101 protein-coding genes, 1 tRNA gene and 4 pseudogenes (2 of these 106 running past the window's edge) are annotated in these 113,581 nt (G+C 66.5%); 38 read left to right on the forward strand and 68 right to left on the reverse strand.

From position 1 onward, the window contains the following. Positions 1–49 carry the end of an acetylornithine deacetylase gene (gene argE / locus BUR94_RS12140; protein ID WP_074256481.1) on the forward strand. The gene continues 1,082 nt to the left of window position 1, outside the view, so 49 of the gene's 1,131 nt are visible here — the last part of the coding sequence; its start codon lies beyond the left edge, outside the window; the stop codon is at positions 47–49. 65 nt (positions 50–114) lie between these two features. Here the strand turns inward: argE and BUR94_RS12145 are convergent, their stop codons facing one another. Next, positions 115–900, reverse strand: coding sequence for a class II glutamine amidotransferase (locus tag BUR94_RS12145; RefSeq protein WP_074256482.1), 786 nt, complete (start codon positions 898–900; stop codon positions 115–117). A gap of 1 nt (position 901) precedes the next feature. Continuing rightward, positions 902–2,377: an aminotransferase class V-fold PLP-dependent enzyme gene (locus BUR94_RS12150; RefSeq protein WP_074256483.1), complete on the reverse strand. Its 1,476-nt coding sequence runs from the start codon at positions 2,375–2,377 to the stop codon at positions 902–904. Positions 2,378–2,512: 135 nt separating this feature from the next. Here BUR94_RS12150 and BUR94_RS12155 point away from each other — a divergent pair, with 135 nt between their 5' ends. Further along, on the forward strand, positions 2,513–2,953 hold the full coding sequence (locus BUR94_RS12155; RefSeq protein WP_245794452.1) for an Lrp/AsnC family transcriptional regulator: 441 nt from the start codon (positions 2,513–2,515) through the stop codon (positions 2,951–2,953). A gap of 6 nt (positions 2,954–2,959) precedes the next feature. Here BUR94_RS12155 and metH read toward each other — a convergent pair whose 3' ends face one another. The 13 genes from metH to BUR94_RS12220 form a co-directional block, all read right to left on the reverse strand. Further along, complete coding sequence (metH, locus tag BUR94_RS12160) at positions 2,960–5,674, reverse strand: methionine synthase (RefSeq protein WP_074256485.1); 2,715 nt, start codon at positions 5,672–5,674, stop codon at positions 2,960–2,962. Continuing rightward, positions 5,667–6,728, reverse strand: a complete 1,062-nt coding sequence (locus tag BUR94_RS12165; RefSeq protein ID WP_074256486.1) for a homocysteine S-methyltransferase family protein — start codon at positions 6,726–6,728, stop codon at positions 5,667–5,669. Before BUR94_RS12165 ends, metH begins: the two co-directional genes overlap by 8 nt. 148 nt (positions 6,729–6,876) lie before the next feature. Next, entirely contained in the window at positions 6,877–7,182 is a 306-nt protein-coding gene (locus BUR94_RS12170; protein ID WP_074257709.1) for an SH3 domain-containing protein, read from the reverse strand. Between the two features lie 132 nt (positions 7,183–7,314). Further along, entirely contained in the window at positions 7,315–8,574 is a 1,260-nt protein-coding gene (locus BUR94_RS12175) for a D-amino acid dehydrogenase (RefSeq protein ID WP_074256487.1), read from the reverse strand. Positions 8,575–8,587: 13 nt separating this feature from the next. Further along, entirely contained in the window at positions 8,588–8,926 is a 339-nt protein-coding gene (locus BUR94_RS12180; protein WP_074256488.1) for a RidA family protein, read from the reverse strand. 73 nt (positions 8,927–8,999) lie between these two features. Beyond that, positions 9,000–10,304, reverse strand: coding sequence for a TRAP transporter large permease (locus BUR94_RS12185; protein WP_074256489.1), 1,305 nt, complete (start codon positions 10,302–10,304; stop codon positions 9,000–9,002). 6 nt (positions 10,305–10,310) lie between these two features. Next, the gene (locus tag BUR94_RS12190) at positions 10,311–10,820 is read right to left on the reverse strand and encodes a TRAP transporter small permease (RefSeq protein ID WP_074256490.1); all 510 of its coding nucleotides are present in this window, start codon (positions 10,818–10,820) and stop codon (positions 10,311–10,313) included. A gap of 55 nt (positions 10,821–10,875) precedes the next feature. Beyond that, the gene (locus BUR94_RS12195) at positions 10,876–11,853 is read right to left on the reverse strand and encodes a TRAP transporter substrate-binding protein (RefSeq protein ID WP_074256491.1); all 978 of its coding nucleotides are present in this window, start codon (positions 11,851–11,853) and stop codon (positions 10,876–10,878) included. Between the two features lie 467 nt (positions 11,854–12,320). Further along, entirely contained in the window at positions 12,321–13,235 is a 915-nt protein-coding gene (locus BUR94_RS12200) for a LysR substrate-binding domain-containing protein (protein ID WP_074256492.1), read from the reverse strand. A 22-nt stretch (positions 13,236–13,257) separates the two neighbouring features. Continuing rightward, a complete protein-coding gene (locus BUR94_RS12205; protein WP_074256493.1) occupies positions 13,258–14,463 on the reverse strand; it encodes an NAD(P)/FAD-dependent oxidoreductase in 1,206 nt (401 codons plus the stop codon). Then, complete coding sequence (locus tag BUR94_RS12210) at positions 14,460–15,278, reverse strand: NAD-dependent epimerase/dehydratase family protein (protein ID WP_074256494.1); 819 nt, start codon at positions 15,276–15,278, stop codon at positions 14,460–14,462. The genes BUR94_RS12205 and BUR94_RS12210 overlap by 4 nt, the downstream gene beginning before the upstream one ends. A gap of 48 nt (positions 15,279–15,326) precedes the next feature. Beyond that, on the reverse strand, positions 15,327–16,940 hold the full coding sequence (locus tag BUR94_RS12215; protein ID WP_074256495.1) for a hydantoinase B/oxoprolinase family protein: 1,614 nt from the start codon (positions 16,938–16,940) through the stop codon (positions 15,327–15,329). Beyond that, positions 16,937–19,021: a hydantoinase/oxoprolinase family protein gene (locus BUR94_RS12220; RefSeq protein ID WP_074256496.1), complete on the reverse strand. Its 2,085-nt coding sequence runs from the start codon at positions 19,019–19,021 to the stop codon at positions 16,937–16,939. The genes BUR94_RS12215 and BUR94_RS12220 overlap by 4 nt, the downstream gene beginning before the upstream one ends. 507 nt (positions 19,022–19,528) lie before the next feature. Between BUR94_RS12220 and BUR94_RS12225 the strand changes: the two genes are divergently transcribed. The 9 genes from BUR94_RS12225 to BUR94_RS12260 all read left to right on the forward strand — a co-directional run bounded on the left by BUR94_RS12225 (position 19,529) and on the right by BUR94_RS12260 (position 29,448). Continuing rightward, complete coding sequence (locus tag BUR94_RS12225) at positions 19,529–21,319, forward strand: sensor histidine kinase (protein ID WP_074256497.1); 1,791 nt, start codon at positions 19,529–19,531, stop codon at positions 21,317–21,319. Between the two features lie 346 nt (positions 21,320–21,665). Further along, a complete protein-coding gene (locus tag BUR94_RS12230; protein WP_074256498.1) occupies positions 21,666–22,790 on the forward strand; it encodes a TRAP transporter substrate-binding protein in 1,125 nt (374 codons plus the stop codon). 71 nt (positions 22,791–22,861) lie between these two features. Further along, the gene (locus BUR94_RS12235) at positions 22,862–23,446 is read left to right on the forward strand and encodes a TRAP transporter small permease subunit (RefSeq protein ID WP_074256499.1); all 585 of its coding nucleotides are present in this window, start codon (positions 22,862–22,864) and stop codon (positions 23,444–23,446) included. After that, the gene (locus BUR94_RS12240; protein ID WP_074256500.1) at positions 23,443–24,861 is read left to right on the forward strand and encodes a TRAP transporter large permease; all 1,419 of its coding nucleotides are present in this window, start codon (positions 23,443–23,445) and stop codon (positions 24,859–24,861) included. Before BUR94_RS12235 ends, BUR94_RS12240 begins: the two co-directional genes overlap by 4 nt. After that, entirely contained in the window at positions 24,851–26,200 is a 1,350-nt protein-coding gene (locus BUR94_RS12245; protein WP_084193017.1) for an amidase, read from the forward strand. The genes BUR94_RS12240 and BUR94_RS12245 overlap by 11 nt, the downstream gene beginning before the upstream one ends. Positions 26,201–26,214: 14 nt before the next feature. Beyond that, on the forward strand, positions 26,215–26,373 hold the full coding sequence (locus BUR94_RS20720; RefSeq protein WP_175570468.1) for a hypothetical protein: 159 nt from the start codon (positions 26,215–26,217) through the stop codon (positions 26,371–26,373). Between the two features lie 157 nt (positions 26,374–26,530). Then, entirely contained in the window at positions 26,531–27,520 is a 990-nt protein-coding gene (locus BUR94_RS12250) for a Bug family tripartite tricarboxylate transporter substrate binding protein (RefSeq protein WP_139301275.1), read from the forward strand. Between the two features lies 1 nt (position 27,521). Continuing rightward, positions 27,522–29,030, forward strand: coding sequence for a tripartite tricarboxylate transporter permease (locus tag BUR94_RS12255; protein WP_074256502.1), 1,509 nt, complete (start codon positions 27,522–27,524; stop codon positions 29,028–29,030). Next, entirely contained in the window at positions 29,020–29,448 is a 429-nt protein-coding gene (locus BUR94_RS12260) for a hypothetical protein (protein WP_074256503.1), read from the forward strand. Before BUR94_RS12255 ends, BUR94_RS12260 begins: the two co-directional genes overlap by 11 nt. Here BUR94_RS12260 and BUR94_RS12265 read toward each other — a convergent pair. From BUR94_RS12265 to BUR94_RS12305, 9 genes are all read right to left on the reverse strand, one after another. Continuing rightward, positions 29,434–30,294 (reverse strand): class I SAM-dependent methyltransferase, encoded by an 861-nt coding sequence (locus tag BUR94_RS12265; protein WP_175570469.1) that lies wholly within the window; start codon positions 30,292–30,294, stop codon positions 29,434–29,436. The genes BUR94_RS12260 and BUR94_RS12265 overlap by 15 nt on opposite strands. Continuing rightward, positions 30,287–31,291, reverse strand: coding sequence for an ATP-grasp domain-containing protein (locus BUR94_RS20725; RefSeq protein ID WP_175570470.1), 1,005 nt, complete (start codon positions 31,289–31,291; stop codon positions 30,287–30,289). Before BUR94_RS20725 ends, BUR94_RS12265 begins: the two co-directional genes overlap by 8 nt. A gap of 235 nt (positions 31,292–31,526) precedes the next feature. Continuing rightward, entirely contained in the window at positions 31,527–32,279 is a 753-nt protein-coding gene (locus BUR94_RS12275; protein ID WP_074256506.1) for an SDR family NAD(P)-dependent oxidoreductase, read from the reverse strand. A gap of 18 nt (positions 32,280–32,297) precedes the next feature. Beyond that, a complete protein-coding gene (locus BUR94_RS12280; protein WP_074256507.1) occupies positions 32,298–33,116 on the reverse strand; it encodes a glutathione S-transferase family protein in 819 nt (272 codons plus the stop codon). Then, positions 33,113–34,552, reverse strand: coding sequence for an aldehyde dehydrogenase family protein (locus BUR94_RS12285; RefSeq protein WP_074256508.1), 1,440 nt, complete (start codon positions 34,550–34,552; stop codon positions 33,113–33,115). The genes BUR94_RS12280 and BUR94_RS12285 overlap by 4 nt, the downstream gene beginning before the upstream one ends. A 61-nt stretch (positions 34,553–34,613) precedes the next feature. Next, on the reverse strand, positions 34,614–35,225 hold the full coding sequence (locus tag BUR94_RS12290) for an RICIN domain-containing protein (protein WP_074256509.1): 612 nt from the start codon (positions 35,223–35,225) through the stop codon (positions 34,614–34,616). Positions 35,226–35,250: 25 nt separating this feature from the next. Continuing rightward, the gene (locus BUR94_RS12295; protein WP_074256510.1) at positions 35,251–36,612 is read right to left on the reverse strand and encodes a TRAP transporter large permease; all 1,362 of its coding nucleotides are present in this window, start codon (positions 36,610–36,612) and stop codon (positions 35,251–35,253) included. Then, positions 36,609–37,148 carry a TRAP transporter small permease gene (locus BUR94_RS12300; RefSeq protein WP_074256511.1) on the reverse strand — a complete coding sequence of 180 codons (540 nt, stop codon included), beginning with the start codon at positions 37,146–37,148 and terminating at the stop codon, positions 36,609–36,611. The genes BUR94_RS12295 and BUR94_RS12300 overlap by 4 nt, the downstream gene beginning before the upstream one ends. Positions 37,149–37,198: 50 nt before the next feature. Then, positions 37,199–38,209, reverse strand: coding sequence for a TRAP transporter substrate-binding protein (locus BUR94_RS12305; protein ID WP_084193021.1), 1,011 nt, complete (start codon positions 38,207–38,209; stop codon positions 37,199–37,201). Between the two features lie 206 nt (positions 38,210–38,415). Between BUR94_RS12305 and BUR94_RS12310 the strand changes: the two genes are divergently transcribed. Next, positions 38,416–39,159: a GntR family transcriptional regulator gene (locus BUR94_RS12310; RefSeq protein WP_074256513.1), complete on the forward strand. Its 744-nt coding sequence runs from the start codon at positions 38,416–38,418 to the stop codon at positions 39,157–39,159. A 74-nt stretch (positions 39,160–39,233) separates the two neighbouring features. Here the strand turns inward: BUR94_RS12310 and BUR94_RS12315 are convergent, their stop codons facing one another. The 5 genes from BUR94_RS12315 to BUR94_RS12335 form a co-directional block, all read right to left on the reverse strand. Further along, on the reverse strand, positions 39,234–39,830 hold the full coding sequence (locus BUR94_RS12315) for a protein-methionine-sulfoxide reductase heme-binding subunit MsrQ (protein WP_074256514.1): 597 nt from the start codon (positions 39,828–39,830) through the stop codon (positions 39,234–39,236). A gap of 85 nt (positions 39,831–39,915) precedes the next feature. Further along, positions 39,916–40,761, reverse strand: coding sequence for an NAD(P)H-binding protein (locus BUR94_RS12320; RefSeq protein WP_074256515.1), 846 nt, complete (start codon positions 40,759–40,761; stop codon positions 39,916–39,918). Between the two features lie 70 nt (positions 40,762–40,831). Beyond that, positions 40,832–41,242 carry a nuclear transport factor 2 family protein gene (locus BUR94_RS12325; protein ID WP_245794454.1) on the reverse strand — a complete coding sequence of 137 codons (411 nt, stop codon included), beginning with the start codon at positions 41,240–41,242 and terminating at the stop codon, positions 40,832–40,834. 129 nt (positions 41,243–41,371) lie between these two features. Further along, positions 41,372–42,214, reverse strand: coding sequence for a nuclear transport factor 2 family protein (locus tag BUR94_RS12330; protein WP_084193022.1), 843 nt, complete (start codon positions 42,212–42,214; stop codon positions 41,372–41,374). A gap of 105 nt (positions 42,215–42,319) precedes the next feature. Beyond that, entirely contained in the window at positions 42,320–42,616 is a 297-nt protein-coding gene (locus BUR94_RS12335) for a DUF2218 domain-containing protein (protein ID WP_074256516.1), read from the reverse strand. A gap of 96 nt (positions 42,617–42,712) precedes the next feature. Between BUR94_RS12335 and BUR94_RS12340 the strand changes: the two genes are divergently transcribed. Next, positions 42,713–43,621 carry a LysR family transcriptional regulator gene (locus tag BUR94_RS12340; protein WP_074256517.1) on the forward strand — a complete coding sequence of 303 codons (909 nt, stop codon included), beginning with the start codon at positions 42,713–42,715 and terminating at the stop codon, positions 43,619–43,621. Between the two features lie 491 nt (positions 43,622–44,112). On the opposite strand, the gene BUR94_RS20925 is transcribed toward BUR94_RS12340, so the two are convergent. Beyond that, positions 44,113–44,277 (reverse strand): contractile injection system protein, VgrG/Pvc8 family, encoded by a 165-nt coding sequence (locus BUR94_RS20925; protein WP_245794456.1) that lies wholly within the window; start codon positions 44,275–44,277, stop codon positions 44,113–44,115. A gap of 265 nt (positions 44,278–44,542) precedes the next feature. Here BUR94_RS20925 and BUR94_RS12350 point away from each other — a divergent pair, with 265 nt between their 5' ends. From BUR94_RS12350 to BUR94_RS12365, 4 genes are all read left to right on the forward strand, one after another. Beyond that, positions 44,543–45,613 (forward strand): integrase family protein, encoded by a 1,071-nt coding sequence (locus BUR94_RS12350; protein WP_074257713.1) that lies wholly within the window; start codon positions 44,543–44,545, stop codon positions 45,611–45,613. A 61-nt stretch (positions 45,614–45,674) separates the two neighbouring features. Then, positions 45,675–46,388, forward strand: a complete 714-nt coding sequence (locus BUR94_RS12355; protein ID WP_074256518.1) for a hypothetical protein — start codon at positions 45,675–45,677, stop codon at positions 46,386–46,388. A 496-nt stretch (positions 46,389–46,884) separates the two neighbouring features. Continuing rightward, on the forward strand, positions 46,885–47,091 hold the full coding sequence (locus BUR94_RS12360) for a helix-turn-helix transcriptional regulator (protein WP_074256519.1): 207 nt from the start codon (positions 46,885–46,887) through the stop codon (positions 47,089–47,091). A gap of 90 nt (positions 47,092–47,181) precedes the next feature. Then, a complete protein-coding gene (locus BUR94_RS12365) occupies positions 47,182–48,639 on the forward strand; it encodes a YfjI family protein (RefSeq protein WP_074256520.1) in 1,458 nt (485 codons plus the stop codon). Between the two features lie 592 nt (positions 48,640–49,231). On the opposite strand, the pseudogene BUR94_RS12375 reads toward BUR94_RS12365, so the two are convergent. The 3 genes and pseudogenes from BUR94_RS12375 to BUR94_RS12390 form a co-directional block, all read right to left on the reverse strand. Next, positions 49,232–49,336 (reverse strand): annotated as a pseudogene (locus BUR94_RS12375) (transposase domain-containing protein); the annotation flags it as partial. A gap of 34 nt (positions 49,337–49,370) precedes the next feature. Continuing rightward, positions 49,371–50,539 (reverse strand): annotated as a pseudogene (locus BUR94_RS12380) (IS3 family transposase). Between the two features lie 160 nt (positions 50,540–50,699). Beyond that, positions 50,700–52,673, reverse strand: a complete 1,974-nt coding sequence (locus BUR94_RS12390) for an ABC transporter substrate-binding protein (protein ID WP_245794577.1) — start codon at positions 52,671–52,673, stop codon at positions 50,700–50,702. 136 nt (positions 52,674–52,809) lie between these two features. Here BUR94_RS12390 and BUR94_RS12395 point away from each other — a divergent pair, with 136 nt between their 5' ends. From BUR94_RS12395 to BUR94_RS12410, 4 genes are all read left to right on the forward strand, one after another. Continuing rightward, the gene (locus BUR94_RS12395) at positions 52,810–53,796 is read left to right on the forward strand and encodes an ABC transporter permease (protein ID WP_074256523.1); all 987 of its coding nucleotides are present in this window, start codon (positions 52,810–52,812) and stop codon (positions 53,794–53,796) included. A gap of 12 nt (positions 53,797–53,808) precedes the next feature. Continuing rightward, a complete protein-coding gene (locus BUR94_RS12400) occupies positions 53,809–54,957 on the forward strand; it encodes an ABC transporter permease (protein WP_074256524.1) in 1,149 nt (382 codons plus the stop codon). A gap of 11 nt (positions 54,958–54,968) precedes the next feature. Beyond that, complete coding sequence (locus BUR94_RS12405) at positions 54,969–56,717, forward strand: dipeptide ABC transporter ATP-binding protein (protein WP_074256525.1); 1,749 nt, start codon at positions 54,969–54,971, stop codon at positions 56,715–56,717. Positions 56,718–56,807: 90 nt separating this feature from the next. Continuing rightward, positions 56,808–57,851: a DUF475 domain-containing protein gene (locus BUR94_RS12410; RefSeq protein WP_074256526.1), complete on the forward strand. Its 1,044-nt coding sequence runs from the start codon at positions 56,808–56,810 to the stop codon at positions 57,849–57,851. Positions 57,852–57,910: 59 nt separating this feature from the next. On the opposite strand, the pseudogene BUR94_RS20930 reads toward BUR94_RS12410, so the two are convergent. The 12 genes and pseudogenes from BUR94_RS20930 to BUR94_RS12475 form a co-directional block, all read right to left on the reverse strand. Beyond that, positions 57,911–58,909, reverse strand: a pseudogene (locus BUR94_RS20930) (TRAP transporter substrate-binding protein). Between the two features lie 119 nt (positions 58,910–59,028). Further along, positions 59,029–60,171 (reverse strand): TRAP transporter large permease, encoded by a 1,143-nt coding sequence (locus tag BUR94_RS12425; RefSeq protein WP_074256529.1) that lies wholly within the window; start codon positions 60,169–60,171, stop codon positions 59,029–59,031. A 36-nt stretch (positions 60,172–60,207) separates the two neighbouring features. Further along, the gene (locus BUR94_RS12430; RefSeq protein WP_084193025.1) at positions 60,208–60,957 is read right to left on the reverse strand and encodes an SMP-30/gluconolactonase/LRE family protein; all 750 of its coding nucleotides are present in this window, start codon (positions 60,955–60,957) and stop codon (positions 60,208–60,210) included. A gap of 35 nt (positions 60,958–60,992) precedes the next feature. Next, complete coding sequence (gene acnA, locus BUR94_RS12435) at positions 60,993–63,629, reverse strand: aconitate hydratase AcnA (RefSeq protein WP_074256531.1); 2,637 nt, start codon at positions 63,627–63,629, stop codon at positions 60,993–60,995. Then, on the reverse strand, positions 63,626–64,627 hold the full coding sequence (locus BUR94_RS12440; protein ID WP_175570471.1) for an AbrB family transcriptional regulator: 1,002 nt from the start codon (positions 64,625–64,627) through the stop codon (positions 63,626–63,628). Before BUR94_RS12440 ends, acnA begins: the two co-directional genes overlap by 4 nt. A 49-nt stretch (positions 64,628–64,676) precedes the next feature. Further along, positions 64,677–65,318 (reverse strand): 3-oxo-tetronate 4-phosphate decarboxylase, encoded by a 642-nt coding sequence (gene otnC / locus BUR94_RS12445; protein ID WP_074256533.1) that lies wholly within the window; start codon positions 65,316–65,318, stop codon positions 64,677–64,679. Continuing rightward, positions 65,315–66,589 (reverse strand): 3-oxo-tetronate kinase, encoded by a 1,275-nt coding sequence (otnK, locus tag BUR94_RS12450; RefSeq protein ID WP_074256534.1) that lies wholly within the window; start codon positions 66,587–66,589, stop codon positions 65,315–65,317. The genes otnC and otnK overlap by 4 nt, the downstream gene beginning before the upstream one ends. Next, positions 66,583–67,263, reverse strand: a complete 681-nt coding sequence (locus BUR94_RS12455) for an aspartate/glutamate racemase family protein (RefSeq protein ID WP_074256535.1) — start codon at positions 67,261–67,263, stop codon at positions 66,583–66,585. Before BUR94_RS12455 ends, otnK begins: the two co-directional genes overlap by 7 nt. Positions 67,264–67,334: 71 nt before the next feature. Continuing rightward, on the reverse strand, positions 67,335–68,417 hold the full coding sequence (locus tag BUR94_RS12460) for an isocitrate/isopropylmalate dehydrogenase family protein (RefSeq protein ID WP_074256536.1): 1,083 nt from the start codon (positions 68,415–68,417) through the stop codon (positions 67,335–67,337). Between the two features lie 50 nt (positions 68,418–68,467). Further along, positions 68,468–70,009: a tripartite tricarboxylate transporter permease gene (locus BUR94_RS12465; RefSeq protein ID WP_074256537.1), complete on the reverse strand. Its 1,542-nt coding sequence runs from the start codon at positions 70,007–70,009 to the stop codon at positions 68,468–68,470. 9 nt (positions 70,010–70,018) lie between these two features. Continuing rightward, complete coding sequence (locus BUR94_RS12470) at positions 70,019–70,450, reverse strand: tripartite tricarboxylate transporter TctB family protein (protein ID WP_074256538.1); 432 nt, start codon at positions 70,448–70,450, stop codon at positions 70,019–70,021. 69 nt (positions 70,451–70,519) lie between these two features. Then, a complete protein-coding gene (locus BUR94_RS12475) occupies positions 70,520–71,509 on the reverse strand; it encodes a Bug family tripartite tricarboxylate transporter substrate binding protein (RefSeq protein ID WP_074256539.1) in 990 nt (329 codons plus the stop codon). Positions 71,510–71,808: 299 nt separating this feature from the next. On the opposite strand from BUR94_RS12475, the gene BUR94_RS12480 reads away from it, so the two are divergent. Further along, positions 71,809–72,738 (forward strand): GntR family transcriptional regulator, encoded by a 930-nt coding sequence (locus BUR94_RS12480; RefSeq protein WP_074256540.1) that lies wholly within the window; start codon positions 71,809–71,811, stop codon positions 72,736–72,738. Positions 72,739–72,796: 58 nt separating this feature from the next. After that, the gene (locus BUR94_RS12485; protein ID WP_074256541.1) at positions 72,797–73,522 is read left to right on the forward strand and encodes a transporter substrate-binding domain-containing protein; all 726 of its coding nucleotides are present in this window, start codon (positions 72,797–72,799) and stop codon (positions 73,520–73,522) included. A 3-nt stretch (positions 73,523–73,525) separates the two neighbouring features. Here the strand turns inward: BUR94_RS12485 and BUR94_RS12490 are convergent. Beyond that, positions 73,526–74,179, reverse strand: a pseudogene (locus BUR94_RS12490) (amidohydrolase family protein); the annotation flags it as partial. 177 nt (positions 74,180–74,356) lie between these two features. Beyond that, positions 74,357–75,464, reverse strand: a protein-coding gene (locus BUR94_RS12495) for an IS3 family transposase (RefSeq protein WP_139301277.1) whose coding sequence is annotated in 2 segments (ribosomal slippage) — positions 74,357–75,212 and positions 75,211–75,464 — 1,110 coding nt in all. Because the reading frame shifts where the segments join, the coding sequence is not laid out codon by codon here. Positions 75,465–76,086: 622 nt separating this feature from the next. Here BUR94_RS12495 and BUR94_RS12505 point away from each other — a divergent pair. Further along, positions 76,087–77,238, forward strand: coding sequence for an amidohydrolase (locus tag BUR94_RS12505; protein WP_074256544.1), 1,152 nt, complete (start codon positions 76,087–76,089; stop codon positions 77,236–77,238). A 67-nt stretch (positions 77,239–77,305) separates the two neighbouring features. Here BUR94_RS12505 and BUR94_RS12510 read toward each other — a convergent pair whose 3' ends face one another. After that, positions 77,306–78,199 carry a LysR substrate-binding domain-containing protein gene (locus BUR94_RS12510; RefSeq protein ID WP_074256545.1) on the reverse strand — a complete coding sequence of 298 codons (894 nt, stop codon included), beginning with the start codon at positions 78,197–78,199 and terminating at the stop codon, positions 77,306–77,308. A 118-nt stretch (positions 78,200–78,317) separates the two neighbouring features. Here BUR94_RS12510 and BUR94_RS12515 point away from each other — a divergent pair, with 118 nt between their 5' ends. The 3 genes from BUR94_RS12515 (at position 78,318) to BUR94_RS12530 (ending at position 79,898) form a co-directional block, all read left to right on the forward strand. Beyond that, positions 78,318–79,019 carry an SDR family oxidoreductase gene (locus BUR94_RS12515; protein WP_074256546.1) on the forward strand — a complete coding sequence of 234 codons (702 nt, stop codon included), beginning with the start codon at positions 78,318–78,320 and terminating at the stop codon, positions 79,017–79,019. Beyond that, a complete protein-coding gene (locus tag BUR94_RS12520; RefSeq protein WP_074256547.1) occupies positions 79,009–79,257 on the forward strand; it encodes a DUF6552 family protein in 249 nt (82 codons plus the stop codon). Before BUR94_RS12515 ends, BUR94_RS12520 begins: the two co-directional genes overlap by 11 nt. Positions 79,258–79,824: 567 nt before the next feature. After that, positions 79,825–79,898, forward strand: a tRNA-Gly gene (locus tag BUR94_RS12530). 144 nt (positions 79,899–80,042) lie between these two features. Here BUR94_RS12530 and BUR94_RS12535 read toward each other — a convergent pair. Next, the gene (locus tag BUR94_RS12535; protein ID WP_074256548.1) at positions 80,043–80,933 is read right to left on the reverse strand and encodes a glycoside hydrolase family 25 protein; all 891 of its coding nucleotides are present in this window, start codon (positions 80,931–80,933) and stop codon (positions 80,043–80,045) included. Positions 80,934–81,061: 128 nt separating this feature from the next. Here BUR94_RS12535 and BUR94_RS12540 point away from each other — a divergent pair, with 128 nt between their 5' ends. Together BUR94_RS12540 and BUR94_RS12545 are read left to right on the forward strand one after the other, a co-directional pair. After that, entirely contained in the window at positions 81,062–82,855 is a 1,794-nt protein-coding gene (locus BUR94_RS12540; protein ID WP_074256549.1) for an ABC transporter transmembrane domain-containing protein, read from the forward strand. A 176-nt stretch (positions 82,856–83,031) separates the two neighbouring features. Beyond that, the gene (locus BUR94_RS12545) at positions 83,032–84,909 is read left to right on the forward strand and encodes an acyl-CoA synthetase (RefSeq protein ID WP_074256550.1); all 1,878 of its coding nucleotides are present in this window, start codon (positions 83,032–83,034) and stop codon (positions 84,907–84,909) included. Positions 84,910–84,940: 31 nt separating this feature from the next. Here the strand turns inward: BUR94_RS12545 and BUR94_RS12550 are convergent, their stop codons facing one another. Further along, positions 84,941–86,275: a type VI secretion system contractile sheath domain-containing protein gene (locus BUR94_RS12550; protein WP_175570472.1), complete on the reverse strand. Its 1,335-nt coding sequence runs from the start codon at positions 86,273–86,275 to the stop codon at positions 84,941–84,943. Between the two features lie 221 nt (positions 86,276–86,496). Between BUR94_RS12550 and BUR94_RS12555 the strand changes: the two genes are divergently transcribed. Together BUR94_RS12555 and fdhF are read left to right on the forward strand one after the other, a co-directional pair. Then, entirely contained in the window at positions 86,497–88,173 is a 1,677-nt protein-coding gene (locus BUR94_RS12555; protein ID WP_074256552.1) for an NAD(P)H-dependent oxidoreductase subunit E, read from the forward strand. A 67-nt stretch (positions 88,174–88,240) separates the two neighbouring features. Next, positions 88,241–91,024 (forward strand): formate dehydrogenase subunit alpha, encoded by a 2,784-nt coding sequence (gene fdhF / locus BUR94_RS12560; protein WP_217694072.1) that lies wholly within the window; start codon positions 88,241–88,243, stop codon positions 91,022–91,024. Between the two features lie 202 nt (positions 91,025–91,226). On the opposite strand, the gene BUR94_RS12565 is transcribed toward fdhF, so the two are convergent. The 3 genes from BUR94_RS12565 to BUR94_RS12575 all read right to left on the reverse strand — a co-directional run bounded on the left by BUR94_RS12565 (position 91,227) and on the right by BUR94_RS12575 (position 96,358). Beyond that, positions 91,227–91,721, reverse strand: coding sequence for a fasciclin domain-containing protein (locus tag BUR94_RS12565; RefSeq protein WP_074256554.1), 495 nt, complete (start codon positions 91,719–91,721; stop codon positions 91,227–91,229). A gap of 275 nt (positions 91,722–91,996) precedes the next feature. Further along, positions 91,997–95,092, reverse strand: a complete 3,096-nt coding sequence (locus BUR94_RS12570; RefSeq protein ID WP_074256555.1) for an efflux RND transporter permease subunit — start codon at positions 95,090–95,092, stop codon at positions 91,997–91,999. Positions 95,093–95,095: 3 nt separating this feature from the next. Beyond that, positions 95,096–96,358, reverse strand: coding sequence for an efflux RND transporter periplasmic adaptor subunit (locus BUR94_RS12575; RefSeq protein ID WP_084193027.1), 1,263 nt, complete (start codon positions 96,356–96,358; stop codon positions 95,096–95,098). 181 nt (positions 96,359–96,539) lie between these two features. Between BUR94_RS12575 and ygiD the strand changes: the two genes are divergently transcribed. Continuing rightward, positions 96,540–97,364 (forward strand): 4,5-DOPA-extradiol-dioxygenase, encoded by an 825-nt coding sequence (gene ygiD, locus BUR94_RS12580; RefSeq protein ID WP_074256556.1) that lies wholly within the window; start codon positions 96,540–96,542, stop codon positions 97,362–97,364. A gap of 66 nt (positions 97,365–97,430) precedes the next feature. Here ygiD and BUR94_RS12585 read toward each other — a convergent pair whose 3' ends face one another. The 3 genes from BUR94_RS12585 to BUR94_RS20825 all read right to left on the reverse strand — a co-directional run bounded on the left by BUR94_RS12585 (position 97,431) and on the right by BUR94_RS20825 (position 98,850). Beyond that, on the reverse strand, positions 97,431–98,150 hold the full coding sequence (locus BUR94_RS12585; protein WP_074256557.1) for a substrate-binding domain-containing protein: 720 nt from the start codon (positions 98,148–98,150) through the stop codon (positions 97,431–97,433). 74 nt (positions 98,151–98,224) lie between these two features. Further along, positions 98,225–98,416, reverse strand: coding sequence for a hypothetical protein (locus tag BUR94_RS20820; RefSeq protein ID WP_245794458.1), 192 nt, complete (start codon positions 98,414–98,416; stop codon positions 98,225–98,227). After that, complete coding sequence (locus BUR94_RS20825; protein WP_245794460.1) at positions 98,413–98,850, reverse strand: ATP-binding cassette domain-containing protein; 438 nt, start codon at positions 98,848–98,850, stop codon at positions 98,413–98,415. The genes BUR94_RS20820 and BUR94_RS20825 overlap by 4 nt, the downstream gene beginning before the upstream one ends. Positions 98,851–99,069: 219 nt before the next feature. On the opposite strand from BUR94_RS20825, the gene BUR94_RS12605 reads away from it, so the two are divergent. After that, the gene (locus BUR94_RS12605; protein ID WP_074256559.1) at positions 99,070–100,032 is read left to right on the forward strand and encodes an aldo/keto reductase; all 963 of its coding nucleotides are present in this window, start codon (positions 99,070–99,072) and stop codon (positions 100,030–100,032) included. On the opposite strand, the gene BUR94_RS12610 is transcribed toward BUR94_RS12605, so the two are convergent. Together BUR94_RS12610 and BUR94_RS12615 are read right to left on the reverse strand one after the other, a co-directional pair. Beyond that, on the reverse strand, positions 100,029–100,358 hold the full coding sequence (locus tag BUR94_RS12610) for an L-rhamnose mutarotase (RefSeq protein WP_074256560.1): 330 nt from the start codon (positions 100,356–100,358) through the stop codon (positions 100,029–100,031). The genes BUR94_RS12605 and BUR94_RS12610 overlap by 4 nt on opposite strands. Positions 100,359–100,369: 11 nt before the next feature. Beyond that, positions 100,370–101,197: an amidohydrolase family protein gene (locus tag BUR94_RS12615; RefSeq protein ID WP_074256561.1), complete on the reverse strand. Its 828-nt coding sequence runs from the start codon at positions 101,195–101,197 to the stop codon at positions 100,370–100,372. A gap of 156 nt (positions 101,198–101,353) precedes the next feature. Here BUR94_RS12615 and kduD point away from each other — a divergent pair, with 156 nt between their 5' ends. From kduD to BUR94_RS12630, 3 genes are read left to right on the forward strand one after another with little or no spacing between them, the layout of a single operon-like run. Continuing rightward, on the forward strand, positions 101,354–102,088 hold the full coding sequence (gene kduD, locus BUR94_RS12620; RefSeq protein WP_074256562.1) for a 2-dehydro-3-deoxy-D-gluconate 5-dehydrogenase KduD: 735 nt from the start codon (positions 101,354–101,356) through the stop codon (positions 102,086–102,088). A gap of 58 nt (positions 102,089–102,146) precedes the next feature. Then, positions 102,147–102,611, forward strand: coding sequence for a DUF3237 domain-containing protein (locus tag BUR94_RS12625; protein ID WP_074256563.1), 465 nt, complete (start codon positions 102,147–102,149; stop codon positions 102,609–102,611). Next, a complete protein-coding gene (locus BUR94_RS12630; protein ID WP_074256564.1) occupies positions 102,608–103,831 on the forward strand; it encodes an AGE family epimerase/isomerase in 1,224 nt (407 codons plus the stop codon). Before BUR94_RS12625 ends, BUR94_RS12630 begins: the two co-directional genes overlap by 4 nt. An 18-nt stretch (positions 103,832–103,849) precedes the next feature. Here the strand turns inward: BUR94_RS12630 and BUR94_RS12635 are convergent, their stop codons facing one another. From BUR94_RS12635 to phnG, 8 genes are read right to left on the reverse strand one after another with little or no spacing between them, the layout of a single operon-like run. Further along, positions 103,850–104,998, reverse strand: coding sequence for an alpha-D-ribose 1-methylphosphonate 5-triphosphate diphosphatase (locus BUR94_RS12635; protein ID WP_074256565.1), 1,149 nt, complete (start codon positions 104,996–104,998; stop codon positions 103,850–103,852). Beyond that, complete coding sequence (gene phnN / locus BUR94_RS12640; RefSeq protein ID WP_074256566.1) at positions 104,995–105,525, reverse strand: phosphonate metabolism protein/1,5-bisphosphokinase (PRPP-forming) PhnN; 531 nt, start codon at positions 105,523–105,525, stop codon at positions 104,995–104,997. The genes BUR94_RS12635 and phnN overlap by 4 nt, the downstream gene beginning before the upstream one ends. Further along, on the reverse strand, positions 105,522–106,205 hold the full coding sequence (phnL, locus tag BUR94_RS12645) for a phosphonate C-P lyase system protein PhnL (RefSeq protein WP_074256567.1): 684 nt from the start codon (positions 106,203–106,205) through the stop codon (positions 105,522–105,524). Before phnL ends, phnN begins: the two co-directional genes overlap by 4 nt. A gap of 1 nt (position 106,206) precedes the next feature. Beyond that, a complete protein-coding gene (phnK, locus tag BUR94_RS12650) occupies positions 106,207–106,977 on the reverse strand; it encodes a phosphonate C-P lyase system protein PhnK (RefSeq protein ID WP_074256568.1) in 771 nt (256 codons plus the stop codon). Next, positions 106,974–107,804 carry an alpha-D-ribose 1-methylphosphonate 5-phosphate C-P-lyase PhnJ gene (locus BUR94_RS12655; RefSeq protein ID WP_074256569.1) on the reverse strand — a complete coding sequence of 277 codons (831 nt, stop codon included), beginning with the start codon at positions 107,802–107,804 and terminating at the stop codon, positions 106,974–106,976. Before BUR94_RS12655 ends, phnK begins: the two co-directional genes overlap by 4 nt. Further along, positions 107,801–108,889: a carbon-phosphorus lyase complex subunit gene (locus BUR94_RS12660; RefSeq protein WP_074256570.1), complete on the reverse strand. Its 1,089-nt coding sequence runs from the start codon at positions 108,887–108,889 to the stop codon at positions 107,801–107,803. The genes BUR94_RS12655 and BUR94_RS12660 overlap by 4 nt, the downstream gene beginning before the upstream one ends. A 4-nt stretch (positions 108,890–108,893) precedes the next feature. Beyond that, complete coding sequence (phnH, locus tag BUR94_RS12665; RefSeq protein WP_074256571.1) at positions 108,894–109,454, reverse strand: phosphonate C-P lyase system protein PhnH; 561 nt, start codon at positions 109,452–109,454, stop codon at positions 108,894–108,896. Further along, complete coding sequence (gene phnG / locus BUR94_RS12670) at positions 109,451–109,891, reverse strand: phosphonate C-P lyase system protein PhnG (protein WP_074256572.1); 441 nt, start codon at positions 109,889–109,891, stop codon at positions 109,451–109,453. Before phnG ends, phnH begins: the two co-directional genes overlap by 4 nt. A 103-nt stretch (positions 109,892–109,994) precedes the next feature. On the opposite strand from phnG, the gene phnF reads away from it, so the two are divergent. Next, positions 109,995–110,735 (forward strand): phosphonate metabolism transcriptional regulator PhnF, encoded by a 741-nt coding sequence (gene phnF, locus BUR94_RS12675; protein ID WP_074256573.1) that lies wholly within the window; start codon positions 109,995–109,997, stop codon positions 110,733–110,735. A 94-nt stretch (positions 110,736–110,829) separates the two neighbouring features. Then, positions 110,830–112,014 carry an alpha-D-ribose 1-methylphosphonate 5-triphosphate diphosphatase gene (locus BUR94_RS12680; protein WP_074256574.1) on the forward strand — a complete coding sequence of 395 codons (1,185 nt, stop codon included), beginning with the start codon at positions 110,830–110,832 and terminating at the stop codon, positions 112,012–112,014. Positions 112,015–112,038: 24 nt separating this feature from the next. Here BUR94_RS12680 and BUR94_RS12685 read toward each other — a convergent pair whose 3' ends face one another. Both BUR94_RS12685 and phnE read right to left on the reverse strand, forming a co-directional pair. Next, positions 112,039–112,650: an LbetaH domain-containing protein gene (locus BUR94_RS12685; protein WP_074256575.1), complete on the reverse strand. Its 612-nt coding sequence runs from the start codon at positions 112,648–112,650 to the stop codon at positions 112,039–112,041. A 105-nt stretch (positions 112,651–112,755) separates the two neighbouring features. Further along, a protein-coding gene (phnE, locus tag BUR94_RS12690; protein ID WP_074256576.1) for a phosphonate ABC transporter, permease protein PhnE crosses the window boundary here: on the reverse strand, positions 112,756–113,581 show its 3' portion. Its footprint extends 479 nt past the window's final position; 826 of the gene's 1,305 nt are visible here — the last part of the coding sequence; its start codon lies off the right edge, out of view — the gene reads right to left on this strand; the stop codon is at positions 112,756–112,758.

The raw sequence follows: 113,581 nt of genomic DNA on the forward strand, positions 1-113,581 counted from the left end.
CGACGCCTGCGACGCCATGCTGGACCGGCTGCTCGCCGAGCTGCGCTGAGGCCGCGCCGTGGCGCTGCGCCCCGGGAACGACGGCGGCAGGTGCCGGAGCCGCCCGCCTGGCCCTCAGCCCGCGGCGAGGGCGCGCGCGCCGAACTCCATCACCTCGATGCCCTCGCGCGACACCACGAGGGCGCGGTTGGCGGGCAGCGGCGTCCAATCCTCCGGCAGACCTTCGAGCGGTTCGGACACCACCAGCGTGCCCTCGGGCCGCTGCCGGTAGAAGAGCGTCGGCGCGTGGTCGTCGGAGGCGCAGCGGGCGGCATAGACCCGCTGACCATCCGACCAGCACCCGGCAAAGCGCATGTGCGGCGTGGTGCCATGGGCGCGAGAGAGCGCCTCGGCCTCGGCCACCGCATCGGCCATCGCCGCGACCGGCCGCTCCTCCATCCCCGCGCCGAGCGCCATCAGCAGGAGCGCCTCGCTGTCGGTCGCGCCCCGGCGGTCGAGGTAGAGATGGTCGGGGATGCGCTGGTCGATCCGCTTGCGCAGCGCGTCGAAGCCGCCAACCATGCCGTTGTGCATGAACGCCCAGCGCCCGACGGCGAAGGGGTGGCAGTTGTTGTAGCTGGTGGCGGTGCCGGTCGAGGCCCGCACATGGGCCATGAACAGGCCCGAGCGCACCTGCCGCACGATCTGGCGCAGGTTCGGGTCCGACCAGGCGGGGTGCACGTTCTTGTAGAGCCCCGGATCGGGCCGCCCGTCATACCAGGCCACGCCCACCCCGTCGGCGTTGATCGCCGTCTTGCAGGAGTGCGCCTCGCGGCTCTGTATGATGAGCGAATGCTCGGGCTTGCTGATGACCTCTTCGAGATAGATCTGAGCACCACACCAGGCGACCCATCGGCACATGTCAGGCGACCTCTCCGGCAGCAACAGGGGCAAACCGCGCGGTCGCCGGATCGGCGGCGTAGCGGCTGATGAGTCCATGCGGGTTTCGCGCCAGCGCGTCAACGGCCCGGATGATCCGCTCGGCCTTTTCGTCTGTCAGCAGCGCGCTGAAGTTGAGCCGAACCCAGCCGGGTTTGTCCAGCTCCTCGCCGGCCATTATGCGCCGGCGCAGCACCTCGGAGCCCTCGGCGTCGATCCCGAGAAGCCGGTGCGCATAGGGGCCCGCGCAGGCGCAGCCGCCCCGGGCCTGGATGCCGTGGCAATCGCTGAGCATTCGGGTGAAGAGCTGATGGTGGATATACCCGCCCGTTCCGTTCCGCACCCGGAAGGAGAAGAACGGCAGACGCGGCGCGGCCTCCAGTGCCGGGCGGTCGAAGCCCAGAAGCTCGATCATGGGGTTGCGCCGCCATGCCGCGAGCGCGCGGGCGGCCAGCGTGGCGTGGCGCTGCCGGACCCGTTCGGTGCCGAGCGCCTCCTTGACCAGAAAGGCGAGCCCGGCGCGGATGTCGCCGATCACGTCGGGGGTGCCGGATTCCTCGCGCGCGGCCAGGTCGCAGGCGTAGTCGTGGCCCTCGGGCGAGACAAAGCGCACCGTGCCGCCGCCGGGGCAGACGGGGGTGCGCCGGGCCACGCTGTCGCGCCGCAGCACCATGACGCCGGAGGCCGCGGGCCCGCCGATGAACTTGTGCGGCGAGAACACCACCGCATCCTTCGCGCAATCCGCCGCGGGCGTCATGCAGACCGGCAGGTAGGGGCCGCCGCCGGCGTAGTCCCAGACGCTGAGCGCGCCATGTGCCTTCAGCAGCCGGGTCACGGCCTCGGTGTCGGTCTGGATGCCGGTCACGTTGGAGGCGGCGGAAAAGGCGCCGATGCGCAGCGCGGCCCCCGCCGTGCGCACCAGCACGGCCTCCAGCGCCGCCATGTCGGGGCCGCCGGCCCGGGCCTCGGGGATCTCGATCACCTCGGCCCCGCTCTCGCGCCAGGGCAGGATGTTGGAATGGTGCTCGTAGGGTCCGATCAGCACCACGGCCCGCCCGCCCCGCGCCAGGGTGGCGGGAATGTCGAAGAGATGAACCAGACGGTTGATCCAGAAGGTCGCGCCGCTGCCGCCGAAGACCACCGCGTGCGCCTCATCTGCGCCCACCAGCCGGGCGATCTCGGCACGGGCCTCTCGCCGCATCCGGGTCATCCGCGCACCGCAGAAGGAGGCCTCGGTGTGACTGTTGGCGTAGTAGGGCAGCACCTCCTGCATCACGAAGCGCTCGACCTGCTCCAGCGCGCGGCCCGAGGCCACGTAATCGGCGTAGAGCAGCGAGGTGGTGCCGAAAGGCCCGTCCACCGGGGCGCCATCGCCGATGAGCCCGTCGCGGAGGCGCTCGATCACGTCGGGGCGGTCGAGGTCGGCGCGGAAACGGGCGAGCGGCGTGAAGGTCGACATGCGATCAACTCCGGCAAGAAATGTTTGACAGCGCGATCATAAGAGCGGCTTGTTCGATCATGGAACATCAAATGAGTTCTTGGCGAAGGTATCAGGTTGTCAGATTCACCGAAAAAGGCCTATCCGTTCGATCAGGTGGATCGGCAGATCCTCCGCGCGCTGCAACGCGATGCGTCGCTCTCCCAGCGCGGGCTGGCCGATGCGGTCGGCCTGTCGCAGAGCGCCTGCTGGCGCCGGCTGACCGCGATGCGCGAGGCCGGGGTGATTGCGGGGCAGACGATCCGGCTGGACCCGGCCGCCGTGGGCCTCGGCCTCACCGTCTTCATGATGATCCGCACGCGGCATCACTCGGCCGCCTGGCTCGCGCTCTTCCGGCGGACCATCGGAAACATCCCCAACGTGATCGACTTCTACCGCATCGCCGGAGATTACGACTACATGTTCAAGGTCGTGGCCGAGGACATGAACGACTTCGACCGGGTCTATCGCCAGATCATCGACAAGGTGGAGCTCGACGCGGTGACCTCCTACATCACCATGGAGGCGATCGCCGACCACCGCGACCTGCCGATCTGAGCCGGCTCAGGCCGCTGCGGCGGCGGCCTCGGCGGGGCGGTAGTTGAGGATCGGCGCCAGCCAGCGCTCCACCTCCTCGACGCTCATGCCCTTGCGCGCGGCGTAGTCCTCCACCTGGTCGCGCTCCACCTTGGCGACGCCGAAGTAATAGCTTTCGGGATGGCCGATGTAGAGCCCGGAGACCGAGGAGCCGGGCCACATGGCCATGCTCTCGGTCAGCTCCACGCCGGTATGCCGCTCGGCCTCGAGCAGCCTGAACAGCGTGACCTTCTCGGTGTGGTCGGGCTGGGCCGGGTAGCCCGGCGCGGGGCGGATGCCGCGATAGGGTTCGCCGATCAGCTGCTCGGGGGTGAAGCGCTCGCCCTCGGCATAGCCCCAGTGCTCGCGGCGCACGCGTTCGTGCAGCATCTCGGCCATCGCCTCGGCGTAGCGGTCGGCCAGCGCCTTGACCATGATCGCCGAATAATCGTCGCCCGCCTCCTCGAAGCGCCGGGCGATCTCCAGCTCTTCCGGCCCGGCGGTGACCACGAAGCCGCCGACCCAGTCGGCCACGCCCTCTGGCGCGACGAAATCGGCCAGCGCGAGGTTGGGGCTGTCCTTCCGCTTGGCGGTTTGCTGGCGCAGGGTGTGGAGCGTGGCCAGCTCGGTGCCGCGGCTGTCATCGGTGAAGAGGCGGATATCGTCGCCCGCGCGGTTGGCGGGCCAGAAGCCCAGCACGGCGCGGGGGCCGAACCAGGCCTCGCCGATGATCCGCTGGAGCATCGCCTGCGCATCGGCGAAGAGCGCGCGGGCGGCCTCGCCATAGGTCGCGTCTTCGAGGATGCGGGGGTAGACGCCCTTCAGCTCCCAGGTGCGGAAGAACGGGGTCCAGTCGATGTAGCGGGCGATCTCGGCGAGATCCCAGTCGTCGATCACCCGCGCCCCGGTGAAGGCGGGTTCGGGCACCGCGTAGCCCTCCCAGTCGATCTGCATCGCATTGGCCCGCGCCGCCGCCAGCGGCAGCCGCTGCTTGGCGCGCTCGGCCCGCTCGTGACGCTCGGCCACCTCGGCGTATTCGGCGCGGATGCCGTCGATGTAGCCCTGTTTATGCGTGGCGCTCAGCAGCGACGACACCACGCCCACCGCGCGGCTCGCGTCGCTAACGTAGATCGCCTGGCTGCGGTTGTAGCAGGGCGCGATCTTGACGGCGGTATGCACCTTGGAGGTGGTCGCCCCGCCGATCAGCAGCGGCACGTCGAAGCCCTCGCGCTCCAGCTCGGCGGCGAGGTGCACCATCTCGTCGAGCGAGGGGGTGATGAGGCCCGACAGGCCGATGATGTCGACCTTGCGGGCCTTCGCCTCCTCGAGGATCTTCTGCGGCGGGACCATCACGCCGAGGTCGATGATCTCGTAGTTGTTGCAGGCCAGCACGACGCCGACGATATTCTTGCCGATGTCGTGCACGTCGCCCTTGACGGTGGCCATCAGCACGCGGCCGGCGCTGTCGCGCCCGCCGTCCTTTTCTGCCTCCATGAAGGGCAGCAGCAGCGCCACCGCCTGCTTCATCACGCGGGCCGACTTGACCACCTGCGGCAGGAACATCTTGCCCGCGCCGAAGAGGTCGCCGACCACGTTCATCCCGGCCATCAGCGGGCCTTCGATCACGTCGAGCGGCTTGTCGGCGGCCAGCCGCGCCGCCTCGGTATCTTCGTCGACGAACTCGGTGATGCCGTTGACCAGCGCGTGCTCCAGCCGCTTTTCGACCGGCCAGTCGCGCCAGGCGAGGTCGCGCTTGCGCTCCTCGCGCGCGCCGCCCCTGAAGCGCTCCGCGATCTCCAGCAGGTTCTCCGTGGCATCGCCGCCCCCGGCGGGCTCGCGGTTGAGCACCACGTCCTCGCAGGCCTCGCGCAGGTCGGTGTCGATCTGGTCATAGACCGCCAGTTGCCCGGCGTTGACGATGCCCATGTCCATCCCCGCCTGGATGGCGTGGTAGAGGAACACCGCGTGCATCGCCTCGCGCACCGGCTCGTTGCCGCGAAAGCTGAATGACAGGTTGGAGACGCCGCCGGAGACGTGGGCGTGCGGCAGGTTCTGGCGGATCCAGCGGGTCGCCTCGATGAAATCGACGCCGTAGTTGTCGTGCTCCGCGATGCCCGTCGCCACGGCGAAAACGTTGGGATCGAAGATGATGTCTTCGGGCGGAAAGCCGACCTGCTCGGTCAGGATGCGGTAGGCGCGCGCGCAGATCTCGGTCTTGCGGGCGAGGCTGTCGGCCTGGCCCTGCTCGTCGAAGGCCATGACCACCACGGCCGCGCCATAGGCGAGGCAGAGCGAGGCCTGCTCGATGAAGGCGTCCTCGCCCTCCTTGAGGCTGATGGAGTTGACCACCGGCTTGCCCTGCACGCATTTCAGGCCCGCCTCGATCACCTCCCACCTGGAGCTGTCGATCATCACCGGCACGCGGGCGATGTCGGGCTCGGCGGCGACGAGGTTGAGGAACTCCACCATGGCGGCCTTGGAGTCGATCAGGCCCTCGTCCATGTTCACGTCGATGATCTGCGCGCCGTTCTCCACCTGGTCGCGGGCCACCTCGAGGGCGGCGGCGTAGTCGCGGTTGGTGATGAGCTTGCGGAAGCGCGCGGAGCCGGTGACGTTGGTCCGCTCGCCGACGTTGACGAAGGGAATGTCGCGGGTCAGCGTGAAGGGCTCGAGGCCCGAAAGGCGCAGCAACGGCTCAGGCATCGGCGAGCACCTTCGATTTGCGGGGAGCATGGCGGGCCACGCTCTCGGCGATGGCGCGGATATGGTCGGGCGTGGTGCCGCAGCAACCGCCGGCCACGTTGATCAGCCCGTCGCGGGCAAAGACCTCGACGAGCGCGGCGGTCTGCTCGGGGGTTTCGTCATACTGGCCGAAGGCGTTGGGCAGGCCCGCGTTGGGATAGGCGCAGGTGAAGCACTCGGCCACGCCCGCGATCTCCGCCAGGTGCGGGCGCATGGCATCGGCGCCCAGCGCGCAGTTGAGGCCCACGGTGAAGGGCCGGGCGTGGCGGACCGAGTGCCAGAAGGCGGTGGGCGTCTGGCCCGAGAGCGTGCGGCCCGAGGCGTCGGTGATGGTGCCGGAGATCATGATCGGCAGCCGGCGGCCCACCTTGGCGAAGCTTTCGAAGGCGGCAAAGATCGCGGCCTTGGCGTTGAGCGTGTCGAAGATCGTCTCGATCAGGATCAGGTCGGCGCCGCCCTCGATGAGCCCGTCGATCTGCTGGCCGTAGGCGCGGCGCAGGTCGTCGAAGGTGACGGCGCGGTAGCCCGGATCGTTCACGTCGGGGCTGATCGAGGCGGTGCGGTTGGTGGGGCCGACGGCGCCCGCCACGTAACGCGGCTTGCCGTCGATCTGCTGCGCCCTTTCGCCTGCCCGCCGTGCCACCCGGGCCCCGGCGACGTTGAGGTCGTGCACCGCGCCCTCGAGCCCGTAGTCGGCCTGGGCGATGGTGGTGGAGGAGAAGGTGTTGGTTTCGAGAATGTCCGCCCCGGCCAGCGCGAACTCCAGCTGGATATCCTCCACCGCCTGCGGCTGGGTCAGCACCAGCAGGTCGTTGTTGCCCTTCTGCGGGTGGTCGGTGGGGTGATGCCGGCAGCCCGGGCCGTGGATGTGCCCGCCGCCGGTGAAATCCTCCTCGGTCATGCCGAGGGTCTGGATCATGGTGCCCATGGCACCGTCGAGAACGAGAATTCGCTCAAGCGCCGCGCGCTGAAGGGCGGCGAAGCTTTCGTGAACGGGAAGGGCAAAGTTGATCATCGGGCACCTCGGGGAGAGACCCGTGATCTAAGACCGCCACGGCGGGAGAGCAAATTCATAACCTGCGGGATGATTATGAGCGCGCCTCATGTCGGGCGCCGCATGGCGCGCGCCCGACGCGGCGATCACGGCCCGCGGCCGGGCGGGGCTAGAGCTTCCGGAGGTAGGTTTGAGACACGTAGCCGGCCATCTCGGGCGTGCGCTCCAGTGCCACCTCGCACCAGCGGGTGCCGCCGATGCGCGTGCAGTCCCTGACCCGCAGGACAGTGCCGTTGGGCAGGCCCGCGCGGATGTCATACCCGGTGCCGGGCCCGGCCCGCAGCTTCAGCATGTCGCCCTCCTCGACCCCGGCGACCTCGTAGCGCACCGAGGACGACAGCAGGGGGCCGCCCGAGTCGCAGGCGGCCAGCAGGCATGCCGCCATGGCACAGAGGAATAGTCTCGGCACGGTCATCTCCTTCACCTGTTGCCGGCGCAGGGTAGCTTGGAGCCGCGGCAGGGGCCAGCCGCGCCCGGCTGCCGAGGCCGGGCCGTGGACCGCCTGCAACGGATCAGTCTCGCGGAGGACCGCGCCCCGCCAGGGCGCCTATCGCCCGTAACGCTCCGCCGTCAGCCCGTCGAAGGAGATCTCCGGCGCCTTGCCCAGCACCACATCCGCCACCGCCCGGCCCGAGCCGCAGGCCATGGTCCAGCCGAGCGTTCCGTGGCCGGTGTTCAGGAACAGGTTGTCGTAGCGCGAAGGCCCCAGAACCGGGGTGCCGTCGGGGGTCATCGGGCGCAGGCCTGTCCAGCCCTCGGCCTTGCCGAGGGCGCCGCCGCCGGGGAAGAGATCGGAGATCACGTGGCGCACGGTGTCGGTGGCATGGGGCCCGAGCCGGTTGGAGTAGCCCGCGATCTCTGCCGTGCCCGCCACCCGGATACGGTCGCCCAGCCGGGTGATGGCCACCTTGTGGGTCTCGTCCATGATCGTCGACTGCGGCGCCTCGGCATCGCTCGTCACCGGCAGCGTCACCGAGTAGCCCTTCACCGGATAGACCGGCAGCTTCACCCCGATCGGGTTCAGCACCCGCGGGCCGTAGCTGCCCAGCGCGCAGACATAGGCATCGCCCGTCACCCGGCCGGCGATCTCGGTATCCACGCCCGCGACCCGTTCGTTCTCCGCCACGATGGACTTGACCGCCTGCCCGTACAGGAACTCCACGCCCATCTCGGCACAACGCTCGGCCAGAGCAGTGGTGAACATCCGGCAATCGCCGGTGCGATCGGCGGTCAGGCGCAACCCGCCCACGAACTTGTCGCGCACGCTCGCCAGTGCGGGCTCCACGGCGATGCAGCCGTCGCGGTCCAGCACCTCGTAGGGGCTGTCGTATTCGGCCAGGATCTCCTGGTCGGCCTTCGAGCCCTTCAGCTGCTTCTCGGTCCGGAACAACTGGAGCGTGCCCTGAGCGCGGCCGTCGTACTCGATCCCGGTCTCGGCGATCAGCTCGGGCATCACGTCGCGCGAGTAGTTGGAGATCCGTACCATCCGGCTCTTGTTGACCCGGTAGCTCTCCTCGTTGCAGTTGCGCAGCATCTGCAGGCCCCAGCTCCACATCGTCGGGCTGATGAGCGGCCAGATGAACAGCGGCCTGCGCTTCATGAAGAGCCACTTCAGGGCCTTCAGCGGAACGCCGGGCGCGGCCCAGGGCGATGTCATGCCATAGCTCAGCTCGCCCGCGTTGGCATAGCTCGTCTCCAGCCCCGGCCCGAGTTGCCGGTCGAGCACCGTGACCTCGGCGCCGCCCTTGCGCAGGTAATAGGCGGTCGTGACCCCGATCACCCCCGCGCCCATCACAACCACCTTCATGGCGCGTTCTCCCTCAGCAGGCTGCCGTGATGATGATCTCGACCTTCAGATCCGGGCGGGCGAGCCTTGCCTCGCCGCAGGCCCGCGCCGGGGCGTGGCCCTGGGGAACCCAGGCATCCCAGACCTCGTTCATCGCGGCGAAATCCGCCATGTCGGAAAGCCAGATGATCGCCTGGAGGATGTTCTCGCGCGACGACCCGGCCTTTTCGAGCAGCGCGTCGACCCGCGACAGGCAATCGCGGGTCTGCGCGGCCACATCCGCCCCGTCGCCGACCTGCCCGCACAGGTAGGCCACGCCCCCGTGCTTGACGATCTTGCTCATCCGGGTGCCGGTTTCGATCCGTTCGATCATGTCATTGGTCCTCTCAGGTCAGGTGTTCGAAAGTCTACTGCAACGCGCCGGCTTTGCACCCCGGCACCGGCCCTCACCTGAACATCAGGTCGGGCAGGAAGGTGACGATGGCCGGGAAGGCGACGATCAGCCCTATGGCCGCCAGCAGGATCAGCAGGAACGGAAAGGTCGCCGCCGCGATCTCGCCGATGCCGCGCCCGGTCATCGACTTCAGCACGATCAGGTTGAATCCCACGGGCGGGGTGATCTGGGCGCATTCGATCACGATCACCGCGTAGATGCCAAACCAGATCGGGTCGATCCCCACCGCCTGGATCATCGGCAGCACCACCGAGCTGGACAGCACCAGGATCGAGATGCCTTCGAGGAAACACCCCATCACGAGGAAGAAGAGCGTGAGCACGACGAGCAGCCCGGTGGGCGACAGGTTCATGTCGCGCACCCAGCCGGCGGCGACGCGGGGAATGTCGGCAAAGCCCACGGCGATGGAGAGGCAGGCGGCGCAGGCGATGATGAAGGAGATCATGCAGGAGATGCGCGTGGCCGACAGCAGGCTTTCCACGAACATCTGCCGCGTCAGGGTCCGGTTCAGCGCGGCCAGGATCAGCGCGCCGAGAATCCCTATGGAGGCCGCCTCGGTGGGCGTGGCGATGCCGCCGTAGATCGAACCGATGATCGCCCCGATCAGCAGCACAACCGGGATCAGCTCCCGCGAGGCCCGGATCCGCGCGCCAAAGCCCATCCGCTCGGGCACATCGCCGTCGCGCTCCGGGTTCAGCCGGGCCCAGATCGCGATGTAGCCCGAGAACATGATGATCAGCATGAGGCCGGGCAGGATGCCGGCGATGAAGAGCCGCGCCACCGATTGCTGCGCGACCACGCCATAGACGATCATGATGATCGACGGCGGGATGAGCAGGCCGAAGGTGCCCGCCCCGGCGAGCGAGCCCACCATCATCTTGCGGTCGTAGTTGCGGGCGCTGAGTTCGGGGATGCTCATGCGCCCCACGGTGGCACAGGTCACGGCGGAAGACCCCGCCACCGCCGCCATCACGCCGCAGCCGACGACGTTGACGTGCATCAGCCCGCCCGGCAGCCCGGCGACCCAGGGCGAGAGGCCGCGAAACAGGCTGGCCGACAGGCCCGAGCGCATCAGGATCTCGCCCATCCAGACGAAGAGCGGCAAGGCGGTGAGCGCCCAGTTCCAGCTCGAATCCCAGATCGTGGCCGCGAGGATCGAGCCCGGCGGCAGCGGCGCGAAGAAGGTGAAGACGACAAAGCCCGCCGTCAGCAGCGAGAGCGCGATCCAGACGCCGGTGCCGAGCAGCAGAAGCAAAGTGAGCAGCAGGACGAGCGAGGCGAGGGTTACGGTATCCATGCCCGCCTACTCGCCCACGCTGTCGGCGTTGGTGAGGTAGTCCGGTTTTTCGCCCGAGAGCACGATCACCGCCTGTTCGACCAGCGCCAGAAACAGGACGACGAGGCCGAAGGCGACCGCCGATTGCGGGATCCAGAGCGGAACCGCCAGCATGCCGGGGCTGAGGTCGCCGAAGGAAAAGGTCTCGTGGGTGAAGCGCGTGACCTGCCAGGCCATGTAGCCGGTGATCCCGATGGCCACCGCGCAGCACCAGAGCTCCACCGCCCGCCGCACACCCGGCGCGACGAATTGCGAGACCAGGCTCACCCGCACGTGCCCGCCGTGGATCAGCGTGTAGGCCAGCCCGAGAAAGGTGGAGGCCGCCAGGAAGAAGCCCGAGAGCTCTGTGGTCTCCACCGCCCGGCCAAGCTGGCGGGCGACGATCTGCAGCAGCGTTGCCACCGCGATGCCGGCCAGAAACACCGCCGCAAGAACCCCGCAGGCATTGGACAGCAGGGTGACCGTTTTTCTGAGCATGGGCTCTCCAGTCGGCTGTGCGGCGCCCCGGCGAGGGAGCGCCGCAGCGTTGGGGTCAGTTGGCGGCCTGGTAGGCCTTCAGAACCTCGACCTCTTCGGGCGAGGCGCTGGCGCTCCACTCCTCGATCATCGCCGCGCCGATATCGGCCAGCTTGGCCTGCAGCTCGGGCGAGGCGTCGGTCACGGTCATGCCGGCGTCGATCAGCTTCTGGGTGGTTTCCTGACCCGCTTCCTTGCTCATCTCCCAGGCCCGCTCAGTGGCCCGCTCGCCTGCGGCGATGATCGCCTCCTGAAGCTCGGGCGACAGCGAGGCCAGGGCGCGCTCGCTGACGATGATGCCGTTCTTGTTGTGCATCGAGCCGGTGTAGGTGAAGTGCTTCACGTAGTCCCAGGCCTGGATGTCGGTGCCGGTCTGGGCCGAGGTGAAGAGCGCCTCGATCAGCCCGGTCGAGAAGGCCTGCGGCACCTCGGCGAAGGGCAGGATGGTGGCCTCGAAGCCAAGCAGCTCTCCCATCCGCTGGGTGGCGGGCGAGTAGATGCGCAGCTTCACGCCTTCGAACTGGGCGCCGTCGGTCACCGGAAAGGCGGTATAGAACCCCTGCCCCGGCCAGGGCGCGTAGCTGATGACCTTCACGCCGTCCTCGCCGAAGGTCTTGTCGAACCAGGGCTTCTGCGCCTCCATCAGCTTCCAGGCGGCGTCGTAGTCACCCGCCACGTTGGGCAGGCTGTCGAGCGTGTACATGGGGCTTTCGTTGCCGTAGACGCCGAAGCGGATCTCGCCCAGCTGGATCTGGCCCGACTGCACCGCCCGCCGGATCGCGTCGAGCTTGATGAGCTCGCCGTTGGAGCGCAGGTCGATGGTCAGCTCGCCGCCCGAGGCCTCTTGGACCTCGTCGATGAACATGCGGATGTTCTTGGTGAAGAAGCTGTCTTCCGGGTAGCCGGAGGCCATCACCCAGGTTTCGGCCTTTGCGGCCGGGGCAAGCGCCAGGGTGGCAACCACCAGCGCGCCGAGTGTCTTGAGCTTGAACATTTTCCTTATCCCTTTCCTGTCGGATCCTGGTTTCATCCGGCGGGTCCTTCACCACCGGAACAGGGCGCGGTCAGGCGTCCTGGCATTGGCGTGATCGCGCGCGGGCCGTCGCGCCTGCCGGTCAGGCGAACCGGCGTCGCGCCGCACCGGGGGCGCAGGGCGAACCTCTCTTCGGCATTGGGCATCCCTGGGCATGTTGGCCCGCGTGCGGCCTTTGACGCAAGTGATCTGTGCCAAAGGGCCGGGGGCGGTTCGCGTGGCGCTCAAATCTTCGGCGGCCTCATCGGCGATGCCCGTCCTGCGGCACGCAACGATCCTGAGCGGGTTCTGCTGCACCACCACCTGCGCCCTCTTCGGCCCGTTGCACGCCCCCCTGGCACTCAGACTGCCCGCAGGCCGGGGGACACCAAACCAGGTTTTGCGGGGAAACGGCAAGTTCTGCTTGCCGAAGACGCCCGGCGCGCGGGTCAGGTCAGGGCATCCCAGTCTTCGGAGGTGATCCAGTCGCAGAAGGCCGCGATGGTCTCGACGCGCCTGTGCGACCGTGGCGTGACCAGAAAGAAGCCCGGCACCTCCGCCTTCGGCATGTCGGTCAGGGCCTCGGTGCCGAAGGGGGCAACCAGCTTTCCGTCCCGGATGTCGCGCAGCGCGTCGATGGTCGAGATCAGCCCCACCCCGATGCCCGAATGTGCCGCCCGGCGGAGCGTGGCGGCGTCGTGAAACTCGATCACCCCCGCCCTCGTCCGGGCGGTGACGCCGAGATGACGCAACACGTTCTTCCACAGCTCGTGGGACAGCACCGCATAGAGCAGCGTCTGCCCCAGCAGGTCGCTCGGCGTGCGGATCGAGCGCGCCAGTTCGGGGGTGCAGCACAGCACCTTCGGGTCGCGCACCAGCAGCGTGGCGTCATAGCCGCCAAAACGCCCGAAGCCCCACTGGATCCCCACGTCGACCTCGTCGCGGGCAAAGTCGGGGGTCTCGATGATGGTTGTCATCCGCAGGTCCACGCCCGGCAATGTCTTGCGGAAGCGGTCGAGCCGCCGCATCAGGTAGCGGGTTGCGAAATAGGGGCTGACGTTGATGTTGATGCGGTTGCGGTAGGTGCCCTTGGTGACGCGCTTGATGCCCTGGCGAATTTCCTCGAAGCCGGCCTCGACGAAGTGCGACAGCACGATGGCGGCCTCGGTCGGCTCCACCACCCGGCCTTTCCGCTCGAAGAGCTGCACCGCGAGGATGTCTTCGAGCAGCTTGACCTGCTGGCTGACGGCCTGCGGCGTGACAAGCAGGTCATCGGCGGCCGACCGGAAACTGCCCTTTCGCATGACCGCCCAGAACACCCGCAAGGCGTTCAGCGGCGGGAGTCGGAAGCTCTGATCATGCATGCGATCGCCTGTCACCTTCGGTTCAGATCACGGCCCGTTCGCGGAAGGGGCGGTTCTCGACCACACGTTCGTAGCCAACCGCGGAGAGGTCAAGGCTGCGGAATTCGCCATATGTGATGAGTTCCGACACGCCGCGCCCGGTGGCCGGGCTCTGCTGCAGCCCGTGGCCGGAGAAGCCGTTGGCGAAGATGAAGTTCTGCACCTCGGGGTGGCGGCCCAGGATCAGGTTGTGATCGAGCACGTTGAAGGCGTAGTGCCCCGCCCAGAAGCGCAGCAGCTTGACCGCCTCGAAGGCCTCCGACCGTTCGGCCAGCGCCGGCCAGCAGATCTCTTCCCACTCCTCATGCACCGGCTCGAAATCGTCCCAGTCCGCGGCGCGGTCGTCGGCCGGCACGCCGCCGCACAGAAAGTACTTGCCCTCCGGGCGGCAGTGCACCCCGGTCGGGTCGATCATCAGCGGCAGCCGCCCGCCGTTGATCGCGGCGCTGCCCTCGGGGCTCCTGGCGCAGTCGAAGACGAAGAGCGTGCGCTTGCGCGGCTCCACCGGCAGGTCCAGCCCGGCCATCCGGGCCGTCTGCGCGGCACGCGGGCCCGAGGCGTTGACGAGGGTGCCGGCCTGCACCCTGGCCCCGGAGGCAAGGGTAACGCTGGTGACCGCGTTGCCGCTGCGGCCGATCTCCACCACCCGGTCGCGGACAAACTCCGCGCCCAGCGCACGGGCCTTGTTGCGAAAGCCCATCATCAACCCGGTGTTGTCGAACCAGCCTTCGCCGGAGCGCCCGTAGGAGGCCAGCTCGATATCCTCCACCCGCAGATGCGGGAAGGCCCGGGCCAGCTCGTCGCGCTCCCAGAGCACCACGTCGGCCCCGCAGCCGGTCTGGGCCAGGTGGTTCTCGCGCAGGGTCTCCACCTGCTCCGGCGTGCGGGCCAGAAAGAGGTAGCCGCTTGCGTGGAAGTTGAGGCTTGGCCGGTGTCCGTCGACCTCCATCAACGCGCCGAAGTTGCGGATCACCTCGCCGCCATACTGGCTGATCTTCACGTTGATCGGGTTGGAGAACTGGGTGCGGATCGAGGACGCCGAGAGCGAGGTGGAGGCGCGGGCATAGCTCGGGTCCATCTCCACCACCAGCACGGAGCCGGTGAAGTCGGGGTTGGCGGCAAGGTAGCAGGCGCAGGCGGAGCCGATCACCGCGCCGCCGACGATCACCACGTCATAGCTGTCTTTCAATTGGCGGCCTCGTCGTCGGGGTGGCCGAGGTTCACGAACCAGCCGCCGATGCACCGGGTCGCCCGGTCGGCCGGGTCGGCGGGCGGCTTGGCGGCCTCCACCTTCTCGCGGAACGGCTCCGCGCTGTCCTGCGGCGCAAAGCCGATGTGCCCGGCATTGGCCATGTTCACCGGCTTCACCCGGTTGTCCGACATGCCGGCGGCGATGGTGTGCCCCAGGTAGGGCGCGGTCAGGCAGGAGGTCACCAGCCGCACCATGTCGCCGTAGCTGAGCCACGACCACAGCATCCGCCGGTCGGCCGGTTCGGGGAAGGACGAGAAGATCCGGATACAGGCGCTCTCGATCCCGAACTTGTCCCAGTAGAGCGACGACAGCGACTCGACGAAGGCCTTGGACACGCCGTAGAGGCTGTCGGGCCGCGGCGGGGCGTCACCCGAGATCCCGTCGGTCAAACCGTGATAGCCGATGGCATGGACCGAGGAGGCATAGACCACCCGCTTCACCCCGTGTTTCCGCGCGCCTTCGTAGATGTGGTAGGAGCCGCGGATGTTGCTGTCGAGCACCTCCTGCCAGGGCTTCTCCAGCGGCGCGCCGCCCATGTGGACGATGGCATCGCAGCCTTCCGTCGCCGCCATTGTGGCCTCCATGTCGCCCAGGTCGAAGACCAGCGCCTCCTCATGGGCGGCCACCTCCTTGCAGGCCACGCGGTCGGCGATGCGCAGGCTCTCGGCCAGGGGCGCGAGGCCCCGGCGCAGCTCGGTGCCGAGGTTGCCGGCGGCGCCGGTGAGCAGGATCTTCTTGAAGGGTTTGGTCATGGTCTTGCCTCCTGGTCTCGTCGGTTCGTGGTATGGCGCCGTCCGGCGCTATGTGTCGGTCACGTAGCCGCGCCTGCGGTCGAGCGCGCGGGCCTCGGCGCTGCGTTTTCCCGGGTCGCCGAAGCCGCCGCCGCCCGGCGCGTGCAGCACCAGCCGCCGGCCCGCCGGAACGAACTGCCAGCCCTTCGGCTTGAGCGGAGTGCCATCGTCGAGCGCCACGCTGCCCGCTGCGCCGTCCTGCCCGCCCTCGCGGCCGCGCGGCGGCACCCGCGTGCGGTCGAACATGGCCGAGAACTCGAACTCGTGGCCCTCCGCCGGCGCGATCTCGATGATCTGCCCCAGCCCGCCGCGATGCTCGCCATCCCCGCCCGAGTCGGGCCGCAGCTCCTTGCGCCAGATCACGATCGGGCCGGTGTGCTCGGTCGCCTCGATCGGCATGGTGTGCACGCCGGAGGGAAAGGCGGTGGCCGAGAGCCCGTCGAGCGTGGGCCGCGCACCGGAGCCGCCCGAGTTGAACATCAGCACCTCCGCGCGCCGTCCCTCGCGGCCCTCGACGGGCCTTGCGGAGATCTGAATGTTCCACAGCGCCGCCGTGCCCTCGGCCTGGATCTGCCCCGGCAGCGCCTGCGCCAGCGCGCCCAGCACCACATCGGGCACCATGTGGCCGATCACGTGACGCACCGAAACCGGCGCGGGCCGCGGCGCGTTGACCACGTTGACCGGCGAGACCACCTCGACGCAGGCCAGCGAGGCCGCGTTGTTGGGGATGTCGGGCGCCACCACGCACATGATGGCATAGCAGGCATAGGCCTTGGCATAGATCATCGGGCAGTTGATGCCCCAGCGGCTCACCGGGTCGCAGCCGGTGAAGTCGACCAGAACGCGCTCGGCCTCGATGCTGACCGTCGCCGCCAGCCGGATCGGCGTGTCGTAGCCATCGGTCATCATCTCGTTGAACCAGCTCCCCTGCGGCAGGCCGGCGATGCGCTCCTTCATCGCGGCGGCGGTGCGCGTGAGGATGAAGTCGCCCAGCTTCTCGAGGTCGGGCAGGTCGATCTCTTCCAGCATCTCCAGCAGCCGGTCGCGGCCCACGTCGTTGCAGGCGGCCAGCGAGTAGAAATCGCCCACCACCTGGTTGGGCTCGCGCACGTTGGTGCGGATCATCTGCACCAGGGTCTCGTTCACCTGCCCGCGCTCGGCGAACTTCATGATCGGGATCTGGATGCCCTCCTCGTAGACCGACTTGCCATCGGCCCCGAAACCGCGCCCGCCGATATCGACGATGTGGGCGGTGCAGGCAAAGAAGCCGATCAGCGCGTCATCCTTGAAGACCGGCGTGCACATGGTGATGTCGTGCAGGTGCCCGGTGCCCAGCCAGGGGTCGTTGGTGACATAGGTATCGCCCGGAAGCATCTGCTGGCGCGGGATCGCGGCGATGAAGTTGCCCACCGCCTCTGCCATGGTGTTCACATGGCCCGGCGTGCCGGTGACCGCCTGGGCCAGCATCTCGCCCCGCGCGTTGTAGACGCCCGCCGAGAGGTCGCCCGCCTCGCGCACCGAGGTCGAGAACGCGGTGCGCAGCAGCGTCATCGCCTGCTCCTCGACCACCGAGATCAGCCGGTTCCACATCACCTGCAGGCGGATATCGTCGATCTTGCTCATGAGTTCAGTCCCTTGCGGAGCAGCAGGATGGTGCCATCGGGCTGGATCACCGCGTCGAAGGGCGAGGTGACGACGGTAGCCGTCTCGCGTTCCACGATCACGGCGGGGCCCTCGATCCGGGCACCGGGGGCGAGGCTCTCGCGCTCGACGATCCCGGTGGCAAGCGGCGCGCCGGTGGCCGGGTCGAACACCTCGCGGAACGCCTCCGCCGGGGCCACCGTTCCGCCGCGCACAAGCTCCACCCGCGCGGGCGGCGGCGGCACGTCCTGCGCCTTGACCGACCAGGTGACGAACTCGATCTCGGGGCCCTCGACCGCGCGGCCGAAGAACTGCGCGTAGCGGCTGCGGAAGGCCTCCTCGATCATCGCGGCGTCCCCGGCGGCAAACGCCCGGTCGGGCAGCGGCACCGGGATCTCCCAGCCCTGCCCGGCGTAGCGCATGAAGGCCACGACCTCGCGGGCGATCTCGCCGTCGGTCCCGGCCCGAACAAAGCTCTCGGCGCCCGCCTTGAGGTCGTCGAGCATGGCATTGACGGCACCGGCATCGAAGCGCGAGAGCGGCATCACCTGCGAGCTCAGCGCCTCGTAGCCGAACGGCGCCTTGAGAAACCCGATCGCCGAGCCCACGCCCGCGCCCTGCGGGATCAGGCAGTGGTCGATCCCCAGCTTCTCGCAGAGCCGCGCGGCATGCAGGGGCGCGGCTCCGCCGAAGGCGATCATGATGTGGTCGCCGATGTTCTTGCCGTTTTCCACCGCGTGGACCCGCGCGGCATTGGCCATGTTCTCGTCCACCACCTCGGTGATCCCGAAGGCGGCGGCCTCGGCGTCGAGCTTCAGCCCGTCGCCGACATCGCGGGCGATGGCCTCCTGCGCGGCGCGGGTCGAGAGCCTGATCTGGCCGCCGGCAAAATTGTCGGGGTCGAGCTTGCCCAGCGCAAGGTCGGCATCGGTGATCGCAGGCCGCGCGCCGCCCCGCCCGTAGCAGGCCGGGCCGGGCTCCGACCCGGCACTCTCCGGCCCGGTCTGGATGCGCCCCATCGCGTCGACCCAGGCCAGCGAGCCGCCCCCTGCCCCGATCTCGATCATCTCGATCACCGGGATCGAGATCGGCATGCCCGACCCCTTGGCAAAGCGCCAGGTGCGGGCCACCTCGAAGCTGCGGGCGGTCTGGGGCTGGAAGTCCTCGATGAGGCAGATCTTGGCGGTGGTGCCGCCCATGTCGTAGCTCACCACCCGGTTCAGCCCGAAGCGGGCGGCGATGTCGGCGGCAAAGATCGCGCCGCCCGCGGGACCGCTCTCGACCAGCCGGACGGGGAAGGCCGCGGCCGTCTCCACCGAGATCAGCCCGCCGCCGGAGTGGATCATGAAGACCGGGCAGGAGGCGCCCAGCTCCTTCAGCCGGTCCTGCAACCGGGCGAGGTAGCTCTCCATCCGGGGCCGCACGTAGGCATTGGCGCAGACCGTGTTGAACCGCTCGAACTCGCGCATCTGCGGGCTGACCTCGGAGGAGATCGAGATCGGCAGGTCGAGCGTTTCGGCGAGGATCTCGCGGGCGCGCGCCTCGTGAGCGGGATTCAGGTAGGAATGGATGAAGCCGATGGCGATGGCCCCGAAATCCTGCGCCGAGATCCTCTGCGCGATCTCCCGCAACGCCGCCTCGTCGAGCCTCTGCAACTCGCGGCCCTGCGCGTCGATCCGGCCCGCGACCGGGAACCTGTCTTCGCGCGGTATCAGCGGCGGCGGGAGCTGGATGTTCAGATCGTATTGCGCGAAGCGGTTCTCGGTGCGCATCTCGATCACGTCCCGAAAGCCCTCGGTGGTGATCAGCGCCGTCCGCGCCCCGCGCCGCTCGATCAGCGCATTGGTGGCCAGCGTGGTGCCGTGGATCAGCAGGTCGATCTCCGAGGCCGCGATGCCGGCCTCCTCGGTGACAATGGCGATCCCGTCGAGAATCGCCTGCTCCGGCGCGGCATAGGTGGTGAGCACCTTGGCCGAATGGAGGGTGCCGCGCACATCCAGCACGATATCGGTGAAGGTGCCGCCGATGTCGGCCCCGAGCCGGATCTCCTGGGCCTGGGTCATGCGGTCTCCTTTGCGGTCAGGGAAGTGGCGCGGATCTGGCCGGGGGCCATGCGCGGACGAAGCTTGCCTGCGCCCGATACCGGCAGGAAGTCGAAAAGCCGCTGTCCGCCATCTCGCCGCATTGCGATCGTCCATCTGTTTCCGGACACCCCTGCCCCGCGCCCGAGCTGGCCTCCTCCGCCCACGGGCACCGGCGGGTGTCTCACGCTCGAAACCTGCCCCGTCGCCGGGGGCGGCGAAACCAAATTCGCTGCCGGATCGACAAGTTCTGCTTGTCAGTCTGCGCGCTGAGCATGCCGGACTCCGCAGGCAAGGCCAAGCCTCCAGGGCTTGCACACGCGCCGGGAAGGCCCGGTTTCACAGCCTGCCGACGAAGCCGCGGCCCCCGGACGGGCCGGGAGCGGGCAAGTGCCGGCCAATTGTGCAAAACTGCCTAGGTGCGGTCCAATTTCCAACACATCCTTGCGGTTACTTCTTACCCAAGGTCATGAAACCGTGGGACTGGGCATGAGGCAGTGTTTCGAAGGGGTGCTTGCAGACCCGGTGCTTTACGGCGCCGCGGGCATCTGCGTGCTCGCCGCCGCTGTCCTGATCTGGATGTTGCGCACCCAGAGGTTCAACGGCAAGGCCTTCTTCAGCCTCACCTTCATCGGCATCATCTGGACCCTCCTGTGCGTCGGCCTGGAGGCGGCCTCCACCTCGTTCTCCTGCCAGGTCCTGTGGGCCACGATGGCCTGGCCGGGCAATGCGCTGGTGCCGGTGGCCTGGTGTTTCTTCGTGCTCGCCTATCTCGACAACCCGGCCTGGCTCGGCACCTGGAAGGCGCGGGCCATCCTGTTTGCGGTGCCCGCGGCGAGCTTTGCCCTGGCGGCGACCAACCCCTGGCATGGCCTCGTCTACACTGACGGCTCGGTGATTCCCGAAGGCCGGGAGCACATCGACTTCATGCACGGCCCGGGCTTCTACACGATCATCGCAAGCCTCTACAGCTTCGTGATGGCGGCCATGATCGGCCTTGCCAGGGCCTTCCTGCGGGCCAGGCGGGCGGCCTGGCCGATGCTGACCATGCTGGCCCTCATCACCCTCACCCCGCTGACGGCCAATGCCTCCTATGTCGTGCTGGGCTTTACCGTGTTCGGGCTCGATCCGACCGCCTTCATGTTCACCCTCGGGATCCTCGGCTTTTCCTGGCTTCTGGCCACCAACAAGACGATGGACATGGTGGCCGTGGGGCAGTCGATCCTGTTCGACACGATGAGCGAGCCGGTCATCTTCATCGACCGGCAGGGCGACATCACGCTGATGAACACCGCCGCCAGGCGCAGCGAACTTCACACCGGCTCCGGTCGCCTGGTGAGCGGCGTGCTCGACATGATCCGGCAGATCGACAGCGCGCCGGAGGCCCTGCATCTCGAGATCGGAGACCGGGTTTTTGAACCGCGCGTTCAACAGGTGGAGAGCCCGCTCGATCCGTCCGGCCCGGTGCTGGGCTGGAGCGTGACCTTCATCGACATCACCGACCGGCTTGCGATCAACGCGGCCTTGCAGGCGGCGCTGGAGAAGGCCGATGAAGCCAGCCGCGCGAAGGACGAGTTCATCTCTGTCGTCAGCCACGAGATGCGCACGCCGCTGACCTCGCTGAAGGGCGGGCTTGCGCTGGCGCTGAGCGGCCATCTCGGCGACGTGGGCGACAAGGCTCGCCCGCCGCTCGAGATCGCCCATCGCAACGCCGCCCGTCTGGCCCGGCTGGTCGACAACATCCTGCTGGCGCAGAAGCTCGAGATCGAGGCGCTGGTGCTGGAAGACGATCGCGTCGACCTGGGCAAGCTGCTTGCGGAGAGCTTCGAAGAGAACGCGATGTTCGCCGTCGAGCGCAGCGTGCGGCTGGTCAACAGCTGTGCCGGGCACCACGCGGTGATCCGCGGCGACGCCTTTGCCATCCGGCAGATCGTCGACAACCTCGTGTCGAATGCCATCAAGTTCTCCAACGAGCATGGCATCGTCGAAGGGCGCCTGCACTTCAGCGACCAGAGGGTTCGGCTCTCGATCAAGGATTCGGGTCGCGGCATCCCCGAAGGGATGGAGGCCATGGTCTTCGGCCGCTTCGCGCAGGTCGCCGGCAGCGGCCAACGCTCGACCCAGGGCTCGGGCCTCGGCCTGCACATCTCGAATCAGCTGGCCAAGCGGATGTCCGGAAACCTCTCTTACGAGAGCAAGATGGGTGCGGGCACCACCTTTCACGTGGAGTTCGGCCGGGCCGACGAAGAGCGCGGCGAGCCCGCCCGCCTCGCGGGGTAGACCCCGACGCATCGGAGCGCGCGCAAGCCGTGCAGGCGCATGGCCACGGGCAGCACTTCCCCATCACAAGCCAGCGACGCAAGGGATCTCGGGGGGCTTGCAAGGCAGGCCCCGGCACGGTCCGGAGCGGCCGGACGCCCGCGAAACCCTCGGCGTCACGCGACTTGCGCATGAAAGATTATTGCGCCGCGCGGTGCCCGGATCGTCTGGCACGCCCTTTGCGCCCCTGCCGATGAGCTTTTTCTTGAGACGCGGCCTCAATCCACTACCTTAGGCAGCGCATGCGGCAGACCGACGGGAGGAGCTCGGACGCGCTCTGCCGATGTGCACACAGGGAGGAAACCAAATGAAATCCAGGAATCTCGACCGTCGTTCATTCTTGAAGACCAGCGCACTGGCCGGCACGGCTGCCACCGGTGCCATGCTGGCCGCCCCGGCCGTAAACGCCCAGTCGCCCATCGTGGTGAAGATGCAGACCTCATGGCCTGCATCCGACATCTGGGACGAATTCGCCAAGGACTACGCCATGCGCGTCGACGAAATGTCGGGCGGACGGCTCAAGGTCGACGTGCTTCCTGCGGGCGCCGTCGTGGCCGCGTTCCAGGTGCTCGACGCCGTCAACGACGGGCTGCTCGATGCCGCCCATTCGGTGCCGGTCTACTGGTACGGCAAGAACAAGGCCGCCTCGCTCTTCGGCACCGGCCCGGTGTTCGGCGGCTCGGCCACCACCATGTTGAGCTGGTTCTACGAAGGCGGCGGCGCCGAACTCTACCGCGAGCTGACCCAGGACATCATGGGCCTCGACATCGTGGGCTACATGGGCTTTCCGATGTTCGCGCAGCCCTTCGGCTGGTTCAAGGGCGAGGTCAACACGGTGGCCGACCTGCAGGGCTTCAAGTACCGGACCGTGGGCCTTGCCGCGGACCTGATGCAGAAGCTCGGCATGTCGGTGGCCCAGCTGCCCGGCGGCGAGATCGTGCCGGCGATGGAGCGCGGCGTGATCGACGCCTTCGAGTTCAACAACCCCACCTCCGACCGCCGCTTCGGCGCGCAGGACGTCGCGCAGAACTACTACCTGTCGTCCTACCACCAGGCCTCGGAGAGCTTCGAGTTCCTGTTCTCCAAGACCTTCCTCGAAGATCTCGATCCCGATCTCCAGGCGATCATGAAATATGCCGTGGAGGCCGCCTCGACCGCGAACACCGCCAAGGCCATGCGCCAGTACTCGACCGACCTGGCCGAGCTGCAGGAGGCGGGTGTGAACGTGCGCCGGACCTCCAAGGAGATCCTCGATGCCCAGCTGAAGGCCTGGGACGAGCTGATCCCCGAGCTGGAGCAGGACGAGTTCATGAAGCGCTGCCTCGACAGCCAGCGCGAGTGGGTCGAGAAAGTGGCCTATTACGAGCTGATGAACGCGCCCGACTACGCCCTCGCGTTCGAGCATTACTTCCCGGGCAAGCTGGCGCTCTGAGGCGCGCGGCATGAGACGAAACCCCGGCGCGCCACCGCGCCGGGGCAACTGACTTTGGGAAGGGGACAACCTTGATCGGGTTCATTCGCTTTGCCGACAACCTGTCGGCCTGGTTCGGCAAGGCCTTTGCCTGGCTCATCATCCTGATGGCCGTGGGCACCGGCTACGAGGTTTTCGTGCGCTACGTCTTGAACGCGCCCACCGCCTGGGCGCTCGACGTGTCGTTCATCATGTATGGCTCCATGTTCATGATGGCGGGCGCCTACACCCTGTCGCGCGGCGGGCATGTGCGCGGCGACTTTCTCTACCGGCTCTGGCAGCCCCGGACCCAGGCCAAGCTCGACCTGGTGCTCTACTTCCTGTTCTTCTTTCCCGGCGTCACGGCTCTCATCATCTCGGGCTGGAAGTATGCCGCGCGGTCCTGGCAATACGGCGAGGTCAGCATCAACAGCCCGGCGGGCGTGCCGATCTACCAGTTCAAGACCGTGATCGTGGCCGCGGGCATCCTGCTCTTCATCCAGGGCATCGCGCAAGTCTGCCGCTGCCTCCTGGCGATCCGCACCAACGAATGGCTGCAGGCCGAGGAAGACGTGTTCGAGACCGAAGATCTGCTGATGAAACGGGCCAGTGAGGCCGAGAAGGACGCACACATATGACGGACCCGCAAATCGCCCTGCTGATGCTGGGGCTGTTCATCGTCTTCGTCTTCCTCGGGTTTCCCATCGCCTTCACGCTGATGGCCATGGGCATCGGCTTTGGCTACTACGCCTATTTCGACGCCCGCCGGCAGTGGCGCAGCTTCGACCGATTGGACGAGACCGCCAGCACATGGGACACGTGGTCGACCTGGTTCGAAGGCTTCGTGAACAACCGAATATTCGACCTCTTCGTGAACCAGACCTACACGGTCATGTCGAACGAGGTGCTCACCGCGGTGCCGCTCTTCCTGTTCATGGGCTACATCGTGGAACGGGCCAACATCGTCGACCGGCTGTTCTCCACGCTCAACATCGCCTCCAAGGACCTGCCCGGCTCGATGGGCGTGGCCGCGCTCATCACCTGCGCGCTCTTCGCCACCGCCACCGGCATCGTCGGAGCCGTGGTCACGCTGATGGGCCTGCTGGCGCTGCCGCAGATGCTGAAGGCGCGCTACAACCCCTCCTTCGCCAGCGGCATCATCTGCGCCGGCGGCACGCTGGGCATCCTGATTCCGCCCTCGATCATGCTGATCGTCTACGCGGCGGCCTCGGGCGTCTCCATCGTGCGGCTCTATGCGGCGGCGCTGCTGCCGGGGCTGGTGCTGGTGGGGCTCTATCTCACCTACGTCATCGGCCGGTCGATCCTGCAGCCCTCTGTCGCGCCCCGACCCAGCAAGGACGAGGTGCCCGACATGCCGCTGGGCAAGCTCTGGATGATGATCGTCACCTCCTTCCTGCCGCTCGCCTTCCTGATCCTCGCGGTGCTGGGCTCGATCCTCTTCGGCCTCGCCACCCCCACCGAGGCGGCCTCGATCGGCGCGCTGGGCGGCATCTTCCTGGCCTTCGTCTACCGGGCGATGACATGGCAGCGGCTGCGCGAGAGCGTCTACCTGACGGTGCGCACCACCGCGATGGTCTGCTGGCTCTTCGTCGGCTCCTACGTGTTTTCGGCGGTGTTTTCCTACCTCGGGGGCGAGCACGTGATCTCGGAGTTCGTGCAGTCGCTCAACCTCTCGCCGCTGATGTTCCTGATCCTGGCGCAGCTCATCATCTTCCTGCTGGGCTGGCCGCTGGAATGGTCGGAGATCATCATCATCTTCGTGCCGATCTTCCTGCCGCTACTGGCGATCTTCGAGGTCGACCCGCTGTTCTTCGGCATCCTGGTGGCGCTCAACCTGCAAACCAGCTTCCTGACGCCCCCGATGGCGATGTCGGCCTATTACCTCAAGGGCATCGCCCCTCCGGAGGTGCGGCTGACGCAGATCTTCTCGGGCGTCATGCCCTTCCTGTTCTGCGTCTTCGTGGCGATGATCCTGATGTATGTCTTCCCGCAGGTCGTGTTCTACCTGCCGGAGCTGTTCTATGGCCGCTGACGGGGCACAGGCTCAAGGCCTCATGGCCCTCGGCGCGGTGGCGCTGAGGGACCGGCTGGCCTCCGGCGCGCTCGACGCGGTGACGCTGGTGGAGGCCTGCATCGCGCGGATCGAGGCCCGCGAGGCGGAGGTCGGGGCCTGGGCCTTCTTCGACGCGGGCTTCGCCCGCCACCAGGCGAAGGCGATGGACGAGATGCGGCGCGCGGGCCGCCCCATCGGGCCGCTGCACGGGCTGCCGGTGGGGCTGAAGGACGTGATCGACACCGCCCGGATGCCCACCGAGAACGGCTGCGCGCTCGATGCAGGACGGGTGCCGATGAAGGATGCCGCGATCGTCGAGAAGCTCAAATCGGCGGGGGCGATCCTCATGGGCAAGACGGTTTCGACCGAGCTGGCCTTCATGCACCCGGGCCGCACCCGCAACCCGCACAACCTGGCCCGCACGCCGGGCGGCTCGTCTTCGGGCTCGGCGGCGGCGGTGGCCGACGGAATGGTGCCGCTGGCCGTGGGCACGCAGACCGCGGGCTCGGTGATCCGGCCCGCCTCGTTTTGCGGTGTGACCGGGTTCAAGCCCAGCTTCGGCACGATCTCGCGGCGCGGCGTGCTGCGGCAATCGCAAACCCTCGACACGCTGGGCGTGTTCGCCATCGACCCGGCCGGCGCGGCGCTGCTGGCCGAGGTGCTCTTCGGCCACGACCCGGCCGACAGCGCCACCCGCCCCGCGCCCTTTCCGGCGCTGGCACGCAGCGCGGCCTCCGAGCCGCCCCTGCCCCCGGTCTTCGCCGTGGTGCGCCCGCCGGGCTGGGACGGGGCGCATGACGACCTCAAGGACGCCTTCCTCGCCCTGGAAGAAGAACTGGGCGAGCAGGCCTTTGCCGTGACCCTGCCCGCGCTCTTCGAGGAGGCGGCCGCGCAGCGCCGGCGGATCAACTTTGCCGAGATGTCGCGCAACTACTACCGCTACGAGCGCGATGGCGCGGACCGGCTCGGGGCGCCGACGCTGGAGGCGATCCGCGAGGGCGCGACGACCCCGGCGCGCGACTATCTCGCCGCGCTCGACTGGCCCGGCCTGCTCAATGCCGCGCTGGAAGAGATCCTGTCGCGCTGCGACGCCATCCTCTGCCCCGCCGCCCCCGGCCCCGCGCCCGAGGGGCTCGACTCGACCGGCGATGCCATCTTCAACGGCCTCTGGACACTCTGCGGCACCCCCGCAATCACCCTGCCCCTGCTGACCGCCTCGAACGGCCTGCCGATGGGGGTGCAACTGGTCGCCGCGCGGGGCGACGATGCCCGGCTGATGCGCACGGCGCGCTGGCTCTACGACCGCATGACCGCGTGAAAGGACCCCGACAGATGAACGCAATCCTCGCCGCCCTCGCCTTCGCCGTCTTCACCGCCTTCGTCGGCGTGCTGGCCTACAGCGTTCCCAGCCCCGACCTGGTGGCAGTGATCCTCCTGACGCTGGCGCTGCTCGCCTATGACTTCCTCTCCTCGCTCTTCGGAAAACGCTGAAGGCCGACACGGGCCGCTCCACGCCGCAGTTCGGCCCTCCGCCCCGCCGGATCGCGGCAGAGGCCGTCGCTCCCCGTCAAGGAAGGGTTGAAATCCTCGGCGCGAGCGGGAAGGCTGCATCCTGACACCCGCGCTCCGCCAGCGACAAGGATGTGCCGTGCACCGATCTTTGCTCCCCGGACTTCTTGCATTCATTTGCACGCTTCTGGCTGCGCTCCCGGCCACCGCCCAGGACCGGCCCGCCCTGCCCGGCCGGATCGACTACCTGATCGGCTCCGACCCCGGCGGCGGCTACGACCGCTATGGCAGGCTGGTGGCCCGCTACATGGAGACCCATCTCGACGGCGTCACCGTGGTGCCGGTGAACCGTGGCAGCGCCGGCGGCGTCTCGGCGCTGCGCGACCTCAAGGACGCGACCGATGGCAGCGCGATCATGATCTTCAACACCGGGATCCTGATGAACGAGCTCGGCGGCCTGGGCCTTGGCTTGCAGGACTATCGCTGGATCGGCAAGGCTTCGTCGGAGGCGCGCGTGCTGCTGGTGGCCACCGCCACCGGGATCACCAGTTTCGAGGCGCTGCGGCGCGAGGGGGCGGGGCTGATCTTCGTGACCTCCGCACATGGCAGCTCGGCCTTCATCCAGACTTCGCTGATCGACATGGCCTTCGGGATCGGGCTGAAGATCGTGCCGGGGTTCGGCGGCAACGAGGCCGAGGCCGCCTTGATGAAGGGCGAGGTACAGGGCTCCTTCGTGTCGGAGAGCAACGTGGCGCCCCTGGTCGAGGCGGGCGTGGCGCGGCCTTTGCTGCTCTTCGGCAAGCCCTCCGACCCGGCCCTGGAGGGGGTGCCCCGCGCCGCCGACCTGGCGCTGGAGGGCGACGCGCTGATCGTCGCCAGGGCCATCGGCGCCCTCACCGAACTCGGCCGGATCACCGTTGCGGCCCCCGGCATCGACCCGGAGCTGCTGGAAGAGCTGCGCGCGGCCTATGCCGCCGCGCTGGCCGATCCCGGCCTGAAGGCGGAGGCCGCGGAACAGGGCATGCCCCTCGACCCGCTGCCGGGCCCCGAGGTGGACAGGCTGGCCGAAGACGTGCTGGGCCAGTCCCGCAGGCTCGAGGAGCTGATCAAGACCGTGCTCGACCGCTGACATGCTGAGCGGGCTCCATGCGCTCCTGGCGGATCCCGCGGCGCTCGCCTGGCTCTTCGTCGCGGTGCCGATCGGCATGGCCTTCGGGGCGGTGCCGGGCCTCGGCGGCAAGATCGCCTTGATCGCCGTGATGCCCTTCATCGCCGGGATGGACCTGCTGGCCGGCTGCGTCTTTCTCATCAGCCTCCATGCCGTCGTGCACACCGGGGCCGCCGCGCCGACCATCATGCTGGGCATTCCCGGCACCGGGCCGAGCACGGCGGTGGTGGCCGACGGCCATGCGATGGCCCGGCGCGGCGAGGCCGTGCGCGCGCTGGCGGCCTCGGCGCTGGCGAGCGGGGTGGGCGGGCTGGTGGGCACGCTGGTGCTGGCGCTGATCGTGCCCTTCGCCCTCGCCCTGATGCAGCTGGTGAGCTATCCCGAGATCTTCCTGCTGACGCTCTTCGGCATCGGGTTCAGCGCGGTTCTGAGCGGCGACAGCATGCTGAAGGGGCTGACCGTGGGAGCCTTCGGGTTGCTGGTGGCCTTCGTCGGCGTCGAGCCCGTCTTCGGGACGCCACGGTTCACCCTCGGCAGCGCGGTTCTCGGAGACGGGATTCACCTGGTGACGGCCGTGCTGGCGCTCTACGCAATCCCCGAGATGCTGACGGCCGGCAACAGGCCGCAGCCGCCCTCGGCCCGGAGCCTCCGCGCCCAGGCGCAGGCCAGCGCAGGCCAGGTCAGGGCCGGGCTTCTCGATGTACTGCGGCACCGCTGGCTCACCCTGCGCTGCTCGGTGATCGGGGCCCTGGTGGGCATCATCCCGGGCCTCGGCGGCGATGTGGCGGCCTGGCTCTGCTATGGCCACGCGGCGCAGACCTCGAAGCGCCCCGAGCAGTTCGGCAAGGGCACGGTGGAGGGGGTGATCGGCCCCGAGGCGGCCAACAACTCCAAGGAAGGCGGCGCGCTGGTGCCGACCCTGTTCCTGGGGATTCCGGGCAGTTCGGGCATGGCGATCCTGCTGGTCGCGCTGGTGCCGCTGGGGGTTTCGCCCGGCCCGGGGCTGCTGGCCGCCAATCGCGAGCTCGTCTGGGCGATGGTCTGGGCGCTGGCGCTCTCCAACCTCGCGGCGGCGGCGGCCCTGATCCTGCTGGCCCGCCCGCTGAACCGCATCGCAAGGCTCAACCCCCGAACGCTGGTGCCCCATGTCTACCTGCTGGCCATGGCGAGCGTCTACATCAGCACGACGGAGTGGCGGGCCTTCCTGGTCATGGGCGGCCTTGCCCTGCTCGGCTATGCGCTGATGCGCCAGAACTGGCCGCGCGCACCTTTCGTGATCGGGCTGATCCTTGGCGCCGAGGCCGAGGATGCGCTGATAAAGTCGCTCAGCATCTGGGGCCCCGGATTTCTGGCCCGCCCGGTGTCGGTTCTGCTGATCGTCGTGCTCTTCGTCTCGCTGTGGCACCTGTCCAGGCGGCTCAGGCGCGGCTCGAAGGCGGCGCGACGGAGGGCGAGCCCCGATGCGGCTTGACCTGCTTCTCTGCGCCCTCTTCGCGCTGATCTTCGCCGCCGCGCTGGTGGAGCTTGCCGGATACCGCTGGCAGGTGGCGCTTGCACCGGCTCTGGCGGCGGGCGCGGGGCTGGGCCTCGCAGGGGTGGTGGCGCTGGGCACCCTTCGGCACCGGTCCTCCCTGCCGTCGGGGCGCTGGAGCCTGACCGACCTGCGCGCCCTCGCGTGGTTTGCCGTGGCGCTGGCCGCCGTGGCGCTCTTCGGCTTTGCCCTGGGAGGCGGGCTCTTCGTCTTCGCTCACGCGCTCGCGGCGCCGCCGCGGCTGGCCCGGCTGCCGGCGGCGCTCGCCAATGCCGGCGTGGTGGTCGCCACGGTCTGGCTGCTCTTCGGCGAGGCGCTGCACATCACGCTCTGGCGCGGGGTGCTACTTGGCAGCTGAGCCTTGGGCGTGGCGGGCCACGACCCCGATGCGCTGCTTCTTGCCCTGGCTGGTCCGGGTCATCCCGCCGGGGTTGCGGCCTATGCTCATCTCCGGGTGCAGACCGGCCTGCACGAAATACCCCTCGAGCTCCTCGATCCGGGTGACGTTCCAGGACACCCGCTTTGCGGCGAAGCCGGCCGCCAGGGCCAGCAGCCGGGGCTCCGCGATGAGGCCGGCATGAGGGCTGTCGGCGCGGTCGGCGGCGAGACGTCGGGCCAGACCTTCGGCCTCGCGGGGCCCGAAGCGGCGCGACATCGGCGCTGCCCCGGGCTTGAGCGTCGTGCAGGAGACGATCCGGCCACCCGGCGCCAGCAACGCGCCCCATCGTGCCACCAGCTCCGCCCGGCCCTCGGGCGCGAAGAAGTTGAGCACGTTGTGGGCGAGGATGAGGTCGAAGGGAGCCGCGCGAAACCGCAGCGCATCGGTTGCCTCGGTGGCGATCGCGACGCCGTGCAGCCCGGCATAGGCACGGCAGACCGCCAGCGGTGTCGGGCAGAGGTCGATCACGGTGACATCCGGGCGCGGGCCGGTCGGGCCGAAGGCGGCCAGGACATAGGCCAGCAACCCGTGGTCGGCGGCGCCGCAGACCAGCACCCGGCGCGCGCCCGCCGCGACCGCCTCGCCGATAGACCGGCTCAGAAAGCCATGGTCGGCGGTCACGGCAGGGAGCCGCCCGAACAGCCTGAGGAAGCCCCAGACCGCGTGATACTCCCGGCAGGCATCGCTGCAGCCGGTGTCTGCCAGGCGCAGGGCCAATGCCGCCATCTCGGGAAGCTCGGACATGCCGGGAGGCGGGTTATTCATCGCCCCTCCGGTCGCGCAGGGCCATCCGCAGTTTCCACATCTGCCGTTCGATCCGGTTCCAACGCTTGCGCTTGATGTAGCGCGCGCCATCCGGATCGGGCTGAAAGCGGAGCCGTCCGCGGGCATCGGCCGTGTCCACCTCGGCAAAAGCCTCGGCCAGGGCGGCGAGGATCGGCCCGCGCCGCGCCTCGCGCGCCGGATTGCCGCCCCGAAACCGGGGGAAGGTAGGGTTCACGTTGATCTCGAAGGTCACAATCCTGCCCTCCACCACGGCATAGTCGATGCGACCGAAGTCGATGCCGGCATGGGCGAAGATGCGGGCAAGCTCCGCCGCGTGCGGATTGCTGCGCACCCAGTCCAGCTCTTCCTCGGCGAACCGGGCACTGTCCGGAGCGCGGTGCGACTTCACGATCCAGTCGCGGTCGCGCAGGATGTGCTGCGGCACGATCCGCCCTCCGATACAGAAGGCGCCATACTTGCGGAAGAAACCCTCTTCGTCGCGGAGGTTCTCGAAACTGACGGCAATGCGCCGCTTCATGGTCTTGCCCGCGCGGCGCAGCCCGGCGAGCGCGGCATCAAGCGCGACGTCGTTTTCGATCAGGCCCGTGTCCGGGCGCAGGCAGCCATCCTCCTGCCGGATGAAGAGCGGAAAGCGTGTGGGCCTGCCCCCCGCCTCGAGGCGGGTGACCTGCACGGGGTTCAGGCCCTGTGCATGGAGGCTGGCGAGCAGCTCGTGGCGTTCCATCACCCGCACCGGATGATTGAGCACCCTGAGCCCCTGCCGCGCCGCCGCCGTGGCCAGCCTCCCGGCGGCGTCCATCTCGAAGGAGGACAACAGGTCGAAGTCGGTGAACACCAGGCTGCCCGCAGGGACGGACAGGCGGCGAAAGGCGGTTTGGTAATCGACGAGGGAGATCGGCGGAAGTCGCCCGCGGGCGGTGCGCAGGAGCCGGGTCATCGGCCAGCGGTTCATGTCGCTCACGAGAACTACGATCATGATTGAGGTCTGGCTCTCCCGCGACGGTCCCGGCGTTCAGGAGAATTAACCCTTATCCGCCCGGAAGGACAGCCGAAGCGGCGCGCCCCGCAAGGCGCCTGTCTTCCGCCACCCGGTTCATGCCGGGCTCGCCGCCGCCTGCATCGCGCCGCCACGACCGCCGGCCTCGATCGGTCTCGCGCCAGGCTCCACGGCGACGCAGGCGGCGCATCGCGCCAGGGCCGCTCAGGTCTCCTCAGACGTTGACCTTGCCACCGTCGACATTGAGCGTCTGGCCGGTGACGAAATTGCTGTCGGACGAGGCGAGGTAAAGCAGCGTGCCCAGCAGGTCTTCGGGCAGCATTTCGCGCTTGATCGAGCGCGACGCCACTGTCGGTCCGCGCCCCATGTCGAAGCCGGGGTTGCCCTTGACGCCTTCGCTCTCGGTCAGGCCGGGGGCGATGGCGTTGACCTGGATGTTCTTGTCCCCCAGCTCGCGGGCATGGCAGCGGGTGAGCGCGATCACCCCCGCCTTGGAGGCGGTGTAATGCGACAGGCCCGGCGGGCCGTAATAGAAGGTGCCCGATGCGATATTGACCACCTTGCCGCCCCCCGCCTCGATCATCGTCGGCACGATGGCCTTCATCACCTGGTGCACGCCGCGGGTGTTGACGCGCAGGATCAGGTCGAATTCGTCCTCGTCGATCTCGAAGAACGGCTTGGGCGTGATCGTGGCAAAGATCGAGGCGTTGTTGACCATGATATCCAGCCCGCCCATCGCCCTGGCCTTCTCGACCATGGCCTTCAGGTCGTCGTTGCTGGTGACGTCGACCTTCATGCCTTGGGCGGTACCGCCCGCATCGGTGATCGCCTGCACCGCCCCGGCGGTGTCCTGCACGTCGGTGACCAGCACCTTGGCGCCCTCATCGGCCATGGCCTTGGCCATGAGTGCCCCGATGCCCTGCGCGGCCCCGGTGATGACTGCTGTTTTTCCGTCCAGACGGCCCATTCTGTGCCCTCCCCTTGTTCAGATTTCGATTTCGAGAATTCTTGCGACTTCCGGCCAGCTCTTGGCGCCATTGTCGCGCAGATCGTTGGTCAGGTCTTCGGGCACCCAGTCGATCAGGCACCGCTGGAAGTTCGGCCGCGCCTCGATCCGGGCGAACCATTGCTCCACCTCGGGCAGGCGGCCGTTCTCCCACATGCTTCGCATCGACATCATGGCCAGCCGGTTGACGTAAGGCGTCATCGCGATGTCGGCGATGGAGAAGCGGTTGCCCACCAGCCAGTCGTTGCCCTCCAGCGCGGCTTCCATCTTTTTCAGGTAGCTGTCGTAGAGCTTGACCTTCTCCGCCGCGCCGGGCGCGTCGAAGCCGTAGCGGGTGTAGCTGTCTTTCAGGTCTTTCCAGTTGGAGGTGACCGACATCGGCGGCGTCGAGGCGAGGAATTTCTTCAGCCCGTCTTCGCCCAGGTTCTTCAGCACCGTGTGGCGATGCGAGCAGACGAAGGTGACGGCACCGCAGGCCGGGTGCAGGTCTTCATCCACCGCCTTGGTCCAGTAGCGCGCCTGCGCCCGCTCCCAGGGATCCGTCGGGTGAACGCTGGTTTCGGGGGCGATCTGGTCGAGATACTCGATGATGACGGTGCTGTCGGGGATCACCGTGTCGTCATGCACCAGGGTCGGCACCACGCCCTTGGGGTTGAGTGCCAGATACTCAGGTGTGAACTGCTCGCCCTTGAGGATGTCGATATAGACCCCCTCCCAGGGCAGCCCCTTTTCATCCATCGCAAAGCGCACCTTGGCGGCGCAGACGGAGGAGCCGTGGTGATAGAGTGTGAAGGTCATAGCTGCACCGTGATCCACTTGAGTTCCGTCATCGCCTCCATGTCCGCATCCGTGCCTTCACGGCCAACGCCGCTCTCGCCGTTGCCGCCAAAGGGCACGTGGGCCTCGTCATGGATGGTGGGGCCGTTGATGTGGCACATGCCCGCGCCGATGTTGCGGGCGAAATGCATGGCCTTGTCGATGTCGCGGGTGAAGATCGCCGAGGACAGGCCGAAGTCGGTGTCGTTGGCGCGGGCCAGGCCCTCCTCGTAGCTCTCGATCGGGTAGATCGAGGTGACCGGGCCAAAGGTCTCCTCCCGGCAGACGGTCATCTCCCCGGTGACCCCGGTGAGCAGGGTGGGCTGGCAGCGGTTGCCCTCCCATCCGCCGCCGGTGGCCAGGGTCGCCCCCTTGGCCACGGCATCCTCGATATGGGCTCGCACGCGGGCGCGCTGGCGCTCCGAGATGATCGGCGCGATGACGGTCGACGGGTCGCGCAGGTCGCCCATGCCGACCTTGCCGGCGATCATTGCAAAGCGTTTGACGAAGTCGTCGAAGATCGGGCGTTCGACATAGAAGCGGCTGGAGCCGATGCAGGCCTGCCCGCCGAACATGAAGATCGAGCGCGCCGCCAGCGGCACGGCCTTGTCGAGATCGGCATCGGCGAGCACCACGGTCGGGCTCTTGCCGCCCAGCTCCAGCGTGCTCGGGGTCTTGTTGCGGGCGCAGACCTCGGCGATGTGCTGGCCGATCACCGACGAGCCGGTGAAGGTGACGAAACTCACGTCCTTGTGGCCGGTCAGGGCATCGCCGACTTCGTGGCCGAAACCGGTAACGACATTGTATGCCGCGGGAGGAAGCCCGGCTTCGGCCACGATCTCGGCAAACAGCACCGTCAGGTGCGGCGCCATTTCCGAGGGCAGGTGGACGACGGTGTTGCCCAACGCCAGGGCGTTGCAGACAAGGCGCGTCGTCTTGATCAAGGGCACGTTGAACGGGGTGATGACGGCCACGACCCCGCGCGGCTCGCGGATCGACATGGACACCGTGCCGGGCCGGTCGGAGGGAAAGGTCTCTCCCCGCACGTTGCGGCACAGGCCCGCGGCGGCGCGCACCATGGTCAGGCCCTTGTCGAACTCGAACATCGCCTTCTGGACGGGAGAGCCGATCTCGTCGATCAGGCAATCCAGCAAGTCCTGCTTGCGGGCCTCCATGATCTCGGCCACGCGCAGCAGCCAGCGCTCGCGCTCTTTCGGCAGGGTGTCGCGATAGGTGGCAAAGGCGGATTTCGCCGCCGTCACGGCGCGGTTCATGTCTTCCGCGCTGCCACGGGCCGCATGGGCATAGAGGCTGTCATCCAGCGGGTTGAGCACCTCGAAGGTCTCGCCCCTGGCCGCCTCGGTCCACTCGCCGCCGATGAAGTGGCGCAGGTGCCTGGTGTCTTTGATGGTGTCCATTTCTGTCTCCTGATCGCGCATCATCACGAACTCCTTTTCGCCGTCGGGACCGCGTGTCGCGTCACTCGAGCGGCAGGCTTCCGCTGGGCGGCAGAAGCATCGACTCAAGGGCCAAGGGCTGGGTCACGGTCCAGAGCTGCCGCTCGATGGCGCTCTCGTCGCAGGGTTCCAGAGACAGCGACCGGGCGCGGGCGCGGGTCTCGAAACGCTGCCCGCCGGGCGTCAGCTCGGATCTCTCGTCGGCAATCGTCACGCAGAGCGCCGGGGCCTGCCTGTGCTTCAGCCGGGCGTTCTCGAACTGCCAGACCGCCGTTTCCGCGCTGCAATCGGCGAGGAGGATGTCGGCACCCGGTTGCGGGTCTGCCGCAAGGCACCTGTCATATTGCGGCATCCGGAGCCGGGAGTTGCCATCCACCCATTCGAACCGCTGATCGAGGTTCCACATGCCATCCTTGCAGGTGTGGACGGTGAAGGCCCCCGCAAGATCCACCTGGTCGCCATGGCCGGGCAGGTCGATGCACAGGTGGCGCGGCTCATCGAGAGGCAGGGCCGCCCGGACATAGGGGGCCGTGTCGGCGCCCCCCTGGGCGGGCGGTTCGACCATCTGCGCGGCGCCCTGCAACGGCAGCAGGCACAGGATGGCGCAGGCCAGTGAGGGGGGTCTTTTGGTCATGAGGCGTGTTTCCTTGGGGGGGGAGCTACCCGCCGACGATCGTCTGCGGCAGGAAGAGCGCGATTTGCGGAAAGAGGATGAGCAGGCCGATCATCGCCGCCATGGCGAACCAGAAGGGCCAGATGCCGCGGAAGATCGTGTTCATCGGCACATCCGGGGCGATGGATTTCACGATGAAGACGTTGATGCCGACCGGCGGGCTGATCATGCCCATCTCGAGCACGATCACGATGATGATGCCGAACCAGATCAGGTCCCAGTCGAGCCCGATGGCGATGGGGATGACAACCGGAATGGTCAGCACCAGCATGGCCATGCTCTCGAGGAACATGCCGAGGAACATGTAGGCCAGGATGATCACCAGGAGCACGCCGACATCGCCGATGGGCAGCGAGGTGAGCAGCGTGACCAGGTCGGCGGGCAGTTCGGTCAGCGACATGAAGGGGATGAAGACGAAGGCCCCGATGATGATGAGAAACACCGTCGCCGTCGCGTTCATGGTTTGCAGGATCACGGTGCGTGCCGTGCCGAGAGAGAGCGACCGGCGGGCCAGCGCCACCAGCAGGGTCAGGAATGCCCCGACCGAAGAGGCCTCCACCGGCGTGAAGAAGCCGGTGTACATGCCCCCGATGGTGACGAGCACCACGCCGAGGATGGGGGCCGCGCGCGCCAGCGAGGCCATGCGATCGGCCCGGTTCGAGCGGTCGCCCTGCGGGCCGGCCTCGGGGTTGCGGGTCACGACGAGGTAGATCGCGCCGATGAACAGCAGGGTCAGGATGATGCCGGGAAAGACCCCCGCCATGAACAGGCGGCCGATGCTCTGCTCGGTCAGCACGGCGTAGATGATCATGCCGCCCGACGGCGGGATCAGAAAGCCCAGCGTGCCCCCGGCCGCGACCGATCCGGTGGCGAGGCTGTCGGCGTAGTTGTAGCGTTTCATCTCCGGCAGGGCGACGCGGCCCATGGTGACCGCGGAGGCCAGCGAAGACCCCGACAGCGCCGCGAAGCCCGCGCAGGCCGCGATGGTGGCCGAGGCAAGCCCGCCGCGCATGTGCCCCATCCAGCGATAGGCCGCGTTGAACAGATCCTGCGACATGCCCGACACCCCGGCCAGGTTGCCCATCAGGACGAACATCGGAATGACCAGGAGGTTGAAGTTGGAGGCGGCCTCGAATGTCTCGCCGGCGAGGTTGGAATAGGCGATCTTCAGGCCGCGCGCCCAGGCCTGCTCGGCCGCCATGCCCACGTCGACGTATTTGCTGGTGTTGGCGATCACCGTGCCGATGAACCCGACCCCCAGCATCGACAGGGCCACCGGCATCCTGAGCGCCAGCAGGACGAAGAGTGCGAGCAGACCCAGAAGGCCAAGAACGGTCATGTCGATCATTGCAGATCACCGTCGATTTTCAGGGGTTTGATCTGGCCGCCGCGCGCCAGCCTGACGATGTCGAGCACCAGCACGAGGGCATAGAGCGCGATCGAAACCGCGAGGGCGTAGTAGAACGGCTGGTAGGAGATCAGCAGTTGCTGCGTCGTCTCGCCGAACTTCTCGGCGCTGTCGCCCGCGTGCCAGAGCTGCCGGGCCATGACCAGCAGCAGGGCGAGCGCGAGCAGCTTGACCAGGACCATCGACCAGCGGGCAAAGCCCTGCGACATCACGCTGTCGAGCACCTCGATCTCGATATGGGCGCCGCTGCGGGCGCCGAAGGGGATTGCCAGTGCCACGATGACCACCAGCGACAGGATCAGCAGGTCTTCGGCACCGACGATGGGGCTGTTCAGGGCCTTGCGCATGATCAGCACGTTCCAGACCGAGAACAGCGTCATGAAGGCCAGCGTCAGCCCGCCGCCGACCAGCGCCACCCAGGTCAGGGCAGCATCGAGGAGCCCGGTCACGCCGGGGGCTCTGCGGTTGAGTGTCATTGAGTCCCCTCCCAGGGGTGGCTCGGGGCCAGGCGGCCCCGAGGCCGGGCTCATTGGTTGATGGCGTTGTAGATGGCTTCGGCGTTGTCGATGCCGCGCGAGGCGTAATCGACAAAGACCGCCTTCAGGCCCTCGGCCACCGCCGCATCCATCCTGGCGCGCTCTTCGGCCGAGACTTCGATGACCTCGAAGGATTTGTCCGTTGCGGCCTTCATCATCTCCAGGGAGGCCGCATCGGCCCCGTCAAAGCTCTCGGCCAGCTTGTGCGAGGCCGCCTCGCCGGCCAGCTCGTCGATGATGGCGCGGTGCTCGTCGCTCAGCCCCTCGTAGCGCTCGCGGTTCATCACGACAAAGATCACCGCATGCTGCACGGGCACATTGGTCACGAAATGCGAGGCGACATCCCAGAAGTTCCAGGGCGGGGTCATGTTGTTGTAGGTGGAGTAGGCCCCGTCGATGGTGCCGGTGCTGAGGCCGGTATACATTTCTGTCACCGGCATCTGCACGGGCACGGCGCCCATCGCCTCGACGATCGGGGTGGTCAGCGCGGCATAGGGCACGATCTTGGCGCCCTGCATCCCTTCCATCGTCGACACGTCGCGGGTGGCGGCAATGCCGATCCCGGCGGCGGTGGTCAGGGCGATCACCTTCACGTCCTCGTATTCGTCGGCGAGGTGCTCGTCGAAGACGGCCAACATCCGCTCCGTCGCCTCGTGCGAGCTTTCGGCCTTGCCGGGCAGGATCGCCAGCATCGTCTTGGGGAACAGGGCGGGCGTGTAGGCGGAGACCCCGAAGGTGATGTCGGCCACGCCCTCGACCGCGCGCTTGTATTGCTGGACCGGACCGGCCCCGAGCTGACCGGCCGGATAGACCTTGATCGTCAGGTCGCCGCCCGAGCGCTTCTCGAGCTCTTCGCCGAACCATTTGAACATGACCGTGTTCGAATGGTGCTGCGGCGGCACGAAGGTCGCCACCGAAAGCTCCTCGGCACTCAGGGGCACGGCAGAGGCGGCGAGGCCGGCGGCAAGCGCCAGGGCCGAGGTCAATCGTGCAAATGTCATGGTGTCCTCCCTTGATGGATTTGCGAAGGGCCAGCGCGATTTGGGATCCCAACCCCGAAACCTGCTCGCCCCGCGCGACCGATTCTCATCGTGTCGGGGTCAGACAACACTGATTAGGGATCCCAAATCAAGTGATTTCTGCAAATCAGGGGCCATGACCCCGCGGTGCTCTTGACTTTGGGATCCCAAATGGCGTGAATGCGCTCATGGACTCGATTGACTCAGAACTCGCCGCACGCATCCGGAACGACATCGTCACCGGCACCTACGCCGCCGATGAACGGCTCTCCGAAGCGCAGCTCTGCGACACCCACAGTGTGTCTCGAACGCCGGTGCGGCTTGCGCTGCGCCTGCTGGAGCGCGAGGGGCTCATCCGGCGCAACGAGGGCCGCGGGTATATCGTCCAGAGCCCCAGCGTCGACGACATCCTGCAGGCCGTACAGGTGCGCGGGCACCTGGAAAGCCTCGCCGCGCGGCTGATGGCGCAGGCCCCCGACCGCGCAGATCACCTGCCCGACATGGCAGCCGCCGTCGACACGATCGACAGCCTCATCGAGACAGGACACGTCAACGACGAGGTGATCCGCAAGATGCAGGCCGCCAACCGGCAGTTCCACAGGACGGTTCTCAAAGCCTGCGGCAACGACTACGTCGGCTACACCTGCGAGCAGATCAGCCATCTTCCCATGCTCGCCGTCGGCTCGATGGTCTTCGACCGGGCGGTGTTCGAGGAACCGGATCAGTGCGAACGCGGGCTGTTCCGCCTGCGGCTGGGCAACGCGCAGCACAGGGTCATCCTGGAGGCGATCGAAAAGGGCGATGCCGTCCGTGCCGAGGGCATGATGCGGGAACATTCGCACACGATGCTCGAGTACATCCGCATGTTCGAAAAGCGCGACGCAAACCTGACGGTTGCCGATCTCATCGCCTATTCGGGAGTGGAGGGCTAGGCCGCGCCGACCCGGGAGGCAGGCGCGGCCGGACCCGGCGGCTGACGGCGGCCCCCGACGGGCCGCCTCTTGCCTCACGCCGCCTGGGGGCGCGGACGCAGGTACCAGTACCAGACGCGATAGGCCTCGAGCAGGCCGAGCGGGACGAAGTGCACCAGCGCCGGGCCGAGGCCGCCCCAGTCGTGCAGGGCTGCCCAGTGCAGCAGCGTCAGCACGGCGGCGCCATAGGTCGCGCGCTGCAGGGTCTTCCAGTTGCGGCCCATCTTGCGCACGAAGTAGTCCGACGAGGTCACCGCCAGCGGCACGAAGATCAGGAAGGCGATCCAGCCGGTCCAGATATAGAGCTTCGGCAGGTCGGCCACGACCTTCTGCACGGTGCCGAGGTCTACCAGGTAGAGCACGGTATGGGCCAGCGCGTAGAAGAAGGCCGCAACGCCGAAGTAGCGGCGGTTCTTCTGCAGCCAGCGCGGCCCGCGCCAACCCTTGAAGACCAGCGCCAGCGGCGAGGCCAGCATGGCGATGATCATGAAGCGGGCGGCAAATTCGCCGGTCGGGTGCAGCGCCGCGTGGATGGCCTTTGCGTCGGTCGCGTTGATCAGGCCCAGGGTGATCGGAAGGCCCGGCAGCGCCAGCAGTGCCCAGAGCCAGAAGGGGGAGAGTCGTGACAGCATTTCTGTCGCCTTTCGCGGAAGTGCCAGCCGGGCGGCCGGTGGGAGGTCTTCTGTCTTACGCCGCAGCGCGGCATTTCCGTCGCGCTCAGGCGCGAAGGGTGGAAAGATAGTCGCCCCAGCCTTGGTGCGGACGGCCGGTGACGGCCTCGAAATCGCCGGGACGGTCGTAAATGCCCTGCCGGATACCCTCGTAGATTCCGCCGATGATCGGGCCGATGAACGCGCCCAGCTCGGCGGTGCGGTCGGCGACGAAATCCTGCGCCGTCATCTCGCGGTAGGTCAGCCCGGTGCCGAAGGCGCGGTTCAGGTAGCCTGCCAGCTGGTCTTGCGTGATCGGCGTGCCGTTCAGGTCGTAGGTTCCGCCGTTCAATTCGTTGCGTGTGAGCAGGGCGGCGTAGGCATGGGCCAGTTCCGACCGGGTGGTGTAGCCGCAGCGGCCTTCACCTGCGCTGTTGGCGATCTCGCCGCGCGCCTTGTAGCTGTCGATGTACTCGACATCGGGCTCGATATAGATGCCGTTGCGCCCGATGGCCCAGTCCAGCCCGCTGGCGCGGATGTCCGCCTCCGTCTGGCGATTGCTCTGCACCACCGGAGAAAAGCGGGTGCCGGCCTCGGGACCAATGATGCTGGTGTAGACCAGTTTTTTCACCCCGGCCGCGCGGGCGGCCTCGATCACGTTGCGGTGCTGCTGGATGCGGTCCTCGGGGGCGGCCATGCCGGAGACGATCACCAGCGCATCGACCCCTTGGAGCGAGGCTTGCAACTCCTCGGGCTTGTCATAGTCGCCCGGACGCAGCTCGATGCCCAGGTCGGTGACCTTGGAGGGCGTGCGGGCCAGACCGATCACGGGGGTGCTGCCCGGCAGGGCGATGAGCTTGCGGGCGATCTCGGCGCCAAGCTGGCCGGAGACGGCGGTAACGGCGTAGGTCATGATATGTCCTCGAGCAGAAATGCGGTGGGCAGAGCCGCCGTTGCGGGCGGCCCTGCCAAGGGTGCGCGGGTCAGCCGTGATAGGCTTCGCTGACGGCAAAGCTGTCCTCGAACCAATGCCACAGCACCACCTGGCCATCGCGGACCTTGGCGCGCAGGGCGAAGGTGAACTCACCGATCTCCTTGCCGGAATGGGGAGTGATGCCGTTCATCTTGCCGAAGACTGCGACCGTGTCGCCCGAGGCGAAGGCATCGGTGTTTTCCCACATGGTCGTCTGGAGATTCTCGGAGAACACGCCGAGGAAGGTGAAGATGTTCTCCTTGCCGGTCGCACCGCCGATCCAGGGCAGGCTCTCGTCGCCCTCGTTGTGCCAGACCATGTCGTCGGCCATCAGCGCGCTCATCTTTTCCATGTCGCCCGATCCCATCGCGCCCATGAAGGCCATGACGGTATCGAAGCTGGCTTGTGTCGTTTCGTCCATTGTCTGTGCTCCTGCGTGTTGTCCGAGGATGATCGCGAGCGAGGCGCCCAGCGAAGTTTTCAGTAGGGTTCTGCGGTTCATGTCGTGCTCCGTGCTGGCCCCGGCGCTCGGCCGGGGGCCGGGTTGCGCTCAGAATTTTCCGGCTTCGTTATGCGGGGCATCCGGGCCGGGCATGGGCGCGATCACGTCCCAATGCTCGACGATCAGCCCGTTCTCGAGGCGGAAGAGGTCATAGAAGGCGGTCGGCTCACCGCCCAGGGCGCCCTCGGAGAGGGTCAGCACGAAGTTGCCCTCGCCGATCACCTGGTGAACCTCCGAGTAATCCATGGTGATGCCCCGTTCGGCCATCCGGGCCATGAAGGCGCCGAAGCCTTCCAGCCCGTCCGCCACCATCGGGTTGTGCTGAAGGTAGGTGACGGGGCTGATGTAATCGGTGATGTTCACATCGGCATGTTCGATCAGCGATTTGGTGATGAACTCCTCGACCAGCGCCTTGTTGGCCTCGGTCTTGTCCAGGTCGGTGATCTCGGTCGCGCCGTCGATCTGGGTGCGGCCCGAGGGGTTGGGCGCGGCCTCGGGGATCAGGTTGTCCCAATGCTCGGCGATCTTGCCATCCTCTACGCGGAACACGTCGAAGCCGATCACCGGCGTTTCGCCGAAGCCCTCGTAGCGGGCATGCACCGCCACGATGTTACCATCCGCGATGACGCGCAGGTAGTCGGCCTTGAAGGTGCCGCTGCCGGCCAGAAACCCGACGACGCCCTTCTGCGCCTCGATCCCGCTGGCGAACATCTCGTTGTGCTGGATGATGTCCTCGGCGAAGTACTGGTCGACCGCCTCGACATTGCCCGCGAGCAGGGTGTTTTCGAGCGCTTCGAGCACGAGCGCCTTGTTCTCGGCACTGTCGGCCAGGGCCGTGAACGGCAAGGCGGTGACGAGTGTCGCCGATGCAAGACGTTGGGTGAGTTTCATTGTGGTCTCCTCCGGAGGGGGTTGGACATGCCCCCGCTGGTCGCGCTCCGGGATGGGGCGCGTCGGGGCATGCATCGGGGTAGGACAGGTGTGAGCGGGCGGGCCTCAGGCCGTTGCGCCCTCGGTGAAAGCCCATGTCAGCTCGGGGTTCTCACGGAAGGCGAAACGGTCGAGATGGCTGGAGATGACCTCGACGGTCTTGTCGAGCGTCGGACGGTCCTGGGCCGTGACGGTCAGGGCCAGCCCGGTTTCTTCGGCGCGCAACTCGCAGGCTCCGAAGGGCAGATCGATCCGGCCGAACCCGGCTTCATGGCTGACCGGGACCTTGTGGCCGAAATGCTTGCAGAGCGTGCCCAGGTAACGCTGGGCATTTTCGGTGGTGAAGAATGTGCTGGCCTTCATGGTGTCGTTCCTTCGTGGTGCAAGGAACATCTAGCCCCGCCGCATTGATCGGGGTATTCACTGAATTCGGAAGTCATAGTTCGGACAGGCAGAACAATGATCGAGCACCTGCGCCACATGGCGATCTTCGCACGGGTCGTCGACGAAGGGTCGTTCCGGGCGGCGGCCAAGGCCATCGGCCTCGCCCCGTCGCGCGTGAGCGAGACCGTGTCGGAGCTTGAGGCCTACCTCGGCGTGACGCTTCTCTACCGCACGACGCGCAAGATCGCGCTGACCAACGAGGGGCGCATGTTCTACGCCCGCGTCGCCGAGATGCTGCGCAGCGCCGAAAGCGGGCTGAACGAGCTGAACGCCCTCTCGCTGGACCCGGTGGGCGCGCTGCGGGTGTCGATGCCGGCCTTCATGTCGTCGTCCTCGCTGGCCACGGCCATCGCCGAGTTCGCCCGGCGGCATCCGCAGGTCGCGCTCTCGCTCAGCTTCACCGACGGGCGCACGGACCTGCTGCACGACGGCTTCGACGTGAACATCCGCGCCGGATGGCTGGACGACAGCTCGATGATGTCGCGCAAGCTGGGCGAGAGTGCGCGGGCATTGGTGGCCGGTGCAGGATATGCCGCCAGCCGCCCCCGCCCCGGCCACCCCTCGGAGATGGAAGACTGGGACTGGCTGCGCTACAAGCACCGCTCCGATGCGACCACGTTCCACGGGCCAGCAGGCGACACGGTAAAGGTCGTCGGCCAGTCCCGGCTGGAGGCCGACAGTATCGACGCGCTTTATCACTTCACCTGTCAGAACCTTGGCGCCACGGTCTTGCCCGAACACCTCGCCGCGCGCGGCGAGGCCGAAGGCAAGCTGGTGCGCCTCTTGCCCGACTGGCAGCTGGTGCCCCTGGGGTTCTTCGCCGTCTGGCCCGACACCTCCCGCCGCGAGAGCCTGACCCTGCTCTTCGTCCGCTTCGTCGCCGAGTGGCAGGCCGACATGGTGGCCGACGCGACCGGCCCATGACCGCCGCCAGGACCCGCCACCGCGACCCTGCGTCAGGAGCGCCGAAGCAGGGCTCCGTTGCACCAACCGGGTGACGGCCGTGACTCCGCCTGCCCCGGACGGACATGCCGTTCCGGGGATTGGCGGCGGGCGTCGCTCATGAGGGCCAGGTGGCGAAGAGAGTCTTGACCCGACCCGAGGAGAACTCCCTGCCCCGGCCTTCGCCGGCGAGACAGTGGTCCATTGTACTGGCCGCTTCGCGCCTCCCCGGACTCCTGTGCATCCAGAACCCGCCAAGCGCGCCGGAAAGCTCCCCCCCCGCCGCACGACGGAGTGCCATGCGGGAGGCAACCCTACCCTGCCCTGCGCCTGCAGCGTGGCCCTTCTGCCGACCCGTCGATACGGCGCTCCGCCACTATCGGAACACTGGCTGCGGTGAACGGAGCCGAACAAACCGCGCCGTCTCACCCGGTTGTGGTCGCGCTTGGCATGAACGAAAATCTCCTTGCGCCCTATCTCGACCTCGCGCGGCTCGTTGCCCCCCGGCCCCCGAAGCGCTCCATCATCCGGCAGGCGAAGGCGAGGTCGCTCTCGCCGTATTGCACGGTGTATTCCAGCTTGGGGTAGCTCTGGGCCAGGTCGAGCCGGTGGGTCTGCGCGTGAGCCTCTGCAGCCAAAGGCGGCACTCCGCCCGCTTTGCCGTGGTGTCGAGACGCCGGCCCGCCGAATACCGCTTGACGATGAACGCCCCATGAAATAGCCACCATACGACCGGCGCGGGCGTTGTGTAGTGGTAAGACCTTAGCCTTCCAAACCTATGCGCTCAGTAATCCGTGCTTGTCGGTGCTTGCTAAAGCTTTCTTTTGATTGAAAACTGTCTTTCACATGGTCGCCTGTAGTCGCCCGTGGTTGATGGTGCTTACCTACAAAAAGCCGACAAAGATGCCAAAGCTGCCTGAGACCTACGCACGCAAGTTACCCCAGTCCAAACAGGGCACGGAGAAGCACTGGGACAACGAGGTGAAGGGCTTGGTCCTCTTCGTCGGGAAACGATCGAAGACATGGTATTATCAGAAAGACATCGGCGGTCAGACGAAGCGCGTTCTCATCGGGCGCTTCCCGGTGATCTCTGCGGATGCCGCGCGCCAGACCGCGTTGGGGTTCGCCCTGGAGTGGGGCAGAGGGGCCGGCAAGAAAATCCAGATCGGAGCGCCGACGCTGGAGCGGGCGATGGAGGTTTACCTCATGCGCCCCAAGCTTCGTTCCGAGGCACAGAAGCGCAATCTCCGTCAGCAGTTCGACCTTCACCTCAGAGACTGGCTGAAGTTACCCCTCGACGAGATTTCGAAGGCAATGGCCGCCGACCGACATCGATCGATGGCTTCTACACCATCCGGCGCGAACCACGTGCTCCGCAGTTTCCGGACCGTTTGGAACCACGCAAGGCGATCCCATGATCTGCCGGAGTCACCAACCATGGCGATCGAATGGTACGAAGAGAAGCCGAATGGAAAGATCATCGAAGACCTCGAGGCTTGGCGAAAGAGAGTGGACGATCTCTACAACCCGATCCACAAGGTCTTCTACGAGTTGATCCTGTTCACAGGTTTTCGGAAGTCTGAGGCCTTCAACCTCGAATGGAGGAACGTCCACGAGGACCGCATCCACCTCCCGATGACCAAGAATGGACGAAGTTTCGATCTTCCCATCACTCAGCATCACCATGAAATCCTTGCTCCGCTTCGTGGCTTGAGCCGCCAATGGGTGTTCCCGTCACCAAAGTCTTCTGCGGGTCACCTGACTATGCCGGAGCGCATGGCATGGTCGCCGCACGCGCATCGACGGACGTTCGCGACGGTGGCAATGGAGGCCGGCGTGCTCGAGGAGATCGTCGGCCGACTTCTGAACCACACGCCACTGTCGATTACCGGGCAGCGCTACACGCGTCCGTCTCTGGACGCGCTCCGGCCTTCCATGGAAACTGTCTGTACTGAACTGCGTGCTCGTATGTAATCGTGCCTCGGCACAGCCGACCATCACTCACTGGGAAACCGCCGTGCCGAAGCCAAAGTCCATGCTCGAAACCATCACGGACCACTTCGAGGTCAGTCTGCAGCAGCGTGAAGTTGAGGGTGATGACACGGTGGCGGCTCTCAGGATCCAGGCGCCTTGGCTTCTTGAACAGTTGGGTGACCCATTTATCACTCAGGAGCGACTAACGAGTTTGAGGCGGGCCGTCCGAAGCGAGGGGCACCCCGATCTTGATCCATCGAAACGAAAGTTCGGCTGGATCTTCGGATTTTCGGAACTGCGCAGGGAGTTTCTCAGACACGTCATCTCTTCCGACGCTTCAGGGTGGTCGGAGATGCGGTCCGCGTGCGAAGCCATCGTCCGGGCACTTGAACATGCAGTGCTCGTCGATGGGCCCTCGGACGAAGAAGAGACGTCTTCGGGCGGCTATAGCGCTCTGAAGAGAAAACTGGGCTCCGATCCCAATCTGGCCCAAGCGGTAAGGGCCGCAATGGCTCTCCTCAATGATCTTCGAGAGACGGCGTGGCCGGAAGCCTTCAGGTCTGGGCGCATTCTTGTGTTCAGGAAGTTCGGGCACACCTTGGATTTTTACCCCCCAAGCCAATGGGAGAAGGGGCCGCCGAAGAAACTCGATCTGGAGTTTGAGCCCGTAATTGAAAATCTCATGGGTTGGAGCGACGAAGAGCTGGCAGGCCTTGCTCACTTTGGCCCAGGGCCGGTTCCAGGTTCTTACTTGGATGCCGTTCGCGCGCAGTAATCCACTTTAGGAGTCCATGCGTACGATAGCGTGCAGGTTTTGGCGCCGCGTTTCGTAACACATCCACCGCCCGAACGGCACAAGTTTGTGTTCTTGCTTTCGGGAGATCTTCCACCTGGCGTTAGTGGACGGGGACAAACGCTGGCTGATCGAGAGACTCTGGACACGATCCTAGATGCTCGGAAATTTTTCAGGGAACGGGTCATCTGGGCGCGCGCTCGTGGGCTCAAGGCACTGAGAACGGCGGCCGAGGGCACGTTGACCGGGACTTGTGGGGTCGACGCCACCCGAGCGTCCCATATCTGGAAGTCTCAAGCACTCAAGAATTGGAAAAAGTCTGGACGCCCCGTAGGCGAAGAATCAGGAATTTGCCCCGTATTTACAGATGTTTAAATAGGTAGGCGGAAAACCCCGCATTCAGCCCGTCTATTAGCCTGTGATGATTCTTGCCATGCCTCCAAGGAAGGAAACAACGCTTCGGAGGCAGAGCGCGAGTATGGACAAGAACAGGCTTCTCAGCAGAGACGAGGTCGCGGAGATCTACGGTATCAGCAAGCGGTTCCTCGAGACCGCTGCCATGCGGGATGCCTCGCCCCCCGCTGTGCGCCTTGGCCACAGGACGGTGAGGTACCGCGTCGCCGACATCGAGGCCTGGATCGAGGCGCAGACCGGGACGACCACCGACCGGTCCGGCTCCGGGTAAGCGCGCCGTCGTACCGGGCTTAGCCGGTCCAAATTAATCAAACAAAATCAACCCCTAATGTCAGTCCCTCAACTGGCAAAAGGAGAAGCTATGACACACGAACTTCCGATCAGACCGACGCCACTCATCAAGCCTTTGCCCGACGCACCTGAGGTGCCTCTCGCCGACCTCGGCCCCCTGGCGGACCCGATCGATGCGATCAGGACTCTGACTCAAGCTCCCACGGCTTTGGCACTGCAGGCCGTGCTCACGGCCATCAGCGTTGCCGCTCAACCGCACGCGAACGTGGAAACCATTCTGCACCCAGTCCCGCTCAGCCTCTTTGCGTTTAGCATCGCTGAGTCGAGCTCGAGGAAGTCCGCGGTCGATGCGCTCGCGACAGCGCCGATCCGCGAATTCGAGAGGCCGCGCCTCTCCATTTATGCCAAGGCTCTAGCGGCATTCGACGAAGCACAGAAGTCGTCGGCACGCCGGGGTGATTTCGATGCGGTGATTGAGAACGCATACGACGGGAGCAATGCAAAGAGCAACACGCCCCCGATCAGCCCTAAGGTGCTCTTCGACGACATCACTTATCAGGGTTTGGTGTCTCATTTCGCGAACGGTCAGCCTTCGATCGGTATCCTCTCCGACGAGGGAGGGAAGATCATCGGTGGCCATGCCATGAACTCCCAGAACCAGACGGCGACCTCGTCGGCGCTTTCCAGCTTCTGGGATGGGCGAGAAATCAATCACACGCGATCCAGCACGGGGTCCATCACGCTGGCGGATCGGCGGGTGTCCATGCATCTGGCTATCCAGCCCATGGTTGCCCAATCGTTCATGTCCAGCGAGTTGGTGAGAGATCAGGGCATCCTGTCGCGTGTCCTCGTTGCTATGCCGGATACGCTCAAGGGCACGAGGTTCCTGATCGAGGATGAAGAAACCTTGGAAACGAAAGCGAGGGCTCACGCGACCCTGGATGCTTACAACGAGTGCATCACCGAACTCTTGGAAGCAGAGCCCCGCACGAATGCGTTTGACCCGCTAGGGCTGGATCCGCGCACCCTGACGCTCGAGCCGCCCGTACGGGCTCTCCTAATAGATTTCTACAACGTGACGGAGGAGGCACAGGGCGATGGTGGTCCCTTCACAAACATCAGCGGTTTCGCGGGCAAGGCCGCAGAACATGCGGCTCGAATTGCCGGAAACCTGGCACTCTTCTCTAATGCGGAGGCGATGTCGGTCGACGTCGGCTCCATGAGGACCGCGATCAGCCTTGTGAACTTCTACTTGGAGGAGGCCGTCCGAATCTTCGATACCGGGAGCGTCTCCAAAACGGTCAGGGACGCCGAGTTCCTTAGGCAATGGATCGTCGAGCTTCGGGACGACATGTACGTGGATCTCACGTTGATCAACAAGTGTGGCCCCAACAGGCTGAGGTCGTCGCCGGAGAACAAGAAACTAATCAACATTCTGGTGGAATATGGGTGGTTGATCGGCATGACGGACATCGTCGAAATCGATGGACGCCGCAGCCGCCGGGCTTTCCGAGTTGTCAGGTCCTAACGCATGTCGTCGGTACAATCTGGCATCGAGGCTGTGCGCGCGACCTTGCGCAATGCGGAGAAGGTCACCTTCGACTTGGGCGGTCAGACCTTCCGAAAGCCATCGGTCCATAAATTGCCGAAGTCGCAAAAGTCGCAGGAATCGCGGCCCATCGATGTTCAGTTCGGGCTATCGGAACTTGAAGCGGAACTGTTCGAGGAACGTGCGGCGGTCCTTGAGTACGACGGCGGGATGCCTCGCCGGACGGCCGAGACACGCGCACTGACACTAGTTCTCGGGAGGCGATACAGGACTGAGGCGTCTCGTTAAAATGCCATCGCCTCCTACGGGTCCTTTCCCGCTTCCACTAACACGGGGGTAATTCGCTCCGCGGTGGTTTGAAGTACACTAAGATCGGGGATGCTTCGTGACTTGGTTGTTGTTGTTGGCGTGTGGCCCGCCCTCAACAGTAGCTGACGCTTTGGAGGCAATTATGTGCGGGCCAGAACCTCCGGTTCCGGAGATCCATGGCGAGGAAGCTGGGAGCGCTGCTACGTTCTAAAGGTATGCGTCCGGAGTGACCGGGCGTTGACTTTCAGCGTTGGTGCCAGTGTCAAGGGGCGAGTACGTCGATGCGGTTGATCTTGTGATCGGCGATGTGGGTCAGCACCCAGGTCAGCCAGGCCTCGGGATCGATACGGTTCATGCGGGCAGTTTCTGACCTGCCCCAACGAAGTGGTCCGGTTTCAGTCTTAGTGCATGATGGGCCTCAGCGCTACGGCCGGCGTGGCCGGCGAAGCGGCTCCGGATGGCGGAGCCGGCCACTGCACAACCTCTGGAGCTGGCGGTCGATAGCCCAACGATGAGTGTGGGCGCTTTGTGTTGTAGTGTTGGCGCCAGCCCTCGATGACGATCTTCGCTTCGGCTAGGCTATAGAAGATTTCGCCGTTGAGCAGCTCGTCGCGCAGCTTGGCGTTGAAGCTCTCGCAGTAGCCGTTGTCCCACGGTGATCCTGGCTCGATGTAGGCGGTTCGGGCGCCGAGGGCAGCGACCCACTCCCGCACGGCCATAGCCACGAACTCCGGTCCATTGTCCGACCTGATGTGATCCGGCACACCTCGCAGGATGAACTGGTCCGACAGAACGTCGATGACATCCGTCGATCTCAGCCGACGATCGATCCGTATCGACAGACACTCTCGCGTGAACTCGTCGATCAGGTTGAGCATACGGAACTTCCTTCCATCGTGGGTCCGGCTCTCGACGAAGTCTTAGGACTAGACATGGTTAGGCCGCTCCGGTCGCAGACGGGCGCACGACCCGTCGCCCAGCCAGAGGCGACTTCTCTCCGGCTGTTTCTGCGGGACCTTCAGCCCCTCCCGCCGCCAGATCCGCTCGACCCGCTTCACGTTCACGGCCCAGCCGGCATCTCGGAGGAGAGCCGTGATCCGCCGATAGCCATAGCGGCCATACTGAGAGGCGAGCGCAATGATGTCTGCGGTGAGCGCCTCTTCGTCGGGACGCCCGCGCGGCACCTTCCGCTGGGTCGATCGGTGCTGGCCGAGCACACGACAGGCAAACCGCTCCGAGACTCGGAACTTCTGCAGGACATGGTCGACGCGAGCACGGCGGCGGGCGGGGCTCAGTAGTTTCCCGAGCCAGCTTCTCGCAGGATCAGCTTCTCGAGCGTGAGATCCGACACGGCCTTCCGGAGCCGCTCGTTCTCCTTCTCCAACTCCTTCAGACGCTTCACCTGGTTCGTCTTCAACCCGCCATACTCCTTGCGCCAACCGTAATAGGTGAACTGCGTCACGCCGATCGTGCGCACCGCCTCGGCCACAGACTGGCCTTGCGACATCAACACGTCGACCTGCCGGAGCTTCGCGACAATCTCTTCGGGTTTGTGCTTCTTCTGAGGCATTCCTTCGTCCTCCATCTGGCTCGAAAGCCTACTTCAGGGAGGACCACTTTTCAGGGGGCAGGCCAACTGCCACATTCAGGTTTTCGAGCTCCAACGGGATTTGCCATATAAAATCATCGGGCCCGTGATTGGGCCCGATGTAGGCTTTGAGCGGTTGGGATCAGCCGTTCCAATACCACGACTGCGGCATGAAAACATTGGCCGGGCTGGGCCATTGGCTGGTGGACACCATGCCTGGCAGGACGTTCATCAGCCCATTTTTGACCACCCCGTAGGTCGAGGGGTTCTTGGTCACGCCGAAGGCTTCGAACTCTTCCGCCGCGATGTCGGACAACTGCTGATACAGCGTCACGCGCCGGTCCGGGTCCACGTTGCTGTTGATCGCTTCCCAGATCTCATAGCGTTTCTTCACGTGTTCCGGCGGCTCCACCCCGCTGGCGCCGCCCGTGGTGTACCATTCGGTCCACAGTGGCGCATGGCGAGAGCTGTCGTCGATGGGCAGAAGCGCAGAAGGCAGCTGGCCCGGACTGAGGGTGGTATTGCCGCTGTCGGCGGTAAAGTCGTGATCGGCATTGGCCGAACGCAGCTTGTGCAATGACCGGTCAACGACGTTGAGGTCAATGGCGATGCCGATCTCCGCCCATTGTGCCCGCACAACCTGGATCATGTCGATTATCTGGGGATAGGTGTTGCGAATGTCGATCAGGAACCGCGCCGGGCGCCCGTCGGACATCAGGCGAATGCCTTCGTCATTGCGCTGATCGAGCCCGAGGCCATCCAGCAGCGCATTGGCCTTCTCGGGGTCATATTCCAGGTACTGGGTGGCCAAACGCTCGTTATAGAGCTTCTTGCCTTCCCACGGGCCGGTCTGCCAGGGCGTGCCGTCACCCAGAAGCGCGGTATCAATAACCTCTTGGCGGTCCATGCCGATGGACAGGGCAATGCGGAAATCCTTTTGATTGAACAGATTCGCGATCACCGGGTCCTTGTGGTTCAGGTTTGGCTGGATCCAGTTGTAGTTGCCGCCAACGCCCACGACCTCATAGAGCTGATAGTCACCAGCGTCTCGATTGTCGGCCAAGACAGGCCGGTTCGCCGCGGCGTCGATGCCGCGCGCCTGGAAGTCGAACTGACCCGCAATGGCGGCCAGTGTCATGGCTTCGGGGTCCTGGAAAATCCGGCCCTCAAGTGCGCCGATATAGGGCAGTTGATTGCCCGCAGCGTCGACCTGCCAGAAATAGGGGTTGGCGCTGAGCGTCACGACGGTTGCGCCGCCGTCCAGCGGGTTTTCCATCACCCAAGGGTCCAGAACCGGGCGTTCCGGATTCAGCCAGCGCTGGCCTTCGGTCGGGTCGCCGCACTTCTGCACGAACAACGTCTGCCAATCCGACGCGCCGGCGGCGTCGATCAAGGGCTGAAGGTTGTCGTTGTAGTCGGGATGGAAGGTTGCGCAATAATGCTTGGCATAAAACACGATAGCCGCACCTTCCTCGCGTGCCATCTGGCCTAAGAATTCGCCATTGGCGCGGGGGAAGACAATCTTGAAGGTCGTCTCGTCGATCACCTCCAGCGACATCGGGTCTTCACCGGCCTTGAAGCGGGTCGACAACGCGCCGTAATCGCTGTTCAGCAGGACGTCATTGATGGCAAAGGCCACGTCTTCGGTGGTCAGCGGCGCGCCATCGGACCAACGCATGCCCTTGCGCAGATAGAAGGTGAACTCGGTGCCGTCTTCGGACACGTCCCAACCGCGAGCCACATTGGGGATCAGATCTTCGCGGTTGTGATGCCAGCGGACCAAGCCGTTGGTGCCGACGTGCTGGCGCATGGTGCCATCATCGCCGGAACTGGCCAGTCCAAAGCGCCATTTGCCGCCATAGGTGCCGACGTCGCCGAAGTCCACGACCTGGGGCTCGTCCGACACGCGTTCCGCCACCGGGGGCAGATCGCCCGAGGCCACCAGGGCGGCAAACTCCGGGCGTTCGCCCTTGGCCTGCGCCTGCAACGCCGTGCCCAGACACACAAGGCCGATGGCCGTCGCGACACGTGACATCCTTGGGAATTGGTGGGTCAAAATTTTCTCCTCCTGATGTTTCGACCGGTTGCCCATCTCCCGAACGGGCAACTTCGCCACAGTCAAGATGGGGCGTCATATTGGTTTTTTCAACAAAAAAATACTTTGTGATCTTGAAATTGTCTGTCTGGTTTGCATTTTAAGTCATAGGTGGCCACCACTTCGACGACACGGCCCCCGACCGAGGGAGGAAAATTTGCTGTTCTACATCTTTCGAAGGATCGTCTGGTCGATCCCGTTCTTTTTCGCGATCTCGCTATTCGCGTTCCTGATCATCCAGGCGCCACCCGGCGACTACCTGACAACCTATGCCGCCCGGCTTGAGGCGCAGGGACAGGTCGTCGATCAGGCCCGCCTGGAAACCCTGCGCGAGCGCTTTGCCCTGGGAGAGCCGGTGCTGGTACAGTATTTCAATTGGATCAGCGGCATCGTCCTGCGCGGAGATTTCGGCATCTCCTTTGAATTTCAACAGCCTGTCTCGGAAATGATTGGCCAGCGCATGGCGCTGTCCGTGGTTCTGGCCACGTCGACGCTGTTTTTCACCTGGGCGCTGGCCCTGCCCATCGGCATCTATTCCGCGGTGCGCCAATACACCGCCGGCGACTATTTCTTCAGCGTAATGGGCTTCATCGGCCTTGCGACGCCGAACTTCCTGATCGCGCTGGTGTTGATGTACTATGGCACGGTTCACCTGGGCGCGGATGTGACCGGGCTTTTTTCGCCGGAATATGCAAATGCGCCGTGGAGCTTTGCCAAGTTCGTCGACCTGTTGAAGCACCTTGTCATCCCGGTGGTCATTGTCGGCACGGCATCCACCGCAAGCCTGATCCGGGTGATGCGTGCCAACCTGCTGGATGAATTGTTCAAACCCTACGTGGTGACGGCACGGGCCAAGGGGCTGTCCGAGTTCCGCCTGCTGATGAAATACCCGGTGCGGATCGCGCTGAACCCCTTCATCTCAACCTTGGGTTGGGCCTTTCCTCAGATCGTGTCCGGGTCGACCATCGTTGCGGTGGTGCTTTCGCTGCCAACGGCCGACCCGCTGATGCTGGATTCGCTGCTGTCGCAGGACATGTACCTGGCCGGGGCCTTCATCCTTCTGCTCAGCGTGCTGTCGATTGTCGGCATGTTGGTGTCCGACATCCTTCTGGCGCTGATCGATCCGCGCATCCGCTATACGTAGGAGACCCCGCAGATGGAATTGCAACAAACCGCCACCCCGCAGGATCCGCGCAGCCAGGACGGCATTGCCGAAGCATCGCAAGCGCGGCTGATCTGGGACAAGTTCCGCAGGCACAAGGTCGCGCTGGTCAGCTTGTACATCGTTGCCGCTTTTTATGTCGTGGCGCTTTTTGCCGAGTTTTTTCAGCCGTTCGATCCCACCCTGACCTCGCGGTCGCAGGTCTATCACCCGCCGCAAGTCCTGCATTTCACCTATGTGGACGCCACCGGTAGCCGGGTCTTTGCCCCGCATGTCCTCAAACAGAAACTGACGCGCGACAAGCTGACCCTGAAGGCCTCCTATGAGACGTTGGAACACGAACGAGTGTTCCTGCGGCTGTTCCCCAAGGTGGACAGCTACAAGCTGGCCGGTTTCATCCCCGCCAATCGCAAGCTGTTCGGCCCTGTCGACCCGGGCGAACGGGTGTTTCTCTTTGGGTCCGATCGGCTGGGCCGTGACATGTTCAGCCGAGTCGTGGCAGGCACGCGGATTTCCATGTCCATCGGGCTTGTCGGTGTCGGCATGAGCCTTGTGCTGGGTCTGATCATCGGCGGCGCGGCAGGATACTTCGGCGGTTGGTTCGATACCGTGTCATCGCGCGTGATCGAGCTGATGCTGTCGATCCCGACAATCCCGATCTGGCTAGGTCTTAGCGCGGCGCTGCCGCCGTCACTGGACCCGATGACACGGTACTTCATGATAACGGTGATCCTGTCGCTGATCGGCTGGACAGAACTGGCGCGCGTGGTCCGGGGCCGCTTCATGGCGATGCGAACCGAGGATTTCGTAACCGCTGCGCGACTGGATGGCGCTTCACCGCGCCGGGTAATCTTTCGCCACATGATGCCGTCTCTGGTCAGCCATATCATCGCCTCGGTCTCGCTGGCCATTCCGGTGATGATCCTTGCGGAAACATCGCTGTCGTTCCTGGGCCTTGGCCTGATGCCGCCGTCGATTTCCTGGGGCGTGCTGCTGAAAGAAGCGCAGAACATCCGGTCCATCGCCCAGGCCGAATGGCTTTTCATTCCCGGTGGCTTCGTGATCGTCGCAGTGCTGGCACTGAACTTCCTTGGTGACGGGCTGCGCGACGCGGCCGACCCCTATTCACAACATGGCGCATGAGAGGACCGGACATGACAAAGACCCCTGAAACCGAACAGAAGCCCCTTTTGTCGATCCGGAACCTGACCACGGCCTTTGCCACGCGCCATGGTGATTTCAACGCCGTTGACGATGTGTCGCTGGACCTGTTCGCGGGCAAGACCCTGTGTCTGGTGGGTGAAAGCGGCAGCGGAAAAAGCGTGCTGTCCCGTACGCTTTTGCGGATCGAGCAGCCGGGGCTGATCCGATCGGGCCAGATCATCCTGCACCCGTCCGAAAGCGACGCGCGGCGGGTGCGGCCCGGCACCATCGACCTGGCCACGCTGGATGTCAAGGGCAAGACGATCCGCGCCATCCGGGGCCGCGACATCGCCATGATCTTTCAGGAACCGATGTCATCGCTGTCGCCGGTTCATCGGATAGGCAGCCAGATCACTGAGTCCATCCGCCTGCATGAAAAAATCAGCAAGGCTGATGCCCGCGACAAAGCGATCGACCTGCTACGGCAGGTCGAGATCGCGGCGCCGGAGGTGGCCATCGACAAGTACCCGTTCGAGTTTTCGGGCGGTATGCGCCAGAGGGCGATGATCGCGCTGGCGCTGGCCTGCAATCCGGAAATCCTGGTGGCGGATGAGCCGACGACCGCGCTGGATGTGACCATTCAGGCCGAGATCCTCGATCTCTTGAAGGATCTTCAACTCCGCCACCAGATGGCCATGCTGTTCATCACCCATGACATGGGCGTGGTGGCACAGATCGCCGACCAGGTCGCCGTCATGCGCCACGGCAAGGTGATCGAGGAAAACGATGTCTTCACCCTGTTTCGCGAACCCCAGCACAGCTATACCAAGACCCTGCTCAAGGCGGCGCAATCGTCGGACACGCCGTCGGACCGGCGAACGGCGATGCGTGAACGCCGCCCCATCGGGCAGCCAATCCTGCGCACTGTTGGGCTGGGCAAGAAGTTTCCGCTCAGCAGCAAGGGCATCTTCAAGAAAGAGGTCACCTGGCTGCATGCGGTCAAGAACGTGTCCTTTGACCTGCACGCGGGCGAAAACATCGGCATTGTCGGGGAAAGCGGGTCAGGCAAGACGACGCTGGCGCGTTGCATCCAGCGGATCCTGACGGCGCAGGACGGCCAGATCCTGCTGAAGGACACGGGCGGGCGCGAAACCGACCTTGTCGGGCTGGATGACAAGGCGTTGACGCCGCATTGGCGCGACATGCGGATGATCTTTCAGGATCCCTTTGCCTCGCTCAACCCGCGGATGACCATTTTCCAGATCATCGCCGAACCTCTGCTTCTCTCCGGCATGACCTCGGCTCAGAATCGCAAGCAGCGGGTGGAGGAGTTGCTTGACCTGGTGGGCCTGCCGAAATCCGCGGGCGAACGCTATCCGCATGCGTTTTCTGGCGGGCAGCGTCAGCGGGTGTCCATCGCCCGGGCCATCGCGCCCAAACCCCGCATCATCATCGCGGACGAGGCAACCTCGGCACTGGATGTCAGCATCCGGTCGCGGATCATGGACCTGTTGCTTGATCTTCAGGAACAGCTGGACCTGAGCTACCTGTTCATCAGCCATGATGTCGGGCTAGTGCGCTATTTCTGTGACCGGGTGCTTGTCATGTACAAGGGCGAAGTGGTGGAGTTTGGCGAGACCGAACAGGTCTGCACCGCCCCCCACCACCGGTATACCCAGTCGCTGTTGTCGGCGGTGCCCATCGCCGACCCCACGCGGCGCGATGACAAGACGCGCTTTCGCTATCACGCGCCCGCGTAACGCCCCCCCCTGCCCCTAAAACCTGTCCAGGTTCCGACCGCCCCTCCGGCGGCCGGGATCGGCGTTCCTGTCTCCTACTCGAGGTTTCCAATGACGTCCCTCCGCTATCTGAAATGGCCCCTGATCGTGACATTCGCCGGGCTGGCGCTTGGCGCCTGGCTTGGCTGGGCCACCACCGGCACGGTCGAAGGCATGCTGACCGTCTTCGTGATCTGCATTGTCCTGTCGGTGCTCGAAATCTCTCTGTCCTTCGACAATGCCATCGTCAACGCCAACAAGCTGAAACAGATGACCCCGATCTGGCAAAAGCGCTTTCTGACCTGGGGGATCCTGATTGCCGTTTTCGGCATGCGCGTCATCTTTCCGCTGGCCATCGTCGCCATTGCCGCGCGGATCGGGCCCATCGAGGCGGTGAAACTGGCCATCGCCGAGCCCGACCAATATGCCGCGATCATGCATGATGCGCACCTTGGCATTGCGGCCTTTGGCGGCACATTCCTGATGATGGTGGCGCTGTCGTTCTTTTTCGACGAGCACAAGGAAATCCACTGGGTCCGAATGGTCGAATCCCGCGTCAGCCGGTTCGCCGCAATTCGCGGGGTCGAGATCGCCTTTGTCCTCACCCTGGCGCTGTTCTTTGCCGCCTTCCTCGATGGCGATGCAAGGGCGACCTTCATCAGCGCGGCTCTATACGGATTGCTGACCTATCTGGTGGTCGACGTCATGGGCAATCTTCTGGACCGCGCCGAGGAAACCATGAGCGACGCCGCTCGCGGCGGGTTGGGCGCGTTCTTGTACCTCGAAGTGCTGGACGCGAGCTTTTCCTTTGACGGCGTGATCGGTGCCTTCGCCTTGACCCAGAACCTCTTCGTGATCGCCATCGGGCTGGGGATCGGCGCGATGTATGTGCGGTCCATGACCATCATGCTGGTCGAACGCGGCACCCTGACGGAGTACAAGTTCCTCGAACACGGTGCTTTTTACGCAATCCTGATCCTGTCGGTGATCATGTATGCGCAGGCGATTGTCCACGTGCCCGAGCTGCTGACCGGGTTGGGTGGCGCGACGATCATCGGCGTGGCCTTCTGGTCGTCCGTCCGACATGCCCGGGCGGCGGCCCCGGTCGCGGAATAGGCAATGAAAAACGGCGCGGCCATGTTGGCCGCGCCATTAACCTTCTCATGTGCTGTGGATCATTCGCCGCCGGCAATCGCCTTGAGACGCGCCATGACCTCTTCGCGGACAAGATCGGTGCCAAGCTCCTGCCACACCGGCTGCATCGCTTCGATCCAGGCGGCGCGTTGGTCATCCGTCAGATCATGCACCTGCACGCCCTCGCCGGCCATGAACTCCAGATCGCCATTGTTGAGGCTGCTGGCCTGGCCCATGTTCCAATCCGTCGCCACCCGCAGCGCGGCCTCGATTTCAGGCTTCACATCGGCAGGCAGGCTGTCCCACCACATCTTGTTGGCCCCCACCAGATAAAAGGAACACTGGTGATCGGTCTTGGTGATGTGATCGACGAACTGATAGGTCGACGACCCGCGCCAGGAATTCGGCGTCACTTCGGCGGCGTCAATCACCCCCTGTTGCAGCGCCGTCGGGCTTTCGGACCAGTTGATGCCCACCGGGCTGGCGTGCACGGCCTCCCATGTCTTGACAAAAATCGGCGCCGATTGCACCCGCACCTTCAGCCCCTCGGCATCCGTCGGCAGCAGGATCGGCGCCTGCGCCTTTTACCCGAGATCGCGCGGGCCGTTCATCCAGACGGCGACAATCTCGATATTATGTTCGTTAAACCGGGGCATGATCGCCTCGCGGACCACAGGATCGGCCACCGCCGCCTGAATTTTCTCGGGCGTGTTCAACAGGAACGGCAATTGCAGCGCGCCCACATTGGCGTTAACCGAGCTGTAGACCCCGGCAGTGGGCGATATGATATGCACGCCGCCCAGTTGTCGCCCCTGGATCTGGCTTTGCTGATCGAAAAGCGTGCCACTGTGGTGCATCTCGACCCGGGCCTTGTCGCCCAGACGGCATTCCAGCTCGCTGACCAACAGGTCAAACGTCTGCCCTTTTAGGCCCTTTTCGTTGTTGTCGTTCGACATGATGATTTCGGTCTGCGCGGCGGCGCCGGTGGCGGCGGCCATTGCAAGCGCCAGGCAGCTGGCGCGAAGTGTCTTGGGAAACATGAGGTCTCCTCTCCTGGTTTTGGTGTGTGGGGTCGTGGTCAATGCATCAGTCCCGAAAGGAACATCGACAGCGGTGGGAAATAGGTGACGAACAGCAGGGTGACGATCGTGGCCACCATTCAGGGCAGCGTGGCCTGAAAGACCTTGATCACCGGCATGCCCGTGATCGAGCTGGCGACAAAGAGGTTGATGCCGACCGGCGGGGTGATCAGGCCAAGCTCGATGTTCACCACCATGATGATCGCGAAATGCACCGGGTCGATGCCAAGCTTTTCGGCGGCGGGCACAAGCAGCGGCGCAAAGATCAGAATGGTTGGCACACCCTCAAGAAAGAACCCGATGATCACCAGAAGGATGTTGACGCAAAGCAGGAACACGATGGGCGACAGGTTCAGATCGACAACCAACTGGGCCATCGCGGCGGGCACGCCGATCTTGGTCAAAAAGAAACCGAACAGCAGCGCATTCGCGGTGATCCAGAACACCATGCCCACCTTGGGCCCGGTCTCGGCGGTGAGGGCCACCAGGTCGCGGAACGTCAACTCGCGGTAGATGAAGAAGCCGATCACCATCGCCAGCACGGCAGAGACCGCCGCAGCCTCGGTCGGGGTAAAGATCGCCCCGCCGTCATTGTACCACCCGAAAAGCGTGAACTCCGGGAAACCATAGATGCCGACGACGATGAAAACGGGCAGCGACAGGGCCGGAAGGCCGACCTTCAGCGCCTGACCCAACTCGCCGCGTGTGGCCTTGGGTTGAACGGCGATGCCTTCGCGCACGGCCAGGATCCGCGCCGTCACCATCAGCATCGCGCCATAGAACAACCCGGGAAGGATACCCGCCATGAACAGCGCCGGGATCGAGGTTTCGGTGACAAAACCATACAGGATCAACGGGATCGACGGCGGAATAAGGATGCCGATGGCGCCGGATGTGGCCAGTGCCCCCACCGCATAGCGCGAGGAATAGCCCTCTTTCATCAGCGACGGATAGAGGATGTTGCCCACCGCCGCGACGGTTGCCGGGCTCGACCCGGAAATGGCGGCAAAGAAGATGCAGGTCAGCACGGTTGTCATGCCAAGCCCGGCTCGAAGATGCCCGACAAAGGCCTGCGCCAGCCCGGCCTCAAGCCAGTGAATGCCGGTATTGAACGCATAGCGCAAAACAACCTGGGAAAACGCCATGACCAGAGCGGCCAGCGTCAACACAACAATCAGGGCTTTCTCGTAGGTGGACAGAAGCCTGTCCAGTAATTGTATCATGCGGAGCCTCCCTGGCGCATGACCGCCTTTGGCGGATCAATCTTGATGGCTGAGCATCGGCTTGCCCGAGAAGGGCTGCGTGACTTTCAGGATCGAGGACATTTCCGCCTCGGTGATGAAAAGATCGCGGTTGTCCGGGCCGCCGAACGCCATGTTCGCGGTCAAAATCCCCTCGGGCGACCGAATGCGGTACATTGGTTCCCCCAGCCGTGACATCACCCAGACGGTGCCAATACCCATGTGACCGATCACCAGTTCGCCCCCCTCCCTGAGCGCCAGACCGCCGGGCTCCGCCATTCCGCCGGAAAGCTGCATGAAGGTGCCTGTCTTTGCGACGGTCCGGCCACCCGGGAGGAACCGCACCCGCCACACGGCATTCATCCGTGTGACGGCGAGATAAAGTTGATTTTCATGCTCATTCAGAACCAAACTATTGGGGCTGGGAATATTGTCGATCAGGCAGTCCAGATCGCCGTCCGCGCTGAGCCGGAACAGCCGACCATAAGGCGCATGCAGCCCGCTTTGCCCCTGATCGGTGAAATAGAGGCCCCCGTTGGCGGCAAAATGCAGATCGTTCAGCCCGTGGAACCGCTCCAGCCCCGGGCGGGTCAGAAAGGGCTCGACCTTGCCCGACACCGGGTCCATCACCATGATTCCCCGGGCGTGATCGGCGATGAAAATGCGACCGTCCTTGTGAATTTTAAGGCCGTTCGGTTCTCCATCATAGGTGGCCGCGACGGTGAATTCCCCCGCAGGATCGCATTTCAGGATGCGCCCGTGGCAGATATCGACGCGCTAAAGATGGAAAAGGGATCAAAACGTCACAAGAACAAGGAGTTACCTGCTACCTCGGCGGCGTCCTGCCGCGGTGTCTTTCGCCCCAGCGTCCGGTTCAGGATCGCGGCGAGAACGCCGCCCTGCTGCAAGACAGCAACCTCCTGCCCTGTTTGCACATCGGCACGGCAGGTGATCGGGGTCCGCGATCCATCGGCCCTTTCCCAGCCAAGCGTTACATCCCGGTTCGGCGCCAGGTCGGCGGATGGCAGGTCGATATGAAACCGGTCGGACGCCGTGACACCCGCTTTTGCCGGGATGAAACCATCGGTGATGACCAGCGGCACCACACCCATGCCAATCAGGTTCTGGCGGTGGATGCGTTCGAAACTGCGCGCGATAACGGCTTTCGCCCCAAGAAGCGCCACCCCCTTGGCAGCCCAATCGCGGCTGGACCCCATGCCATAACGCTCGCCCGCCAGCACGACTACCGGTGTTCCGGCCGCCTGCATTTGCTCCGCAGCCTTGTAGACAGGCAACTGCATCCCGTCCTCCAGCACGGTCCAGGCCGGAACCAAGTCCCGGGCCAGAAAATTCCGCGCCAACCGGTTGGTGAAGAGCCCGCGCAACATGACCTCCCAATTGCCGCGATAAGAGGCGTAGACGTTCAGATCCTCTGGCGTGCCGCCCCGGTCGATCAACCATTTGCCCGCTTCGCTGTCCGGCGCGATCCACCCGGCGGGCGAGATGTGATCGGTTGTCATGTCGTCGCCCAGCACCAGCAAGGGCGCTGCGTGATAGGTGCCCAGGCGGCTGGTTTCCGACAAGGAAGCGAACTTGGGTCGGCGCAGGTTGCGCGATTTCGGGTCCCAGGCGAATTGCGGCGTCGCGGGACAGTCGATGGCCTGCCACTCCGGATTTTCGGACGCCTGGTAAAAGGCGCGGGAAATGTCTTTGGACCGGTAGCCAAGCGCCAACGCGGCGCTGACCTCCTCGGCATCGGGCCAAAGGTCGGACATAAAGACCGCGGCGCCGTCAGGGTCCGTACCGACGGGATCGGTCAGTATGTCGCCGTCGATCACGCCCCGGATCGCATAGGCCACCACCAGCGGCGGCGAGGCCAGGTATCCAAGGTCGAGCTTCGGATGCACCCGGCCCGGAAAGTTCCGGTTACCCGACAACACGGCGCAAATGGCCTTGCCCTGCTGCAACGCGGTCTCAATCACCGGCGGCAGAGGCCCGGAATTCCCGATGCAGGTGGTACAGCCGAACCCCACAATATCAAAGCCCAGCGCCGACAGATCCTCGGTCAGGCCTGCGCGGTCCAGGTAATCCCGGGCCGAGGGTGAGCCCGGCGCCAGTGAGGTCTTGACCCAACGCGGCACCTGCAAGCCGCGCTGCCGCGCCTTTCGCGCCAGAAGCCCGGCGGTGATCAGCAAACGCGGGTCAGAGGTGTTGGTGCAACTGGTAATCGCCGCCACTCCGACCGCGCCATCGGGCACATCCTCCTTTGCAGACAGGACAAGCGGCCGGTCAATGGCGGCTTCGACGCACGCGCGGGCCTCACCGGGTGCGCACCGGTCCTGCGGGCGGCGCGGGCCTGCCAACAAGGGGCGCAAGATGGACAGGTCAATGGTCAGGCCCGCATCAAAATGCGGCTGCTCGGCGGGATCGAACCAGAGGCCCATGCGGCGAAACACCGGCCCGATCAGGCGGGTCAAGCGTTCGGGCCGTCCGGTGGCCGCCAGGTAATCAACCGTGGATGCGTCGACTGGAAAGAACCCGGTCGAGGCGCCATATTCCGGCGCCATATTGGCAATCACCGCGCGATCGCCCGCCGACAGCCCAACAACCCCAGGCCCGAAGAACTCAACAAAGGCCCCGGTCACATCCAGCGCGCGCAGTTGATGCGTCACCTCCAACGCCAGATCGGTGGACAGCGTACCGGGCGGCAAGCTCCCCTCCAGCCGCACCCCGATCACCCGCGGCATGGCCAGCGTGGCGGGCTGGCCAAACATCACGCTTTCGGCCTCCAACCCGCCAATGCCCCAGCCCAGCACCCCGATCCCGTTGATCATCGGCGTATGACTGTCGGTGCCCAGCAACATGTCGGGATGGGCAAAGCCGTCGTCACGCAGTTCCAGCACTGTCGCCAGTTGCTCAAGGTTGATCGTATGCATGATGCCGGTGCCCGGCGGGTTCACATGCACACCCTTCAGATTGGCCGACGCCCATTTCAAAAAGGCATAGCGTTCGCGGTTGCGCGCGATCTCACGCGCGCCGTTGCGGAGGGCGGCCTGTGGATTGGCATAGACATCCACCGCCAGGGAATGGTCGACTGAGACCTCGACCGGCAATTGCGGGGTCAGGTCTTCGGGGGTGCCGCCCGCCTCGGCCACCGCATCGCGCAGCCCGGCAATATCGGCAATCGCCGGGGTACAGGTGGTGTCATGCATCAGGATGCGGTTGGGCCGGAATGAGAACTCGAAATGGGTTGTCCGCCCTTCCAGCCAATCATCCAGCGCCGCCAGTAAGGGGGCGGGGGCGCCGGTGTCACGCAGGTGGTTTTCGCTCAGCAACCGCAGCACATGAGGCAGGCGCGGCAACCGCGCGCCCAGCACATTGGCCAGATCGGTGAACTGCACGTCGCGGCCATCGGGCCGGACACGGGTGAGACGGGTCATCTAGGCCTCTTTGACAAAGTTGCGACAAGGGCCGGTGCGGCAAAAAGCGCGAACAGGACCCTCAGGATGTGGTGGCACACGACAAAGGCCACCTCGCGCCCCATCGTTAGGGCGATCAGCGACATCTCGGCCAGACCGCCGGGCGCAAATGCGAGCAAAAGTGCAAGCCCGTCCCAGGTGCCCTGCGCCGACAACACGATCGCCGCCGCCAGCGCAAGGCCGATCTGCACCGCAACCACGGCCACCGCCGATAGGGCAAAGCCCGCCAACGCCCGGATCGACACGCCCAGAAAGCGGGCGCCGACGTTGATGCCGATCATCACTTGGATGACGACCGACACCTCGGGCGGCACCTCGAACGCCGAAATCCGGCCCAGGTGCAGCGCCGCGCTAACCGCCATCGGGACGAGGATCAGCGCCGCCGGAATGCGGGTCCAGCGGTCGGCGACAAGGCCTGCGACGATACAGGCGGCAAACCAGCCCCAATCGGCGACAGCCATCGAATGGCGTACCGAAGTGGCGGTGTTTTCGACGGTGATGCCAAAGGTCAGACCGGCCAGTAACGGGATGATCAGGACCGACAGTGCGATGCGCAGGGCTTGGACGATGGCCACCCGGCGCTGATCAGCGCCGGCTTGGTCGCCCAACAGGATCATCTCGGATATGCCGCCGGGCATGGAACACAACAGCGCGTCGATCGGGGGAAAGCTGAAGAGCCGCCGCAAACCGGCATAGTTGATCGCCCCACCAAGGATCAGAAGCCCAAACATCACCAGCAAAGACGGCCACCAGGCGGCGGCCAGCCCGACGATACCGGGCGGGATTGCGGCACCCAGCATGGTGCCCACCGCCGACTTGACGACGGGAAGCGCCGCCGTCGGCTGCACCACCGGCGCGCGCAAGAGCGACGCTCCGGATATCAAGAGCATCGCGCCCACCAGCCAGCCCAGCGGAACCCCCGTCACCGAAACGCCCCAGCCCGCAACGAAGGCCGCCAACAGCGTCAGGAGGGCAAGGCAAAGCGCACGGAACTCCGACATTCAGGCCTCAGATCCGGCCAAACGTCGCGTCCAGCTCGGCCACCTCCTCCGGGGTCAGCAACCGGCTGTTCATCCCGCGCAGGGCCACGATCAGGCGCGCGGTTTCCTCCAGCTCTTCAGCGGCGGCAACAGCCGAGAACAGGGTCTTGCCACTGACCACCGGCCCGTGGTTGGCCAGCAGAACGGCGGCATGCCTGCCCTGCAGGTCGCGGATCATCTCGCCCATGCGCGGATCGCCCGGCTTGACATAAGGTACCCGCTTCACCTTGCCCACGCGCATCACCACATACGGCGTCAACGGTGGCACGCAGTTATCCGGGTCGATGTCTGCCAAGCAGGACAGCGCCGTTGCCCAAGTGGAATGCAGGTGCACCACAGCCCCGGCCTCGGGCCGGGTGTCGTAAAAAGCCTGATGAAGGAACACTTCCTTGCTGGGCCTGTCGCCCGCCACATGGGTACCATCGGCATCGATCCTGGAAATCCGGTCCGGGTCGAGATCACCCAGCCGTACATTGGTGGGCGTCATCAGGATGCCGTCCGTCAGCCGGATCGAGACATTGCCCGCCGTGCCCACGGAAAACCCCCGCTCGAACAGCGAACGGCACAAATGCGCCATCTCGTCCCGGGCCTTGCGCTCGTCTTCCCTCATGCGCCGTGCTCCATCATGGCCAGGGCCTTGCCAAAAAAGTCCGGCGTGCCGAAATTGCCCGATTTCAACGCCAGCAGGACCGGCGCATCGCCCAGGTTGAGGATCGGCACGCCGGGGTCGATCTCGGGACCGATCCCCATGGCGTCGACCGACAGCGTGTCACAGACCGCCTGGGCCACCGCGCCCGATGTTTCGCCGCCCGCCACGACGAGCCGCCGATACCCTTGTGCAATCAACGCGCGCGCGGTATCTGCAAAAAGCGCGTCGAGCCGGGCCGAGACCGCCTCGCGGCCGAACTCCGATTGCATCGTCCCGACCTGTTCGGGCGTGCCTGAGGAATAGACCAGCGGCGCCTGACCCGCATGTTCTGTCACGAAGCGCACGACATCCTCGACGGTGACCGCGCCCGCCATGACACCCGCCACGTCGATGGCCAGCGTCGGATGGCGCGCCGCGTGATGCGCCACCTGTCCGCGCGTCGCGCCGGAACAGGACCCGGCCAGGATCGCCGCAGCCCCCTTGACCGGGGCAAAGGGTGTCTTGCCGCCCTGTGTCCGGCCCGCGCGGATGAAGTTGCGCGGCAGTCCCAGCGCAATGCCCGATCCACCGGTGACAAGCGCCGCGCCGTCAACCGCCTCCCCAATGGTCAAAAGGGCATCGTCGGATATGGCGTCGACCACCGCAAAGCTGTGGGACATGTCGCTAAGCGCCTTGCGCAGCGCGCTTGCGCCCGCTCCCACCACTGGATGCGGCACAAGGCCAACCCCGGCAGAGGTCTGGGCCGACAGCACCCGCCGCAGGTCCGGGTCGGTCATCGGTGTCAGCGGGTGGTTCTGCATTCCCGATTCATTCAGCAGCCGGTCAAAGACAAACAGGTGCCCTTGGTAGACCGTCCGCCCCGCCGTCGGAAACGCCGGGCAGACCACGACGCCCCGGCAATCCAGCGCGCGCGCCAGCGCTTCGGCCACCGGGCCGATATTGCCATCATCGGTGGAGTCAAAGGTCGAGCAATACTTGAACACGATTTGCTCGCAGCCCTGAGCGGTCAGCCAGTCCAGCGCAGCCAGCGATTGGGTCACCGCCTCTTCCACTGGCGCCGAGCGGCTTTTGAGCGATATCACCCCAGCCTCGATTCCCGGCGCGGCGGAGCCGGTCGGCACGCCGGCATATTGTGCGGTGCGCAGCCCACCTTCGGGCGCGTGCCCCTTGGCTAGGGTGTTTGCAATGTCGCTGCCGCCGGTGAAGTCATCTGCGATCACGCCAATCAACATGCGGATTGTCCCTTCGAATTTGCGGTCATAAGCACCCGCTTGAGTTTGTCTATCGCCGCATCCGGGCTGGTCAGCACCGGGATGTCGGCCTGCGCACGCGCCATGTTCGCGGCGCGGCTCATCGAGAAATGGGCCAGCATGATGGCATCCACCCCGGCCACCTCCGCCGCGGCCTCGGCGATCAGCCGGTCATGGGTGGCAGCGTCGCCCGATTTCAAAGCGTCCAGCGCATCGGCCACGAAGATCGAACGGAGCGTGACGTTCGCCTGTATCCGCAGCGCGGCATCGCTGAACTCCTGCTCCATCCCGGCCACCGCAGGCGGGAAGGTATAAAGCATCGCAATCCGCCCGCCGGCCCCAAGCGCCGCGTCGAACATTGCCTCGTTGGGTTTCAGAACCGGAAGGTCCAGCCGCGCCGCCGCCGTTTCGATGCCGGTGCCGAAGGCGGAACAGGTATAGAGGATCGCGTCGGGGGCCAGCCCCATGGCGTAATCGGCCAGCGCGTTGATGCGCTGGTCCAGCACCTCCGCGGAAACCCGCCCCGATGCGGCATCGGACGACAGCCCTTCTTCGAGGATCGACAGGGTTTCAACCTCGGGCCAGGCCCGGGCAAAGCCAGCCTCGATCGGGGCCATCGCGACGCGCGTGGCGTGGATCAGAACGATACGTGTCATGCGCCTGTCCCGGCAGAAGTGTCAGAAAGGCGGCGGACAGAAGGGAGGCCCTGCCCGCCGGTTGCGCCAAATCAGGCCGGGACCTTGCCCGCGACCGCATCGGCCACAAAGGCCCCGAACTGATCGGTATTGACCGATCCACCCAGATCTCGCGTGCGCTGGGCTGGATCGTCGATCACCCGGTCCACCGCTTCCGTGATCGCGGCACCGGCATCCATCAGCTTCTGCACGCCCCGCTGTTCGCCCAGCCAGGACAGCATCATCGCCGCCGAGAGAATCAGCGAGGTCGGATTGGCCACATTCTGACCTTGGATGTCCGGCGCTGAACCGTGCTGCGCCTGGGCACAGACCAGCCCGGTTTCGGCATTGGCATTGATCGACCCGGCAAGGCCGAGCGAGCCCGACAATTCGGAGGCCAGATCAGACAGGATGTCGCCATAGAAGTTGGTGGCCACCACCACGTCGTATATCTCGGGCTGGCGCACCAGAAGCGCGGCGAAGGCATCGACGATCTTGTCATCGGCCTCGACCTCGGGGAACTCTTTGGCCACTTCGCGGAAGCATTCCAGGAACAGCCCGTCGGTCATCAGGAAGCTGTTGGCCTTGTGGATGGCCACCACCTTTTTCTTCCGCTGCATCGCCAGCTTGAACGCCTCGCGGCAGATCCGCATCGACCCGGCGCGCGTTATCTTGCGCACCGACAGCGCCATGTCGGGATCGGGCATCATCTCGCCCACGCCCTTGTACATGTTGCGGTCGGGATAGAAGCCTTCGGTCGCCTCGCGCATGATGACAAGGTCCATGCCCGGCGCCTTGTTGGGGATGAAATCGCGCGAGCGCGCGGGGCGCACGTTGGCATAAAGGTCCAGCCCGATGCGGAACCCGGCCGAAACGTTGCGCCCGCCCTCGACCACCGGCGGGTAATCCATGTGGCTCTGGGTGCCGAGGATCACGCCGTCAAATTCGGTGCGGGCCCGCTCCAGCACCTCGTCCCGGAGCGTGATGCCGTGGTTTTTCAAGCTGGTGAAGCCGCTTTCCGCTTCCTCGAAGGTCAGGCCCAGGTCGAAGCGCTTGTTCGCCGCTTCCACCACTTCAAGCGTGGCCGCCATGATTTCGGGTCCGATGCCGTCACACGGCAGGGTCATGATACGCATGTCTTAGTCTCCTTTAGTTGACCACCGGGGCCGGTGCTGATGGTCGGGGATCAGTCCCCGACGAATTCCTCTTCATTGCGGGCGGCTTCCATCTGGCGCTTCACCCGGCGGCCCATCAACATCGGCAGGACGAACCCGGTGATCGCGATGATCCAGAGGATGATCGCCAGGGGCGAGCCCACAAGCGTGAGCCAGTCGCCGTCCGAGATCGTCATGGCGCGGCGCAGGTTGACCTCCATCTGGTTGCCCAGAAGAATGCCGAGGATGATCGGCACCAGCGGCACGTCGAGCTTGCGCAAAAGCCAGCCGGCAAAGCCAAAGCCCACCATCAGCATCACGTCGAAGGTCGAGCCGGTGATCGAGTAGATGCCGACGAAAGAGATCATCGCCACTACCGGCATCAGGATGCGGGTCGGCACCATCAGCACACGGGTAAAGATGCCCACCAGCGGGATGTTCATCGCGAGCAGGATGAAGTTCGCGAGGAAGAGCGCGGCGATCAAGCCCCAGACCACGTCGGGGTTCTTGGTGAACAGGAGCGGCCCGGGGGTGATGTTGAGCTGCAGAAGTACCGCCAACAGCACTGCGGTCGTGCCTGACCCCGGCACGCCGAGCGCCAGCATCGGCACCAGCGCCCCGCCAGAAGCCGCGTTGTTGCCCGCCTCGGGCGCGGCCACGCCACGCGGATCGCCTTTGCCGAAGGTCTTGCCTTCACGGTCCACGGTCTGTTTTTCCAGCGAATAGGCGAGGAACGAGCCAAGCGATGCACCTGCTCCCGGCAGCACGCCAGCAAAAAAGCCCAGACCGGTGCCGCGCGCCATCGAAGGAATGCAGCGCTTGATCATCGCGAAGTCGGGCATGATCCTGCCGACCTTGGGCGCGTTGCCGCTGGCCGCCGAACCGCCGCGGTGGTGTTCGAGGAAGATGAAGACTTCGGACAGGGCGAAGAGGCCGACGATGGCGATCAGAAAGTCGATGCCGTCATAAAGGTGGATTTGGCCGAAGGTGAAGCGCTGAGAGCCGGTCTGGCTGTCGCTGCCGATCATCGCGATGCCAAGGCCCAAGGCGGCGGCAAAGGCCGACTTTGCCTGGTTGGTCGACGAGATGCCGCCAAGCGTGGCAAATGCTACGGTGAACAGCACGAAGTATTCCGCCGGACCGAACAAAAGCGCGATCTTGACCAGCTGCGGCGCCAGCAAGACCAACCCGCAAGTCGCCACGAAGGCTCCGACAAAGGAGGCCACGCCGGAGAGCGAGAGCGCCTCGCCCGCCTTGCCCTGTTGCGCCATCGGGTAGCCGTCGAGGCAGGTCATCATTGCCGGCTCGTCGCCGGGAATGTTCAGCAAGATCGACGAGATCCGCCCGCCGTACATCGCGCCGTAGTAGACGGAGGTGAGCAGGATCAGCGAGGGCGTCGGGCCGAGGCCCAGCGAAAAGGCGATGGGGATCAGGATCGCCACGCCATTGGCGGGGCCAAGCCCGGGCAATGCGCCCATCAGCGTGCCGAGAAAGCAGCCGACGACGGCGAGGAAGAGGTTCTGCGGCGTCAGTGCGACCGCGAAACCGTCAGCAAGAAGGGACAGAATTTCCATGTGTGGGCCTCAGAAACCAAGCGGGCCCTTGGCCAGTGACAGGCCGAGGATCAGGTGGAAGGTGACGTAGATGCCGACCGAGGTCGCGACGCCGGTGACCAGCGACCAGAGCGGCGCGGTGCCCAGACGCCATGTGAGATAGGCGGTGGCGAATACGGTGGCGATGACAAAGCCGACCTCGGGCAGCGCCCAGCAATAGACCAGCATCACCGCACCGGCGAAGAGAATTTCGGCCAGGTCCTTGAGGATCGGCCATTCCGGTTCGTCATCCGGACGCAGGATGAACCAGATCGAGGTCAGGCCGAGGATGATGCCCACGATGTAGGGAAAGGCCCGCGGCCCCACGACATCGACCATGAAACTGTCTTTGATGATGGAGGCGGCCCAGATGTAGAAGATGGCAAGCGCCAGCCCGAAGCCGCCGAATATACGGTCGCTCATGTTCGTCTCCGAAAAGATGTGAGGCGCAGGGACCGGCCCGCAGGGTGTGCGGGCCGGTCTTTGGCTGCGTTACTGGATGATGCCGATCTCTTTCGACAGCTTGGTCACGTCAGCGATGGTCTGCGCCACGAAGGCATGCATGTCGTCGCCGAAGTTGTTGAACGGCTCGATCGCCGCCGCTTCCAGCGCATCCTGGAAGCCTTGGTCCTCGGCCATGGTCATGATCGCGTTCTTCCAGAACTCCTTGGCCTCGTCCGAGGCACCGGCCGGCATGTAGAGCCCGCGCCAGTTGGCACCGACGACGTCATATCCCTGTTCCTTTGCGGTCGGGATGTCGGGGTAGTTCTTCAGCCGCTCGGGCGCGAGGATCGCGATGATCCGGATATCACCGGATTCCAGGAACCCCAGCATCTCCGAGAAGTCGCCCGACAGCGCCTCGACCGAGCCGGAAAGCAGGCCGGTCATCGCCTCGCCGCCGCCGTCGAAGGAGACGTATTTCAGCTGGGTGACGTCCTCGAGCCCGGCCTCCTGAGCGACCAGCATCGGCTTGATGTGGTCATAGCTGCCGACAGACGATCCGCCTGCGATGCCGACCGACCGCGGGTCTTCGAGGATCGCGTCCATCATCTGGTTCAGGGTCTGGAATTCGGAATCGGCCGGAACGGCGATGGCCCCGTACTCCGCACCGAAGGTGGCGAGGAAGTGAACGTCGTCCTGCTCGGCGTCCTCATAGATGCCTTGCGCGATCCGAGCGCTGGTCGACATCGAGGCCGCGACGATCAGGTTGTTGTCCTCGTTGCGCTCCTTGGTGACATGGGCAAAGGCCACGCCGCCGCCGCCGCCGGACATGTTGGTGACCTGCATTGCGTCGTTGATCACGCCCAGATCGAAGAGATATTTCGCGGTGGTGCGGCAGATGAAATCCCAACCGCCACCGGGGTTCGAGGGGGCGATGCATTGCGGGTTTTCGGGGGTGAAGTCCTGCGCGGTCGCGGGGATCGGCGCGAACGAGACGGCAACAAGCGCCGCGGCCGCGAAGAAGGCGAACTTGGATTGCATTTTTTGTCCTCCCAAATGCATTGGCTGGATGGTGAACCACCCGGGCACCATATTGCACTTCGTGAACTACAAATCCAATAGCCAATTTTCTGCACATCCGGAATCACCCCTCGGTCGAAAAATATTGCGATATACCAATTATTTACTGCACCACGCTCCGCCCTTGGGTCGCTCCACCCCTTGGTTGCCCCGTCGAGTCTCACCTTGATTTTCGGATTTTTAAGTCGAAAAATGCTCTTGCCCCAACCTCGCCCGGCGAATCACGGACCGGACAACTGACAAGAGCGAGAGCACCGAACATGACCAACAGCGATCTTGCGACGCGCATTTCCACCCGGCTGGCCCGGGATATCCTCACTGGTACGGTCGAGCCCGGCACCCACGTGGCAACCCAGCAAATCGCCGACCGCTACCAGGTGTCGCGCACCCCGGTGCGAGACGCGCTTGTCGCGCTGGCGGACAAGGGGCTTTTGCAGCACCGGGCCAACCGTGGCTACTTTGTCCCCGAGGACATCCCCGAAGATCTGGCGCAACAGATTGCCGCAAGGGACGCCGAAGAACCTGATGTTTATCAGACCTTTGCAGAGGATTGGCTCAAGAACCGCCTGCCCGAGATCGTGACCGAACAAAGCCTGCGCCAACGCTACGACCTGACGAAATCACGGCTCAACGACATGATGGCCCGCGCCGCCCGCGAAGGCTGGGCCGAGCGCAAGGAGGGCTATGGCTGGCGGCTTTTGCCCGTCGCCAAGACCTCGGACGCCTTTGAACAGATCTACCGCTTCCGCCTGGCCATCGAGCCCGTCGCCCTGCTGGAACCCGGCTTTCAGGTCGACCGCAAGGTGCTGGAGGAACACCGCCGGATCCAGGAGTGGATGCTTGAGGTCGATGTCACCCGCACCCCACCCGAGCAGCTTCTGGCCAATGGCGCCGCCTTTCACGAGGCGCTGATCACCATGTCCAACAATCCGTTTTTTGTCAGCGCCCTGGAGCGCGTCAACCGAATGCGCCGCCTGATGGAATACCGCGCGCGCGTCGACCAGGAACGCCTTCAGGTGCAATGCAGCGATCACCTTGAAATCATTGACCTTGTCGAACGGGGCGAGATCGTCGAAGCCTCCTACTTCATGCGCCGCCACCTCTCGGGCGCGCTCCGCAGAAAAAGCCCTGTTGCACGAAACTGGTCCGACGAAGCCAACGCAGAACGCGCCGATACCGTAAAGAATTGAGTTTCTGGGTGGATCCATGCAAACCCCCGCCAAACCGGACATTTGAGAAGGCCCTGACATGATCTCCACTGATGAGCTAAAAAGCCAATATGCACCACACGGCACGCTTCGTGTCGCGCTCAATCACGGCAACAGGATCCTTGTGGGCCGCGATGCCAATTCCGCCCCTGTCGGGATTTCCGTCGATCTTGCCCGAACGCTGGCCGACACGCTCGACCTGCCGCTTGAGTTCGTCGAATTTGACCGCGCGGTCGATGTCTCATCCAGTGCGACAGAGGATACCTGGGACGTCTGCTTTCTTGCCGTCGATCCGAAACGCGCCGAGACCATCGATTTCACCGCGCCTTACGTTCGCATCGAAGGCCGCTACCTTGCTGCGCCGAGTTGCGACGCCGCGGATGCTACGGCTTTGGTACAGAGCGGCTTGCCCGTCGGCACCGTGAAGGGATCGGCCTATACCCTGACGTTGGAACGCAAGCCGGGCGCGGAGCATTTGAAGGTATACGAAGACATCCACGCCATGCTGGCCGCCTTGGACGCTGGCGAAGTGGCCGCCGCCGCCGGCATCGGCAGCGTGATGGAGGCCGAAGGCGAGGGCAGACCGGGATCGCGCGCGCTTTCGCCGCCGTTCATGGAAATTCGGCAGGCGATGGCCATTGTCAAAGGCCGCCCGCTGGCCGCGGCACATCTGAAAGATTTTGTCGCACAACTGGCGCGCGAAGGCAAAGTCGGTGACATCCTGGAACGCCACGGCGTTGCGCGTTCTTGCGCGATGACCGTGTGACGCCTACCCTGCCCCGTCCGGATCGAGCAACCGGGCGGGGTTGTCACACATGATCTTTCTGATCTCGGGCTCCCCAAGGCCACAGGCCGGAAACAGCCCAGGAATCGCGTGGGAGTCGACATTCCGGAAAGGCTCAATCTCTCCAAAGGGCCGCGACCCGCGCGCGCCACCCCCACCGGTATGGGGCCAGTCAGAGCCCCAGATCACATGATCCGGACGCAGCGCAACACAGCTTTCTATCAGCGACATCGCACGGACACGGGCCCGCTCGGGGTCTGCGGCCAGCTTGTGGTCCGCCGACATCTTGATCCAGACCTGCTCTGACGCAGTGCGGCGCATGAAGTCGGTCAATTGGCCCTCGCCCGCATCCGCGCCGATACCGGCAAAATGATCCAGAACGACCGGAACCTCCGCCCGCGTGATCGTGTCGAGGTGGGCCAGAACCGTGTCGATCGGCGCATAGATCTGCAGGAACATCCCGCTGCCCGCCAGTGCCGAGGCCATCGCCGACAGGGCCTCACTGCCACCCAGCGCCGCGCCCCCACTGACAAGGTTCACCCGAAACCCGCGCACCCCATTCGCCTGCATCTCGGCAGTTTCACCGTCGCGGCGCAATGTGGCGGCATCGGCAACCGCGACGCCGCGCGCCCGGTCGCCCGGTCGCCCAGCACGTCAAGCGCCGCCAGAAAAGACCTGTTGTCATTTCCATAGACACTGGGCTGGACCAGAACGGCCCGAACGATGGCGCCGCCCTCCATGGCCAGCAAAAGCGCATCAATTCCCGCCGCGCCCGGTGTGTAGCTTCTGACCTGCTCCCCCCGGAGTCCTCGCTCTTTAGTTCGCTCTGTTCAGGGTTTGGTCCTCTACTGACCGTTGGTGATACTCCCACGGGGTGAGCCCGTCGAGGCTCGTATGTGGGCGATGGTGATTGTAGTCGTCGCGCCGGGCCGAGATAAGTTCCCGGGCGTGGTGCAGGTTGGCGAACAGGTGTTCATTCAGGCACTCGTCACGGAGACGTCCATTTAGGCTCTCGACGAAGCCATTCTGCATGGGCTTTCCTGGCGCGATGTAATGCCACTCGACCTTACGGTCCTCCTGCCATTTCAGAATGGCATTCGAGGTCAGCTCGGTTCCGTTGTCGCTGACCACCATGCAGGGATGGCCTCTAATCTCGGCGATCCGATCCAGTTCTCGGGCGACGCGGTGACCGGAGAGCGAGGTGTCGACGACGGTCGCCAGGCATTCCCGGCTGAAGTCGTCGATGACGCACAGCACCCGGAACCGGCGCCCGTCCGAGAGGCTTTCAGACACGAAGTCCAGCGACCATCTTTGATTGAGCCCTTGCGGGATCGCCATGGGGGCCCTCGTTCCAATCGCGCGCTTGCGGCCGCCACGCCTGAGCACTGTCAGGCCCTCTTCCCGGTAGAGCCGGTAGAGCTTCTTCCAGTTCACATGCCAGCCTTCGCGCCGGAGCAAGAGGTGCAGCCTTCGATAGCCAAACCGCCGCCGTTCTCCGGACAGCTCCTTCAGCCTTGTTCGCAACTCGGCATCCGTCGGCCTGGTTGACCGTCGCCGATAGACGCGCGGATCAATTCCGGCCAGGGCGCAGGCTCGCCGCTGGTTATAGTTCTTCTCTGTCATGGCCCAGTCCACGGCACGCCGCCTCGAACCGGGCCTCAGAAGTTCTTTCCAACATCTCCTTCAGCGTCGCGACATCGAGCATTTGTTCGGCCAACATCTTCTTCAGCTTCGCGTTCTCAGCTTCCAGCGCCTTCAGCCGCCTGGCGTCCGACACCTCCATGCCGCCATACTTCGAGCGCCACTTGTAAAACGTGCCATCGCTGATGCCGTGCTTCCGGCAGAGCTCCTTGGCTCCTATCCCGGCCTGGTGCTCCTTCAGTATGCCAACGATCTGCTCTTCGCTGAATCGGCTCTTACGCATCGTCTACCTCCTCGTTTGGAGAACAGGCGAACTTCAAATCGCGGACTTTTCAGGGGAGCAGGTCAGCTCGGACCCGCACAGTCACACCAAGTCTCTCTCCGGAAACAAATACCGGGCACTGCCCGAAGACGATTAACGCCTCTTGAGCGCGGAGGAGGCGCGGCGCTTCCAAGCCCGAGCAGAACTATGTGTCCGAGACGATCGGCGAGAGGGTGGTCCGATCCGAGTTCTTCTGAGTAGTTTCCGACCGATAGTGGACTGATCTTCTCGAAAATCGAGATCTTTTTGTCGAAACTGTCCACTGCTCTGACTTCGAGGCCGGTCTGCCAACACGGCCGCTATCTGGGCGTCCTGGTCATCCATGCGATGCGCAGCGAACGTCGGCAGTCCGCCCTCTCTTACAGGGAAACTACCGGCCCAATGCTGCCGCTCGGGTAGTGCTCGATGAACGTCGGCTCTGCTCATAAACGCCGGGCATATCCCCCGACGCGCCTTATTCCGAAAAGCAAGTAGCCGTGTGGGCACGCCGTCAAATGTTTCGCCGCATCGCTTCTATTTGCTACAACGCGTTGACCATAGCTCACCGACCCGATCCGTGAGTGGCGAAGAGGCAGGGAATCATATGCTTACGAATTTGGACATGAAGGAGCTCGTCGGCTTCCGTCGCGACCTGCACCGCTATCCGGAATTGTCAGGAGAGGAAGCGGAGACAGCCAGAAAGATCGCGAACGAGCTACGAGTTTTGCCCGCATCTCGTGTTATGACGGGGTTGGGCGGGCATGGTGTGGCAGCTATCTTCGACAGTGGCGTAGATGGACCGACCGTCCTTTTTCGCGCTGAACTCGACGCGCTGCCCATCGAGGAGCACAATGATATCGCCTGGCGTTCGTTGGCCCCGGGGAAGAGCCATGTTTGCGGTCACGATGGGCATATGACAATGTTATTGGCTCTGGGGCGTTTAATATCGCGCCGACCTGTCGCGCGCGGGCGTGTCGTCCTCATGTTCCAGCCCGCCGAGGAAGACGGAAGCGGTGCCAGAGCGGTGGTCTCCGATCCTGCGTTTAAGGGCATCCAACCGGATTGGGCTTTCGCCATTCACGTCGAGCCGGGACGTCCGTTTGGGTATGTCGCGACGTGTCCCGGCCTGATCAACTGCGCCTCGATGGGACTCAGGATTAGCTTGTTCGGCAAGACCGCCCATGCAGCAGACCCTGGAGATGGCCTCTCCCCGGCGCGGGCCATTGCAAGGCTGATTCCGGCCCTGGAGGCGCTCGGGAAAGACGGACCACTGGACGATGACTTTCGGCTGGTAACGATCACCCATGTGAGAGTGGGGGAACCCACCTTCGGCGTAGCGCCCGGGGAGGCCGAGATATACGCGACACTTCGGACCGCAGGTGATGCGAAGATGCAGGGGTTGGAGGCCGCGGCTCGCAATCTTGCCAGTTCGGTGGCACGGGAGGCCGGGCTCAGGGCGGCATTCGACATCCATGACAACTTTGCGGCTTCCATAAACGATCCCGATGCCTACAACGTGGCGGCGACCGCCATGGAATCACTCGGTGTCCCCCATGGTGATACGGGGGTCCCCATGCGCGCTTCCGAGGATTTCGGAGTATTCGGCTGGAACGCGAAGGCAGCCATGCTGTGTCTGGGGCCCGGGGAAGAGTATCCCGCGCTCCACAATCCGGATTATGACTTCCCCGATGACCTGATCCCAATCGGCAGCGCGATCTTCGAGCGCATCGCGCGCAACTTACTGGGAAGCGCATAGGGGCCGACTGAAGGTCACATATGCTGGCTGGCAAAGCCTTTGAGCGTCGCGCTCAGCGCCAGTCTCTTCATCCCTGCCGAATTTCCTCGCGAGCCATCCTTTTCAGCCACTCCATCACGCGAAGTGCCGCCTCGGATGCGCCCTGACGCGGCAGGAGGGCGTAGAAGTCCTGATCACCCTCCAGTGCGGCTTGAACAGCACGCACCAGGCGGCCGGCATCAAGGTCACGCTGCACGAGGAAGCGGCTGGCCAGGGCGACACCCTGACCGGCCAAGGCCGCATCGAGGCTCAGGGTCGTCTGGCTGAAGTGCAGGCCGCGTGGCGCTGTGGGCATCGCTCCAAAGGCGATTTCAAGGAACTGCGGCCAAAGATCATGCGCATCGTGCAGCAGGGTCAGGCGGGACAGCGCGGCCGCGTCGATGGGGACTTCCGGGGCCACAAGATGCGGCGAGCACACCGCAATGATCTCCTGTGGGAACAGCAACTCGGCGCACAGGCTTGCCCCGAACGGCGGGCGCCCCTGACGCACCGCGAGGTCGACGCCGTCGGCGTGAAAGCTCATGACCCGCTCGGTCGCGGTGATCCGGAGGTCGATTCCCGGGTGGGCCTCGGTGAACTCGGCGAGCCTCGGGATAAGCCATTTTGAAGCGAAGGTCGGGGTCACGCTGATCGTCACGCGCGAGGGCGTGTCCAGAAGCGCGCCAGTTGCGTCCATAAGCTGGGAGAACGCCCGGGAGACCGCGGCATGGTAGCTCCGCCCCTCTTCTGTAAAACTGAGCCCCCGCGGCTCGCGCAGAAACAGGCGCAGGCCGAGATGGTCCTCAAGCCCACGCACCTGCTGCGCCACGGCGCCCTGCGTCACGCCCAGTTCCTCCGCCGCTGCGCGAAAGGACAGGTGCCTGCCGGCTGCCGAGAAAGCACGAAGGCCGTTCAAGGACGGCAGGTTGGCTTCGCTCAACACGATAGTTCTCCTACACCCACGCAACAGCTGCGCTTGGCTGGTCGCAAGCGTTTCTCGTCCGTATCTAAATACGCGTAGGCGAAATAGGCGCCACAGGAAAGACGTGGAGAACTTAGACATGGCAGTAGAAAAAGTAGCTTTGATCACGGCGGGCGGCAGCGGCATGGGTGCTGGAGCGGCGCGGCGGCTGGCAACCGATGGCTTCAAGGTCGGGGTGCTGTCCTCCTCGGGCAAGGGCGAGGCCTTGGGGCAAGAGCTCGGCGGCTTCGGGGTCACCGGTTCCAACCGCTCGGTCGAGGATCTGACGCGACTGGTCGAGGGCGCGATGGACCGCTGGGGGCGGATCGACGTGCTGGTGAACTCGGCCGGGCATGGCCCCAAGGGCGACATCCTGGAGATCACCGACGAGGACTGGCACGACGGGCTCGACGTCTACCTGATGAACGTCATCCGCCCCACAAGGCTGGTCACGCCGATCATGGAAGCGCAGGGCGGCGGCGCGATCATCAACATCTCGACCTTCGCGGTGTTCGAGCCCGATTCGCTGTTCCCGACGTCAGGTGTCTTTCGGGCCGGACTCGCCGGTTTCGCCAAGCTTTATGCCGATAAATACGCGGCGCAGAACATTCGCATGAACAACGTGCTGCCCGGCTTCATCGATAGCCTGCCCGAGACCGAGGACCGGCGCGCCCGCATTCCCATGGGCCGCTACGGGCGCGAGGAGGAGGTATCATCGCTGATCAGCTGGCTTGCTTCCGACGGCGGCTATGTCACCGGGCAGAACTGGCGGATCGACGGGGGGCTGACGCGTGGCGTTTGAAACGGTTAACCTGCCGGGCCGTGACCGCGCAGCCTTCGCCGTGAAATGGGCAGCCTCTGTCATCCAGATCCTTGGCTATTCCGGTACTGCCTTTGGCTGGACGCCGTGGAACCTTTACCTCTTCGTCGTCGGGGTTCTCGGCTGGCTGATCGTTGGGGTGCTCTGGAACGACCGGGCGATCATTTTGATCCACTTTGTCGCTCTCGGCGCGATGCTCGCGGGCATGGCGCGCACGTGAAGGGGGGCCGTCACGCGGCGCCACTCATCCGCAGACTGTGCCCCAGCCGCTTCGCGCTGTTCACGGCGGTGTCGCGATGAAGCGACCAAGCCTGCGTGAGACCCACCAGTATTACCAGCAGGTCGATTTCGCGGCCGTCCAGTCCGGTGGCTGCGGCGGCGCGGCGACCCATGCGATCCTATCTTTCTGACTGGGGCGGGGTCACGCCACGACGCCGCCCGCCATGAGGGCATCGATCAGCGCCGGACATTGCCTGACGAGCACCCAAAGGCGGAACGCCATACTGCTGATCCCAATGGCTTACTCGGGAGCCAACCGCGCTCTTACAGGGCTTTCAAGAATTAAAGCAGACGTCCGGCCGAACCGCGGCGAAGGACTGCTATCCGCCCTTCGTTCCAACCCGATATGGCGCCGAGCTTGACAAGCATCCGGCGGCGCCCCGCGTGCCGCTGTGCTTGCGGCTGCTTGTGGAAGCTGGCGTTCTCTGCTGATGCAACGGCCAATATCAAAAGGCGTACGGCGTCGGCTTGACCTGTGAACGTTGGTGAAATAGGTACGAGTTCGAGTGCGGGCGTTGTGTAATGGTAAGACCTCTGCCTTCCACGCAGAAGACGCGGGTTCGATTCCCGCCGCCCGCTCCAGAAATATCCCCTTCAGATTTCCGACAGGATGTCCGGTCCACGCGTCCACGTATCTTGGAGTCGGGGTGCGCCTCCGACGTCCCGCCAGCCTGCGCCGCCGAAGACGCGGCGGCGGGTCCCGCCGCTCGCGTCGGCTGTTCCGGGCTACTGACGCCGCGCCACGAGCCAGTTCTGCCAGCTTTCGAGGCCGCCGCCGAAGGCGTTGAGGTCGACCTTGCCGGCCACGCCGGGCACGATGCCGGTGCCGGAGTATTGCCAGAAGCTCCAGCGCTCTTCGGGGTAGCCCTCGGAGGGGTGCTTGGTGACCGCCCGCAGCCAGAACTCCTGGTTGCGCATCTGCCCGAGGTCATTGTCGCGGTAGAAATCGGGCGTGGTGTAGACCACCGGCCGCGTGCCATAGTGGCGGCCCACGATGGCGGTGAAACGGTCGATCTGGTCGCGCACCTCGGCCGCGCCGGGGCGGGCCGAACAGGTGCGGGACTGGTGGTTCCACTCCATGTCGAGCACCGGCGGCAGGTCACCCGCCACCCGGCCCACGTTCTGGATGAACCAGGCCGCCTGCTCCTCGGGGGTGCGGCAGAAATAGTAGAAGTGATAGGCCCCCACCGGCACGCCGGCGGCACGGGCGCGCGGCGCGTTGACCGCATAGGCGGGGTCGAGGTGGTCGCCGCCCTCGGTGGCCTTCAGCCAGGCAAAGCGGATGCCCGACTGGCGGGCGGCGAAAAAGTCGATCTCGCCCTGGTAGCGCGAGGCGTCGATGCCGTGCACCGAGTAGCTCGCCGGGCTGATGCCCGACCACTCATGCGGTTTCACATCGCCGAAGCCGCGCGGGATGCCCGGTGCGGCGCTGGCGCTGACGTGGAGCTGGGTGGCCTTCTCGCCCTCGGCCATGCGCGGCATGGTGGGGCCTGCCGGGGGCCCGTCGAGCTGGGGGTTGCCGCAGCCTGCCAATATCAACGCAAGCAGCGCCGCCAGAACCGGGGCGCCAGATTTCACTGTCCGCACGATCAGTCTCCTGCTGTCTTCATGCTTCATGCCTCACGGGCCTTATACCAAGGCGCAGGCCGCAATGCACATCACGTTTCATACCGCCGCGCGTCACAATGACCCTCTTGGCATGGCCTCCCCCGCCGGTTAATCCCTTCGCCCGAAGAGGAGAGCCGATGGCGCAGCCCCCCCAGACCAACCCCGACGACCGCCCCGGCTCGCGCCGCGTGGGCGCACTCGGGGCGCTCGCCCCCTTCTTCGCGCCCTACAAGCGCATGGTCGTGGCCGCGCTTTGCGCGTTGGTGCTCACCGCCGGGGTCTCGCTGGTGCTGCCGATGGCGGCCCGCCGTGTGGTCGACAACTTCGGCTCCGCGGACGTGGCCCTGCTCGACCGCTACTTCTTCGGGGCCATCGGCATCGCCGCCGTCTTCGCGCTGGGCACGGCGCTGCGCTACTGGCTGGTCACCCGGCTCGGCGAGCGCGTGGTGGCCGACATCCGCAAGGCGGTGTTCGACCGGATGATCGGCATGTCGCCGGCCTATTACGAAAAGCTGATGACCGGCGAGGTGCTGAGCCGGATCACCACCGACACCACGCTGATCCTCTCGGTGATCGGCTCCTCGGCCAGCTGGTTCCTGCGCAACATCCTGCTCTTCGTCGGCGGGCTGATCCTGATGTTCTTCACCACGCCCAAGCTCTCGCTGATGGTGCTGGGGATCATCCCGGTGGTGATCGTGCCGATCCTGGTGCTGGGCCGCCGCCTGCGCAGCCTGTCGCGCGAGAACCAGGACTGGATCGCCGCCTCCTCCGGCAATGCCTCCGAGGCGCTGCTGGCGGTGCAGACGGTTCAGGCCTTCACCCATGAGGCGCCCTCCCGCGCCCGCTTCGGCGAGGTGACCGAAAAGAGCTTCGACAGCGCCAAGAGCCGCATCACCGTGCGGGCGGCGATGACGGCGATCATCATCTTCGTGGTCTTCTGCGGCATCCTCGGCGTGCTCTGGATCGGCGCGCGCGACGTGCGCGACGGGGTGATGAGCGCGGGAGAGCTGGTGCAGTTCGTCATCTACGCGGGCATCATGGCGGGCGCCGTGGCCGCGCTCTCGGAGATCTGGGGCGAGCTGCAGCGCGCCGCGGGGGCCACCGAACGGCTGATCGAGCTGCTGGTGGCCGAGGATTCGGTGACCGACCCGGCCGAGCCGCTCACGCTCGAGGGCCGCGCGCGCGGGGCTCTCGGTTTCCGCGACGTGGTCTTTCATTATCCCACCCGCCCGGGCGACGCCGCGCTCTCCGGCGTCAGCTTCGATGTGCAGCCGGGCGAGACCGTGGCGCTCGTCGGCCCCTCCGGCGCCGGCAAGTCCACCATCTTCCAGCTGCTCCTGCGCTTCTACGACCCGGCCTCCGGCGAGATCACCCTCGACGGCACGCGGCTCGACGCCATGACCCGCGAGGCGCTGCGCTCCCAGCTCGCCCTGGTGCCGCAGGATCCGGTGATCTTTGCCGCCACGGTCGCCGAGAACATCCGTTTCGGTCGCCCCGGCGCCAGCCAGGCCGATGTCGAGGCCGCCGCCCGTGCCGCCGCCGCGCATGAGTTCATCACCGAGCTGCCCGAAGGCTACGAGACTTACGTGGGCGAGCGCGGCGCCATGCTCTCGGGCGGCCAGAAACAGCGCATCGCCATCGCCCGCGCGATCCTGCGCGACGCCCCCGTGCTGCTGCTCGACGAGGCCACTTCGGCGCTCGATGCCGAGAGCGAGCAGCTGGTGCAGAAGGCGGTCGAGGCGCTCTCCGCCGAGCGGACGACGCTGATCGTGGCCCACCGGCTCGCCACGGTCAAAAAGGCCGACCGTATCCTGGTGTTCGAGAAGGGCGAGGTGGTGGCGACCGGCACCCACGACAGCCTGGTGGCCCAGGGCGGCCTCTACGCCCGGCTGGCCCGGCTGCAGTTTACCGAAGGCCTGGCGGCAGAGTGACAGGCGGGGCGCGTGCCCCTGCCCTGCCGGCACCGCTCGAAGGCCGCGCCGCACCCGCGGGAACCCCACGTCACATTTCCATGCCGCTTGATCCCTGCGCGGCTCTCGCTCACTATCGCCCAACATGCCGCGGAGCCGCCATCAGAGCCGGACGCGCGGCCAAGGGGAGGACGACCATGAGCTTTCAGAGCACCGCCGATCTGCGCGCGATCGAGAACCAGATGACCTGGGAAGAGCGCGGGATGCCCAAGACCATCTACCGCTTTCTCTCGAAGACCAGGGAGGCGCATGGCACCCGGCCCGCCGTCAGCTACCAGCTGTTCTCCGATCCGGGCGCCAAGGCCGAGACCCTCACCTGGAACGAGCTGCACGCCAAGACGACCCAGGCCGCCAACCTCTTCCGCTCGCTCGGCGTCGGGCCGACCGACACCGTGGCCTACCTGCTGCCCAACGCCAACGAGACCGTCATCACCCTGCTGGGCGGCGCGGTGGCCGGCGTCGTCAACCCGATCAACCCGCTGCTCGAGCCCGATCACATCGCCGCAATCCTGCGCCAGACCAATGCCAAGGTGCTGGTGACGATGAAGAGCTTTCCCAAGTCCGACGTGGCCCAGAAGGCCGCCGAGGCGGTCAAGCACGCGCCCAGCGTCACCACGGTGCTCGAGGTCGACCTGCTGCACTACGTGACCGGCCTCAAGAAGTTCATCATCCCCTTCATCCGTCCCAAGACCGAGCATGGCCACCATGCCAACGTGATGGATTTCAACGCCGAGCTGGCCAAGCAGCGGCCCGATGCGCTGGAGTTCCCCGACCCCGAGGACGACCGCGTCGCCGCCTACTTCCACACCGGCGGCACCACCGGCATGCCCAAGGTGGCCCAGCACAAGGTCTCGGGCATGGTCTACAACGGCTGGATCGGCCATGAGCTGCTGTTCTCGGAGCAGGACAACGTGATCTGCCCGCTGCCGCTGTTCCACGTCTTCGCCTGTCACGTGATCTTCATGGCGGCGATCGCCAGCGGCATGCATGTGATCTTCCCCACCCCTGCCGGCTACCGGGGCGAGGGCGTGTTCGACAACTTCTGGAAGCTGGTCGAGCGCTGGAAGGTGAGCTTCATCATCACCGTCCCCACCGCGCTCTCGGCCCTCATGCAACGCCCGGTCAATGCCGACGTGAGCAGCGTCAAGACGGCCTTCTCCGGCTCTTCTCCGCTGCCTGTCGAGCTCTTCAACCGCTTCGAGAAGGCCACCGGCGTCGAGGTGGTGGAGGGCTATGGCCTCACCGAATGCACCTGCCTCGTGTCCTGCAACCCGCCCTCGGGTGAAAAGCGCATCGGCTCCGTGGGCCTGCCCTTTCCCTATACCGAGGTGAAGATCCTGCGCGACGGACCCGACGGCCCGGTCGAATGCGCCACCGACGAGGTCGGCGAGATCTGCGTGTCGTCTCCCGGCGTCTTTCCGGGTTCGACCTACACGGAGCAGGACAAGAACCACAAGCTGTTCCACCACGATGTCTACCTGCGGACCGGCGACCTGGGCCGGATGGACGCCGACGGCTACCTCTGGATCACCGGCCGCGCCAAGGACCTCATCATCCGGGGCGGCCACAACATCGACCCGGCGGAGATCGAAGACGCGCTGGCTGGCCACGAGGCCGTCGCCTTCGCCGGTGCCATCGGCCAGCCGGATGCCCATTCGGGCGAGCTGCCCTGCGCCTATGTCGAGCTGGTGGCCGGCGCCAAGGTGACCGAGCAGGAGCTGATCGACTTCGCCAATTCGCGCATCCACGAGCGCGCGGCCTACCCGAAGTATCTCGAGATCCTGCCCGAATTGCCCAAGACGGCGGTCGGCAAAGTCTTCAAGCCCGACCTGCGCAAGAGGGCTATCACCCGCGTCTACAACGAGGCGCTCGAGGGCTGTGGCGCCGAGGTGGCCGAGGTGGTCGAAGACAAGAAGCGCGGCCTCGTCGCCAAGCTCAAGAAGACCGGCGACACGGACGAGGCCAAGGTCGCCGAAGTCCTGGGCAGCTACACCCGCCCCTGGGATTGGGCGTGATCCGACCCGGCCGGGCGCCTGACAGCTGACGTCAGGCGCCCGGCTTGGACCTTGCCGGCAGGCACAGCTCCAGCACCACCCGCTGCCCCAGCCCCTCCAGCCGGTGTCCGGGGATCAACTCCAGCCGCGCCCGTCGCGGGTGGCCCTCCGTCACCGTGATCTCCGCCGCCTGCAACGGGTGCCGCGCCATTTCCTCGCGCGTCATCTGCCCGATATCCGCCCGCACCTGCCCGGCAAACCAGGCCTGCACCCGCGCCTGCAGCTGCGCCGCCCCTTCCGCCTCGGGCGCATCGGCCGCCATCCGCATCACATGCTGCGCGTATCGGGTGGCAAAGAGCAGGTAGGGCAGCCGGGTGAGCAGGCTTGCGCCCGCATCCCCCACCGGCGGCTCCGCCAGCACCTGCGCCCCGAAGAAGCACAGCGCCATCTGCCCCTTCCGCCGCAGCGGTGCCGCCAGCCCCAGCCGCGCCAGTTGCGCCTCTTGCCGCTCGTCGATCTCCGCCTCGACGGGCGATAGCCCCTCCGCGCGGGGCACCGGCAGCCCGTCCACCAGCCCGCCCCCCTCCAGCCCGCGGATCTCCGTCGCCCAACCATGCACTGCGACGGACCGCGCGATATTGCCCGCCATCGCATGGGCCGGGTTCACCCAACAGGGCGCACCCCTTTCCTCGAAGGCGAACCCCGCGCCGGGAGAGGCCTCGCGCCCCCAGGGCAACCGGCCCAGGAGGCTGGGCAGGCAGAGGCACAGATACCGGCTCTCCGGCGCCTCCCGCAGCCGCCGCCAGCCCTCGCGCTCCGGCCCGTCGCACGCCCGCGCGATCTGGTCATGGTGCGGGATCCCTCCGCCCTCGAACAGCGACAGCCCCGCCTGCGCCAGCACCGGCATCTGGCAGGCCTCTCCGATCCGGGCGAATGCGGCGAGCTGCTCGGCGTGGCGATGATCGAACACATCCTCCACCACCAGCACCGCATAGGGCGCCGCGCCCCGCTCGGCATGGACATCCTCCAGCACCCGCCGCCGAAGCAGGGCCGCTGTCTCGCCGGGCTCTCCCACCGCCATGTCCAGCACCCGTAGCTGCACCACGGCCCCGGGCGGCACGCGGGCGGCAAGCCCCGCCAGCCCCCGCCAGGCCCGCTCCAGCGCCCGCATCCGCGGATGCGCCAGCACCGCATTCATCTGCGCCGAAAGCGCGGCATCGATCGCCGCCACCAGCGCCGCCACCGTCTCGGCCGGATCGGCCCTCACGCAGCCGGGCCGCCGCAGCGCTTCCACCGCAAGCCGCCGCCTCAGCCGGTCCGGCAGAGCGGCATGTTCCGCCCGCGTCTGCACCCGCCTGCCGAAAAACCGCTCGAGACATCTCCACATCGCCACGCCCCCTCTTCGCCCAAGCCTGCGCCCGCCCTGCCCCCGGATCAACCCTGCCGCCTCCCCATGCGCCCCCGCTGCGGGTTTCCGGCGCGCGCCCGCGGTTTCCGATCCGCCCGCGCGGGGTGACGTTTCCACCGCCTCCATGGTCGGGGCCGGTGTTTTGTCCGCGCCGGACCCGTGCGATAGAGTGGAGGCCAAGAGGAGGAGAGAGCGCCGCGATGAACCAGGCCAGCAAGGAATTCGCCCGCCGCGACGCCAGTCAGCCCAAGGGCCGGCAGGTCGAGGAGGCGGCGCTGGAAGAGGTGTCGCGCCTGCTGGGCGAGATGCCCCGCCGCCGCGACATGCTGATCGAGGCGCTGCACCTCATCCAGGACGGCCGCGGCCACCTCTCCGCGGCCCATCTCGCCGCCCTGGCCGAGCTCTTCCGCATGTCCCAGGCCGAGGTCTACGAGGTTGCCACCTTCTACCACCACTTCGATGTGGTGAAGGAGGGCGAGGCCGCGCCTGCGCCGGTCACCATCCGGGTCTGCGAGTCGCTCACCTGCACCCTCGCGGGCAGCGCCAGGCTGATCGAAACCCTCAAGGCCTCCACCGACCCCGAGCGCCTGCGCATCCAGCCCGTGCCCTGCATCGGCGCCTGCGACAAGGCCCCGGCGGCCCAGGTCGGCAAGCGCGCCATGGGCAAGGCCAGCGCCGAGGCCCTGACCGAGGCCGCCACCGGCCCGCTTGCCCCGGTGATCCCCGATTACGAGGGCCTCGCCGCCTACCGGGCGACAGGCGGCTACGGCACCTACGAGAAGATCCGCGCGGGCGATATCAGCCCCGAGGCCGCGATCGAGACCATGTCGGACGCAGGCCTGCGCGGCCTGGGCGGCGCGGGCTTTCCGGCGGGCAAGAAATGGGGCTTCGTCCGCGGCTACGAGGGCCCGCGGCTGATGACCGTGAACGGCGACGAGGGCGAGCCCGGCACCTTCAAGGACCGCTGGTGGCTCGAGCGCCAGCCGCACCGGATGCTGGAGGGCGCGCTGATCGCCGCCCATGTCGTCGGCTGCGAGAGGATCTACATCTACATGCGCGACGAATACCCCGCCGTGCTCGAGATCCTGCGCGCCGAGGTCGAGGCGCTTGAGCACGCAGGCCTCGCCCATGTGCCGATCGAGATCCGCCGGGGCGCGGGGGCCTACATCTGCGGCGAGGAATCCGCGATGATCGAGAGCATCGAGGGCAAGCGCGGGCTGCCCCGCCACCGCCCGCCCTATATCGCCGAGGTCGGTCTGTTCGGCCGCCCCACGCTCAACCACAACGTCGAAACCCTGCTCTGGGTGCCCGAGATCCTGCGCCACGGCGCGGCCTGGTTCGCCGATCAGGGCCAGGATGCCGATCACAGCGGGCTGCGCAGCTACTCGGTTTCGGGCCGGGTGGCCGAGCCCGGGGTCAAGCTCGCCCCGGCCGGCATCCCGCTGCGCCAGCTGATCGAAGAGCACTGCGGCGGCATGGCCGAGGGGCACGAGCTCAAGGCCTTTCTCCCCGGCGGCGCCTCGGGCGGGATCTTCCCCGCCTCGATGGCCGACACCCCGCTGAACTTCGGCTGTTTCGAGCCGCATGGCGGCTTCATCGGCTCCCACGCCGTGATGATCCTCAGCCAGCAGGATTCCATCCGCGAGGCCGTGCTCAACCTGATCCGCTTCTTCGAGCACGAGAGCTGCGGCCAATGCACCCCCTGCCGCTCCGGCACGGCCAAGGCCGCCGCGATCCTCGCGGGCGATGCACCCTCCACCGATCTGCTGAACGACCTCGTCACCGTGATGACCGACAGCTCGATCTGCGGCCTCGGCCAGGCCGCGGGCAACCCGATCCGCCACCTCATCCGCTACTTCCCGGAGGAGCTGGCATGACCGTCATCGGTAGGGTGGGCAATCTGCCCACCACCCCCTCCCCCCCGGAGAGCGCGCAATGAAAGACCTGCCCCAGACCGTCACCTTCCAGCTCGACGGCCGCGATGTCACGGCGGAGGCCCACGAGACCATCTGGCAGGTCGCCAGGCGGGAAGGCACCGCCATTCCCCACCTGTGCTACAAGGACGACCCGGAGTATCGCTCCGACGGCAACTGCCGCGCCTGCATGGTGGAGATCGAGGGCGAGCGCGTGCTGGCCGCCTCCTGCAAGCGCCGTGTCTCCGAGGGGCTGAAGGTGTCCACCGCCACCGAGCGGGTCAAGACCAACCGCCGCCTCGTCTTCGACCTGCTGGCCTCCGACATGCCCGCGCGCGACAGCTCGCCCGACCCCGACGCCCGCTTCTGGCACCAGGCCGAGCTTGCCGGCCTCACCGAAACGCACTTTCCCTCCACCCGCCCCGGCGCGGGTGGCGAAATTCCGGTCGACAGCATCTTCCGCGATGCCTCCCACCCCTCCATCGCCGTCAACCTCGATGCCTGCATCTCCTGCACCCTCTGCGAGCGCGCCTGCCGCGAGGTGCAGGTGAACGACGTCATCGGCATGGCCTCGCGCGGCACCCACAACCTGCCGGTCTTCGACCAGGCCGACCCGATGGGCCTGTCGTCCTGCGTGGCCTGCGGCGAATGCGTGCAGGCCTGCCCCACCGGCGCGCTGATGGAAAAGACCCTGCTCAACGAAGAGGCCACCAGACGCACCGAATACGCCGAGCGCAAGGTGGAGAGCGTCTGCCCCTTCTGCGGCGTCGGCTGCCAGACCGAGCTTTCCGTGAAGGAGGGCAAGATCATCCAGGTCGAGGGCCGCAAGGGGCCGGCCAACCGCGGCAAGCTCTGCATCAAGGGCCGCTTCGGCTATGACTACGTGCTCTCGCCCGAGCGCCTGACCAGGCCGCTGATCCGCCGCGAGGACGCGCCCAAGGACGCCCGGGCCAGGCTCTCCTTCGACAGGCTCCACGAGGTCTTCCGCGAGGCAACCTGGCAAGAGGCGCTCGAAAAGGCCTCCGGCGGTCTGAAAACCATCATCGACCGCGACGGCGGCGGCGCGCTCGCGGGCTTCGGCTCCGCCAAGGGCACCAACGAGGAGGCCTACCTCTTCCAGAAGCTCGTGCGCCAGGGCTTCGGCACCAACAACGTCGACCATTGCACCCGGCTTTGCCACGCCTCTTCCGTGGCCGCGCTGATGGAAGGCGTCGGCTCCGGCGCCGTCTCCGCCCCGTTCACCGACGCCGAGAAAAGCGACTGCATCATCATCATCGGCGCGCGGCCCGAGCAGAACCATCCGGTCGCCGCGACCTACTTCAAGCAGGCCGCCAAGAACGGCGCGACGCTGATCGTGATGGACCCGCGCCGCCAGCGCCTGATGCGCCATGCCACCCATGGCGTCGTCTTCGAGCCGGGCCGCGACGTGGCGCTGCTGAACGCGATGATTCACACGATCATCGAGGAGGGGCTGACCGATGAGCAATACATCCAGGCCCACACCTCGGGCTTCGAGGCGCTGAAGGAAAAGGTGAAGGGCTTCACCCCCGAGGAGATGGCCCCGATCTGCGGCGTCGCCGCCGATGAGATCCGCACCATCGCCCGCGCCTTCGCCCGCGCCGAGCGCGGCATCATCTTCTGGGGCATGGGCATCTCGCAGCACGTCCACGGCACCGACAATTCGCGCTGCCTGATCGCGCTCGCGCTGATCACCGGCCATGTCGGCCGCCCCGGCACCGGCCTGCACCCGCTCCGTGGCCAGAACAACGTGCAGGGCGCCTCCGACGCCGGCCTGATCCCGATGTTCTACCCCGACTACAAATCGGTGGAGAACCCCGAGCTGATCGCCAGGTACGAGGATGCCTGGGGCCGCCCGCTCGACCATGCGCGCGGGCTCACCGTGGTGGAGATCATGCACGCCATCCATGACGGCGAGATCAAGGGCATGTATGTCCAGGGCGAGAACCCGGCCATGTCGGACCCCGACCAGCACCACGCCCGCGCCGCCCTGGCCTCTCTCGAGCATCTGGTGGTGCAGGACATCTTCTTCACCGAAACCGCCTGGCACGCCGACGTGATCCTGCCGGCCTCCTCCCAGGCGGAAAAGCTCGGCACCTACACCAACTCCAACCGGCAGGTTCAGCTGGGCCGACCGGTGCTCGACCCGCCCGGCGAGGCCCGACAGGACTGGGAGCTGATCGTCGCCATCGCCAATGGCCTCGGCTGCAACTGGACCTACGCCGATGTGCCCGATGTCTACGCCGAGATGGCCGCGCTCATGCCGTCGCTCGCCAACATCAGCTGGGAACGGATCGCGCGCGAAGGCGCCGTCACCTACCCCGCCCCGGCCCCCGACGCGCCGGGCAAGGAGGTGATCTTCGAAACCGGGTTCCCCACCGACGATGGCCGCGCCCGGATCGTGCCGACCGATCTGGTGCCGCCCGACGAGCTGCCCGATGCCGAGTTTCCGCTGGTGCTCACCACCGGCCGAATGCTCGAGCACTGGCACACCGGCGCGATGACCCGCACCAGCCACGCGCTCAACGCGCAGGAGCCGGAGCCGGTGGTCTCGATGCATCCGCGCGACATTGGCCGCATGGGCTTTACCCGCGGCCAGCAGGTCACCGTCGAAACCCGCCGCGGCGACATCACCCTGACCCTTCGGGCCGACCGTGACGTGACCGAGGGGATGCTCTTCATCCCCTTCTGCTTCCGCGAGGCCCCCGCGAACTTCCTGACCAACCCGAGCCTCGACCCCTTTGGCAAGATCCCCGAGTTCAAGTTCGCCGCCGCCCGGATCCGCGCCGCCGACTGACACCGCCCGGTCCGGCGCCCGCGGGGCACCGTCTTCCTCTTCGCGTCCGGCGGGTGAGATCTGGAGCAAGTCAATGCGGTGCGGCGGCGCGCGGCCCTCGCCGCCGGGCCTGTGCGGGCTTCCCCCGGCCAAGGGAAAAAGGGCGGAGGCCGAAACCCCCGCCCTTTCCCGTGGCTGCCCCAGGCTATCCTGGGGGACAAGTTCAGGGCAGCAGCACCTTGTCGATCACGTGGATCACACCGTTCGACGCGGCCACGTCGGCGGTCACCACATTTGCGTTGTTGACCCGCACGCCGCCGTGAGTCCCGTTGATCCGCAGCTTGCCGCCATTGGCGGTCAGAACGCTCACGCGCTTGCCGGCAAGATCGGAGGCCTCGGCACGGCCCGGCACCACGTGATAGGTCAGGATCGAGACCAGCATGTCGCGGTTCTCGGGCTTCAGCAGATTCTCCACCGTACCGGCGGGCAGGGCGGCAAAGGCCTCATCCGTCGGCGCAAAGACGGTGAAGGGCCCGGGGCCCTGAAGCGTCTCGACCAGCCCGGCCGCCGACACCGCCGCCACCAGCGTATCGAAACTTCCGGCCGACTGCGCGACCTCAACGATATCCGGGCCGGCATCGGAGCGGGGCATCGCGCAGCCCGATACGGCAAGCGCCAGTGCAACGGTTGCGGCCTTCGCCATGGTCACGATCTTCATGGGTCTTTCCTCCCTGGTCAGGTTCCACCCCGCATCTGTGCGAGGTTGGAGCGTTTACGCAGGGAAAGCCGGGTCGGTTCACTTCTTTGAACATCTGCGCGCGACCGGCCGCGCAAGGACCCAGGCGGATGCGCCCGTCTCAGGGGAAAGACGGGCGCTGTCGGCAAGGCCGCGGTGCGGAAGGGAGATCCGACACCACAGAGTAGAGCCTGCCCCCGCCGCCCCGAAAACTCGCGGATTCCGGGGAGGCAGGAGCGGCGGGTCGGCGCCCGTCCCTAGCTGGCCGGCCGCCCGCCCGAGATCTTGCGCACCAGCACGTAGAAGGCCGGCACCACGAAGATGCCGATAAAGGTGGCCGCCGTCATGCCGCCCAGCACGCCGATGCCGATGGCGTTCTGCGCCTTGGCCCCGGCGCCCGTGGCCAGCGCAAGCGGCAGCACGCCCAGCATGAAGGCGAGCGAGGTCATCAGGATCGGCCTCAGCCGCATCCGCGCCGCCTCGATCGCCGCCTGCACCGCGCTGCGCCCCGCCACCTCGAGATCGCGGGCAAACTCCACGATCAGGATCGCGTTCTTGGCCGCAAGCCCGATGGTGGTGAGAATGCCGACCTTGAAGTACACGTCGTTCGTCTGCCCGAAGAGCAGCGCGAAGGCGAGCGCACCGGCAATGCCCACGGGCACGGCCAGCATGACGGCAAAGGGGATCGACCAGCTCTCGTAGAGCGCGGCCAGCGACAGAAAGACCACCAGCGCCGAAAGCGCGTAGAGCCAGGGCGCCTGGCTTCCCGACTGCTGCTCCTGGTAGCTGAGGCCGGTCCAGGCCACGCCGTAGCCGCCCTCGAGCCCCGCCGCCAGTTCGGCGATCGCGTCCATCGCCTCGCCCGACGACACGCCGCTGCCCGGCTGCCCCGAGATCGAGATCGCCGAGGTGCCGTCGATCCGCGCCAGCGAAGGCGTGGTCGAGACCCACTCGGTGGTGATGAAGCTCGCAAAGCTCACCATCTCGCCCGAGGCGTTGACGGCAAACCAGTCTTCCACGTTCTCGGGTTGCATCCGGTGGGCCGCATCGGCCTGCACGATGACCGGCCGCAGGTTGCCGTTCATGTCGAAGTCATTGACCGACGACCCGGTGAAGATGGTCGACAGGATCGCGTTCACCCCGCTCACCGACACCCCGAAGCTCTCGGCCTTCTGCTGGTCGATCACCAGCCGCAGCACCGCTTCGCTGTCGGTGCCCGAGGCGCGCACGTTGGAGAGGCGCGCATCCTGCCCGGCGATGGTCTCCAGCTCCTCCGCCGCGGCCCGCAGCGCGTCGTTGCCGGTGGCGCCATAGTCCACTAGGTACATCGAGAAGCCCGAGGTATTGCCAAGCCCCTGGATCGCCGGCGGCTGGGTAAAGATCACCCGGCCCGCGCGGCTGTTGCCGAACTTCGCCGTCGCCCGCCCGATCACCGATGCGGCGGAAAGCGCATCGCCCTGCCGCGCGTCGAAGTCCTTCAGCTTCACGAAGATCATCGCCACGTTCTGCCCCGAGCCGTTGAAGCCGAAGCCCAGCGAGGCAAAGGTGCTGTCGACCGCGTCGGCCTCCTCGGTGAGCATGTAGTCCTCGATCTCCTCCACCACCTGAGCGGTCTGGGCCGTGGTCGTGCCCTCGGAGAGGTTGATCATGACCATCATCACCCCCTGGTCTTCCTGCGGCAGGAAGGAGGAGGGCAGCCGCGAGTAGGTCGCCCCGGCGGCGGCGATGACGGCCGCGAGGATCAGCACCGCCACCAGCGGTACCCGGGCCAGCCGCTTCACGGTGGCGCCGTAGCCCTCGGTCAGCCGCTCGAAGCCGGTGTTGAACCAGCGCGCCGGGGCAAAGCCGGTGCCGTGGCTGCGCTTGAGCATCGAGGCGGTGAGCGCCGGCGTGAGGATCAGCGCCACCAGCGCCGAGAGCACCATCGCCGAGATGATGGTGACCGAGAACTGCCGGTAGATCACGCCCGTCGAACCGCCGAAGAAGGCCATCGGCAGGAACACCGCCGAGAGCACCAGCGCGATGCCGATGAGCGCCCCGGTGATCTGGCCCATGCTCTTCTCGGTCGCGGGCAGCGGCTCGAGCCTGTCGTCCTCCATCACCCGTTCCACGTTTTCCACCACCACGATGGCGTCATCGACCAGAAGGCCGATGGCCAGCACCATGGCGAACATCGTCAGCGTGTTGATCGAGTAGCCCAGCGCCGCCAGCACAGCGAAGGTGCCCGCCAGCACCACCGGCACGGCGAGGATCGGGATGATCGTGGCACGCCAGTTCTGCAGGAAGATGAGGATCACGATGAACACCAGCGCGATGGCCTCGGCCAGCGTCTCGTAGACCTTCTCGATCGAAAGCTCGACGAAAGGCGAGGTGTCATAGGCGGTCTCGAAGGTCACGCCCGCGGGCAGTGCGGCCTCCAGCTCGGCCAGGGTCTCGCGCACCGCCTCGGCGGTGTCCACGGCGTTCGCCCCGGTGGCAAGGTTCACCCCGAAGCCCGAGGCATTCTCGCCGTTGAAGCGCGCGTCGCCGCCGTAGCTCTCCTGCCCGATCTCGATGCGGGCCACGTCGCCCAGCCGCACCTGCCCGCCACCTTCCTCGGATTTGAGCAGGATGTTCTCGAACTCCTCCACCGATGTGAGCTGGCTCTGCGCGGTGATGGTGGCGGTGAACTGCTGTCCCTCGACCACGGGCACGGCCCCCAGCGAGCCGACCGAGACGGTGGTGTTCTGGTTCGAGATCGCGGTGGTCACGTCGGAGGGGGTCAGCTGGTATTCGGCCAGGCTCAGCGGGTCGAGCCAGACGCGCAGCGCATAGCCCGAGCCGAAGATATTGATCGAGCCCACGCCCTCCGTCCGCTGGACCGGGCCGGAGACGCGGGTGTCGAGCAGATCGCCCAGCGCGACCGTGGAGTAGCTGCCATCCTCCGAGACCAGCGCACCGACCATCAGGATCGACGAGGTCGAGCGGGTCACTGTCACGCCCGAGCTCTGCACCGTGTCGGGCAGCTGGCCCTCCACCTGGCTGACCTTCGACTGCACGTTGTTCTGGGCGTCGACCGGGTCGATGCTCTCGTCGAAGACGAGGCTGATCGAGGAGGAGCCCTCGCGCGAGGTGCTCTCCATGTAGAGCACGCCGTCGAGCCCGGTCATGGCGTCCTCGATGACCGAGGTCACCGAGTTTTCCACCGCCGAGGCCGTGGCGCCCTTGTAGCTGGCAGTGACCCGCACGGTGGTGGGCGCTATATCGGGGTATTGCGACACCGCGAGCTGGCTGAAGGCAAAGGCCCCGGCCAGCATCGTCACGATGGCGAGCACCCAGGCAAAGACCGGGCGGTGAATGAAGAATTGCGCCATGGCTCAGTTGCCCCCGGCTGCGGCTTCGGCGGCGGGCGCGGCAGTGCTGCGCGCTTCGGCCGCGTCGGCGGGCGCGGCGTCCTGCACCACGCCGTTGGCGGCGATCGTCACCGGCACCGGGCTGATCGCCGCGCCGTCCGCAAGGGTGGTCAGCCCGTCGAGGATCACCATGTCACCCGCCGCCACGCCCGAGGTCACCACCCAGGCGTTCTCATGGGTGCCCGAGGTCTCCAGCACCACCCGTTGCGCCTTTCCGTCCACCGCAAGAAAGGCGGTGAGCGTGCCGTCCGATTGCCGGGTGGTCGCCCGCTGCGGCACCAGAACCGCGCGCTGGGTGCCGATCACGATCTTCACCCGCAGGAACTGGCCGGGCAGGATCTTCCGCTCGCCATTGTCGAACTCGAAGCGCACGTCGACCGCGCCGGTGGTGGTCGACACGCTCGTGCCCGGCGTCACCAGCCGCCCGATGCCCGCATAGGTGCTGCCGCTCTCCAGCGTCAGCTCGGCTTCCATCCGGTCGCCCGGCTGCATCGCCCCGCTGTCGATCCGCTCGCGCACCCGGATGATCCGGGCCGCGCTCTCCGAGACATCCACGTAGATCGGATCGAGCTGGGTCACGGTGGTGAGCGCGTCGGTCTGGTTGGCGGTCACGATGGCCCCCACCGACACCGCCGCCACGTCCACGATGCCGGCAATCGGGCTCTTCAGCACGCTGCGGTCGAGGTCGAGCTGCGCGGTTTGCACGGCGGCCTCGGCGCTCTTCAGCGTGGCCTCGGCGGAGGCGACATTGGAGCGGGCGGTCTGAACCTCCGAGACGGTCGCCCCCACCCCTTCGAGCCGTTCGTAACGCTCCACCGTGGCCTTCGCGGTGGCCAGCGCGGCCTCGGCGCTCGCCTGCGAGGCCTCTGCGGCGGCCAGTGCCGCCTCGTAGCTGTCGGGCTCGAGCCGGAAGAGCGGCGTGCCGGCATCCACCGGGCGTCCGGGCTGGTAGAGGATCTCTTCCACCATGCCGCCCACGCGCGGGCGGATCTCGGTCTGCGCGCTGGCCACGGCCCGGCCGGGCAGGGTCACCGCATAGGGCACATCGGCCTCCTCCAGCGCCATCACCCCCACTTCGGTCGGCCCGCGCCCAGCCCCGCCCGGCGGCATGCCCTGTGCATGGGCAAGGCCGATGCCGGCAAGCAGGATCAGCGCGGCAATCGTGGCGGCGAGCAGCACGGAAGGGCGGCGGGAGCCGTCACGGCGGGCAACGAGGGGAGCGGACATGATATCTCCAGGGGGAGGAATTGCGGACAGTTGAGCCTGAAACGCTGCGCCGCGGCAATTCCGTCGCAGATTTTTGCACCCTGTGCATTTTCGCAGGTTTGCCGCGCGATGTGCGGCCTTCTTCGCGCAGGCCTGGCGCGCTATCCTGCCCGCACACACCCCCCGACCCAGGACCACGCCCATGAGCTTTGTCACCGATCTCACCCGCCTGCGCGACAGCCTCGCGCGTTCGGCGCGGATGCCCGTGGTCTTTCTTGGCCACGGCAGCCCGATGAACGCGCTGGAAGACACCGCCTACAGCCGCGCCTGGACAGAGCTGGGCCAGACCCTGCCCCGCCCCAGCGCGATCCTGGTCGTCTCGGCGCATTGGATGAGCAGGGGCACCACGTTGGTGGCCACAGAGGCCAGGCCGGAGACGATTCACGACTTTCGCGGCTTCCCCAAGCCGCTCTACGAGATGCAATACCCCGCCCCCGGCGCCCCCGGACTGGCGCGCGAGGTGGCGAGCCTGCTGGCCAGCCACCACGGCGAGAGCGACGAGAGCTGGGGCCTCGATCACGGCGCATGGGCGGTGCTGAAATTTCTCTATCCCGGTGCCGATGTGCCGGTGTTCCAGGTCTCCATCGACATGACGGCGCCGCTTTCCGACCAGCTCGAGATCGGCAAGCTGCTCTCCCAGCTGCGCGACCGGGGCGTGCTGATCCTCGGCTCGGGCAACGTGGTGCACAACCTGCGCACCATGCGCCCGGGCGGTGCGCCGCTCGACTTCGCCGAGGCCTTCGACACGCTCTTCGCCGACCGGCTCGAGCAGCGCGACATGGCCGCTCTCGCCGACCGCGCGGCGCTCGGGAGCCTGCTGCAGATGGCGCACCCCAGCCACGACCACTACCTGCCCGCCCTGACCATCGCCGGCGCGGCAGACCGCGGCGACGCGCTCACCTGGATGACCGACGCCATCGACCTCGGCTCGGTCTCCATGCGGTCCTTCATCTTTCACGCCGCCTGATCGGCGCAGCAAGAGGCCCTCCCCCGCGCGTGGCGGGAGAGGGCCCGTTTCAACCGTCAGGCCGGATCAGTCGTAGAGCACCGCGGCCACCCGCGGGTCGTCCATGTTGGTCTTGTCATACCAGTAAAAGCCGGTGTCGATGACCCCGGGCAGGGTCTCGCCCTTCAGGTCGGGGTTGGCCTGCAGCATCGCCTTGGCGGTCTCGGTCGCCTTCAGCGCGTCGTTGGCATATTGCACATCGACGATCTCGATGTTCGGATAAGCCTCCTCGATCCGGTTCAGGAACCCGTCGCGGCGGCCGATGCCGGTGGCCGAGGTCTGGTCGTGGATGATCGCGGCCACCTTGCCCTCTTCGCCGATGGCCTTGGCCAGCCCGTCTGCGCCGGTGGCGGCGGCGGCCATGTTGTCGGTGGTGCAGGTGGTCAGCGGCAGGTCGGACTCCACGCCCGAGTCGAAGGCCACGATCGGGATGCCCGCGTCCGCCGCCTTGCGCAGCGCCGGCACCTGGACCTGGCTGCCGAGCGCGGCAAAGCCGATGCCCTGGGGCTTCCTGGCGATGGCGGCATTGAGGATGTCGGTCTGCTTCTCGATCTCGGCCTCGGTGTTGGACCCCTCGAAGGTGATGGTCCCCCCGTTGCGCTCGGCGGCCGTTTCGGCGCCCAGCTTCACCGCCTGCCAGAGCTGGTGGCTGAAGCCCTTGGCGACGATCGGAAAGTAGACGTCCTGCGCGGCGGCCGGGCCGGCCAGGACGGTGGCCGCGGTGAGCGCGGCGATCCGTTTCTTCATGGTGGCTTCCCCCCAAGTAACCGATTGAAGGACAAGCTCGACAGGCGCCCGAACGCCCGCTTAACGAACCGGGTTCAGCCCTTCGTGCGGAGCATGATATCCACGGAGACGGCGGCAATGATGACGACGCCGGCAATGACGATCTTCCAGTCCTCCAGCACCCCCATGACCCGCAGGCCATTGGTCAGGACAGACATGATGAAGGCGCCGATGATGGTGCCCAGAACCGTGCCGCGCCCGCCGGGGAGCGAGGTGCCCCCGATCACCGCCGCCGCAATGGCATCGAGCTCGTAGCCGAGGCCCAGCGCCGGTTCCCGGCGTGGCGATGAAGGGCGGGATCTTGAGCTTGGCGATGCAGCCGCTCGAAATCGAGCCCATGAAGCCGCCGAAGAGGATCGCGCCGGCAATCCCGAAGGGCAGCGGCAGGCCGAGGTTGGTGAGGATGATGCCCGAGATCACTGCCGTCAGCGTCATCATCGTGCCCACCGACAGGTCGATCCTTCGGGCTGTCGATCCGGCGCGGTGCCCCGTGCACATGGATCGTGCCGCTCTCCAGCGGATCGGCGCCAAAGATCACCCGCGCCACCTCCGTCCGGCCCGCGCCCATGAGCCCCGCAAACCCGAGGATCTCGCCCTTGCGGAGCGCAAAGCTCACGTTTCGCACCATCCGGCCCCGGTTCAGCCCCTCGACGCGCAGCACTTTCTCGGCCTGCGCCTGCCCGCCCGCGCGGTGCTGGCCTTGTGCTGCGGGGGCCCTCCTCCACGAAAGCCAGGCCGCACGGCGGGTTGCGGTAACATCCGAAACGCTGACTGCCCCTGGGGCAACAGGGATTTCGCGATTTCATCTCATCCTTGCACGGCGCCCCTGTGCCACCGGCGCCGCCTCGTCTAGAACCGGGTCAACCCAAGGGAGGACGCGATGACCAAAGGAACACTCGGCAAGGGCGGGTCGGCCGTCAGCTCCATCTGCTTCGGTACCTCGGCGCTGGGCGACATGCCCGATACCTACGGCTACGCGGTGAGCGAAGACCGCGCCGCCGCCACCCTCCGCGCCATCTTCGACGGCCCCTGCAACTTCATCGACAGCTCGCGCAACTACGGCTTCGGCCGCTCCGAAGAGCGCATCGGCGCCGCCATCGCCGAACGCGGCGGGCTTCCGCAAGGCTTCGTGCTGGCCACCAAGCTCGACCGCGACATGGAGACAGGCCGGTTCGATGCGGCCCGCGTCCGCCAGTCGATCGAGGAGAGCCTCACCGCGCTGGGCGTGGACCGGGTGGACCTTCTGCACCTGCACGACCCCGAGCACGCCCGCGACCTCTCCGAGATCACCGGCGAGGGCGGCGCGCTCGACGAGCTCTTCAAGCTGAAGGACGAGGGCATCGCCGGCAAGGTCGGCCTCGCCATGGGCCGGCTCGACATCATGTTTCCGCTGGTCCGCGAGCGCCCCTTCGACGTGATCCTGAGCCACAACCGCTACACCCTGCTCAACCGCGCCGCCGACGAGATGTTCAGCTGGGCGCATGAGGCCGGGATGACCGTGCTCAACGCGGCCCCCTATGCCGGCGGCGTGCTGGCCAAGGGCTCGGCGGTCATGCCCCAGATCACCTACCAGAAGGCCGATGAAGCCGCCCTCGCCCCGGTCCGCGCCATCGAGGCGGTCTGCGCCCGCCACCAGGTGCCACCCGGCGCCGTGGCGCTGCAATTCTCGCTGCGTGACCCGCGCATCACCTCCACGGTCATCGGCGTGTCGAGCCCCGAGCGCGTGGCGCAAACCCTGGGCTGGTCGGAGTGGGACATTCCCGCCGAGGTCTGGGCGGAGCTGGAGGGCCTCGGCCATTCCACCGAGGACCCGGAGGCCAACCGCGAGTATCGCCCCGGCTAGGGCAGGTAGAACACCTGCTCCATCCCGGCCCACCACTCGCCCTCGGCCCGGCTTTGCAAGGGCAGCTGAATCGGCCCGCAGATGGCCCACCACTCCCGCGTCTTCGGATCGTCGGCGATGGCTGCAATGTCGGCCGCGAAATCCTCGCCGACATACTCCCAGTAGCCGAACATCAGGTTCTCCGGCTCGCGCAGGAAGATCGAGTAGTTGGTGATGTTCGACGCCTTGATCCGCTCGGCCACCTCGGGCCAGACCTCGGCGTGGAGCCGCTTGTATTCGGGGATCTTCTCCGCCGCGATCCCGATCACGAAACCCATCCGCTGCATGTCTCTTCCCTTCAGTCTTCCAACCCGTAGAACCGCCGCGCCGTGCCGCCGAACACGGCGGCCTGCTCGGCCTCGCTCAGGCCCCGCGTCAGCGCCTGCGCGGCCTCGAACCAGCCCTCGTAATCGCCGACCAGCTCCAGCACCGGCCAGTCGCTGCCCCACATCACGCGCTCGGGGCCGAAGACCTTGAGCACATGGCCCGCCACCTCGCGCAGGGTCTCGGCTCTCCAGCCGGGGCCGTATTCGTTGGCCAGCCCGGAGAGCTTGCAGAAGACCTGCCCATGCGCCGCCAGCGCCGCCATGCGCTCGCGCCACGCCGCGCCCGGATCGGTGCCGTCGAACGCGGGCTTGGCGCAATGGTCGATCACCACCGGCAGTTCCGGCACCACGGTCACGAAACGCTCCAGCATCGGCAGGTGGCGCGGGGTGACGAGGGCATCGAACCTCAGCCCCGCCCGCGCGACCTGGCGCAGCCCCTCCACCACGGCGGGGCGCAGCAGCCATTCGGTCTCCTCGATATCCTGCAGCATCGGGCGCAGGCTCTTCAGCGCCGGATGGGAGATGCGCGCAAGCTGGCCCGGCACGTCGCCCTCGAGGTCGATCCAGCCCACCACGCCCTGCACCAGCGGGCTCTCCTCGGCGATGGAGAGCAGAAACTCGGTTTCCTCCATCGTCGGTGCAGCCTGCACCAGCACGGTGCCGCCCAGGCCGCAGGCCCCGGCCAGAGGCACCAGCTGCTCCGGGCCATAATCCTTGCGGATCGCCGCCACCGAGTCGTCCATCCAGCCGTAGTCGCCCCGGTCGATCCTCCAGAAATGTTGATGCGCGTCGATCTTCATGGCGGCCCTCCCCCCGCGAAGGTTTCCGCCGGGCGCCATGCTGTCAATGGCGCAGGCGCCCGGGCGCCACACGGCCCCGCCAGCCAGAGGCGCGTTGCATGTCGGGTGCGCCCTCGCCATGGTGCGCCCCGAACGCACCCCAGCCCGAGGCCGCCCATGTCCGACCGTTTTTCCCTGCAAGGCCGCAAGGCGCTGGTCACCGGGGCCAATGCCGGCATCGGCCAGGCCATCGCCATAGGCCTCGCCCGCGCGGGCGCCCATGTCACCTGCGCCGGGCGGCGCGGCTGCGGCGAGACGCTGGAGAAGATCGGCAGCGGCGGCGACGAGATCCGGCTCGATTTAGCCGACCCGATGGCCGCGCGCGACGTGTTCACCGGCACGGGCTACGACATTCTCGTCAACAACGCCGGCATCATCCGCCGCGCCGATGCGGTGGCCTTCACCGAGGCCGACTGGGACGAGGTGATCGACGTGAACCTGAAGGCCCTCTTCTTCACCTGCCAGGCCTTCGCCCGGGCCGCGCTCGCCGCGGAGCGCCCGGCAAAGATCGTCAACATCGCATCTCTCCTGAGCTTCCAGGGTGGCATCCGGGTGCCGAGCTACACCGCCTCCAAGCACGGCGTGGCCGGGCTGACCAAGCTCATGGCCAACGAATGGGCAGCAAGGCGCGTGAACGTGAACGCCATCGCGCCGGGCTACATCGAAACCGCCAACACCGAGGCCCTGCGTGCCGACCGCGCCCGCAACGCCGCCATCCTCGAGCGCATCCCCGCCGGCCGCTGGGGCCAGCCCGAGGACATCGCCGATACGGCGGTCTTTCTCGCGGCGCCTGCGTCGGACTACCTGCACGGCGCGGTCATCAACGTCGACGGCGGCTGGCTCGCCCGCTGAGCCCGCCCGCTTCCCCTCCCCCCGCCGCCCCGCTAGTCTCGCCCCCGGAGGACCGCCGATGTATTTCAACCCGCCCCCGCTCACCCACGCCTTCGACCTCACGGTGGAGCTCGACCCGATCATGGAGATGGGGCCGGGCCGCGCCGGGCAGCGCCGGATCATCCCGATCATCGGCGGCACCGTCACCGGCGCGCGGATCAACGGCGAGGTGCTGAACCTGGGCGCCGACTGGCAGACGATCTTCGAGGGCGGCCTCACTGAGCTCGACACCCGCTACGCCATGCGCACCCATGACGGCGCAGTGATCGAGATCGTCAACTTCGGCCTCCGGCACGGCCCGCCCGAGGTGATGGCCCGCGTCGCGGCGGGCGACAACGTGGACCCCTCGGAGTATTACATGCGCACCCATTGCCGGCTGGAAACCGGCGATCCGCGCTACGCCTGGGTCAACCGTCAGCTCTTCGTCGGCATCGGCGGCCGCCATACCGCCCGCGTCGAAATCTCGGTCTACGAGCTGTCATGAAGGGCCCCGGTCCCGCCGACGCGCCCGGCTTCTGGCTCGACGATGACGCGCATCGCGACTGGCTCGCCGCCGATGCGCTGAGGCAGTTCGAGTTCTTCCGCAAGGCGCTCCGCAAGGACGGCGGCTTTCATGCCCTTGACTGGAAGGGCAAACCGCTGCGCAGCAAGCTCCAGGAGCTGCACGGCACCACCCGGATGATCCATGCCTACGCGCTGGCCGAGCTTTGCGGCGCGGGCGGTGCGGAGATCGTCGACCACGGCATGAAATATCTCGCTCAGGGCCACCGCGACGGAGAGGGATGGGCCTGGGGCGTCGAGGGTTCGGCCCCCACCGACCGCCGCCGCATGGCCTATGGCCATGTCTTCGTGCTGCTCGCCGGTTCCTCCGCCCACCTCATCGGCCACCCCGACGGACAGGCCCTGATCGAGCAGGCCACCGAGGTGCTGACAGATCACTTCTGGGAGGAGGAGCCCGGTCTCTTCGGCCCCGATTTCGGGCCCGACTGGACCCCGCTCGACAGCTATCGTGGCATGAACGCAAACATGCACGGGGTCGAGGCCTTGCTCGCCGCCTACGAGGCCACCGGCTGGGAGCACTACCTGCGCCGCGCGGGCAGCATCCTCGCCTTCTTCCTCGGCCGGATGGCCCCCGCCCACGGCTGGCGCATTCCCGAGCATTACACCGCCGACTGGTCGGTGGATCCCGGCTACGACGGCGACCCGATGTTCCGCCCCGCAGGCACCACGCCCGGGCACAGCCTCGAGTTTGCCCGGCTTCTGCTCCAGCACTGGGATCTCTCCGGCCGCCCCGAGAACGAGGCGCCCTCGGTGGCCCACGACCTGGCCCAGCAGGCCCTCACCGACGGCTGGGCCGAGGAGGGCGGGCTGATCTACACGGTCGGCCTGGACGGCACGCCGCTGCTGCCCGACCGCTACTGGTGGCCCGTCACCGAGGGCATCGGCGTGCTGGCCTCGCTGATCAAGCTCGACCGGCAGGAGGTTTACGAGGCGTGGTACCGGCGGCTCTGGACCTTCGCCCACGCGCATTTCATCGACCACAAGCGCGGCGGATGGTTCCCCGCGCTGGACGCCAGGGGCAAGCCGACCGAAAGCCAGTTCAAGGGCAAGCCCGATATCTACCATGCGCTTCAGGCCACGCTCTACCCGCTGGCCCCCGGCCTCTCGCGCCAGGGCACCGCGCTGCCGGTGATCAAGCCCTAGCCCGCGCGTCCGCCGGGCTCAGGCCACCCGCTGCCCGTGGCTCCAGACCGCCCGCACCACCGGCGTGTCGCCCAGCATGGTGACGCGCACCAGGTCGGCCCTCAGTCCCGGCGCGATCCGGCCCCGGTCGGCAAGGCCGGTGGCCCGGGCCGGGCTGGAGGTGACGGCGGCGATGGCGCGCGGCAGGTCGCCCCAGAGCCGGGCCAGCCGGAAGGCGGCGGTGAGCAGCGCCGAGGGCACATAGTCCGACGAGACGATGTCGAGCAGCCCGGCCTCGGCCAGAGCCTGCGCCGCCACGTTGCCCGAGTGCGAGCCGCCCCGGATCAGGTTGGGCGCGCCCATCATCACCGCGATCCCCCGGGCCCGGCAGGCCCTCGCGGCCTCTTCCGTGGTCGGAAATTCCGCCAGCCGGATGCCGTAGCCTGCCGAGGTGGCCACATGGGCCTCGGTCGTGTCGTCATGGCTGGCCAGCACCGCGCCGAAACGCCCGGCCGCGGCCACCGTCGCCGCCTCGTGGGCCTCTCCATGGGCCGCGCGCAGCGCCTTGAGGTTGGCCACATGCGCCTCCCATTGGGCCTCGGTCAGGCTGCGCTTGCCCTGCACATAGGCCTTCAGCTTGCCGATATCGCGAAACTGCCTCTGCCCCGGCGTGTGGTCCATCAGGCTGACGATCCCGACCCGGTCATCGGGCCCGAAGGCCCCGAGCTCCTCGGCCAGGGTGGCCGAGCAGACCTCGGCCCGCAGGTGCAGGAAATGGCTGATCTTCAGCGCCCCGGCCGCACGAAGCTGCATCAGCTCGCTGGCCAGCCCGCGCGCGTAGGGTTCGTATCCGCCGTGCTCGTTGGGCACCGACCCCACCCGCATGGCGTCGAACACCGTCGTGATCCCCACGCTGGCCAACTCTCCGTCATGGGCGAGGATTGCCGCATCATGCGGCCAGTCGACCCGCGGGCGCGGCTGGATGTGGCGCTCCAGATTGTCGGTGTGCAGCTCGATCAGGCCCGGGATCAGCAGGTCGCCGCCCAGGTCCTCGCCCCGCGCCGCGCCTGACGAGACGTCGGTGATCTCTCCGCCGCGAAACCGCACCGCCCCCTCGCGCACCTCGCCCTCCAATACGATGCGGGCATTGGTCAGAACCGTCTCCGCCGGGGCAGCCATGTCCATCATGGGGTGGTCTCCTTCAGGTCGAGGGCGGCGAGGAGCCGGGCCACAGACTCCTCCAGCGCGCCCGAATTGTCGATGGTGATCACGTCGAGGCCCGGCGGCAGGGGCAGGTCGGCGCGCGCGAGCCGCCGCTCGATCTCCTCGGCGCTCTCCCGGCCCCGCGCCGCGAGCCGCGCCCGCAGCACCTCCCGGCGGGCGGTGACATGCAGCACCCGCAGGCCCGGAAAGGCCGCCGCCGCCGCCTCCAGCATCGCGCGGCTGCCGTTGAACAGCACGCAACCGCGCCGCTCCACGGCCTCCCGCGGGATGCCGTAGGAGAGGCCGTGGGCGCTCCAGCTCAGGGCAAAGGCCCCCTGCGCCCGGAGCGCGCGAAAGGTGCTCTCGGTCACCGGCCGGTGATCCTCGCCCACCGCCGCCTCCCGTGTCACCACCCGGCGCACCAGGTGGATCTCGGGCCGCGCCGCGCGGGCCGCCGCCATCAGCGTATCCTTCCCTGCCCCCGAAGGGCCGACGACCGCGTAAATGCTCATGCCGCCCTCGCCGGGGTAAAGCCCGTCACATCCACCACCCGGTCACAAACCCGGTTGCGCGCCCCCTCGTCGTGGAAGATGCCCACGATCGCCGCGCCCCGTGCCTTGGCCTCCTCGATCAGCCCCAGAACCACCTCGCGATTGGTGGCGTCGAGCGAGGCGGTGGGCTCGTCGAGCAGCAGCGCCGGGAAGGGGTGGGCAAAGCCGCGGGCGATGTTCACCCGCTGCTGCTCGCCGCCCGAGAAGGTGGTGGGCGACAATCCCCAGAGGGTCGGCGGGATGTTCAGCCGGGTCAGCAGGCCTTCGGCCCGCGCCAGCGCCTCGTCCCGGCCGCGCCCCAGCGCCAGGAGCGGCTCGGCCACCACCTCGCGGGTCGGTACCCGCGGCACCACGCGCAGGAACTGGCTCACGTAGCCCAGCACCTCCCGCCGCAGCGCGAGAATCTCGCGCGGCTCGGCGCGGGCCACATCGGTGCCGCCCACCCGGATCGCGCCGGAGGCAGCCAGGTAGTTGCCCCAGATCATCCGCATCAGGGTGCTCTTGCCCGCGCCGCTCTCGCCGGTAAGCGCCACGCACTCGCCGGGCGCCACCGAAAGCGAGGCCCCACGCATCACCTCGATCACCGCGCCGCCCTGGTTGTGCAGGGTGAAGCTCTTTGAAACGTTGCTGATCTCGATCATGTCACACCTGCAGGACGGAGCTGACAAGCAGCTGGGTATAGGGATGCTGCGGATCGTCAAGCACCTGGTCGGTCAGGCCGGTCTCCACCACGCGGCCCGATTTCATCACCATCAGCCGATGCGCCAGCAGACGCACCACGGCGAGGTCATGGGTGACGATGAGCGCCGAGAGGCCCATCTCGCGCACCAGCCCGCGCAGCAGGTCGAGCAGCCGGGCCTGCACGCTCACGTCGAGCCCGCCGGTGGGCTCGTCCATGAACACGAGCCGGGGGCCGGTGACGAGGTTGCGGGCGATCTGAAGCCGCTGCTGCATCCCGCCCGAAAACGCGCGGGGCCGGTCGTCGATCCGGTCTTCGGTGATCTCCACCCGGCCCAGCCAGTCGGTCGCCGTCTCGCGGATCTGGCCGTAGTGCCGTGCGCCCACCGCCATCAGCCGCTCGCCCACGTTGCCCCCCGCGCTCACGCTCATACGGAGCCCGTCCCGCGGGTTCTGATGGACAAAGGCCCAATCGGTGCGCCCCAGCATCCGCCGCTCCGGCTCGCTCATGGTCACCGTGTCGCGCGGGCCGTCGGCGCGGGTGTCAAAGATCACCTCGCCCCGATCCGGGGTCAGATGCCCGGCAAGGCAGGAGAGCAGGGTGGACTTGCCGGAGCCACTCTCCCCCACGATGCCCATCACCTCGCCCGGATAGAGATCGAAGCTGACATCGGTGCAGCCGATGCGCGTGCCGTAGGTCTTGCGGATATCCCGGACCGAAAGCAGGGGCGTCATGCGGCGTCCTCCTGCCGTGAGACACAATAGTCGGTATCGGAACACACGAACATCCTGGCCCCCGCGTCGTCGGTGATGATCTCATCGAGATAGGTGTCGGACGCGCCGCACAGGGCGCAGTCATGCGGGGCCTTGCCCGCCACGAAGGGATGATCCTCGAAATCGAGGCTCACCACGCGGCTGTAGGGCGGGATCGCGTAGATCCGCTGCTCGCGGCCCGCACCGAAGAGCTGGATCGCGGCCATCTCCATCTTGGGGTTGTCGAACTTGGGGATGGGCGAGGGGTCCATCACGTAGCGGCCCTCTACCTTGACCGGGTAGGCATAGGCAGTGGCGATCTCGCCGTGGCGCGCGATGTCTTCGTAGAGCTTGACGTGCATCAGCCCGTAGTCCTCCAGCGCATGCATCCGCCGCGTCTCGGTTTCGCGCGGCTCCAGAAACCGCAGCGGCTCCGGGATCGGCACCTGGTAGACCAGGATCTGCCCCTCGGTGAGCGGGGTCTCGGGAATCCGGTGGCGGGTCTGGATCACCGTGGCCTCGGCTGTGCGCTCCGTCGTCTCCACCCCCGCTGTCCGCTCGAAGAACTTGCGGATGGAGACCGCGTTCGTGGTGTCGTCCGCACCCTGGTCGATCACCTTGAACCGGTCGTCGGGGGTGAGGCAGGCCGCGCTCACCTGCACGCCGCCGGTGCCCCAGCCATAGGGCATGGGCATCTCGCGCGAGGCGAAGGGCACCTGGTAGCCGGGAATCGCGATGCCTTTCAGGATCGCGCGGCGGATCATCCGCTTGGTCTCCTCGTCGAGATAGGCAAAGGTGTAGTCGCTCATTCCGCCGCCTCCTTGTGCTGCGCCGCCTGCGCCTCGGCGCGCAGCCTGCGCACCAGCTCCAGCTCGGCCTGGAAATCCACGTAATGCGGCAGCTTTATGTGCTCCAGAAAGCCGGTGGCCTGGATGTTGTCGCTATGCGCGATCACGAACTCCTCGTCCTGCGCGGGGGCGCCGAGGTTGTCTTCGCCCAGTTCCTCCCAGCGCAGCGCGCGATCTACCAGCGCCATAGCAATGGCCTTGCGCTCGGTCTGGCCAAAGACGAGGCCATAGCCCCGGGTAAACTGCGGCGGCTCGGTCCGGGAGCCGGTGAACTGGTTCACCGTCTCGCACTCCGTCAGCACCACCTCGCCGATCTCCACCGCGAAGCCCAGCTCGGGGATCTCCACTTCCACCGGCACCGCGCCGATCCGCAGCTCGCCCACGAAGGGGTGGTTGCGGCCATAGCCGCGCTGGGTCGAATAGGCCATCGACAGCACAAAGCCCTCGTCCCCCCGGGTCAGCGCCTGAAGGCGCAGCGGGCGCCCTGCCGGAAACTCCAGTGGCGCGCGGGTGAGGTCGGGCGGGGTCTCGTCGCCTGCCTCCTCCTGCTGGATCAGCCCGTCGCGGCTCAGCATCTCGGTGATGCGCGGCATGGGGGCCGCCTCGCCCGGCGCCTCCCGCGCCACCGGCGGCTCGCCCTCGGCAGCCAGCGCAAAGTCGATCAGCCGGTGGGTGTAGTCGAAGGTCGGGCCCAGCACCTGCCCGCCGGGGGCATCCTTGAACGTCGCACTGATGCGCCGGTCGCAGGCCATCTCGCCGGTCTCCATCGGACTGGCCGAGCCGAAGCGCGGCAGGGTTGTCCGGTAGGCCCGGATCAGGAAGATCGCCTCGATCAGGTCGCCCCGCGCCTGCTTGATCGCCAGCGCGGCCAGGTCGGGGTCATAAAGCGAGCCCTCCGCCATCACCCGGTTCACCGCCAGCGCCATCTGCTCGCGGATCTGCGCCACGCTCAGCTCGGGCACCGCCACATCGCCGCGCCGCTCCTCGGCCAGCCAGGCGTGGGCCGCATCAATCGCCCGTTCGCCGCCCTTTACCGCAACATACATGGCACTACCCCTCCACCCGCGTGCTGCGCGGCAGGCCGGCCAGCCGGTCGCCCGCGCAGAAGATGAAATCCAACCCGAGCGGAAACTGCGCCCGGTTCACCCGGAAGGCGTCCACCTCGGGCAGCGACAGATGCGCCTCGTGCGCGATCCCGGGGCCGGTGAGCCTGGCGCCCAGGGTGTCCAGCCGCGCCACCTCCACGACCAGCGTGGCCGAGCGGTCGGGGTACTCCGGCGTGCCCGGCGCATAGGCCCCGAGTGGCCCCAGCGCCGCCCAGCCGCCGAAGGCGAACATGGCCGCGCCACGCGCCACCACAGGCGCACCGGTGTGAAAGGCCAGCCACTGGCGCAGGCCCGGGCTGTCCACGTCCTCGGCCAGAAACACCGGCGTGGTGCCATCGACCAGCGTCAGCGCCACCACCGAGGCGGCAACCGAGAGCCCCGGCGCCTGCGCACCTGTCACCGCCTCGATCCGCCCGGGCCGCGCCATCGCTTCCAGCACCGCGCGAAAGGCATGCGCGGCCTCGACCGGCGCATCGGTAAAACCGCCTTCGAGCACCTGGCTCATGCGTCCTCTCCCCTGACCAGCGTGAAGAACTCAACCTTGGTGGCCGCCGCCCGGGCTGCGCGAGCCTTGCGCGCCTCGGCCCGGGCCGCGGCCAGGGGGTCAAGCACCAGGCGCCTGACATCGCCCGCCCGCCCCGTCTGCATCAGCGCATCGCAGAGCGCCGCCCGCTCGGCATGCCCCTTGTCGCGGCCCTGCACCCAGGCATGGCCCACCTCGCCGCTCTCCAGCCTCAGCGCACAGCGCGTCACCGTGATTTCTCCGAGGTTGAAGGGCGCGCCGGTGCCGCCCATCCGGCCCGGCACCATCACTCCGCCCACCTGCGGCGCCCGCAGCCAGCTGAAGCCGGGCAAGGCGCCCAGCGCCTCCACCGCCGCCGCCAGGGCCGCCGGTTTGGCGGTGGCCAGGGTGCCCATCCAATCCTTGCGTGTTTCGCTCATGAGACAACTTGCCGATTTGTCGAGATATCTATACAACTAGACAAATAATAGGCCCGAGGCGCCCCTGCGTCCAGCGCCGTTTCATGAAGTTTCGGTAACAGCCATGGCCCGCACCCCCGCGCGAACCCCCGTCTGGAAGTCTATCGCCGCCACCCTCGAAGGCGAAATCGCCCAGGGCCTCTACCGCGCGGGCGAGAAGCTGCCCACCGAGGCCGCGCTTGCCGCCCGTTTCGGGGTCAACCGCCACACCGTGCGCCGCGCGCTCGGCGCGATGGCCGAGGCCGGGGTCGTCCGCTCCCGGCGCGGCTCGGGCGTCTTCGTCGAGGCCCCGCCCACCGAATACCCCATCGGCCGCCGCGTGCGCTTTCACCAGAACATCCGCGCCTCGGGCCGCCTGCCCGAAAAGCGCGTGCTGCGGGTCGAGACCCGCCCGCCGACCGAGGCCGAGGCGGCCGCCCTCGGCCTCGCGCCCGAGGCGCTGGTGGTGGTCTACGAGGGCCTCTCGCTGTCATCCGGCACGCCCATCGCCCATTTCACCTCCACCTTCCCCGCCGCCCGCTTTCCCGGTCTCGCCGCGCGCCTCGCCGAGACCTCCTCCGTCACCGAGGCGCTCCGGCTCGAGGGCCTCGCCGACTACATCCGCGCCGAAACCCGCCTCACCGCCGAGCGGGCCAGCCCCACCCAGGCCCTGCACCTTAGGCTCCGCGAGGGCGATCCGCTGCTCAAGACAACCGGGCTGAACCGCGACCTCGAGGGCCATCCGGTGGAACACGGCGAAACCTGGTTCGCCGGCGACCGGGTGGTTCTGACGGTGGCCCACGATGCGCCCGCCGAGGCGCAATGATCCGCCAGTGTGCGGGAATCGTTAACCTTTCCGTCACGCTGCCGATACAATGCCGCGGCAGACTGGCAGCAAATCCGAGAGCAGGCAGACCCGCATGACACGCCCCCTCCCTCCCCTGCGCCTCACCCACGGCGCGGTGCTGACCGGCCCGACGCTCGAAGAGCGCGCCCTGACGCTGGCCTGCGGACGCCTCACCGAAGGCCCCGCGCCCGAGGTCGACCTTTCGGGCTACCTCGTGCTCCCCGGCATCATCGACCTGCACGGCGACGGGTTCGAGCACCAGATCGCGCCGCGCAGCTCGGCCCAGCTCCCGCTTGCCCCGGCACTCTCCGCCGTCGACCGCGACGCCGCCGCCCATGGCGTCACCACCCTCTGGCTCGCCCAGGGCTGGAGCTGGGAGGGCGGCCGCCGCGACCCCGACTTCGCCGAGGCACTGCTGGCGGCGCTCTCCGAGGTGCGCCCGAGCCTGCTCACCGACATGCGCGTTCAACTCCGCTGCGAAACCCACATGCCCGAGAGCGCCGAGCGGATGCTCGCCGCGATCCGCCGCTGGGGTATCGACTACGTGGTCTTCAACAACCACATGCAGGAGGCAGAGCTCTGGCTCGCCGAGCGACCGCAGGCGCTGGCCTCCTGGGCCGAAAAGCGCGGCCAGACCGTCGAGGCCTTCACCGCCCGCATCCTCGCCGCCCGCGATGCCGCGCCCCGTGTGCCGCGCCACCTGTGCAACCTCGCCCGCGCCTTCGACGACCTCGGCCTGCGCTACGGCTCCCACGACGACCCGGATGGCGAGACCCGCGAGCGGATGCACATCCTCGGCGCCACCATCTGCGAGTTTCCCACCCATGCCTCCGCGGCCAAGGTGGCCCGTGCCAACGGCGACCCGGTGCTGATGGGGGCGCCCAACGTGGTGCGCGGCGGCTCGCAGTCGGGCGGTGTCTCGGCCCGGAGCCTCGTGGCCCGCGGCCTCTGCGACGCGCTGGTGAGCGACTACCACCTGCCCTGCCTCGCCGCCGCCGCCTGGGCGCTGGCCGATGCGGGCACCCTGCCCTTCCACGCCGCCTGGGAGCTGATCTCGACCCGCCCAGCCGCCATCATGGGCCTGAACGACCGCGGCCACCTCTCCGATGGCACGCGGGCCGACCTGGTGATCGTCGAGGCCGAAAGCCGCCGGATCGAGGCCACCTTCTGCGCCGGCCGGCTGGCTCACCTCTCCGGCGCGCTCGCGGCGCGGTTTCTCGCCCGCCCAGAGGCCGCGCGCGCCCTGGCCGCCGAATAGCCCGCAGGGCGGTCGCTGCACCCCTCACGCGTATTTCTCCAGAAAGGCCTCCGCGCTCAGGGTGCGAAAATCGCCCAGCGCCGCCCGGATCGCCTCATGCGACCAGTGCCACCAGGCCAGCGCCATGAGCCGCTCGGCCACCGCCTCGGGCTGCCGCCGCCGCAGCACCCGCGCCGGGTTGCCCGCGACGATCACATAGGGCGCCACGTCCCTTGTCACGATCGCGCCCGCGGCAACCACGGCCCCATGCCCCACGGTGACCTCGGGCTTCACCATCGCACCGTGGCCGATCCAGGTGTCATGCCCGACCACGGCCCGCCGCGCCCGCCGCCGCTCGAACCATTCGGCATCGTCCTCCGCATCCTCCCAGAGCGCGGCCGAGCGATACATGAAGTGATGCAGCGAGGCCCGGTCCAGCGGATGATCGGTTGCGCCCACACGGACGAAACTGGCGATATTGGCGAACTTTCCCACGGATGCGTTGGCGATGTCGCAATAGCGGTCGCAGTAGGCGTAGTCGCCGAACTCCGACCACGCCACCCGGCTGCCCCGCTTGACCTCGCAGAAACGGCCGAAGCTGGAACCCTCGATATCGCAGTCGGGCTCGATCACCGGCTCCTGTTCAGACAGCCGCATGCCGCCCCAAGGAAAAGTCTTGGTCAGGAATTTTCCGACCCCCGGAATTTTCAGGAAAATCTTGTCCGCGCAGAAGAATTCTCGCGCAAGTTCCTGGCTGCACCCTCACTCACCCTTGATCAGCCGCCGCCGCAGCCAGCCCGAGAGGCTGTCCATCAGCATCACCGTCAGCACGATCAGAACGATGTAATAGGTCACCTCTTCCCAGTCCTTCTGGGTGATCATCGCCTGCGTCAGCAAGAGCCCGATGCCGCCGCCGGTGATCGCCCCGATGATCGTGGCGCTGCGGGTGTTGGACTCGAGGAAGTAGAGCACCTGGCTCAGCAGCACCGGCGCCACCTGCGGGATCACCCCGAACCGGTAGCGATGGGTCCGCGCCGCGCCCGTGCTGGCTACACCCTCGATCTGCTTGCCGTCCACGTTCTCCAGGGCCTCCGAGAACATCTTGCCGAAACTCCCGGTGTCGGTGAACAGGATCGCAAGCGCCCCGGTCAATGGCCCCGGCCCGAAGGCGCGGCTGAGAACGATGGTCCAGATCAGACCGTCCACTCCGCGCAGAAAGTCGAAGACCCGGCGGAAGGCAAAGCGCACCGTCCGCAGTGGGGCAAAGTTCTTCGCCGCCATGAAGGCGACCGGCAGGGCAATGAGCGCCGCGCCGAAGGTGCCGAGGAAGGCCATCAGCACGGTCTCGAACATCGCCCAGGCCACCGCCGCATGCATCCACATCGGGTTCTGCCAGAAGTCGTGCCACGCCCCGGCAATGTTGCCGCGCGCCGGGTCGATCTGGGCCCCGAACAGGATGCGGCCGAGCCCCTGCCCGTGATAGGGGCTGTCGAGGGTGAAGAAGAACAGCTCCCACCCGCCGAAGTAGCGGAACACCTCGCTCCGCGACCGGGTGAAGGTGAGCCGCGCCCCAGGCAGGGTCACCTGG

The organism is Vannielia litorea (assembly GCF_900142295.1).
In the GTDB taxonomy this organism is placed as follows: domain Bacteria; phylum Pseudomonadota; class Alphaproteobacteria; order Rhodobacterales; family Rhodobacteraceae; genus Vannielia; species Vannielia litorea.

Bases quoted from the DNA above. Each gene is read 5' to 3' on its own strand.
- BUR94_RS12145 (WP_074256482.1), bottom strand. From the start codon at position 900: ATGTGCCGATGGGTCGCCTGGTGTGGTGCTCAGATCTATCTCGAAGAG.
- BUR94_RS12150 (WP_074256483.1), bottom strand. From the start codon at position 2,377: ATGTCGACCTTCACGCCGCTCGCCCGTTTCCGCGCCGACCTCGACCGC.
- metH (WP_074256485.1), bottom strand. From the start codon at position 5,674: ATGCCTGAGCCGTTGCTGCGCCTTTCGGGCCTCGAGCCCTTCACGCTG.
- BUR94_RS12165 (WP_074256486.1), bottom strand. From the start codon at position 6,728: ATGATCAACTTTGCCCTTCCCGTTCACGAAAGCTTCGCCGCCCTTCAG.
- BUR94_RS12170 (WP_074257709.1), bottom strand. From the start codon at position 7,182: ATGACCGTGCCGAGACTATTCCTCTGTGCCATGGCGGCATGCCTGCTG.
- BUR94_RS12175 (WP_074256487.1), bottom strand. From the start codon at position 8,574: ATGAAGGTGGTTGTGATGGGCGCGGGGGTGATCGGGGTCACGACCGCC.
- BUR94_RS12180 (WP_074256488.1), bottom strand. From the start codon at position 8,926: ATGATCGAACGGATCGAAACCGGCACCCGGATGAGCAAGATCGTCAAG.
- BUR94_RS12185 (WP_074256489.1), bottom strand. From the start codon at position 10,304: ATGGATACCGTAACCCTCGCCTCGCTCGTCCTGCTGCTCACTTTGCTT.
- BUR94_RS12190 (WP_074256490.1), bottom strand. From the start codon at position 10,820: ATGCTCAGAAAAACGGTCACCCTGCTGTCCAATGCCTGCGGGGTTCTT.
- BUR94_RS12195 (WP_074256491.1), bottom strand. From the start codon at position 11,853: ATGTTCAAGCTCAAGACACTCGGCGCGCTGGTGGTTGCCACCCTGGCG.
- BUR94_RS12200 (WP_074256492.1), bottom strand. From the start codon at position 13,235: ATGCATGATCAGAGCTTCCGACTCCCGCCGCTGAACGCCTTGCGGGTG.
- BUR94_RS12210 (WP_074256494.1), bottom strand. From the start codon at position 15,278: ATGACCAAACCCTTCAAGAAGATCCTGCTCACCGGCGCCGCCGGCAAC.
- BUR94_RS12215 (WP_074256495.1), bottom strand. From the start codon at position 16,940: ATGAGCAAGATCGACGATATCCGCCTGCAGGTGATGTGGAACCGGCTG.
- BUR94_RS12220 (WP_074256496.1), bottom strand. From the start codon at position 19,021: ATGACCCAGGCCCAGGAGATCCGGCTCGGGGCCGACATCGGCGGCACC.
- BUR94_RS12225 (WP_074256497.1), top strand. From the start codon at position 19,529: ATGAGGCAGTGTTTCGAAGGGGTGCTTGCAGACCCGGTGCTTTACGGC.
- BUR94_RS12230 (WP_074256498.1), top strand. From the start codon at position 21,666: ATGAAATCCAGGAATCTCGACCGTCGTTCATTCTTGAAGACCAGCGCA.
- BUR94_RS12240 (WP_074256500.1), top strand. From the start codon at position 23,443: ATGACGGACCCGCAAATCGCCCTGCTGATGCTGGGGCTGTTCATCGTC.
- BUR94_RS12245 (WP_084193017.1), top strand. From the start codon at position 24,851: ATGGCCGCTGACGGGGCACAGGCTCAAGGCCTCATGGCCCTCGGCGCG.
- BUR94_RS20720 (WP_175570468.1), top strand. From the start codon at position 26,215: ATGAACGCAATCCTCGCCGCCCTCGCCTTCGCCGTCTTCACCGCCTTC.
- BUR94_RS12255 (WP_074256502.1), top strand. From the start codon at position 27,522: ATGCTGAGCGGGCTCCATGCGCTCCTGGCGGATCCCGCGGCGCTCGCC.
- BUR94_RS12260 (WP_074256503.1), top strand. From the start codon at position 29,020: ATGCGGCTTGACCTGCTTCTCTGCGCCCTCTTCGCGCTGATCTTCGCC.
- BUR94_RS12265 (WP_175570469.1), bottom strand. From the start codon at position 30,294: ATGAATAACCCGCCTCCCGGCATGTCCGAGCTTCCCGAGATGGCGGCA.
- BUR94_RS20725 (WP_175570470.1), bottom strand. From the start codon at position 31,291: ATGATCGTAGTTCTCGTGAGCGACATGAACCGCTGGCCGATGACCCGG.
- BUR94_RS12275 (WP_074256506.1), bottom strand. From the start codon at position 32,279: ATGGGCCGTCTGGACGGAAAAACAGCAGTCATCACCGGGGCCGCGCAG.
- BUR94_RS12280 (WP_074256507.1), bottom strand. From the start codon at position 33,116: ATGACCTTCACACTCTATCACCACGGCTCCTCCGTCTGCGCCGCCAAG.
- BUR94_RS12285 (WP_074256508.1), bottom strand. From the start codon at position 34,552: ATGGACACCATCAAAGACACCAGGCACCTGCGCCACTTCATCGGCGGC.
- BUR94_RS12290 (WP_074256509.1), bottom strand. From the start codon at position 35,225: ATGACCAAAAGACCCCCCTCACTGGCCTGCGCCATCCTGTGCCTGCTG.
- BUR94_RS12295 (WP_074256510.1), bottom strand. From the start codon at position 36,612: ATGATCGACATGACCGTTCTTGGCCTTCTGGGTCTGCTCGCACTCTTC.
- BUR94_RS12300 (WP_074256511.1), bottom strand. From the start codon at position 37,148: ATGACACTCAACCGCAGAGCCCCCGGCGTGACCGGGCTCCTCGATGCT.
- BUR94_RS12305 (WP_084193021.1), bottom strand. From the start codon at position 38,209: ATGACATTTGCACGATTGACCTCGGCCCTGGCGCTTGCCGCCGGCCTC.
- BUR94_RS12310 (WP_074256513.1), top strand. From the start codon at position 38,416: ATGGACTCGATTGACTCAGAACTCGCCGCACGCATCCGGAACGACATC.
- BUR94_RS12315 (WP_074256514.1), bottom strand. From the start codon at position 39,830: ATGCTGTCACGACTCTCCCCCTTCTGGCTCTGGGCACTGCTGGCGCTG.
- BUR94_RS12320 (WP_074256515.1), bottom strand. From the start codon at position 40,761: ATGACCTACGCCGTTACCGCCGTCTCCGGCCAGCTTGGCGCCGAGATC.
- BUR94_RS12325 (WP_245794454.1), bottom strand. From the start codon at position 41,242: ATGGACGAAACGACACAAGCCAGCTTCGATACCGTCATGGCCTTCATG.
- BUR94_RS12330 (WP_084193022.1), bottom strand. From the start codon at position 42,214: ATGAAACTCACCCAACGTCTTGCATCGGCGACACTCGTCACCGCCTTG.
- BUR94_RS12335 (WP_074256516.1), bottom strand. From the start codon at position 42,616: ATGAAGGCCAGCACATTCTTCACCACCGAAAATGCCCAGCGTTACCTG.
- BUR94_RS12340 (WP_074256517.1), top strand. From the start codon at position 42,713: ATGATCGAGCACCTGCGCCACATGGCGATCTTCGCACGGGTCGTCGAC.
- BUR94_RS12350 (WP_074257713.1), top strand. From the start codon at position 44,543: ATGCCAAAGCTGCCTGAGACCTACGCACGCAAGTTACCCCAGTCCAAA.
- BUR94_RS12355 (WP_074256518.1), top strand. From the start codon at position 45,675: ATGCTCGAAACCATCACGGACCACTTCGAGGTCAGTCTGCAGCAGCGT.
- BUR94_RS12360 (WP_074256519.1), top strand. From the start codon at position 46,885: ATGGACAAGAACAGGCTTCTCAGCAGAGACGAGGTCGCGGAGATCTAC.
- BUR94_RS12365 (WP_074256520.1), top strand. From the start codon at position 47,182: ATGACACACGAACTTCCGATCAGACCGACGCCACTCATCAAGCCTTTG.
- BUR94_RS12400 (WP_074256524.1), top strand. From the start codon at position 53,809: ATGGAATTGCAACAAACCGCCACCCCGCAGGATCCGCGCAGCCAGGAC.
- BUR94_RS12405 (WP_074256525.1), top strand. From the start codon at position 54,969: ATGACAAAGACCCCTGAAACCGAACAGAAGCCCCTTTTGTCGATCCGG.
- BUR94_RS12410 (WP_074256526.1), top strand. From the start codon at position 56,808: ATGACGTCCCTCCGCTATCTGAAATGGCCCCTGATCGTGACATTCGCC.
- BUR94_RS12425 (WP_074256529.1), bottom strand. From the start codon at position 60,171: ATGATACAATTACTGGACAGGCTTCTGTCCACCTACGAGAAAGCCCTG.
- acnA (WP_074256531.1), bottom strand. From the start codon at position 63,629: ATGACCCGTCTCACCCGTGTCCGGCCCGATGGCCGCGACGTGCAGTTC.
- otnC (WP_074256533.1), bottom strand. From the start codon at position 65,318: ATGAGGGAAGACGAGCGCAAGGCCCGGGACGAGATGGCGCATTTGTGC.
- otnK (WP_074256534.1), bottom strand. From the start codon at position 66,589: ATGTTGATTGGCGTGATCGCAGATGACTTCACCGGCGGCAGCGACATT.
- BUR94_RS12455 (WP_074256535.1), bottom strand. From the start codon at position 67,263: ATGACACGTATCGTTCTGATCCACGCCACGCGCGTCGCGATGGCCCCG.
- BUR94_RS12460 (WP_074256536.1), bottom strand. From the start codon at position 68,417: ATGCGTATCATGACCCTGCCGTGTGACGGCATCGGACCCGAAATCATG.
- BUR94_RS12465 (WP_074256537.1), bottom strand. From the start codon at position 70,009: ATGGAAATTCTGTCCCTTCTTGCTGACGGTTTCGCGGTCGCACTGACG.
- BUR94_RS12470 (WP_074256538.1), bottom strand. From the start codon at position 70,450: ATGAGCGACCGTATATTCGGCGGCTTCGGGCTGGCGCTTGCCATCTTC.
- BUR94_RS12475 (WP_074256539.1), bottom strand. From the start codon at position 71,509: ATGCAATCCAAGTTCGCCTTCTTCGCGGCCGCGGCGCTTGTTGCCGTC.
- BUR94_RS12480 (WP_074256540.1), top strand. From the start codon at position 71,809: ATGACCAACAGCGATCTTGCGACGCGCATTTCCACCCGGCTGGCCCGG.
- BUR94_RS12485 (WP_074256541.1), top strand. From the start codon at position 72,797: ATGATCTCCACTGATGAGCTAAAAAGCCAATATGCACCACACGGCACG.
- BUR94_RS12505 (WP_074256544.1), top strand. From the start codon at position 76,087: ATGCTTACGAATTTGGACATGAAGGAGCTCGTCGGCTTCCGTCGCGAC.
- BUR94_RS12515 (WP_074256546.1), top strand. From the start codon at position 78,318: ATGGCAGTAGAAAAAGTAGCTTTGATCACGGCGGGCGGCAGCGGCATG.
- BUR94_RS12535 (WP_074256548.1), bottom strand. From the start codon at position 80,933: ATGAAGCATGAAGACAGCAGGAGACTGATCGTGCGGACAGTGAAATCT.
- BUR94_RS12540 (WP_074256549.1), top strand. From the start codon at position 81,062: ATGGCGCAGCCCCCCCAGACCAACCCCGACGACCGCCCCGGCTCGCGC.
- BUR94_RS12545 (WP_074256550.1), top strand. From the start codon at position 83,032: ATGAGCTTTCAGAGCACCGCCGATCTGCGCGCGATCGAGAACCAGATG.
- BUR94_RS12550 (WP_175570472.1), bottom strand. From the start codon at position 86,275: ATGTGGAGATGTCTCGAGCGGTTTTTCGGCAGGCGGGTGCAGACGCGG.
- BUR94_RS12555 (WP_074256552.1), top strand. From the start codon at position 86,497: ATGAACCAGGCCAGCAAGGAATTCGCCCGCCGCGACGCCAGTCAGCCC.
- BUR94_RS12565 (WP_074256554.1), bottom strand. From the start codon at position 91,721: ATGAAGATCGTGACCATGGCGAAGGCCGCAACCGTTGCACTGGCGCTT.
- BUR94_RS12570 (WP_074256555.1), bottom strand. From the start codon at position 95,092: ATGGCGCAATTCTTCATTCACCGCCCGGTCTTTGCCTGGGTGCTCGCC.
- BUR94_RS12575 (WP_084193027.1), bottom strand. From the start codon at position 96,358: ATGTCCGCTCCCCTCGTTGCCCGCCGTGACGGCTCCCGCCGCCCTTCC.
- ygiD (WP_074256556.1), top strand. From the start codon at position 96,540: ATGAGCTTTGTCACCGATCTCACCCGCCTGCGCGACAGCCTCGCGCGT.
- BUR94_RS12585 (WP_074256557.1), bottom strand. From the start codon at position 98,150: ATGAAGAAACGGATCGCCGCGCTCACCGCGGCCACCGTCCTGGCCGGC.
- BUR94_RS12605 (WP_074256559.1), top strand. From the start codon at position 99,070: ATGACCAAAGGAACACTCGGCAAGGGCGGGTCGGCCGTCAGCTCCATC.
- BUR94_RS12610 (WP_074256560.1), bottom strand. From the start codon at position 100,358: ATGCAGCGGATGGGTTTCGTGATCGGGATCGCGGCGGAGAAGATCCCC.
- BUR94_RS12615 (WP_074256561.1), bottom strand. From the start codon at position 101,197: ATGAAGATCGACGCGCATCAACATTTCTGGAGGATCGACCGGGGCGAC.
- kduD (WP_074256562.1), top strand. From the start codon at position 101,354: ATGTCCGACCGTTTTTCCCTGCAAGGCCGCAAGGCGCTGGTCACCGGG.
- BUR94_RS12625 (WP_074256563.1), top strand. From the start codon at position 102,147: ATGTATTTCAACCCGCCCCCGCTCACCCACGCCTTCGACCTCACGGTG.
- BUR94_RS12630 (WP_074256564.1), top strand. From the start codon at position 102,608: ATGAAGGGCCCCGGTCCCGCCGACGCGCCCGGCTTCTGGCTCGACGAT.
- BUR94_RS12635 (WP_074256565.1), bottom strand. From the start codon at position 104,998: ATGATGGACATGGCTGCCCCGGCGGAGACGGTTCTGACCAATGCCCGC.
- phnN (WP_074256566.1), bottom strand. From the start codon at position 105,525: ATGAGCATTTACGCGGTCGTCGGCCCTTCGGGGGCAGGGAAGGATACG.
- phnL (WP_074256567.1), bottom strand. From the start codon at position 106,205: ATGATCGAGATCAGCAACGTTTCAAAGAGCTTCACCCTGCACAACCAG.
- phnK (WP_074256568.1), bottom strand. From the start codon at position 106,977: ATGACGCCCCTGCTTTCGGTCCGGGATATCCGCAAGACCTACGGCACG.
- BUR94_RS12655 (WP_074256569.1), bottom strand. From the start codon at position 107,804: ATGAGCGACTACACCTTTGCCTATCTCGACGAGGAGACCAAGCGGATG.
- BUR94_RS12660 (WP_074256570.1), bottom strand. From the start codon at position 108,889: ATGTATGTTGCGGTAAAGGGCGGCGAACGGGCGATTGATGCGGCCCAC.
- phnH (WP_074256571.1), bottom strand. From the start codon at position 109,454: ATGAGCCAGGTGCTCGAAGGCGGTTTTACCGATGCGCCGGTCGAGGCC.
- phnG (WP_074256572.1), bottom strand. From the start codon at position 109,891: ATGAGCGAAACACGCAAGGATTGGATGGGCACCCTGGCCACCGCCAAA.
- phnF (WP_074256573.1), top strand. From the start codon at position 109,995: ATGGCCCGCACCCCCGCGCGAACCCCCGTCTGGAAGTCTATCGCCGCC.
- BUR94_RS12680 (WP_074256574.1), top strand. From the start codon at position 110,830: ATGACACGCCCCCTCCCTCCCCTGCGCCTCACCCACGGCGCGGTGCTG.
- BUR94_RS12685 (WP_074256575.1), bottom strand. From the start codon at position 112,650: ATGCGGCTGTCTGAACAGGAGCCGGTGATCGAGCCCGACTGCGATATC.